Origin of the sequence: Paenibacillus harenae, from assembly GCF_030812415.1 — a bacterium.
Taxonomy (GTDB): Bacteria; Bacillota; Bacilli; order Paenibacillales; family Paenibacillaceae; genus Pristimantibacillus; species Pristimantibacillus harenae_A.
Genome location: NZ_JAUSST010000001.1, coordinates 401,717 through 515,957 on the forward strand (window position 1 = coordinate 401,717; position 114,241 = coordinate 515,957).

General features: G+C 51.5%; 123 protein-coding genes, 1 other RNA gene, 1 pseudogene and 1 riboswitch (2 of these 126 cut by a window edge). Of the genes and pseudogenes, 22 read left to right on the top strand and 103 right to left on the bottom strand.

The features are described from left to right. The 32 genes from J2T14_RS01865 to ald form a co-directional block, all read right to left on the bottom strand. Positions 1-554, bottom strand: partial view of a response regulator transcription factor gene (locus J2T14_RS01865; protein WP_307201672.1) — the 5' portion only. Its footprint begins 163 nt before the window's first position; 554 of the gene's 717 nt are visible here — the first part of the coding sequence; its start codon is at positions 552-554; its stop codon lies off the left edge, out of view. 27 nt (positions 555-581) lie between these two features. Next, positions 582-1,841: a cytochrome c biogenesis protein CcsA gene (gene ccsA, locus J2T14_RS01870; protein ID WP_307467217.1), complete on the bottom strand. Its 1,260-nt coding sequence runs from the start codon at positions 1,839-1,841 to the stop codon at positions 582-584. Then, positions 1,838-3,508, bottom strand: a complete 1,671-nt coding sequence (gene resB / locus J2T14_RS01875) for a cytochrome c biogenesis protein ResB (protein WP_307467219.1) — start codon at positions 3,506-3,508, stop codon at positions 1,838-1,840. The genes ccsA and resB overlap by 4 nt, the downstream gene beginning before the upstream one ends. A gap of 11 nt (positions 3,509-3,519) precedes the next feature. Next, complete coding sequence (locus tag J2T14_RS01880; protein ID WP_307467221.1) at positions 3,520-4,050, bottom strand: redoxin domain-containing protein; 531 nt, start codon at positions 4,048-4,050, stop codon at positions 3,520-3,522. Between the two features lie 95 nt (positions 4,051-4,145). Next, positions 4,146-4,889, bottom strand: coding sequence for a pseudouridine synthase (locus J2T14_RS01885; RefSeq protein WP_307467222.1), 744 nt, complete (start codon positions 4,887-4,889; stop codon positions 4,146-4,148). Between the two features lie 55 nt (positions 4,890-4,944). Continuing rightward, entirely contained in the window at positions 4,945-5,481 is a 537-nt protein-coding gene (locus J2T14_RS01890) for a spore maturation protein (RefSeq protein WP_307201683.1), read from the bottom strand. Next, positions 5,474-6,145, bottom strand: a complete 672-nt coding sequence (locus J2T14_RS01895) for a nucleoside recognition domain-containing protein (protein WP_307467224.1) — start codon at positions 6,143-6,145, stop codon at positions 5,474-5,476. The genes J2T14_RS01890 and J2T14_RS01895 overlap by 8 nt, the downstream gene beginning before the upstream one ends. Before the next feature lie 56 nt (positions 6,146-6,201). Then, positions 6,202-7,284 carry a D-alanyl-D-alanine carboxypeptidase family protein gene (locus tag J2T14_RS01900; protein WP_307467225.1) on the bottom strand — a complete coding sequence of 361 codons (1,083 nt, stop codon included), beginning with the start codon at positions 7,282-7,284 and terminating at the stop codon, positions 6,202-6,204. A gap of 148 nt (positions 7,285-7,432) precedes the next feature. Further along, complete coding sequence (gene ytfJ / locus J2T14_RS01905; RefSeq protein ID WP_307467228.1) at positions 7,433-7,918, bottom strand: GerW family sporulation protein; 486 nt, start codon at positions 7,916-7,918, stop codon at positions 7,433-7,435. 182 nt (positions 7,919-8,100) lie between these two features. Continuing rightward, complete coding sequence (locus J2T14_RS01910) at positions 8,101-8,802, bottom strand: DUF2953 domain-containing protein (protein ID WP_307467231.1); 702 nt, start codon at positions 8,800-8,802, stop codon at positions 8,101-8,103. 58 nt (positions 8,803-8,860) lie between these two features. Further along, positions 8,861-9,463 carry an SMC-Scp complex subunit ScpB gene (scpB, locus tag J2T14_RS01915; RefSeq protein ID WP_307201692.1) on the bottom strand — a complete coding sequence of 201 codons (603 nt, stop codon included), beginning with the start codon at positions 9,461-9,463 and terminating at the stop codon, positions 8,861-8,863. Next, entirely contained in the window at positions 9,432-10,211 is a 780-nt protein-coding gene (locus tag J2T14_RS01920) for a segregation and condensation protein A (RefSeq protein ID WP_307201694.1), read from the bottom strand. The genes scpB and J2T14_RS01920 overlap by 32 nt, the downstream gene beginning before the upstream one ends. 33 nt (positions 10,212-10,244) lie before the next feature. Continuing rightward, positions 10,245-10,715 (bottom strand): 6,7-dimethyl-8-ribityllumazine synthase, encoded by a 471-nt coding sequence (gene ribH / locus J2T14_RS01925; RefSeq protein ID WP_307201696.1) that lies wholly within the window; start codon positions 10,713-10,715, stop codon positions 10,245-10,247. 63 nt (positions 10,716-10,778) lie between these two features. Further along, positions 10,779-12,044 (bottom strand): bifunctional 3,4-dihydroxy-2-butanone-4-phosphate synthase/GTP cyclohydrolase II, encoded by a 1,266-nt coding sequence (locus J2T14_RS01930; protein ID WP_307467234.1) that lies wholly within the window; start codon positions 12,042-12,044, stop codon positions 10,779-10,781. Between the two features lie 57 nt (positions 12,045-12,101). After that, positions 12,102-12,761 (bottom strand): riboflavin synthase, encoded by a 660-nt coding sequence (gene ribE, locus J2T14_RS01935; RefSeq protein ID WP_307467236.1) that lies wholly within the window; start codon positions 12,759-12,761, stop codon positions 12,102-12,104. A gap of 40 nt (positions 12,762-12,801) precedes the next feature. Beyond that, entirely contained in the window at positions 12,802-13,914 is a 1,113-nt protein-coding gene (ribD, locus tag J2T14_RS01940) for a bifunctional diaminohydroxyphosphoribosylaminopyrimidine deaminase/5-amino-6-(5-phosphoribosylamino)uracil reductase RibD (protein WP_307467239.1), read from the bottom strand. 282 nt (positions 13,915-14,196) lie between these two features. Further along, positions 14,197-14,409, bottom strand: a riboswitch (FMN riboswitch). A gap of 221 nt (positions 14,410-14,630) precedes the next feature. Further along, entirely contained in the window at positions 14,631-15,062 is a 432-nt protein-coding gene (locus J2T14_RS01945) for a peptidylprolyl isomerase (protein ID WP_307201704.1), read from the bottom strand. A 54-nt stretch (positions 15,063-15,116) separates the two neighbouring features. After that, positions 15,117-16,448 (bottom strand): diaminopimelate decarboxylase, encoded by a 1,332-nt coding sequence (gene lysA, locus J2T14_RS01950; protein WP_307467241.1) that lies wholly within the window; start codon positions 16,446-16,448, stop codon positions 15,117-15,119. A 130-nt stretch (positions 16,449-16,578) separates the two neighbouring features. After that, positions 16,579-18,240, bottom strand: coding sequence for a spore germination protein (locus J2T14_RS01955; protein WP_307467244.1), 1,662 nt, complete (start codon positions 18,238-18,240; stop codon positions 16,579-16,581). A gap of 33 nt (positions 18,241-18,273) precedes the next feature. Then, a complete protein-coding gene (locus tag J2T14_RS01960) occupies positions 18,274-18,702 on the bottom strand; it encodes a stage V sporulation protein AB (protein WP_307467245.1) in 429 nt (142 codons plus the stop codon). Beyond that, positions 18,695-19,345 (bottom strand): stage V sporulation protein AA, encoded by a 651-nt coding sequence (locus tag J2T14_RS01965; protein WP_307467246.1) that lies wholly within the window; start codon positions 19,343-19,345, stop codon positions 18,695-18,697. Before J2T14_RS01965 ends, J2T14_RS01960 begins: the two co-directional genes overlap by 8 nt. A 115-nt stretch (positions 19,346-19,460) precedes the next feature. Continuing rightward, entirely contained in the window at positions 19,461-20,216 is a 756-nt protein-coding gene (gene sigF / locus J2T14_RS01970) for an RNA polymerase sporulation sigma factor SigF (RefSeq protein WP_307201716.1), read from the bottom strand. Between the two features lie 19 nt (positions 20,217-20,235). Next, positions 20,236-20,682 (bottom strand): anti-sigma F factor, encoded by a 447-nt coding sequence (gene spoIIAB / locus J2T14_RS01975; RefSeq protein WP_307201719.1) that lies wholly within the window; start codon positions 20,680-20,682, stop codon positions 20,236-20,238. Next, positions 20,679-21,032, bottom strand: a complete 354-nt coding sequence (spoIIAA, locus tag J2T14_RS01980; protein WP_307201721.1) for an anti-sigma F factor antagonist — start codon at positions 21,030-21,032, stop codon at positions 20,679-20,681. The genes spoIIAB and spoIIAA overlap by 4 nt, the downstream gene beginning before the upstream one ends. Positions 21,033-21,182: 150 nt before the next feature. Continuing rightward, the gene (locus J2T14_RS01985; RefSeq protein WP_373458101.1) at positions 21,183-22,343 is read right to left on the bottom strand and encodes a D-alanyl-D-alanine carboxypeptidase family protein; all 1,161 of its coding nucleotides are present in this window, start codon (positions 22,341-22,343) and stop codon (positions 21,183-21,185) included. A gap of 291 nt (positions 22,344-22,634) precedes the next feature. Further along, on the bottom strand, positions 22,635-23,966 hold the full coding sequence (locus J2T14_RS01990) for a pyrimidine-nucleoside phosphorylase (protein ID WP_307467248.1): 1,332 nt from the start codon (positions 23,964-23,966) through the stop codon (positions 22,635-22,637). A 24-nt stretch (positions 23,967-23,990) separates the two neighbouring features. Next, complete coding sequence (locus tag J2T14_RS01995; protein ID WP_307467251.1) at positions 23,991-24,167, bottom strand: aspartyl-phosphate phosphatase Spo0E family protein; 177 nt, start codon at positions 24,165-24,167, stop codon at positions 23,991-23,993. Between the two features lie 119 nt (positions 24,168-24,286). After that, positions 24,287-25,111 carry a purine-nucleoside phosphorylase gene (locus J2T14_RS02000; protein WP_307467254.1) on the bottom strand — a complete coding sequence of 275 codons (825 nt, stop codon included), beginning with the start codon at positions 25,109-25,111 and terminating at the stop codon, positions 24,287-24,289. Between the two features lie 58 nt (positions 25,112-25,169). Next, entirely contained in the window at positions 25,170-26,345 is a 1,176-nt protein-coding gene (gene deoB, locus J2T14_RS02005; protein WP_307467255.1) for a phosphopentomutase, read from the bottom strand. A 24-nt stretch (positions 26,346-26,369) separates the two neighbouring features. Continuing rightward, a complete protein-coding gene (gene xerD / locus J2T14_RS02010) occupies positions 26,370-27,260 on the bottom strand; it encodes a site-specific tyrosine recombinase XerD (RefSeq protein ID WP_307467256.1) in 891 nt (296 codons plus the stop codon). Between the two features lie 146 nt (positions 27,261-27,406). Next, positions 27,407-27,640 (bottom strand): DUF4227 family protein, encoded by a 234-nt coding sequence (locus J2T14_RS02015; RefSeq protein WP_307467259.1) that lies wholly within the window; start codon positions 27,638-27,640, stop codon positions 27,407-27,409. A 78-nt stretch (positions 27,641-27,718) separates the two neighbouring features. Further along, on the bottom strand, positions 27,719-28,861 hold the full coding sequence (ald, locus tag J2T14_RS02020; protein WP_307467262.1) for an alanine dehydrogenase: 1,143 nt from the start codon (positions 28,859-28,861) through the stop codon (positions 27,719-27,721). Positions 28,862-29,057: 196 nt separating this feature from the next. Between ald and J2T14_RS02025 the strand changes: the two genes are divergently transcribed. Next, positions 29,058-30,284 carry a S8 family peptidase gene (locus J2T14_RS02025; RefSeq protein ID WP_307467264.1) on the top strand — a complete coding sequence of 409 codons (1,227 nt, stop codon included), beginning with the start codon at positions 29,058-29,060 and terminating at the stop codon, positions 30,282-30,284. Between the two features lie 48 nt (positions 30,285-30,332). Here the strand turns inward: J2T14_RS02025 and fur are convergent, their stop codons facing one another. From fur to J2T14_RS02040, 3 genes are all read right to left on the bottom strand, one after another. After that, positions 30,333-30,794, bottom strand: coding sequence for a ferric iron uptake transcriptional regulator (gene fur / locus J2T14_RS02030; RefSeq protein WP_307201743.1), 462 nt, complete (start codon positions 30,792-30,794; stop codon positions 30,333-30,335). A 106-nt stretch (positions 30,795-30,900) separates the two neighbouring features. Then, positions 30,901-31,506 (bottom strand): stage II sporulation protein M, encoded by a 606-nt coding sequence (spoIIM, locus tag J2T14_RS02035; protein WP_307468569.1) that lies wholly within the window; start codon positions 31,504-31,506, stop codon positions 30,901-30,903. 245 nt (positions 31,507-31,751) lie between these two features. Further along, complete coding sequence (locus J2T14_RS02040) at positions 31,752-32,324, bottom strand: NUDIX hydrolase (RefSeq protein WP_307467268.1); 573 nt, start codon at positions 32,322-32,324, stop codon at positions 31,752-31,754. A 99-nt stretch (positions 32,325-32,423) separates the two neighbouring features. On the opposite strand from J2T14_RS02040, the pseudogene mciZ reads away from it, so the two are divergent. Beyond that, a pseudogene (gene mciZ / locus J2T14_RS02045) lies at positions 32,424-32,504 on the top strand (Z-ring formation inhibitor MciZ); the annotation flags it as partial. A 173-nt stretch (positions 32,505-32,677) separates the two neighbouring features. Here mciZ and J2T14_RS02050 read toward each other — a convergent pair. After that, positions 32,678-33,814 carry a M20/M25/M40 family metallo-hydrolase gene (locus J2T14_RS02050; RefSeq protein ID WP_307201749.1) on the bottom strand — a complete coding sequence of 379 codons (1,137 nt, stop codon included), beginning with the start codon at positions 33,812-33,814 and terminating at the stop codon, positions 32,678-32,680. A gap of 100 nt (positions 33,815-33,914) precedes the next feature. Here J2T14_RS02050 and prli42 point away from each other — a divergent pair, with 100 nt between their 5' ends. Beyond that, a complete protein-coding gene (gene prli42 / locus J2T14_RS02055) occupies positions 33,915-34,013 on the top strand; it encodes a stressosome-associated protein Prli42 (RefSeq protein WP_307201751.1) in 99 nt (32 codons plus the stop codon). Here the strand turns inward: prli42 and lipB are convergent. The 5 genes from lipB to lpdA form a co-directional block, all read right to left on the bottom strand. Further along, positions 33,981-34,709, bottom strand: coding sequence for a lipoyl(octanoyl) transferase LipB (gene lipB, locus J2T14_RS02060; RefSeq protein ID WP_307201753.1), 729 nt, complete (start codon positions 34,707-34,709; stop codon positions 33,981-33,983). The two genes, prli42 and lipB, sit on opposite strands and share 33 nt — an antisense overlap. Positions 34,710-34,727: 18 nt before the next feature. Further along, positions 34,728-36,086 (bottom strand): dihydrolipoamide acetyltransferase family protein, encoded by a 1,359-nt coding sequence (locus tag J2T14_RS02065; protein ID WP_307201755.1) that lies wholly within the window; start codon positions 36,084-36,086, stop codon positions 34,728-34,730. 33 nt (positions 36,087-36,119) lie between these two features. Continuing rightward, complete coding sequence (locus tag J2T14_RS02070) at positions 36,120-37,103, bottom strand: alpha-ketoacid dehydrogenase subunit beta (RefSeq protein WP_307201757.1); 984 nt, start codon at positions 37,101-37,103, stop codon at positions 36,120-36,122. Next, positions 37,103-38,137, bottom strand: a complete 1,035-nt coding sequence (locus J2T14_RS02075) for a thiamine pyrophosphate-dependent dehydrogenase E1 component subunit alpha (protein ID WP_307201759.1) — start codon at positions 38,135-38,137, stop codon at positions 37,103-37,105. The genes J2T14_RS02070 and J2T14_RS02075 overlap by 1 nt, the downstream gene beginning before the upstream one ends. Positions 38,138-38,261: 124 nt before the next feature. Next, positions 38,262-39,689, bottom strand: a complete 1,428-nt coding sequence (lpdA, locus tag J2T14_RS02080; RefSeq protein ID WP_307467272.1) for a dihydrolipoyl dehydrogenase — start codon at positions 39,687-39,689, stop codon at positions 38,262-38,264. 213 nt (positions 39,690-39,902) lie between these two features. Between lpdA and J2T14_RS02085 the strand changes: the two genes are divergently transcribed. The 3 genes from J2T14_RS02085 to J2T14_RS02095 all read left to right on the top strand — a co-directional run bounded on the left by J2T14_RS02085 (position 39,903) and on the right by J2T14_RS02095 (position 41,439). Then, entirely contained in the window at positions 39,903-40,202 is a 300-nt protein-coding gene (locus J2T14_RS02085; protein ID WP_307201763.1) for a DUF2627 domain-containing protein, read from the top strand. Positions 40,203-40,414: 212 nt separating this feature from the next. Next, the gene (locus tag J2T14_RS02090; protein WP_307467274.1) at positions 40,415-40,585 is read left to right on the top strand and encodes a mechanosensitive ion channel protein MscL; all 171 of its coding nucleotides are present in this window, start codon (positions 40,415-40,417) and stop codon (positions 40,583-40,585) included. 305 nt (positions 40,586-40,890) lie between these two features. Continuing rightward, entirely contained in the window at positions 40,891-41,439 is a 549-nt protein-coding gene (locus J2T14_RS02095) for a DUF3231 family protein (protein WP_373458090.1), read from the top strand. 87 nt (positions 41,440-41,526) lie between these two features. Here J2T14_RS02095 and spo0A read toward each other — a convergent pair whose 3' ends face one another. The 26 genes from spo0A to J2T14_RS02225 form a co-directional block, all read right to left on the bottom strand. After that, on the bottom strand, positions 41,527-42,342 hold the full coding sequence (gene spo0A, locus J2T14_RS02100; protein ID WP_307201768.1) for a sporulation transcription factor Spo0A: 816 nt from the start codon (positions 42,340-42,342) through the stop codon (positions 41,527-41,529). Positions 42,343-42,593: 251 nt separating this feature from the next. Next, positions 42,594-43,925: a SpoIVB peptidase gene (gene spoIVB / locus J2T14_RS02105; protein ID WP_307201771.1), complete on the bottom strand. Its 1,332-nt coding sequence runs from the start codon at positions 43,923-43,925 to the stop codon at positions 42,594-42,596. Between the two features lie 121 nt (positions 43,926-44,046). Continuing rightward, positions 44,047-45,759: a DNA repair protein RecN gene (gene recN / locus J2T14_RS02110; RefSeq protein WP_307467281.1), complete on the bottom strand. Its 1,713-nt coding sequence runs from the start codon at positions 45,757-45,759 to the stop codon at positions 44,047-44,049. 13 nt (positions 45,760-45,772) lie between these two features. Then, on the bottom strand, positions 45,773-46,225 hold the full coding sequence (gene ahrC / locus J2T14_RS02115; protein ID WP_307201775.1) for a transcriptional regulator AhrC/ArgR: 453 nt from the start codon (positions 46,223-46,225) through the stop codon (positions 45,773-45,775). Between the two features lie 24 nt (positions 46,226-46,249). Next, the gene (locus J2T14_RS02120) at positions 46,250-46,702 is read right to left on the bottom strand and encodes a hypothetical protein (protein ID WP_307467285.1); all 453 of its coding nucleotides are present in this window, start codon (positions 46,700-46,702) and stop codon (positions 46,250-46,252) included. Positions 46,703-46,903: 201 nt separating this feature from the next. Then, positions 46,904-47,737, bottom strand: a complete 834-nt coding sequence (locus J2T14_RS02125; RefSeq protein ID WP_307467288.1) for a TlyA family RNA methyltransferase — start codon at positions 47,735-47,737, stop codon at positions 46,904-46,906. Positions 47,738-47,745: 8 nt separating this feature from the next. Further along, positions 47,746-49,644: a 1-deoxy-D-xylulose-5-phosphate synthase gene (gene dxs, locus J2T14_RS02130; RefSeq protein WP_307467291.1), complete on the bottom strand. Its 1,899-nt coding sequence runs from the start codon at positions 49,642-49,644 to the stop codon at positions 47,746-47,748. A gap of 160 nt (positions 49,645-49,804) precedes the next feature. Continuing rightward, positions 49,805-50,719, bottom strand: coding sequence for a polyprenyl synthetase family protein (locus J2T14_RS02135; RefSeq protein ID WP_373458091.1), 915 nt, complete (start codon positions 50,717-50,719; stop codon positions 49,805-49,807). Positions 50,720-50,721: 2 nt separating this feature from the next. Beyond that, entirely contained in the window at positions 50,722-50,976 is a 255-nt protein-coding gene (gene xseB, locus J2T14_RS02140; RefSeq protein ID WP_307201781.1) for an exodeoxyribonuclease VII small subunit, read from the bottom strand. Beyond that, a complete protein-coding gene (gene xseA / locus J2T14_RS02145) occupies positions 50,948-52,330 on the bottom strand; it encodes an exodeoxyribonuclease VII large subunit (protein ID WP_307467292.1) in 1,383 nt (460 codons plus the stop codon). Before xseA ends, xseB begins: the two co-directional genes overlap by 29 nt. A gap of 8 nt (positions 52,331-52,338) precedes the next feature. Further along, a complete protein-coding gene (folD, locus tag J2T14_RS02150; RefSeq protein WP_307201783.1) occupies positions 52,339-53,199 on the bottom strand; it encodes a bifunctional methylenetetrahydrofolate dehydrogenase/methenyltetrahydrofolate cyclohydrolase FolD in 861 nt (286 codons plus the stop codon). Positions 53,200-53,254: 55 nt separating this feature from the next. After that, positions 53,255-53,698: a transcription antitermination factor NusB gene (nusB, locus tag J2T14_RS02155; RefSeq protein ID WP_307201784.1), complete on the bottom strand. Its 444-nt coding sequence runs from the start codon at positions 53,696-53,698 to the stop codon at positions 53,255-53,257. A gap of 234 nt (positions 53,699-53,932) precedes the next feature. Next, entirely contained in the window at positions 53,933-54,166 is a 234-nt protein-coding gene (locus J2T14_RS02160) for a DUF2273 domain-containing protein (protein WP_307201785.1), read from the bottom strand. Between the two features lie 14 nt (positions 54,167-54,180). Then, a complete protein-coding gene (gene amaP / locus J2T14_RS02165) occupies positions 54,181-54,738 on the bottom strand; it encodes an alkaline shock response membrane anchor protein AmaP (RefSeq protein ID WP_307467295.1) in 558 nt (185 codons plus the stop codon). Positions 54,739-54,836: 98 nt separating this feature from the next. Continuing rightward, positions 54,837-55,244, bottom strand: a complete 408-nt coding sequence (locus J2T14_RS02170; protein ID WP_307201787.1) for an Asp23/Gls24 family envelope stress response protein — start codon at positions 55,242-55,244, stop codon at positions 54,837-54,839. A gap of 133 nt (positions 55,245-55,377) precedes the next feature. After that, on the bottom strand, positions 55,378-56,736 hold the full coding sequence (accC, locus tag J2T14_RS02175) for an acetyl-CoA carboxylase biotin carboxylase subunit (RefSeq protein WP_307201788.1): 1,359 nt from the start codon (positions 56,734-56,736) through the stop codon (positions 55,378-55,380). 44 nt (positions 56,737-56,780) lie between these two features. After that, on the bottom strand, positions 56,781-57,284 hold the full coding sequence (gene accB / locus J2T14_RS02180) for an acetyl-CoA carboxylase biotin carboxyl carrier protein (protein WP_307467296.1): 504 nt from the start codon (positions 57,282-57,284) through the stop codon (positions 56,781-56,783). Positions 57,285-57,522: 238 nt separating this feature from the next. Next, the gene (locus tag J2T14_RS02185; protein ID WP_307467300.1) at positions 57,523-58,146 is read right to left on the bottom strand and encodes a SpoIIIAH-like family protein; all 624 of its coding nucleotides are present in this window, start codon (positions 58,144-58,146) and stop codon (positions 57,523-57,525) included. Positions 58,147-58,176: 30 nt separating this feature from the next. Further along, the gene (spoIIIAG, locus tag J2T14_RS02190; protein ID WP_307467302.1) at positions 58,177-58,809 is read right to left on the bottom strand and encodes a stage III sporulation protein AG; all 633 of its coding nucleotides are present in this window, start codon (positions 58,807-58,809) and stop codon (positions 58,177-58,179) included. A gap of 52 nt (positions 58,810-58,861) precedes the next feature. Further along, the gene (gene spoIIIAF, locus J2T14_RS02195) at positions 58,862-59,593 is read right to left on the bottom strand and encodes a stage III sporulation protein AF (RefSeq protein ID WP_307467303.1); all 732 of its coding nucleotides are present in this window, start codon (positions 59,591-59,593) and stop codon (positions 58,862-58,864) included. A 19-nt stretch (positions 59,594-59,612) separates the two neighbouring features. Beyond that, on the bottom strand, positions 59,613-60,851 hold the full coding sequence (gene spoIIIAE / locus J2T14_RS02200; protein ID WP_307468572.1) for a stage III sporulation protein AE: 1,239 nt from the start codon (positions 60,849-60,851) through the stop codon (positions 59,613-59,615). A 14-nt stretch (positions 60,852-60,865) separates the two neighbouring features. Then, positions 60,866-61,261: a stage III sporulation protein AD gene (gene spoIIIAD / locus J2T14_RS02205; protein ID WP_307467306.1), complete on the bottom strand. Its 396-nt coding sequence runs from the start codon at positions 61,259-61,261 to the stop codon at positions 60,866-60,868. A gap of 37 nt (positions 61,262-61,298) precedes the next feature. Further along, entirely contained in the window at positions 61,299-61,502 is a 204-nt protein-coding gene (gene spoIIIAC, locus J2T14_RS02210; RefSeq protein WP_053376756.1) for a stage III sporulation protein AC, read from the bottom strand. A gap of 15 nt (positions 61,503-61,517) precedes the next feature. Further along, positions 61,518-62,036 carry a stage III sporulation protein SpoIIIAB gene (gene spoIIIAB / locus J2T14_RS02215; protein ID WP_307201793.1) on the bottom strand — a complete coding sequence of 173 codons (519 nt, stop codon included), beginning with the start codon at positions 62,034-62,036 and terminating at the stop codon, positions 61,518-61,520. Beyond that, positions 62,033-63,067: a stage III sporulation protein AA gene (spoIIIAA, locus tag J2T14_RS02220; RefSeq protein WP_307202346.1), complete on the bottom strand. Its 1,035-nt coding sequence runs from the start codon at positions 63,065-63,067 to the stop codon at positions 62,033-62,035. The genes spoIIIAB and spoIIIAA overlap by 4 nt, the downstream gene beginning before the upstream one ends. A 98-nt stretch (positions 63,068-63,165) precedes the next feature. Beyond that, positions 63,166-63,432 (bottom strand): YqhV family protein, encoded by a 267-nt coding sequence (locus J2T14_RS02225; protein WP_307201794.1) that lies wholly within the window; start codon positions 63,430-63,432, stop codon positions 63,166-63,168. A gap of 158 nt (positions 63,433-63,590) precedes the next feature. Here J2T14_RS02225 and J2T14_RS02230 point away from each other — a divergent pair, with 158 nt between their 5' ends. From J2T14_RS02230 to J2T14_RS02240, 3 genes are all read left to right on the top strand, one after another. Continuing rightward, on the top strand, positions 63,591-64,415 hold the full coding sequence (locus tag J2T14_RS02230; protein ID WP_307467309.1) for a phosphosulfolactate synthase: 825 nt from the start codon (positions 63,591-63,593) through the stop codon (positions 64,413-64,415). Between the two features lie 59 nt (positions 64,416-64,474). Next, positions 64,475-65,185 (top strand): 2-phosphosulfolactate phosphatase, encoded by a 711-nt coding sequence (locus J2T14_RS02235; protein WP_307467312.1) that lies wholly within the window; start codon positions 64,475-64,477, stop codon positions 65,183-65,185. Between the two features lie 97 nt (positions 65,186-65,282). Continuing rightward, complete coding sequence (locus J2T14_RS02240; RefSeq protein ID WP_307201797.1) at positions 65,283-65,738, top strand: DUF441 domain-containing protein; 456 nt, start codon at positions 65,283-65,285, stop codon at positions 65,736-65,738. Positions 65,739-66,206: 468 nt separating this feature from the next. On the opposite strand, the gene J2T14_RS02245 is transcribed toward J2T14_RS02240, so the two are convergent. From J2T14_RS02245 to J2T14_RS02265, 5 genes are all read right to left on the bottom strand, one after another. Next, positions 66,207-67,460 (bottom strand): aspartate kinase, encoded by a 1,254-nt coding sequence (locus tag J2T14_RS02245; protein WP_307201798.1) that lies wholly within the window; start codon positions 67,458-67,460, stop codon positions 66,207-66,209. 138 nt (positions 67,461-67,598) lie between these two features. Next, entirely contained in the window at positions 67,599-68,156 is a 558-nt protein-coding gene (gene efp / locus J2T14_RS02250; RefSeq protein ID WP_307201799.1) for an elongation factor P, read from the bottom strand. 27 nt (positions 68,157-68,183) lie between these two features. Beyond that, positions 68,184-69,257: a M24 family metallopeptidase gene (locus J2T14_RS02255; RefSeq protein WP_307467314.1), complete on the bottom strand. Its 1,074-nt coding sequence runs from the start codon at positions 69,255-69,257 to the stop codon at positions 68,184-68,186. Positions 69,258-69,283: 26 nt separating this feature from the next. Continuing rightward, positions 69,284-69,724, bottom strand: a complete 441-nt coding sequence (gene aroQ, locus J2T14_RS02260; protein WP_307467317.1) for a type II 3-dehydroquinate dehydratase — start codon at positions 69,722-69,724, stop codon at positions 69,284-69,286. Positions 69,725-69,898: 174 nt separating this feature from the next. Continuing rightward, positions 69,899-70,417, bottom strand: coding sequence for a YqhR family membrane protein (locus J2T14_RS02265; protein ID WP_307467320.1), 519 nt, complete (start codon positions 70,415-70,417; stop codon positions 69,899-69,901). A 299-nt stretch (positions 70,418-70,716) separates the two neighbouring features. Here J2T14_RS02265 and J2T14_RS02270 point away from each other — a divergent pair, with 299 nt between their 5' ends. Both J2T14_RS02270 and J2T14_RS02275 read left to right on the top strand, forming a co-directional pair. Beyond that, entirely contained in the window at positions 70,717-71,649 is a 933-nt protein-coding gene (locus tag J2T14_RS02270; protein WP_307468573.1) for a DUF1385 domain-containing protein, read from the top strand. Positions 71,650-71,675: 26 nt separating this feature from the next. Beyond that, positions 71,676-71,999 carry a hypothetical protein gene (locus J2T14_RS02275; protein ID WP_307467323.1) on the top strand — a complete coding sequence of 108 codons (324 nt, stop codon included), beginning with the start codon at positions 71,676-71,678 and terminating at the stop codon, positions 71,997-71,999. Positions 72,000-72,079: 80 nt separating this feature from the next. On the opposite strand, the gene mntR is transcribed toward J2T14_RS02275, so the two are convergent. From mntR to J2T14_RS02330, 11 genes are all read right to left on the bottom strand, one after another. Beyond that, entirely contained in the window at positions 72,080-72,502 is a 423-nt protein-coding gene (mntR, locus tag J2T14_RS02280) for a transcriptional regulator MntR (protein ID WP_307201805.1), read from the bottom strand. 153 nt (positions 72,503-72,655) lie between these two features. Continuing rightward, on the bottom strand, positions 72,656-73,369 hold the full coding sequence (locus tag J2T14_RS02285; protein WP_307201806.1) for a cytochrome c biogenesis CcdA family protein: 714 nt from the start codon (positions 73,367-73,369) through the stop codon (positions 72,656-72,658). Between the two features lie 22 nt (positions 73,370-73,391). Then, positions 73,392-74,201 (bottom strand): metal ABC transporter permease, encoded by an 810-nt coding sequence (locus J2T14_RS02290; RefSeq protein ID WP_307467325.1) that lies wholly within the window; start codon positions 74,199-74,201, stop codon positions 73,392-73,394. Beyond that, the gene (locus J2T14_RS02295) at positions 74,185-75,009 is read right to left on the bottom strand and encodes a metal ABC transporter ATP-binding protein (protein WP_307201808.1); all 825 of its coding nucleotides are present in this window, start codon (positions 75,007-75,009) and stop codon (positions 74,185-74,187) included. The genes J2T14_RS02290 and J2T14_RS02295 overlap by 17 nt, the downstream gene beginning before the upstream one ends. Before the next feature lie 74 nt (positions 75,010-75,083). Beyond that, positions 75,084-76,094: a metal ABC transporter solute-binding protein, Zn/Mn family gene (locus tag J2T14_RS02300; protein ID WP_307467327.1), complete on the bottom strand. Its 1,011-nt coding sequence runs from the start codon at positions 76,092-76,094 to the stop codon at positions 75,084-75,086. A gap of 276 nt (positions 76,095-76,370) precedes the next feature. After that, entirely contained in the window at positions 76,371-78,356 is a 1,986-nt protein-coding gene (gene metG / locus J2T14_RS02305; RefSeq protein WP_307467329.1) for a methionine--tRNA ligase, read from the bottom strand. Between the two features lie 440 nt (positions 78,357-78,796). Then, positions 78,797-79,036, bottom strand: coding sequence for a membrane protein insertion efficiency factor YidD (gene yidD / locus J2T14_RS02310; protein ID WP_373458102.1), 240 nt, complete (start codon positions 79,034-79,036; stop codon positions 78,797-78,799). Between the two features lie 18 nt (positions 79,037-79,054). Continuing rightward, positions 79,055-79,492: a Fur family transcriptional regulator gene (locus J2T14_RS02315; protein WP_307201812.1), complete on the bottom strand. Its 438-nt coding sequence runs from the start codon at positions 79,490-79,492 to the stop codon at positions 79,055-79,057. A gap of 114 nt (positions 79,493-79,606) precedes the next feature. After that, positions 79,607-79,831 carry a hypothetical protein gene (locus J2T14_RS02320; RefSeq protein ID WP_307201813.1) on the bottom strand — a complete coding sequence of 75 codons (225 nt, stop codon included), beginning with the start codon at positions 79,829-79,831 and terminating at the stop codon, positions 79,607-79,609. Between the two features lie 24 nt (positions 79,832-79,855). After that, positions 79,856-80,059: a hypothetical protein gene (locus J2T14_RS02325; protein WP_307201814.1), complete on the bottom strand. Its 204-nt coding sequence runs from the start codon at positions 80,057-80,059 to the stop codon at positions 79,856-79,858. Positions 80,060-80,217: 158 nt separating this feature from the next. Beyond that, the gene (locus J2T14_RS02330; RefSeq protein WP_307201815.1) at positions 80,218-80,643 is read right to left on the bottom strand and encodes an Hsp20/alpha crystallin family protein; all 426 of its coding nucleotides are present in this window, start codon (positions 80,641-80,643) and stop codon (positions 80,218-80,220) included. Between the two features lie 181 nt (positions 80,644-80,824). Here J2T14_RS02330 and J2T14_RS02335 point away from each other — a divergent pair, with 181 nt between their 5' ends. The 6 genes from J2T14_RS02335 (at position 80,825) to J2T14_RS02360 (ending at position 84,661) form a co-directional block, all read left to right on the top strand. Then, positions 80,825-81,064, top strand: coding sequence for a spore germination protein (locus tag J2T14_RS02335; protein WP_307201816.1), 240 nt, complete (start codon positions 80,825-80,827; stop codon positions 81,062-81,064). Beyond that, positions 81,061-81,264, top strand: a complete 204-nt coding sequence (locus tag J2T14_RS02340) for a spore germination protein GerPB (RefSeq protein WP_307201817.1) — start codon at positions 81,061-81,063, stop codon at positions 81,262-81,264. Before J2T14_RS02335 ends, J2T14_RS02340 begins: the two co-directional genes overlap by 4 nt. A 39-nt stretch (positions 81,265-81,303) precedes the next feature. Beyond that, the gene (gene gerPC, locus J2T14_RS02345; RefSeq protein ID WP_307201818.1) at positions 81,304-81,972 is read left to right on the top strand and encodes a spore germination protein GerPC; all 669 of its coding nucleotides are present in this window, start codon (positions 81,304-81,306) and stop codon (positions 81,970-81,972) included. Then, entirely contained in the window at positions 81,973-82,188 is a 216-nt protein-coding gene (locus J2T14_RS02350) for a hypothetical protein (protein ID WP_373458092.1), read from the top strand. Continuing rightward, complete coding sequence (locus J2T14_RS02355; RefSeq protein WP_307467332.1) at positions 82,178-82,615, top strand: spore germination protein GerPE; 438 nt, start codon at positions 82,178-82,180, stop codon at positions 82,613-82,615. Before J2T14_RS02350 ends, J2T14_RS02355 begins: the two co-directional genes overlap by 11 nt. 153 nt (positions 82,616-82,768) lie before the next feature. Continuing rightward, positions 82,769-84,661 (top strand): prenyltransferase/squalene oxidase repeat-containing protein, encoded by a 1,893-nt coding sequence (locus J2T14_RS02360; RefSeq protein ID WP_307467335.1) that lies wholly within the window; start codon positions 82,769-82,771, stop codon positions 84,659-84,661. A gap of 16 nt (positions 84,662-84,677) precedes the next feature. Here the strand turns inward: J2T14_RS02360 and gntK are convergent, their stop codons facing one another. Next, a complete protein-coding gene (gene gntK / locus J2T14_RS02365) occupies positions 84,678-86,216 on the bottom strand; it encodes a gluconokinase (protein WP_307467338.1) in 1,539 nt (512 codons plus the stop codon). A 180-nt stretch (positions 86,217-86,396) separates the two neighbouring features. Here gntK and J2T14_RS02370 point away from each other — a divergent pair, with 180 nt between their 5' ends. After that, the gene (locus J2T14_RS02370) at positions 86,397-87,242 is read left to right on the top strand and encodes a MurR/RpiR family transcriptional regulator (protein WP_307467340.1); all 846 of its coding nucleotides are present in this window, start codon (positions 86,397-86,399) and stop codon (positions 87,240-87,242) included. A 59-nt stretch (positions 87,243-87,301) separates the two neighbouring features. On the opposite strand, the gene J2T14_RS02375 is transcribed toward J2T14_RS02370, so the two are convergent. Genes J2T14_RS02375 through glgB form a run of 5 tightly spaced genes read right to left on the bottom strand, consistent with a single transcriptional unit; the run spans position 87,302 to position 94,957 of the window. Beyond that, a complete protein-coding gene (locus J2T14_RS02375; protein WP_307467341.1) occupies positions 87,302-89,266 on the bottom strand; it encodes a glycoside hydrolase family 15 protein in 1,965 nt (654 codons plus the stop codon). Beyond that, positions 89,251-90,711: a glycogen synthase GlgA gene (gene glgA / locus J2T14_RS02380; protein WP_307467343.1), complete on the bottom strand. Its 1,461-nt coding sequence runs from the start codon at positions 90,709-90,711 to the stop codon at positions 89,251-89,253. The genes J2T14_RS02375 and glgA overlap by 16 nt, the downstream gene beginning before the upstream one ends. A gap of 46 nt (positions 90,712-90,757) precedes the next feature. After that, positions 90,758-91,870 carry a glucose-1-phosphate adenylyltransferase subunit GlgD gene (gene glgD, locus J2T14_RS02385; RefSeq protein WP_307467346.1) on the bottom strand — a complete coding sequence of 371 codons (1,113 nt, stop codon included), beginning with the start codon at positions 91,868-91,870 and terminating at the stop codon, positions 90,758-90,760. After that, on the bottom strand, positions 91,867-93,033 hold the full coding sequence (locus tag J2T14_RS02390) for a glucose-1-phosphate adenylyltransferase (protein ID WP_307201826.1): 1,167 nt from the start codon (positions 93,031-93,033) through the stop codon (positions 91,867-91,869). The genes glgD and J2T14_RS02390 overlap by 4 nt, the downstream gene beginning before the upstream one ends. A gap of 16 nt (positions 93,034-93,049) precedes the next feature. Beyond that, the gene (gene glgB, locus J2T14_RS02395) at positions 93,050-94,957 is read right to left on the bottom strand and encodes a 1,4-alpha-glucan branching protein GlgB (RefSeq protein WP_307467349.1); all 1,908 of its coding nucleotides are present in this window, start codon (positions 94,955-94,957) and stop codon (positions 93,050-93,052) included. Positions 94,958-95,672: 715 nt separating this feature from the next. Here glgB and J2T14_RS02400 point away from each other — a divergent pair. Together J2T14_RS02400 and J2T14_RS02405 are read left to right on the top strand one after the other, a co-directional pair. After that, complete coding sequence (locus J2T14_RS02400; RefSeq protein WP_307201828.1) at positions 95,673-96,566, top strand: helix-turn-helix domain-containing protein; 894 nt, start codon at positions 95,673-95,675, stop codon at positions 96,564-96,566. 142 nt (positions 96,567-96,708) lie between these two features. Further along, on the top strand, positions 96,709-97,410 hold the full coding sequence (locus J2T14_RS02405) for a queuosine precursor transporter (RefSeq protein ID WP_307201829.1): 702 nt from the start codon (positions 96,709-96,711) through the stop codon (positions 97,408-97,410). An 83-nt stretch (positions 97,411-97,493) separates the two neighbouring features. Here J2T14_RS02405 and J2T14_RS02410 read toward each other — a convergent pair whose 3' ends face one another. Both J2T14_RS02410 and J2T14_RS02415 read right to left on the bottom strand, forming a co-directional pair. Further along, entirely contained in the window at positions 97,494-99,812 is a 2,319-nt protein-coding gene (locus J2T14_RS02410) for an alpha/beta hydrolase family protein (RefSeq protein ID WP_307467352.1), read from the bottom strand. After that, positions 99,803-100,591, bottom strand: a complete 789-nt coding sequence (locus J2T14_RS02415; RefSeq protein ID WP_307467355.1) for an ABC transporter ATP-binding protein — start codon at positions 100,589-100,591, stop codon at positions 99,803-99,805. The genes J2T14_RS02410 and J2T14_RS02415 overlap by 10 nt, the downstream gene beginning before the upstream one ends. A gap of 169 nt (positions 100,592-100,760) precedes the next feature. Between J2T14_RS02415 and J2T14_RS02420 the strand changes: the two genes are divergently transcribed. Beyond that, positions 100,761-101,390 carry a GTP pyrophosphokinase gene (locus J2T14_RS02420; RefSeq protein WP_307467357.1) on the top strand — a complete coding sequence of 210 codons (630 nt, stop codon included), beginning with the start codon at positions 100,761-100,763 and terminating at the stop codon, positions 101,388-101,390. A 54-nt stretch (positions 101,391-101,444) separates the two neighbouring features. On the opposite strand, the gene J2T14_RS02425 is transcribed toward J2T14_RS02420, so the two are convergent. Genes J2T14_RS02425 through J2T14_RS02435 form a run of 3 tightly spaced genes read right to left on the bottom strand, consistent with a single transcriptional unit; the run spans position 101,445 to position 102,646 of the window. Next, positions 101,445-101,870, bottom strand: coding sequence for a hypothetical protein (locus tag J2T14_RS02425; RefSeq protein ID WP_307467360.1), 426 nt, complete (start codon positions 101,868-101,870; stop codon positions 101,445-101,447). A gap of 6 nt (positions 101,871-101,876) precedes the next feature. Continuing rightward, entirely contained in the window at positions 101,877-102,089 is a 213-nt protein-coding gene (locus tag J2T14_RS02430; protein WP_307467363.1) for a DUF1540 domain-containing protein, read from the bottom strand. A 56-nt stretch (positions 102,090-102,145) separates the two neighbouring features. Then, on the bottom strand, positions 102,146-102,646 hold the full coding sequence (locus J2T14_RS02435) for a YpuI family protein (RefSeq protein WP_307201835.1): 501 nt from the start codon (positions 102,644-102,646) through the stop codon (positions 102,146-102,148). 179 nt (positions 102,647-102,825) lie between these two features. Here J2T14_RS02435 and J2T14_RS02440 point away from each other — a divergent pair, with 179 nt between their 5' ends. After that, the gene (locus J2T14_RS02440) at positions 102,826-104,682 is read left to right on the top strand and encodes a S8 family peptidase (protein WP_307467365.1); all 1,857 of its coding nucleotides are present in this window, start codon (positions 102,826-102,828) and stop codon (positions 104,680-104,682) included. An 88-nt stretch (positions 104,683-104,770) separates the two neighbouring features. On the opposite strand, the gene rnpB is transcribed toward J2T14_RS02440, so the two are convergent. The 9 genes from rnpB to glyS form a co-directional block, all read right to left on the bottom strand. Continuing rightward, an RNA gene (rnpB, locus tag J2T14_RS02445) (RNase P RNA component class A) lies at positions 104,771-105,176 on the bottom strand. Positions 105,177-105,276: 100 nt separating this feature from the next. Beyond that, positions 105,277-106,398, bottom strand: a complete 1,122-nt coding sequence (locus J2T14_RS02450) for a Nif3-like dinuclear metal center hexameric protein (protein ID WP_307467368.1) — start codon at positions 106,396-106,398, stop codon at positions 105,277-105,279. Beyond that, positions 106,365-107,147 carry a tRNA (adenine(22)-N(1))-methyltransferase gene (locus J2T14_RS02455; protein ID WP_307467371.1) on the bottom strand — a complete coding sequence of 261 codons (783 nt, stop codon included), beginning with the start codon at positions 107,145-107,147 and terminating at the stop codon, positions 106,365-106,367. The genes J2T14_RS02450 and J2T14_RS02455 overlap by 34 nt, the downstream gene beginning before the upstream one ends. Continuing rightward, positions 107,147-107,998 (bottom strand): hypothetical protein, encoded by an 852-nt coding sequence (locus J2T14_RS02460; protein ID WP_307467374.1) that lies wholly within the window; start codon positions 107,996-107,998, stop codon positions 107,147-107,149. The genes J2T14_RS02455 and J2T14_RS02460 overlap by 1 nt, the downstream gene beginning before the upstream one ends. A 160-nt stretch (positions 107,999-108,158) precedes the next feature. Further along, positions 108,159-109,289, bottom strand: a complete 1,131-nt coding sequence (rpoD, locus tag J2T14_RS02465; RefSeq protein WP_307201840.1) for an RNA polymerase sigma factor RpoD — start codon at positions 109,287-109,289, stop codon at positions 108,159-108,161. Between the two features lie 25 nt (positions 109,290-109,314). Further along, positions 109,315-111,165 carry a DNA primase gene (dnaG, locus tag J2T14_RS02470; protein WP_307201842.1) on the bottom strand — a complete coding sequence of 617 codons (1,851 nt, stop codon included), beginning with the start codon at positions 111,163-111,165 and terminating at the stop codon, positions 109,315-109,317. A gap of 41 nt (positions 111,166-111,206) precedes the next feature. Next, a complete protein-coding gene (locus J2T14_RS02475) occupies positions 111,207-111,680 on the bottom strand; it encodes a YaiI/YqxD family protein (RefSeq protein ID WP_307201844.1) in 474 nt (157 codons plus the stop codon). Between the two features lie 97 nt (positions 111,681-111,777). Continuing rightward, positions 111,778-112,593, bottom strand: a complete 816-nt coding sequence (locus J2T14_RS02480; RefSeq protein WP_307201846.1) for a pyruvate, water dikinase regulatory protein — start codon at positions 112,591-112,593, stop codon at positions 111,778-111,780. Between the two features lie 71 nt (positions 112,594-112,664). Next, positions 112,665-114,241, bottom strand: partial view of a glycine--tRNA ligase subunit beta gene (gene glyS / locus J2T14_RS02485; RefSeq protein ID WP_307467377.1) — the 3' portion only. The gene runs 505 nt beyond the window's last position; only the last 1,577 of its 2,082 coding nucleotides appear in the window; the start codon falls outside the window, past its right edge; its stop codon occupies positions 112,665-112,667.

Here is a 114,241-nt window from a genome sequence, read left to right on the forward strand (position 1 = left end):
TCCTCGCGCGAAAATACTTTATCCGGCGATACGGCCAAATAGTGCAGCAGTTCGTATTCCTTAGGCGTCAAGCTTACCTCTTGGCCTCCAGCCGTTACGCGGTGCGCGTCATGCTCGATAATCAAGTTCGGGAACACGATATTGTTGCTCGAATTGATTTCCTTGGTCAGGAACGCGGTTGCGGAAGATCGGCGCAATATTGCCTTCACACGGTAGATAACCTCGCGCGGACTGAACGGCTTAACGACATAATCGTCGGCACCGACCTCGAAGCCTTGCACGCGGTTCATCTCCTCGCCCTTCGCCGTCAGCATAATGACCGGCGTTGCTTTAATCTGGCGAAGGCGCGAACACACCTCGACGCCGTCAATGCCCGGCAGCATGACATCGAGCAATATTAATGCGTAATCCGTATTGGATGCTAGCCGAAGCGCGGTTTCTCCGTCCTCGGCTTCATCGATCGTATAGCCTTCCTTCTCCAAGTACATCTTGAGCAGGCGGCGAATTCGTTCCTCATCGTCAACGACTAAAATACGGTTTGAGTAATCGGTCATACGGCATTACTCCTCTCCATTCTTGTGTTAAGCTCCCGAGTATGAATGCAGACCGGCGATAATCAAGTTGACGCCGATCAACGTAAACAGTACGATAACAAATCCGATAACCGCCAGCCAGGAAGAACGAAGTCCCTGCCAACCGCGGGAGAGGCGGAAATGCAAGTAGGCGCTGTAGTAAAGCCAAGTAATAAGCGCCCATACTTCCTTCGGATCCCAGCCCCAGAAACGTCCCCACGCCTTCTCCGCCCATATCATCGCGAAGATGAGCGCGCCAAGCGTAAAGATCGGGAAGCCGATCGCGATGGCGCGATAGCTGATTTCGTCTAAATCCTCCGGATCGATGCCTTCCATCGCGGGATGGATGACAGCGCCGAGACGCTTGCGGAACGCGAGGCGGAGCAGACCGTATAGAATGCTGCCCGCAATGACGGACCATACTACCGTGTTCAGCTTTCTGCCTGCATTAACGCCGTTCATCCAATAAGGCGCTTCGAGCAGCGGTTTTTCCATGCCGAGGAAGCTGTCCATTTCGACCGTTTGGCTATTGTACGGCTTAACGATCGGCGGAAGCGCATAAGCAACCTTCTCCGTAGTCGTCTGTTCAATGCCTTTGATGTCGATTTCCGACTTCTCTTGAATGAAATGAGCTTCATAACCAGCGCCGCGGAAGCCGAATACGGCAATGATAAACCCGACGATCAATACGAGCGAGTATAACGTGAATTCCACCCAGAACTGCGATCTGCGAGCTTCCTTCGACGTCTGCTTGAAATCCACAACGCGCAATAGGTACATGAGGCCAGCCGCAAAGCCGACAGCGAAAAAGGCTTCTCCAAGCGCAGCCGTCGTAACGTGGATCTTAAGCCAGTTCGACGTTAATGCCGGAATTAGCGGCTGTACATCGCTTGGGAAAACCGCCGCATACGAAACGATGATGACGGTAAGCGGCAATGCGAACATGCCTAGCAGCGGCTTGCGGTAGATCGCATGAATGATCGTATAAGCCATCATAATCGACATGCCGAGGAACGTCATAAACTCATACATATTACTGGTTGGAATTTGTCCGCTGCCTGCCCACCGCGTGAAGAAAAACGCTAAGTGGGCCGCAAGTCCGAGACTCGATGTAATAAATGCGATTTTGCCCCATCGTCTCTCGTGATCGGCTGGCTTGCGGTTGCTCCACTTTTTGCCTGCAACCGCGATGACGTAGAACATAAAGGCAAAGCAGTAAAGAAAAAATGCGACAAGAAACACGTCGCTGCTGAATTCGACTAAACTCACGCGTTGTTCCCTCCGTTATCGAGCGCCTTCGGATCGACGGTTATCCCGATTTTTTTGAGCGCCCCGGCAACATCCGAGCGCATGCCATACCAGTTCTTGTTCGTATGCGCGCCAAGCGACAGGTCGCCGTCATCTATGCGCAGCCATATTCTGCGATGCTGCCAATAAGAACCCATCAGCAGACCGACCATCGAAAATACCGCGCCGATCCATACATAAGGAAGCGCTCTATCCATCCTTACGTTCAAATAGGTCGAAGCTTCCGAGAACTCGACATTCTCCATGCCTTCTACCTTAATTTCGATCTTCTCCGCCAATGCGCCGTTAATGACATCCTGGGCAAACTTCACTTTGTCCTTCTGCATCGGGAAATACATGTAAGGTTCTCCTTCGGCAGCTAGGCCCGGTCCTTTCACCGTAAAGATGAATGCCGGTGCGACCGGGTCCCGAGAGAGCGTCGTCGGTTTGCCATTGCTGTCAAGCGCGAACTCCATGAAGTTCGCATATAGCTCCAGCGTAAACGGACCAAGCTCATGCTTCGGCGCCGAATCTTTCATCGGCAGGTCAAACGGTCCGTAAGACTTCCCGGTCTGCTTGTCGATCAGCATCGGATGCACCGCGTTAAGCCGCGGCGTCATATCGAAGTCGAACTGGTAAAGCTTCAACCCCTTGTACTTCAAAGGATCGTTAACGATAATGTCGTGCTGTTTCACTTCCGTAAGCTCCGGCTGCTTCAGCGGATCGTTGCAATTGCTTGTACATTCGTACAACACTGCTTGCGTCTTGAACAACTTCGCTCGCGCTGTGCCCTTCAGCGTCTCAGGCAATTCATCGTCCTTGTAAAATTCAACGATGAACTTCTCGTTCTTCACGTAATAGTTCGTTCCGCTAATCTGAACCGTATCGCCGTCCGGAATCGTAATATACGAATCCATCTGAAAGCCGGGTAGACTTCGAGCCAGTATGGCGAGAAGGAACAGTATCAAACCAATATGGTTAATATAAGGGCCCCAGCGGCTGAACCTGTTTTTCTCCGCAAGCAGCGAACTTCCGTCACGATGAATACGGTAGCCTTTGCGCTTTAGCTGCGCTCCGAATTGCTCCGCCCATTGCTCGGGATCGCCCTCTACCGTCTGCTTGTACACCGTCTTCTGGCGGTGAATGAACTGCGGATGCTTGCGGATCTGCTGCTTGCTGAGCGCCCGGTAGAGCGGCAGCACGCGGTCAAGGCTGCAAATAACGAGCGAGGTGCCGATCATAACGAGCAGTCCGATAAACCACCACGATTCGTATGTATGGGACAAGCCCAGCATATAATATATTTTGCCGGGTAGGCCATACGTCTCCTCGTAATAAACGGCAGGCTCGAAGTTGTTGACGAACGTGTTCTCCTGCGGATAAATCGTTCCTAACATCGATGTCAGGAACGTAATTACAATTAAGTAAATCGCGATTTTGACGGAAGAGAAAAAGTTCCAAACCCGGTCAATCACATTCGGGTTGCTCTTCTGCGAACGGCGCGCGACGCCGTCGTAACGCATCTCAAGCGGCGTATCCGCACCTTCGGCTTCTGATGGCAAGAGCGGCTTGCCACAGCTTTCGCATAATACCGTGCCTACCGAGTTTTGATGGCCGCATTCGCATTTTGTGTTTTCCACGACTAACACAGCATATCCCCCTAGAGCTGAAGCAAACGTTCAATCCGATCGTCGATCTCTTGCTCCGTCATGCCGCCTACCGTGATCTCCATGATTTTGCCGTCCGGCCCTATAAAGAAGGTCGTCGGGTAAGAGCGCAGCCCGTAGCTGCGTTCCGTCTTGCGGTTAACGTCTCGCAGGATCGGATAGTTCAGATCGAATTGGCGAACAAAGTTGTTCACTGTCAATGTGTCTTCGCTTAAATTAATGGCCAATATCACGAGGCCTTGGTCCTTCCACTTGGCGTATTGCCTCTCGAACTCCGGCATCTCCTTGACGCACGGCGGGCAGAACGTTCCCCAGAAGTTGACTACAACCGCTTTCCCTTGATAATCCGACAAGGCTTTCGTACCGCCATTCAAATCGGCCAATGTGAACGGCGGCGGCTCCGAACCGGCCTTAAGCGCCCCTCCGGAATCCGATGCGAATAACGTCGAACCGATCGCATATCCGCCTATAATCAGTACGGCAGCCAAAATGACGATTTGGACCGTTTTGCGGGATTTTCCCATTAGCTTGCCTCACCACCTGCTTCGATCTCTGCTGAAAGCTGACTACGTTAGTACCATTATAACGAAAAGTCGACGGCAATAACTGCCGCCGTCGTTTACTTTTTATGAACTTTATGTGTCTTGCGTGCCTCTGCGAGCAGGCCATCGATCTCCTTGGGAGTCAGATGTCTGTATTTGCCGCGGCCCAGATCCTGCAAATAAAGATCTCCGAATTTAATGCGTTTCAGGCGGATTACTTTATGTCCGATAGCTTCGAACATTCTGCGTACTTGCCGATTGCGTCCCTCGTATATCGTAATCGTTATTTTCGCTTCGTTATTTACCGTATCGACGTCATGATATTCAACCTCCGCAGGCGCCGTCATGCCATCCTCCAGCATAATGCCCTTCTGCAGCTTCTCAAGCGCACTGCCATGCGGCACGCCTTTGACCGTTGCATGGTACGTCTTCGGAACATGGTGGCTCGGATGCGTAAGCATATTGGCGAACTCGCCGTCGTTCGTAAGCAGAAGAAGTCCTTCTGTATCGTAGTCCAGACGTCCGACAGGATAAACCCTCTCTTTGATACCGGGCAGGAAGTCACCGACGACCTTGCGGCCTTGCGGATCTTTAGCGCTCGATATGACGCCCTTCGACTTATTGAGCATAACGTAAATTTTCTTCTCGCCTTTGATCAGCCTGCCGTTAACCGATATCGAATCGACCGCAGGGTCGGCTTTGACGCCAAGCGTCGTTACTTTCTCGCCGTTCACCTCAACCATGCCGGCTAAAATCATTTCCTCGCATTTGCGACGGGATGCGACACCCGCTTGCGCTAATATTTTTTGTAAACGTTCCAATGCTTTCACCTCATTCTCCATCATAACGATTAGAAGAACAAAGTACAAGCGGGTGCTAACCGAATATGTATAGACAAATGAAAATCGCCGCCAAAAAACCGACCAAATCGGAGAAAAGCCCTACTTTTAGCGCATATTTGGTACGGCGGATGCCTATTGCTCCAAAATAAACCGTCAGCACATACAGCGTCGTATCCGTGCTGCCCTGAATCGTAGACGCGATTCTTCCGATCATCGAATCGGGTCCGTAGGTCTGAATGAGATCGGCAGTAAACGCAAGGGATCCTGCACCCGTAAGCGGACGCAAGATGCCTAGCGGCAGTACCTCGCTTGGAATGCCGAACCAATCGAATAAAGGACGAACAGCCGACAGCATTAACTCCATCGCGCCGGAGGCGCGAAACATGCTGATCGCTACCATCATTCCGACAAGGTGGGGAATAATGTTGATGGCCGTCCCGAAGCCGTCCTTCGCTCCTTCAACGAACGTTTCATAGACGGGTACTTTGCGTCGGAGTGCCGCATAGAGCGGAATGAATACGATAATGGCAGGTATCATCCATGCGGATAGATTGGAGAACAAATCATACAAGCGTCTCACCTCCGCCGGATGTCGTCGGAGTAGACGAGCTTATATTGGATGGCGGCTTGGTTAAATTCGTCTGAGGCGGAATCATAGGAGGCGATTTCCTTCTATACCATCTGTCGGCTACGATGGCCGCCGATGTCGCGACAAATGTCGCGGCAAGCGTCGTTCCGATTATTTCGGCAGGATTAGCCGAGCCGTAATTCATCCGTATAGCGATAAGCGTCGTCGGCACCAACGTAATGCTTGACGTATTGAGGGCAAGCAGCGTACACATTGCAGGCGTTGCGGTCGTCTGGTCCGGATTCAGCTTCTGCAGTTCCTGCATGGCTTTGATGCCCATTGGCGTCGCGGCATTGCCGAGACCGAACAAATTCGCGCTTAAATTGCTCATGATGTATCCTATGGCCGGATGGTTGTGCGGAATGTCTGGGAATAGCTTGCGTACAAGCGGACCCAGCATCCGCGCAAGCTTTTTAAGCAGGCCTGCATCCTCGGCGATGCGCATCATGCCAAGCCAGAATACCATAATGCTAATGAGGCCGAAGCTTATTGTCACACCCGACTTTGCCCCTTCGAAAGCAGCTTGCGTAACCGCGTCCATGTTGCCGTTTATCGCGGCTACCGCTACGCTAGCCGCGATAAAGAACAACCAAATCCAATTCACCATATAACCGTCTCCCCTCGGTTTTATGCTCTAGGTACTAAACATCAAAACTCCATTTATTATTCATCGGCATCATCCTTCAATCGATGGCTTCCCGCCTCAAATACCGGCGTTGACCCGATCTTTTCCCCTTTCAGATACCAGTTGAGCGAGCCGCGTTCGCCAAGCGCATAATCCGTCGACTTCGGATCAATCAGAACAAGACTTGTATGAATGGAATCTTGCTCGTCCAGTTCTAACGGATAGCTGAAGCCTTGTCCTAGCGCAAAAGGATAACCAGCGATCGTTTGCCCTTTGCTCGCGAGCTTCTGAAGCGGATAGTTGGCATAGCCCCAATCGAGCAAGTTTTTGTGGTCGTTCCAATCATCGCTGTCGTTAATCGTAACAGCAGCGAGCTGCTGACCGTTTCTTGTCGCCGAACTGACAAGACAACGCAGCGATTTTTTAGTATAACCGGTTTTGACTCCGTCCGCGCCTTCGTACATGGCAAGCATTTTGTTTTTGTTTGGCCATGTATAATCCCATTTTTCATGCGGGTTCGGCACTTTTTTTTCCCTTGTGCCTACGATTCGGGCAAATGTTTTATTTTTGAGCGCATAGGCAGTCAGTACGGCAAGATCGTTGGCAGAGGAGTAATGTCCTTCTTCATCGAGTCCATGCGGATTTTTGAATTGCGAATGCTTCATATTCAGAAAACGAGCCTTCTCGTTCATGAGATGTACGAAACCTTCCTCAGACCCACCTACATGCTCGGCAATCGCAGTCGCTGCGTCATTGCCCGAACGAAGCATCAAGCCGTACAGCATATTTTCAAGCGTCATTTCTTCGCCCAGTTGAAGGTAGATCGACGATCCCTCCTTGCCGACCGCACGTTTTCCTGTTTTCACCTTATCATCCAGCTTGCCATGGTCGATGGCCACGATTGCGGTCATGATCTTCGTCAAACTTGCGATTCTCATCGATTGATCGCCGTTGCTGCTATATAAAATTCTGCCTGAGCTGACATCGATTAACGCGGCCGCTCTTGCATTCGTACCGATCGGCTTCGGCTTCGCGCTTGCTGCAGGCTGAATCGCCAGCATCGTCGCCCCTAACAAAAGCATGGAAGCTAACGCGATTCTATACCGCTTGAACCCTTTCATTCCCATTGATACTCCTCTCGCTGCAGTATTCTGTCCATTCATTATATGCTTGTACATAATCGGGTAGACGAGCTTAAGGCAACAAAATGAAAAACTGCCCTTTCGGGCAGCTTTCACATCATCGGTTGTTCACCGCTCATTCGATTAACTATAAGAGGTGATCATTCGCGTCCGGACTGCCGGTAATGACCGTCGATACCGGATCGACAAAATTGGATTGCGGCATCGGCTGTCTAATCATCGACTGAACTTTTTCGAACACATGCGGCGCTGCGTCAATGACGCGCTCCATCAGATGCGTTTGATTATCAAGCGGTACGATCTTCACGCCATGCGTACCTACAACGAGGAATGCGATTGGCGTAATCGAAACGCCGCCGCCGCTGCCGCCGCCGAATGGAAGAGATACCGAAGCGTGATGGGCATCCGTTTGCGTGCCGTTCGGTTTATCGGCATCGTCGAGTCGAATGTCGCTGCCGCCGGCCACGAAGCCGAAGCCGACTTTGGAGATCGGCATAATGATGCTGCCATCCGGGGTTTGGACAGGATCGCCGACGATTGTGTTCACGTCGACCATTTCCTTAATATTTTCCATTGCGGTTTGCATTAATCCTTGAATAGGATGCTCTGCCATTGTTACTCCTCCTCAAAAATTTTGTGAAAAGACGTTTCCTTGCGAAGTCATCACGACAAAACTTACTCCGAAAGCATACTCTCGGTGCGATATGAATAAGAACTTGCCTACGCTTTCTGTATTGTGCGCAAAGCGGACAAGGACTATGTACGGGCTGTGCTTTCAGATGAACTGCTTTTTTATTAAACTTTGAACAAAAGGTTTTGCCACGTTCTTCCTCCGCCGCCTTTTTTGCGCCTTCCCTTCCGCATGCGGAAGAATAACTTCAAGCCGGCGAGAACCGCATGACCGAAGCTGATCTTGGCGCTGCATGACCACTCGGTCGAGAAGTATGGCTGCTGATAATTCGGTGATACGGCCATCTGAGGCTCCGCCTTTAGCTTAACCATCTGAGACAAGACGCCAATCACCCCCGTCTTGACCGACCATACGAACCCCGTCGTCATCGCAGTCCACATGGCATCGCCTGTCCCTACCGATGTGTCCCATTTCCATTCCGTCATTTTGACCCTCGTTAAAGTCTGCCTGGCCCAACCGGTCAAATTACGCGTCATCTCCAGTACATCCTTTAATCGATCGATTATTCGTTCAACGTCGTCTGCATTTATCTCTTCATTAAACTGTTTCCATGTGTTAATGCCGGTTTTCGTGGATGACACTTGCTCCTTTAATTGAACCGAATCGCCTAAAAACTTGATGACCGGTACTTTCACGCGGAAGCGATACAAACCGAACAACACTTTGATGGCGATTTCGGCGTCGTCATTATTTCCCGATTTCGCAAAATGTCCGTTAACGACAACGGGCGATGCGATGACAATCGAAAAAATGAACAAAAAAAAGAGACCGGCCGCCGTCATCCAACCGAAAGGATAAAGGGGCATGTTGCTTCCTCCGTTTCCCTAATTAAGGTTGAATATAGTATGACCCGGCGGTCAAATCTCATTCCTTTATTTCATCGATTGTCATCTGCCTGCCGTCTAGCCGCTCGAATAACAACTGCGTCGTTTCCTCAAGCGCGTCATCGACGCTCACGTGTCCCGGTTCCGGCAAGTCCTTGATTGAAGGCAATCCAAAGTATTCTAAAAATAATTTCGTCGTTCCGTACAAAATAGGACGCCCGATCGCTTCGGCTCTGCCTACTTCCTCGATCAGGTCTTTCGACACGAGCGAGCTAATCGCCCGTTCCGTCTTCACGCCGCGAATTTCCTCGATATCGATCCTCGTGATCGGCTGGCGATAGGCAACGATGGACAACGTCTCTAGGGCGGCTTGCGACAGTTGCGAGCGTGAAGGCGAATAAGCCATTCGCTCAAAGTATGGCGCATGCTCCGGATGCGTCGTCAACCGGTAAGAGCCGGCAACTTCCGCAATCTGCACGCCGCGCATCTCGCGCTCCAAATCCCGCTGCAAGTCGTAAACGAGATCGGCAGACAAATCGGTATCGATTTCCAATATGTCCGCGAGCTGCTTTTTGGTCAAGCCTTCATCTCCGGCCATGAACAGCAAGCCTTCAATAATCGACTTCAATTTCGGATAATCCATCTTGCGAAGATTCTCCTCTCCAATGTATAACGATGTCGTCGAACAGCTGATGCTGGAAGCAGCGAATATGCTTCATCTTCATCAACTCCAGTATAGCGAGGAAAGTGACGACAACCTCGTGCCTGTCCATATTTTCCCGAATAAGTTTCGAGAATCGGACGGTCTCGTATTGCTTCAGTACCACGACAATATCGCGGATCCGGTCCTTGACCGATATTTCGTCGCGTTGTACCGTCGCAATCACATTTCTCCTTGCCGCCCTGCGCAGCGCCTTCTGGAATGCCGCAACTAGATCGGATAGGTGCAAGCCTTCAACCGGATTGACCTTCTCTTCTTTCATATAAGGGGTCAGATCGTCAGGCTCGCGCGAATAAACGAGGCTGCGTTCGAATTCCTTCTCCCGCAGCTGCTCGGCTATTTGCTTGAATTTACGATATTCGACGAGCTTCTGAATGAGCTCGTCGCGAGGATCAAGGCCGTCGTCCTGCCACTCGTCGTATTCCTCCTCGAACACCGGAGGCTTAGGCAGAAGCTGCTTGCTTTTTATCGCCAGAAGGGTTGCCGCCATGACAAGGAACTCGCTCGTAACCTCAAGCTCCAGTTCCTTCATCGCATGCAAATATTCCATATATTGATCGGTTATCTCGCTGATCGACACCTCATGGATGTCGATCTCGGATTTGTCGATCAGATGGAGCAAAAGATCAAGCGGCCCTTCAAAAGAATCCAGCTTGTAAAGCACCGACACTCGTATTTCCTCCCGCGTTGCCGCTAGGGGATATTAACCCTGCAGCTGTTTCGTCAAATTAGCCATTTCGATTGCGCTGGCAGCCGCTTCGTAACCTTTGTTGCCTGCTTTCGTACCCGCACGCTCAATCGCTTGCTCGATCGAATCGACCGTCAACACGCCGAAAATCGTCGGCACGCCAGTTTTGAGCGCTATTGCCGCTACGCCTTTGGCAGCCTCGTTGCACACATAATCAAAATGCGGAGTTGATCCGCGAATAACGGCGCCAAGCGTAATAACCGCATCGTATTTGCCGCTCTCGGCCATCTTCTGCGCGATGAGCGGAATTTCAAATGCTCCCGGTACCCATGCGATTTCAACATCGTCTTCGCCTGCGCCGTGACGTTTGAATGCATCAAGCGCGCCGCCAAGCAATTTGCTGGAAATAAATTCGTTGAAACGTCCGACGACAACCCCGTATTTTAAACCTTCCGATACTAAACGTCCTTCATATATACGTGCCATTTTACCATCTTCCTCTCGTCCTGAATAGTTTTTAGGTTTGATTCTATAGCGATTCTAGAGCTATTACTGCTGCTGCGGCTCCTGCTCATCGAATTTGAGCATATGGCCTAGCTTCGTTTTTTTCGTGCGTAAATATTTACTGTTGCTTTCGTTCGCTTCCATTTGAATCGGAACGCGTTCGACGACTTCGATCCCGTAGCCTTCAAGCCCCTTGATCTTACGCGGATTGTTCGTCAGCAGCTTCATCTTCGAAATCCCGAGATCCTTCAATATTTGCGCGCCTATACCATAATCTCGCAAATCGGCAGGAAAGCCAAGCTTTAAATTCGCATCGACCGTATCCAACCCTTCTTCTTGAAGCGCATAGGCCTTCAGTTTATTAATTAAACCTATGCCTCTGCCTTCTTGACGCATATAGAGCAGTACGCCTCCGCCGGCCTCGTCGATTTGACGGAGCGCTGCTTCAAGCTGAGGACCGCAGTCGCAGCGATGGGAGTGGAACACGTCGCCGGTTAAGCACTCGGAATGTACCCGAACGAGCGTAGGCTGCTCGGTATCGATCTCGCCCTTCACCAGCGCAACATGCTCCTTGTTATCCATTATGTTCGTATAAGCGATAGCGCGGAACGTACCGAAGTCGGTCGGCATATTCACGTCCACGATTCGCTCGACGAGCTTCTCCTTCTCGTTCCGATAGCGGATAAGCTCCTGGATCGTAATAAGCTTAAGACCATGCTTCTCTTTGAAAATCGTCAAATCCGGCAGACGGGCCATCGTACCGTCTTCATTGATCACTTCGCAGATGACGCCGGCCGGCTTCGAGCCGCACATAATCGCCAAATCGATCGCCGCCTCGGTATGACCGGCTCTGCGCAGCACGCCGCCCGGCTTCGCGATGAGCGGGAATATATGTCCAGGCCGGCGGAAGTCCGCTGCCTTCGCAGTCGGATCGATAAGCGCCCGGACAGATAGCGAGCGTTCATAAGCCGAGATGCCCGTTGTCGTCGACGCATGGTCGACGGATACGGTGAACGCCGTTCCATGGTAATCGGTGTTATGCGTCACCATCGGCGGCAGCTCTAATTCCTCGGCTCTCTCCGGCGTAATCGGAACGCACACAAGTCCCCGCGCTTCCGTAATCATGAAGTTGATGACTTCCGGCGTAGCCTTATCCGCCAAGGCGATCAAGTCGCCTTCATTCTCCCGGTCCTCGTCATCGACAACGATGATCGCTTTGCCGAGTTTCAAATCCTCAAGCGCTTCTTCTATGGTATCGAACGGATGCGTACTGCCGTACGAGCTCGCGTTTGCATTCGTATTTGCCATCATGCTTCCCTCCCCGGATATACCCAATTGAATTTTCATACTCTATTTGAGCTTTATGACTTAGAGAAAACCGTTCTCCAGCAAAAATGCCGTGGATAGCTGAGACTTCGGCGCTTCGCTCTCCGGCTGCTTGAAGTGCAGCAGGTGGTCGACGTACTTCCCAATGACGTCGCATTCGATATTGACCGATTCCCCTGGCTTCTTGTTAAGAAATGCCGTCTCGCCAAGCGTATGCGGAATGATCGATACCGCGAATGTCTGGGCGGTGGTATCAACGACCGTCAGGCTAATGCCGTCGATCGTAATCGAGCCTTTCGGTATGACGTACCTTAGCGATGCCGGGTCATCCAGCCTGATGCGGAACACGACAGCATTCGCATCCGCTTCGCGTCCGATGATTTTGCCCGTGCCGTCGATATGTCCTTGCACGATGTGTCCGCCGAAGCGCGCTCCCGCTTGCATTGCCCGCTCCAAGTTGACCGGCTCGCCTGAACGCAGCGCATGAAGCGTCGACCGTCTGAACGTCTCGGGCATAACGTCGGCGGCAAATGAGCCGCTGTCGTAATCGGTAACCGTCAAGCAAACTCCGTTGACCGAGATGCTGTCTCCAATCCGAACACCTTGTAGAACGAGAGTTGCCCCAATCGATAACCGCATCGCTTCCCCTTGCTTCTTAACGCCCTTCATCTTGCCTACTTCCTCTATTAATCCGGTGAACATCTTAACCCTCCCCTCGATTTCATTGAGATTTTAAGTTTCCTTACCCCAATGAACTTGTATATACGGGATAGCCGGATACGCAGATGTCCTCTCCCGCCATCTCTACGGACACGCGCTCAAGCTCTATCGCATCCGCCATTTTCTCGAAGCCTTCGAACGTGAACGTTCCCGGCGCAGCAGCGCCGCCAATAATTTTCGCCGCGTAATACAAAATGATTTTATCGATGAGACCCGCTTCCAGCATCGCGCCGTTCAGTGCACCGCCGCCTTCCAGCAAAATCGAACCGATCTCCAGCGCGCCCAGCTTCTTCATTGCCTCGCGTAGATCGACTTTGCCGCCGTTACCGCTTATGACGATTTCGACGCCTGCATCCGTCAGCGTTTGCCTTTTATCGGCATCCGCCCTCTCCGTCGTAAGCACGATCGTTCGTACGGTCCGATCCGTTACGACCTTCGCACCCGGCGGAACCCGCAGTTCCGAGTCTACGATAATGCGCGTCGGATGAATCGCCGGTACGGAAGCGCGCGTAGTCAGCGAAGGATCGTCAGCCAGCACCGTTCCGATACCGACCATAATCGCTTCATGCTGATGGCGAAGCGTATGTACCTGCTCGCGCGCCGCCGCTCCCGTAACCCAGCGGCTGTCGCCGGTCTTTGATGCGATCTTGCCGTCCAGCGTGCTCGCCGTCTTAAGCGTAACGAACGGAAGCTTCGACGTAATGTACTTGTTGAACTTCTCGTTCATAAGCTGAGACTCGGCTTCAAGCAAGCCCACGGTTACCTCGATACCCGCTTCTCGCAGACGCGAGATGCCTCTGCCGGCCACTTGCGGATTCGGATCGCCGCTGGCTACAACGACCCTCGATGCCTTAGCATCGATAATCCGCTCGCAGCATGGCGGCGTCTTGCCGAAGTGGCTGCATGGTTCCAGCGTCACGTACACCGTAGCGCCTTCCGCTTCACCGCCGGCCATCTGGAGAGCGTGAACTTCCGCATGCCCCGTGCCCCGCTTCAGATGCGTGCCAATGCCGAGAATTCGGCCTTCCTTGACGACGACGCAGCCGACAACCGGATTAATGCCGGTCTGGCCTGATGCTTTGGCCGCCATTGTAAGCGCAAGCCGCATATAATACTCATCATTCAATACGTCCATGAACGCAAAAACACCTCCATCGGCATGCTTTACGCCTCGGAGGTGATGTTTGAAACGGAAGATAACCATTGCGACAAAACCGTATAATCGAGAACAGAAAGCAAAGCTAATTACATTCACCGTCGTTAAGCGATGAAATGAAATAAGCTTAGCCGGAACTCCGTTCGAAATAAACCGCTTATGCAGCGGTTAACGGTCCATACTAGCGCTATTGAAACAAACCTATCGAGCTTGTGAAAGTTAGCACAAGCCAATAAGCATGAATAACATAGCTGTCGCAAGCATCTCCTTCTCCCATCCAGACTATACTGTCGGTCCCGGAATTACACCAGGTCCACCGCTTCGTAAAGAAGGTTCATGCGTTTATCGCGTCAACCATTCGATTCGAACCGGGTCACGGACTAACGAGTTGCGCTAAGCAGTGCGGTTATCCGCTCCTGTATGCGTCGCTCGATCACCGCCGGTTGGGAATTTCACCCTGCCCCGAAGGAAAGCTGCAAAAATTAATTTATGAATAGTGATTAGTTATTCCTTTATACACTGAAGAAATATTACCACTTGCCCAACAAAAAAGCAAGTAATCCGTCTAAGTTGCTTGCTTAACTTGGAACAAATGATAGATATCGAATAGTCCTATTATAGTTGACTAACAAAATAAAAAACAGCCGTAATTCCCAATATTTGAGAATTACGGCGGCTTTCTTGGATTATGGTTGTTAAACAGCAGTAACTTCGACTTTCTCCATTTTGTCTCCGCCTTTAAGCGCGTCAACAAACTCCATGCCTTTCGTTACTTTGCCGAATACCGTATGTCCGCCGTCAAGATGCGGCTGCGGTTGGTAGCAGATGTAGAACTGGCTGCCGCCCGTATTACGGCCGGCATGCGCCATAGCGAGCGTGCCGCGCTCATGCTTGTTCGGGTTGATCTCGCAGTTGATCGTGTAACCAGGGCCGCCTGCGCCAGTGCCGTTAGGGCATCCGCCTTGCGCGACGAAACCAGGAATAACGCGGTGGAACGTAAGACCGTTATAGAACCCTTCGTTCGCAAGCTTCTCGAAGTTTGCTACTGTATTGGGAGCTTCTTGGTCGAACAAATCCAAGTGGACTTCTCCGCCGCTTGCCAGCTTGATTTTTGCTTGTTTAGCCATTGCTGCATCTACCTCTCTTTTTCAACGAATACTCTTACGTTACCAATTTCAAGCTTATTTCGCAAGCGTTGATTTTTGCAGTCTTGCCGGAATAACGTCGTTGCATACAATATTATCGAGCGATTCGCGCTTAACCGCAAGATCGGCCTCGCCGTCTTTCACGAATACGACAGCCGGACGACGTATACGGTTATAGTTGCTTGCCATCGCATAGTTATAAGCACCTGTGCAGAATACGGCCAGCAGATCGCCGCTCTCCGCCTTAGGAAGCTCCAGATCCCAAATGAGCATGTCGCCGCTCTCGCAGCATTTGCCCGCGATAGAAACCGTCTCTTCCTTAACGTCGTTCGCACGGTTCGCCAAGATGGCTTCATATTGCGATTGGTAGAGCGCTGGGCGAGGGTTGTCCGTCATGCCGCCGTCGACGGCGATATATTTGCGAACGCCCGGAATGTGCTTGCTCGTGCCTACCGTGTAAAGCGTGGTGCCCGCGTCGCCAACCATGCTGCGGCCCGGCTCGACCCAAATCTCGGGCAGCGGGAATTCCGCTTCGGTGAACTTCGCTTTGATAGCGCCAGTTATCGCGCCAACGTATTCGCTAATCGGAAGCGGCGTATCGCCTTCCACATAACGGATGCCGAAGCCGCCGCCAAGGTTGATCACTTTGAACGTAAGTCCAAGCTCGGAGCGAATCGCAACGGCAAAGTCAGCTACTTTGTCAACGGCCATGCGGAATCCTTCCACTTCGAAAATTTGCGAACCGATGTGGGAATGAACGCCCAGCACCTCAAGGTTCGGCAATGCGATTGCTTGTTCAATCGCTTGCTTCGCTGCGCCGTTGCCAAGGTCGAAGCCGAACTTCGAATCTTGTTGGCCTGTCGAAATGTAGTCATGCGTATGCGCTTCAACGCCCGGCGTAATACGGAGCAAAATGTTCACTTTCTTGCCTTTGTCCGCAGCAAGCGCGTTCAGAAGGTGCAATTCAATAAAGTTGTCGACTACGAAGCAGCCGATGCCTGCGTCAAGCGCCATGTTGATTTCTTCAGGCGTCTTGTTGTTGCCGTGGAAGTGAATGCGTTCCACCGGGAAGCCTGCTTGCAGAGCCGTATACAGTTCTCCGTCGGATACGACGTCAAGAGACAAGCCTTCCTGCTCGGCGATTGCGCACATCGCCATTACGCTGAACGCTTTGCTTGCGTAAGCGACTTGGAACTTCAAACCGGAAGCTTTGAACGCTTCGACATATTCCTTTGCGCGTTGGCGCACGAGTGCCTCGTCCACAATATAGAGAGGCGTGCCGAATTTATTAGCTAGGTCGGTTACGTCGCAGCCGCCGATTTCCAAATGACCGTTATTGTTAATAGTGCTGGTTCCATGCAAGTACATAGTTTTCCCTCGACTTTCCTCTATCTGCGGACAGATAGAACGGTTAATTTGCATCTATAGCATCAGTATATCGCAAACTAACCGCTGCCGAAATGGATAATTTCACATTTCATTTGCATTCTTTGTGAAACTACTCCGTACTCGGCATCTTGTCCCGCTGCTGCGGACGCAATAGATTCGGTCGCGTCCGATTATGGAGCACAGGTTGACGAATGATAATTCCCCATAACGCCCGCATATCGAACGGAATGAAAGGCCACATATACGGGCGATTGAACGAACGCTCAAGGGTTAGCATCATAAGGATCGCAGTCGTGGCGATTACGAAGCCCGGTACGCTGAAAGCAGCGACGGATATAATCAACACCAGCCTCACGATCCGATTGGCAAGCCCAAGCTCATAGTTTGGCGTCGCGAACATGCCGATGGCAGCAACAGCCATATAGAGGATCACCTCGTTGACGAACAGGCCAGTCTGTACGGCAATATCGCCGATCAGAATAGCCGCAACGAGCGACATGGCCGTCGCAAGCGATGTTGGCGTATGAACGGATGCCATTCGCATCAGATCGACGCCGATCTCCGCTAGCAAGAACTGGACAATGAGCGGAAGATGACCTGTTTTTGTCGGTCCGATAAACGCAAGCGCCGTCGGCTTAATCTCGGGGTGCAAAACGAACAGCAGCCATATCGGCAGCAGAAACAAGGAGGCGAAGATGCCAATGAATCGAACCCATCGCAAGTAGGTCCCGATGAACGGCGTCTGACGATTCTCCTCCGCATGCTGCATGAGGTCGGAGTATGTCGTCGGCAGCGTCATTACGCATGGCGATGTATCGACGAAGACGGCGACGGCACCTTCAAGCAAATGGGCCGATACCGTATCGGGCCGCTCCGAATAACGAACGAGCGGGAACGGATTCCAGCCTCGCTTGACGGTTGCTTCCTCCAACTGCTTGTCCGCTAGCGGCAGACCGTCCAGCTTCACCATCGAAAACTTATCTTTGATCGACTTCACAAGCTTCGGATCGGCCAAATCGGCAATATAGGCGATGCACACATCCGTTTTCGTACGCTCGCCAATCTGGATGATCTCGTAGCGCAATTGCGGGTCGCGAAGCCTCCTGCGAACGAGCGAGACATTCGTCATAAGCGTTTCGACGAAGCCGTCTCTTGAGCCGCGGACGACTTTCTCGAGCGACGGCTCCTCAGGGCCGCGCGACGGGAAGTTCTTCGCGTCGATAATTAGCGAAGCAGGCTCATTATCGATAAACAGCGCCGTCGCTCCTGACATGACGCAGGTCAGCATCTCATTCCAATCCGGCTGCTTGACGACTTGCGCGGCAGGCACGTACATATTCAGAAAGGCATACAGAGCATCACCCGTCAAATCATCTGGATGCAAGTAAGTCAGTCTCTTCAACACTTCGGTTAACAGCGTATCCTTCACAAGTCCGTTCATGAACAGGATGGCTGTTCTCCGCTCACCAAAGGTCATCTCGCGTACAACGACGTCGAAGCTCGTCTTGTATCCAATCTCGTTCTCCAGCCGCGACAGAACATCATCCAGCCTTTCAGGTATCGGATTCTCCTTGTTCTTATCGTTCGACCCCGATGATACTTCATGAATACGATTGCCCATCTGCGAAAAACCCGATTTCTCCGCATCTCCGCTTCCATGACGAGACTCCTCTTGCTTCTGTTCATTAGGCATGGACGATTCGCCATGATGCACCGCGTCTTCCCCGCCTGTTCCCTCGCCGCCCTGATGCTCCGAACGCATATCCGGCATGCATGCTCACCTCTTCGACATTTAGTTTAAAGATTACCATTGAAATACTAGCCAATCGAACAACGAGCCTAACGTTTTGCCAAGCACCATTGCCATCACGAGAGCGACCATATAGTCGGATAAATTCATTCTTTTGGCCATGATCGGAAGAACGTTCATAACCTCCGTCAGCGCAGCGGCCAGCATGCCCACGAACAGTCCGTCGAACAAGCCGGCGCCGCTAATGATAATTAAGGGATGCCAGCCCAACTCCCAATCCATGAAGTCGGCGAAAGTCCAATACATCGCCCCGCTTATGACCGCCGTTTCGAACACGAAAGACATTCGGTAGGCGTTCGCAAGCTGCGCAAGCCTCGGAATAAGGTCAATGACGATCAGCAGCGCAACGAGGCCGCTTCCGACCGCCAGCCCTCCCGCCAATCCAAGCAAGCCGATAAACACGTTCGCAAGCGCATCAGCCATCGCTGCCGCCCCGCGTTTGATCGTAATCCGACTTCCTGCGCATTTCGTCTGCGATAACGTAGGCGTTCACGTTTTCCTGGTACATATAGAGTTCGACTTCCAGAGGATTCGGTTCTTCGTTGAACCTTTTGCGGAATAAATGGTTGAAGAACAGAACCATCCCGAGCCCAATGCCGAGCGAATAAGGAATTTGGAACCAGAGCGGGTGCTCGATTTGCTTGCCGCTGATGAGCTCGACAATGCGGGTATGTACCTCCTTCATGCTGACATCGGTGTGGAAATTCATTATTGCAAGCCCCGCGCCGAAGAAGAGCAGCAGCCATGAAAGCACGAGAACGAATATGCGCGGTTTCACCGGTTTCTCCGCGACCATGACGAGCACTTGCGGATCGCCGTATGCCTCCACCGACAACCCGGGAAAGGCTTCCCGGATCGCCTTCACGATCTGCAGCAAATCGATGACGACCCGATTGCCGTCTGCTTTCCTATGCTCGTACAGCACGAGCTGCTTAAGCTTCTGCTCCGTCTCCGCGTCCGCCGCCAGCAGCCGGGCCGCTTGGCCTAGCGTGAGACGTTGCTCCGGGCGCATATATATTCGTTTCTTGAGACGCAGATAGAGGAGCGAAGGCTTATTTGCTTCCATCTGTCATCTTCCCTTCCGACGATTCCTTGGATTTTGTTTCCCTTTTAGTATGAGATAAGGCCGTTTCGGATACTCATGCTTAAGTAGGTAATAAACGGAAAAAAACCAGTTCGCCCTATTGGGCGATCTGGTCTCGGATGGACTGCAATATTTTTTTCTCCAAGCGCGATACTTGGACTTGCGATATGCCGAGCCGGCTTGCGACCTCGGATTGCGTCTTGTCCCGGTAATAGCGAAGGTAGACGATGAGCCGCTCTCGCTCGCTAAGACCTTCAATCGCCTCGACAAGCGCAAGCTTATCGAACCATCGATCTTGCGATTCGTCCGCGATCTGATCCATGAGCGTAATGGGATCGCCGTCATTCTCGAACACGGTCTCGTGAATCGACGTCGGAGGCTTATTCGCCTCCTGGGCGAACACGACTTCCTCCGGCGTAATGCCGAGCCTCTCCGCGACTTCGCTGATGGTCGGCAGACGGCCAAGCGTCTTGGACAGCTCATCCTTCATCTTCCGAACCTTGTTGGCCGTCTCCTTAAGCGATCTGCTTACCTTAAGCGTCCCGTCATCCCTTAAAAACCGCTGTATCTCGCCGATAATCATCGGCACGGCGTACGTCGAGAACTTGACGTCGTAGGACAGATCGAACTTATCGACCGACTTCAGCAGGCCGATGCAGCCGATCTGGAACAGATCCTCCGGTTCATACCCGCGATTGATGAACCGTTGAACAACCGACCAAACAAGCCTTATATTGCAACTGACCAGCGTATCTCTTGCAACTGTATCGCCCGACTGGCTTAATGCGATGAGCCGTTTAACCTCTGCATCATCCAAGTATGGCTGGGCTGTATGTTTCAAATCGACTTCCATGAGGTTCAACCCCTATGCCCTAGTTGTAGAGCGCTTTTTTCGATTCGATTCGCTTCTGCATCGCAACGCGGGTTCCGCCGCCTGACGTGCTGGAAACCTCGAAGCGGTCCATAAAGTTTTCCATGATCGTGAATCCCATTCCCGAGCGCTCAAGCTCCGGCTTGGATGTATACAGCGGCTGTCTTGCCAGCTCCAGATCTTCAATGCCATGACCGTTATCCGTAACGGTAATGGAGACGGAGTCGCCTTCAATCGTTGCTTCAATCGTCACTTGACATGACGGATCGCTCTCGTAACCGTGAATAATCGCATTCGTTACCGCTTCGGAGACGGCTGTCTTCAGATCGTTCAGCTCGTCCAGCGTCGGGTCGAGCTGCGACACGAAGGCCGCCACCGCAACGCGCGCGAAAGCTTCGTTCTCCGACTTTGCGCTAAAGGAAAGCGTCATTTCATTCGTTCCAGTCATGACACCACCTCCAAACTGGTAATTGCGGTACGTTCATTGTCGTGCATCGTTATTATTTTGAATATGCCAGACAACTCGAACAGCCGCTGCACATTCGGGTTGACGTCGCATACGACCATCTTGCCGCCCCGGCTCTTCACCTGCTTGTACCTGCCCAAGATGACGCCAAGACCGGAACTGTCCATAAATTGCAGCTCCTTCAAGCTTAGAATGACGTGATCCGTCTTTCCCCGGGCTATTGCTTCCTCCATCTTGAAGCGCACGACGTCAGCCGTATGATGGTCAAGCTCGCCCCGAAGACGTACGATCAGCATATTGCGGTAATGCTCCAACTCTGCTTGCAGACTCATTAAGCTGCTCATCTCCTTCATTTCGAGATAGAACAGCATTCTCCAAGCGGGCTGCCGTTTCCTGCATGCCGACAAAACTAGAAGCATACCGCTACGAGCTGACAAAAAACGCATGACCGCCTAAGCTTCAAATGATGCTTTTCAGGCTAGTCACCCGAATAATCCGCCAAACGAACGTCTGAACATTTTCCAGAAGCCGGCCTTGTCAATCGCCTCCGGCGCATCGATCGGGAACTCCTTCAGCACCTGATCGCCTTGGTATACGACGAGCTTGCCGATCGGCTGTCCCTTCTCGATAGGCGCTTTAAGCGATCCGTTCACGATCAGTTCCGAGCGAATGTCACTCGTCTGCGCGCCCTTCTTCAACAAAACGCTGTATGGATGGCTCGCGACAAGAGACAACTCCTTCTCGGCGCCTTTCTCGATACGCACTTTGCCGATGGAATCGCCCTCTTTGACCAGATTGTGATTCATATATTGCGCGAAGCCGTAATCGAACATTTGCGACACTTCGGCATTTCTTGTTTTTGTGTTCGGTTCGCCCATTACGACGGCAATGATACGCAGATTATCGCGCTTCGCCGTTGCCGACAGGCAATATTTCGCTTCGCTCGTAAAGCCGGTCTTAAGACCGTCGGCTCCGCTATAGAAGCGTACGAGCTTGTTCGTGTTGACGAGCCAAAACGGCTTCTCCGAAGACTTGCGCAAGTAATCTTGATAGAGTCCTGTATACTTCGTCACCTCGGAATGCTTAAGGAGCTCCATCGACATAATCGCAATATCATGCGCGGACGTATAATGATTAGCGACCGGAAGACCGTTCGGATTGGCGAATACCGTATCCTTCATGCCCAGCTGCTGAGCTCTCTCGTTCATCATCGCGACGAATTGCTGCTCAGTTCCGGCGAGCTTCTCCGCCATAGCCACCGAAGCGTCGTTACCGGATGCGAGAGCGATGCCTTTGATCATCTCTTCGACCGACATTTCTTCTCCGGGCTCGAGGAAAATTTGCGATCCGCCCATAGACGCCGCATATTCACTCGTTTGCACTTTATCAGTTAGTTTGATTTTGCCGCTATCCAGCGCCTCCATGATCAGCAACAGCGTCATAATTTTCGTGATGCTGGCCGGAGGAAGCTTGTCGTGACTGTTTTTCTCGAAAATAACAGTGCCGCTCTCGGCGTCCATCATGATCGCCGAGCGTGCGGACGGCGCGAGATCGACCTGAGAAGCTTTCGGTGCGGACTCCGATGCAGCCTGCTTCGCAGGCGCTTGTGCCGCGGGCGCTTGCGCAAACACAGCCCCCGGCAACGCGAGCGAAATGACAATGACGAATATGAGCAATTTACTACCTTTGTTTTTCAACGCTTATTCCTCCTAAGTATTTGACAGCGATTGCGGCCATTTTCGGCTATATTTTCCTCTACATTGTTGACCGAATCTTTGCAAATTATTCCAATATCCAATATCGTTGACCCATTTCTCTTCAATCCGTTGCATAAAAAAAGAGCTGCCTCAAAAAGTCCTCTCGACCTTCTAAGACAGCTCTTCGTTTCATGCTAATTGCAAAGCGTTGTCATTCATGACTTGCGATTCATTTCATTAAGAATAACGCTCGACTCCGGAAGAGGTAACAACCGACAACAATAGCTTCCGTTCTTCGGGCTGCTTGTCGTTAATCGAATAGGCATCTCTGACCCGAGCCGCGACTTCGCTTGCGGTTTCGTTGTTCTCGCGGACATGCAAGACGGCGAGCGTATCCCCGGCATTCACCGGATCGCCGACCTTCAGTCGCAGCGCCAGGCCTACGGCATAATCGATCTCGGCTTCCTTCGTCGCTCTCCCTGCGCCAAGCAGCATCGCCGCAAGCCCAAGCTGCTCGGCTTCGATCGCGCTAACGAAGCCGGAAGCCTCGGCTTTCACCTCGACGCTATGAGGGGCGCTCGGCAGTCGCGAAGGATCGTCGGCTATGCCTTCGTCCCCGCCCTGTGCCGCAACGAACTGCTTGAACTTTGCCAAAGCGGCTCCGTTATGCAACTGGCTGCGAAGCAGCTCCTTAGCGGTATCAACGCTGTCGGCTTTGCCTCCAAGCACGACCATATGGGCGCCTAAAGTCAGGCAGAGCTCGGTTAGATCGGCAGGTCCGCGACCCTTCAACGTCTCGATGGACTCCGCCACTTCGAGCGCATTGCCGATTGCATACCCGAGCGGCTGGTCCATATCGCTAATAATCGCAGCGGTATGACGGCCTACCTCCGTGCCGATCTCCACCATTGCTTGCGCCAGCTGCTCGGAATGCTCGAGCGTCTTCATGAAAGCGCCGCTGCCCGTCTTCACGTCAAGTACGATCGCGTCAGCGCCGGCGGCAATCTTCTTGCTCATAACCGAGCTTGCGATGAGCGGAATCGATTCCACCGTACCCGTCACGTCTCTTAACGCATATAACTTCTTATCGGCTGGAGCCAAATTGCCGCTCTGACCGATAACCGACAATCCGATATCGTTCACCTGCGTCATGAACCGCTCGCGCGACAGCTCCGTCCGGAAGCCTTCAATCGACTCCAGCTTATCGATCGTGCCTCCGGTATGCCCAAGTCCTTTGCCGGACATCTTCGCTACCGGAATGCCAACCGACGCAACGAGAGGCGCAATAATCAATGTCGTCTTATCGCCGACTCCGCCCGTGCTGTGCTTATCTACTTTCACGCCGCTAATCGGACCCAAGTCAACCTGATCGCCCGAATTCGCCATCGCAAGCGTAAGCGCAGCCGTTTCGCCTGCCGTCATCCCTCTAAAGAAAACAGCCATTGCCCAAGCGGACATTTGATAGTCGGGAATATCCCCCCGGCAATAGCCGTCGATCAAATAAGTCAGTTCAGAAGCGGTAAGCTCTCCGCCGTCCCGCTTCTTATGGATAATATCTACTGCGCGCATAATTGCCTCCTCATTCTCTGCGCATTAATTCGCTTTCGAAAGCGCGGCCTGTTCCTTCTGTAACCTAACAATAATTTCGTCCAGCCGCTGGCTGAGCGTAATGACCTCACGGTGCAGGAAGGATTGCCTTAATAGCGCAGTTTCCACCATTTTGCCCCGCAATTGCTCCATTTGTAAGAGTAATTGCCTATTCATATCCATCTCATTCTCACTCCATCATTCAATGTCCATGGACATTATACGACGAACGATTGGACAAACACTGTCATATTTAGTCGATGTAAATGTGACATTTTTGTTACAACCGCTTTGCTATACTGTTACATTTTTTCGATCAAAGCCGTTACGAGTGCCAAAAATTGGTTCTTCACTCGCTCCGTCGTTTCCATAACTTCCGCGTGAGACAGCGGTTGGTCCAGTATTCCGGCTGCCATATTGCTAATGCAGGAAATACCGACCGTTTCGATGCCCGAATGACGAGCTGCGATGACCTCGGCAACAGTCGACATTCCGACAGCATCCGCACCGATGATGCGCAGCATTCGTATTTCTGCAGGCGTCTCGTAAGTCGGTCCGAGCAAGCCGGCGTATACACCCTCGCGCAAAGTTATCCCCTGCGCTGCTGCAATGTCTCGTGCGATAGCTCGCAGACGCTTGCTGTACGCCTCGGACATGTCCGGGAAGCGAACGCCAAGCTCATTGTCATTAGGGCCGATAAGCGGGTTCTTGCCCGTTAGATTCAGATGATCCGAGATCAGCATGAGATTGCCTGGATCGTAAGTCAAGTTCACGCCGCCGGCGGCATTCGTCACGAGCAACGATCGGATGCCCAATGCCTTCATAACGCGAACCGGGAAAGCCGTCAATTCAGGGCCATAGCCCTCGTACATATGGAAGCGGCCGCGCATTAGAAGAACGGTCCTGCCGGACAACGTTCCAATAAGCAGCTCGCCTGCATGTCCTTCAACGGTCGAGATCGGAAAATGAGGGATGTCATGATAGGCAATCGTAACCGGATTTTCCAAATGATCGCCAAGGACACCTAAGCCTGAACCCATAATGAGTCCGATTTCCGGTTTCAGAGCTGTCTTGCTCTGAATAAATGCAGCTGCTTCTTTAATATGTGCCGACGTCAAGCCGTTCATCGTCTGTTCTCCCCATTCTATCGTTTATCGTCTTTTTTATCGTAAATGTACTTCCGCACTAAAGCAAATGCAAGAAGCTTTCGCCATTAGGCGGCGATTTTACGCCGAAGTTGTCGGCGATCGTCGCGCCAAGATCGGAGAAGGTTGTCCTCGTCTCCAGCTTACCCGGACCCGTGAATGACGGGCTATACAGCAGAATGGGCACGTATTCGCGCGTATGGTCCGTACCCGCATGGACGGGATCATTGCCATGGTCTGCCGTTACGATCAGCAGATCGCGTTCGCCTAGCTGCTGTTCAAGATCAGGAACGGCTAGATCGAACTCCTCAAGCGCCTTCCCGTAGCCGATCGGATCGCGACGATGACCGTATAGCGAATCGAAATCAACCAGATTCGTGAACAGCAATCCTTTAAACGGTTTGCCAAGCTGCTCGATCGTCTTCGCGATGCCGTCCGCATTGCTTTTCGTTGGCGACGTGGCCGTAATGCCTTCTCCGTCGAAAATATCGTTGATTTTGCCGATTGCAATCGTATCGTAGCCGCCGTCCTTAAGCATGTTCAATACCGTTGCCTGAGGTGGCTTAACCGCATAGTCATGCCTATTCGGCGTACGCGTGAATGCGCCAGGCTTCCCGACATACGGCCTCGCGATTACTCTGCCAACCGAGTGGCGCTCGTCCATCGTAAGCTCTCTGGCGATTTCGCATGCCTTGTACAGTTCCTCGAGCGGAATTACATCTTCGTGAGCCGCGATTTGAAACACGCTGTCGGCCGAAGTGTAGACGATCCATGCGCCGCTTCTCATCTGCTCCTCGCCCAGCTCGTCTAATATCTCGGTTCCGCTCGCCGGCTTGTTTCCGATTACCTTTCGGCCGGTGCGCTGCTCGAAGCTCTCGATCAGCTCGGGCGGAAAGCCCTCCGGGAACGTCTGGAACGGGACGGAAATTTTCAACCCCATCAACTCCCAGTGCCCTGTCATCGTATCTTTGCCGACGGACACTTCAGCCATCTTGCCGTAATAGGCTGCGGCCGGTTCTTTCGATTCCGTCCACGAGCCGATCGGCGCGATCCGATCCAACCCCCATCTCCGCAAGTTCGGCATACGCAAGTCCGGCGATTGTTCAATAATATGTCCAAGCGTGTGCGCTCCCGAATCGCCGAAATCAGGCGCATCCGGCAGTTCGCCGATGCCCACGCTATCCAATACGATAACTGCAATACGATCGAATTTCATCGATGTTGTCCTCCCGGTTATGTTTTACGCTCTTGGGTGCGCGCTCGTATAAACGTCCTTCATTCGCGTCTTCGATTGCTGGACGTACTTAAGCGTAGTCGATAGATCGGCATGTCCAAGCAGCTCTTGCACGGATCGTACGTCCGCGCCATTGTCGAGCAAATGCGCGGCAACCGAATGGCGGAGCGTATGCGGAGTAATATCGTCCGTTATACCCGCTTCCTTCGCATATTTCTTGATGGTCTTCCAGAAGCCCTGCCTTGTCATTCTCGTTCCCAAATGGTTTAGAAATAAGGCCGGCTCGGATACGTTGTTTCTAGCAAGAGCCCTCCTGCCATCCTCCAAATAAGAATTCAGTGCGTCCGCTGCCATTCGTCCGAAAGGCACGATTCTTTCCTTTCCGCCCGCATCCATGCAACGAGCGGCTTGAAGCTGCATATGTAAGTGCTCGACATTAAGGGCCACAAGTTCGGAAACGCGAATGCCCGTCGCATAGAGAAGCTCCAGCATCGCTTTATCCCGCTTCCCAGCCGGACTCGTAGTCTGAGGAGTATCGAGCAGAGCGCTCGTCGTCGTTACCGACAGGACGTTGGGCGTTTTCTTGTCCTGCTTGGGTGCCTCCAGATAGATGGACGGATTTTGAATAATGACGCCTTCCTTGGTCAAATAATGAAAAAAAGCTTTTAACGATCCGACATGTCTCGTAATCGTTGCCGCCTTCCTTCCCTGCCCCTTCAAGTGGAGGATATAGCGGGCAAAATGATGCTTCTGCAGCTCAGCAAGCTCGTGAATGCCAAGTTCCTCCGCATATGCGGCAAATGCGCGCAAGTCCCTCTCGTAGGACGAGAGCGTATTCGCGGAAAGTCTGCGGTCGTCTTTCATTTGCTCCAAGTACGTATTTAGATGAGCCTTCATTCGGATTCCTTCCCATGATGTTTCTATTAAACGCGCTTCTAACTAAAAGCATTCCACATTCGTCCCGGCAAATCCTGCCTTTCGACATAATTCTGTACAACCTGCACAATGCCTTGCGCTAACCCGCCCTATTCAACTTATTCAACCTATTCGCCATACCAATAGAACCAACGAAGTCTATCCGCCAAGTGCCCGCCCTCGGGCGATTTCGGGTCCGTCACAAACACTTTGAGCGCTTCTCCCCTAGGCTCCCGATAAGGGTGAACAGGCGATATGGCATCGATCAAAAATCGATAGCCGCCCGTTACGACTAACAAAACCACAGTAAATACAACAATGAAAAATAGTTTGCTTACCCATTTTCTTATGGATAATACCATCGCTATCAGCCTCCGCTTCCAATGCTGCACGGTTGTCCGCTCGCTACACCTTATGAGGAGGCTGATGCGATTATTCGTTTATGACTCCAGGTTTTCATACGGAACGCTGTTCAGCCACTTGTCCAGCGGCGTGTACGGCAGCCCGGTAGCAGCCGCAACCGGCTCGTAGGTTACCTTTCCCGCATGGGTATTGACGCCCTTCTGCAGGGGAACGCTTTGGCGAACCGCATCAAGACCTCTATTGGCCAAATCAAGCGCATAAGGGATCGTTGCGTTCGTTAGAGCGAACGTCGACGTGCGCGGCACGGCGCCCGGTATGTTCGCAACCGCATAGTGAATGACGCCATGTTTCATATAGATCGGATCTTTATGCGTCGTCGGACGATCGACAGTCTCGATCGATCCGCCCTGATCGACGGCCACATCGACGATGACCGACCCTTTCCTCATCTTCTGGACCATCTGGTCCGTCACTAATTGCGGCGCCCTGGCGCCGGGAATGAGGACGGCGCCGATAAGCAAATCGGCTTGGCTGACCGTTTCCGCGATATGAAGCGGACTTGACATTAGAGTGCGAAGGCGTCCGCCGAACACATCGTCCAAGTAGCGCATCCGATCCGCGCTCTTTTCCAATATAACGACATTCGCTCCCATGCCGAGCGCAATCTTCGCGGCATTCGTTCCGACGATTCCGCCGCCGATGATGACAACCTCAGCGGGCGGGACACCTGGCACGCCTCCTAACAGTACGCCGCGCCCGCCATTGAACGCCTCCAGAAACTGCGCCCCCACTTGAACAGACATACGTCCCGCAACCTCGCTCATCGGCGTTAATAGCGGCAGACTGCCGTTAGCCAGCTGAATCGTCTCATAAGCGATTGCCGTGACGCCTCGGTCAACCAATGCTTTCGCTAAATCCGCTGCGGCAGCCAAATGCAAGTACGTAAATAATAGCAAGCCTTCGCGGAAATAAGCAAACTCCTCTGCGAGCGGCTCCTTCACCTTCATAATCATATCCGCCTTTGCCCATACTTCCGAAGCAGTCGCCGCTATATCCGCACCCTCGCGCGTATAGTCGCCGTCCTCGAATCCGCTTCCTTCCCCCGCCCCTGCTTCGATCAACACCTCGTGACCAGAAGCCTTCAACATCGTAACGCCTGCCGGCGTCAAGGCTACCCGATATTCGCTTTGCTTTATTTCCTTCGGTACCCCGATTAACATGACTATTCCCTCCCGAAACCGACTTAAACGATCCTATTATGATGTATGTACGGGCAAGCCGACTTGATCGTCCATACGCGATACGTTTTCCAGCAAAGCCTAAAAATATGTGCTCTAGCGGCAGTTACCCATACGGTTACAATATATTTTCCATACACTGAACTAGTTAAAAGCTGACTAGGGAGGCTCTGTGCCATTGTCAAAGCTGGAATCCATGATCCGAAGCTGTGCCGCGAATAAGCCGTCCAAGAAAACAGCCCGGCATCTTATAACTTTGCGCACGAGAAAATCATACAATCGCTGTCTAAAGATGATGAAAGCAAACGGCATTACTCCGTTTAAGGCGGTACCAAGAAGCCTGATGATCGGCTTTCATGTGCTTAAAAGAGCGTCATCGTCCGCAATATCCAGTCATCCGGAAGTAAGGAAAGTCGAGAAGGATCTCAAAATAAAAATTCATGCCGCAGATCCTGATAAAGTACCATATAAAGCTTCCTATCATGCTCCTTACAAACGAAACAAGGCAGTCAAGCGCTCTTTCCCTCTGCTTATGCCGACCGCCAAGTCTGCCTTAATAACGTGGAATATTAACCGTGTGAATGCGCCGCAAGCATGGACCATTTCGAAGGGCAGTCCTATGAAAGTAGCCGTAATCGATACGGGAATAGCCAATCACCCAGACCTTCGCATAGCCGGCGGCGTCAATACGATTAATGGCGGTTCGTATGCAGACGACAACGGTCACGGCACGCACGTAGCCGGCATTATCTCCGCAATCGGAACCGCAGGGCATGTCGTAGGGGTAGCCCCGGAGGCGGAATTATACGCGGTCAAGGCGCTGGATGCGAATGGGGAAGGATATGTCTCCGATATCGTAGAAGGCATTGATTGGTGTATCGGCAAACAGATGAATGTAATCAATATGAGCCTAGGCATAACGGGTTCGGAGAGCAGCGGCGTTCTGCATGACGCCGTACGAAGAGCTGTCAGGAGAGGTATCGTAATCGTGGCTTCAGCGGGCAATTCAGGAGAATCCAGCAAGCAAATCGACGAGCCGGCAGCTTATGAGGAGGTCATTGCGGTTGCCGCTTCAACAAAAGCAAATCAAATTGCAAGCTTCAGCAGCAGAGGCAAAGGCATTGCCATTACTGCTCCGGGGCAGCAGATTTTATCAACTTGGCTAGGCAACTCCTATAAGAAGCTGTCAGGCACAAGCATGTCCTCTCCCCACGTAGCGGGCGGTGCTGCCTTGCTTCTGAGCCGCAAGTCTCTTAGTCCAACTGCCGTCTCCGCTCAGTTGCGCAACAAAGCGATTAAGCTGGACAATTACAGCGCACTTGCGCAAGGCGCCGGACTCATGCAATTGAATCAAATCTTCGATATTCAGACTTCCGCGAAGAGAAAAAAGATAACGGGTTCATAAAAACGCCAAAACGGCTTGCCGTCCAGTTATGCTGGGCAGCCAAGCCGTTTATGATTGATTTGGGTTGTCGTTTTTTGCTTTGCAGCGATGGCACACGCCTTGGAAATCAAGGCGGTGATCAATTACGAAAAATCCGTACTCCGCTTCCAGCCTCTCTTCGAGCGGCAAAAGCCAGTCTTCTTTAATTTCGTCCATTGATCCGCACTGCACGCAAATGAGGTGATGGTGATGATGCTTGCTGCTGTCGGTCCGAAGGTCATATCTGGCAACGCCGTCGCCAAAGTTCAGTTTCTCGACAACATGCATCTCACTCAATAGCTCGAGCGTCCGATATACGGTTGCTAGTCCGATTTCCGGTGCTTTATCCTTAACGAGCATGAATACGTCTTCCGCGCTTAAATGGTCATCTTCGTTCTCGAGCAAAACGCGGACGGTTGCTTCCCGTTGCGGGGTTAATTTGTAGCCCTGGGACTGCAACTGTTGTTTGATCTTCTCAATCCGGGCTTCCATGATTTCCCCCCTACCACATGTCTGCGCCTCTATCAGGAAACTTTCCTTTCATTATAGGGGCTAAGCTGCAGTAAAGTCAAACATTTTGCTGTCGTATGATGGCAGCTTACGACGATAAAAGCGGTGATGCCCACCCGATTATGGTTGGCGAAACATAGGCTTCAAAGAGTGAAGCTCCGGCAAGAACCAGCACCATCAGCAGCGTAGTCGAAGTAAAGCCCGCAAGCTCGGGAGCAAGCGTCCCCTTTTGCTGCAATAGCCTGTTTTTTACGACATAAATGGAGAACGTAAGCGCGGCGACGCTCGTTACGATCATCGCTGGAATCGCGATTATATTTTGCGGCGCAATCGACACGAGGGAAAACAATACACCCTTCCAAGCGTATTGGTTGATAAGCGTGCCGATCGAGAAGCCGACTAGCGCCCCCTTCAAGAAGTTAAGCGCAAGAACGCCCGGTATGCCGACGACGGTAATGCCAAGAAGCCAAAGCAGAAGCATCCATTTGCCATGGAAAACGATCCTCTCCCAGAATGTATATGCTTCATCCACTCCGATTCCCGCTCCCATCAGGCGTACGTATTGATCGACATCCTGTGCCAAGTCCTGCTGCTGCTCGAACGTCAGCGCATTCACCAAAAGCGCCCCGAATATTGCCCCTACGACAAACAGCACCGCTACAAACACGTACAAAGACAAATTGTTTTTCACCATCGCCAAAACATATCACCACCGTACTCAATCTTTTAAAGTAAAGGTGTCCCTAGGGACGTAAGAGATCCAATCTCAAAAGTAGATAGCGAGCGTCTTATTAACAATGGCTTTAGTCACGGCGGGAGTCCGAAGGGTCCAACCCTTGGAGCCCTCCCTTGGATGGGAGGGTTTGATGGGTTCGAAAATCTTTGCGAAATATTAGTTCGATCTATTTTATGTGGAAACTTCCGGAGGTATGACGAGCTCTATATGCGCCCCGTCAATTGGTACAGCTTCCATGCGTAGACGGCGAGGATCGTTTTGGCATCGCTAATGCGCCCTTCGGCTATGTAAGCATCGGCTTGCTCCATCGTGATGGCTTCAACATTCAAATCTTCGTCTTCGTCCGGATTCCGTACACCTTCCTCAACCTGTTCGGCGAAGTATACGTACAATTTCTCGTCCGCAAAGCCCGGAGACGTATAGAAGGCGCTCAGCAGCTTCAGATCCTTAGCTATGTAACCCGTCTCCTCTTCCAGCTCTCTCGCTGCTGCGGTCAACGGCTCTTCGCCTGGATCAAGCTTGCCTGCCGGAATCTCGATTTGGAACTTTTCAAGCGGCTTTCTGAACTGCTCCACAACGAGCAGCTTTCCATCCAGCAGCGCCATAACGGCGGCGGCGCCGGGATGCTTCACGATTTCTCTCGTAGCTGTCCTTCCCTCAGGCAAAGCTACCGTGTCCACTTGCAGCGAAATCATTTTGCCTTGAAAAACGGGCTCCGTGCTGATTGTCTCCTCGCGCCATAGTTCGTTCGATTGCTTCTTATCCGTATTATCCATATGTAAGCAGCTCCTCTACTCGTTTATTCACAAGATGGCATAGGTTGTCCATCCGTCGCATACCTATCATTATATCAAATTACGAGAGGTGCGATATCCATGAAACAGTATGTCGCTTCGAATCAGCTTCGATTAGTCGGGAAGGCTTGGGAAATTCGTCATCAACTGCGCAAGCTCAGTGCTTCCGGAGGGTCACATAACAAGCTGCTGTCAGACTTTACTAGCGGCACTGCCAAACGCCGCCCGTTAACCGGGCTGCGCAGCGTTTCCGAATAAACGGGACGGGCATACAAAGCAAGCCCTCTTGCGGCTTCAGCACGAGCTGACGGCCACAGGAGGGCTTATTCGCGATATTATTTGCCGCTAACGGCCGCTTGCTTTATTATTTCAACGACCAGCTCCGTCACTTTGACGAGATCGTCCGCTTTAATCTGTTCTTTCGTCGTATGAATATGCTCGTAACCAACGGCTAGATTGACGGTAGGCACACCGAGTCCGTTGAAAATATTCGCGTCGCTGCCGCCGCCCGAATGGAAGGTGCGAGGGGTGCGGCCGATGGCTGCGATCGCTTGCTTCGCAAGCTGAACTACAGGATCTTCATCATCGTATTGATACGCCGGATAGATGATTTCGCTCACGAGCTCGCCGCGAGCGCCATATTCTGCGGCTGCGCTCTCCACAGCCTTGCGCATCGCCTCGATTTGCGCATCCAGCTTATGCTGAACAATGCTGCGCGCCTCCGCATCCAGCTTCACGTAATCACAAACAATGTTCGTTGCTCCGCCGCCTTCGAACCTTCCGATGTTCGCCGTCGTCTCGTTGTCGATACGCCCGAGCGGCATTCTTGCAATCGCTTTGGCAGCGACTTGAATCGCGCTGATGCCGTCCTCAGGATTAACGCCCGCATGTGCCGATTTGCCGTACATCTTAATAGTCACCTTCGCTTGCGTAGGCGCCGCTACGGCGATATTGCCAATGGCTCCGTTCGAGTCGAGCGCATAACCGAACTTCGCTTCAAGCTTCGATGCGTCAAGCGCACGCGCGCCAAGCAACCCCGATTCTTCGCCAACCGTTATAACGAATTGAATGGGACCATGCGGAATCGACTTCTCCTTCAGCACGCGAATAGCCTCGAACAAAGCGGCAATTCCCGCTTTGTCGTCGCTTCCGAGTATCGTTGTCCCGTCGCTTCGGATGTAGCCGTCATCGTCCAATTGAGGCTTAATGCCGTTGCCCGGCGTTACTGTATCCATATGACAGGTGAAGAAAATCGGCGGAGCATCCGTTACGCCTTCCGCAGCGGCAAGCTTGGCGAACAAGTTGTTCGCGCCGTGTCCGGTTTTCGCAGCGGCGTCGTCTTCATCGATCGACAAGCCAAGAGCCGAAAACTTCTGCTTCAATACTTTGCTTATCTCCTGCTCGTGTTTTGTCTCGCTATCGACCTGTACCAGCTCCATGAATTCTTTCACTAGGCGATCTTTTGCAATCATTAACGTTTCCTCCAACCATCAAATTCGTATACAATAGAGTTAGGGACAAGCTATACGCGATAACATACAACAATTTATTATAGAAAGGGGCTGCATGCGCATGGGCAACCGAAAAGTCATCCGTATCGTCGCCATTATCCTCGTATCCGCCATGCTTTTGTCAACGTTAGTTGCCGGACTCGGCTCTCTGTTGTACTAATTCCGGCAAGTCGAATTGAAATTGCTTCGCGAAGAATGGCAGCAATTGTGCAGCCGCTTCCTCCACCGGCAAGTCGCGTCCCGTGAGATCGTTGAACGACGTTACGCCATACTCGCCGATGCCGCAGGGAACGATGCCGCTGAACCCTTCGAAGGCGATGCCTTCCTTAATATTAAGCGCGAAGCCGTGACTCGTAACGAAGCCGCGCCGATTGCGCGCTTTGTTAAACTTCACTCCTATGGCGGCGATCTTCTCGTCGCCAACCCATACTCCCGTATATTCCGGTTTTCTGCCTGCTTCTATACCATGCCCGCCAAGCCAATCGATAATAACCTGCTCCAAGCTCCGCAAATACGCATGCAGATCAAGTCCCACCGCATCAAGATAGAGCAGCGGATAACCAACGAGCTGTCCTGGGCCGTGATAAGTAATATCCCCGCCGCGGTCAATCTCGAATAAGGAAATTCCGCGTTCCTTGAGCTCGGTTTCATTCAGGAGCAAATGCTCCGGATTGCGGTCCGACCCGATCGTGTAAGTCGGCGGATGCTGAAGAAGGAGCAGCGTCTCTGGACGCTCCTCCCGGTCGATTTGTTTGACGTATGCTTTCTGCAGATCCCACGCTTCCGCGTAGTCCAGCATTGGTATATAGTGGGCTTCCAACCTTCCTGAGCGTTCTTCCTTGTCCGCAGCAGCCATGTTGGCGTTTCCCCTTTTCTAATACAATTTGCTATCCGTTGTGAAGCTTTCTAGGTTCTCCTTCACCCGCTGCAGGAAACGTCCGCAGATGACGCCGTCCAGTATGCGGTGATCGAGCGACAAGCATAGATTAGCCATGGACCGAACCGCGATCATATCATTGATGACGACTGGACGCTTCACGATCGATTCGAAGGTTAAGATTGCAGCCTGCGGATAATTGATAATCGGATAAGACAAGATCGAGCCAAAGGAACCCGTATTGTTAACCGTGAACGTACCGCCATGCATATCCGACAGCGTCAGCTTCCCTTCGCGCGTCTTGCGGGCGAGCTCTTCGATTTCCTTAGCCAGACCTGCGACGTTTTTGTGATCGGCGTTCTTGATAACCGGCGTCATGACCGAATCCTCGGTACCGACCGCAAGCGAGATGTTAATATCGCGCTTCACGATGATTTTGTCCACGGCCCAAACCGAGTTCATAATCGGGAAGTCTTTGATCGCGTTAACGACCGCCTTAAGCAAGAAAGCAAGGTAAGTCAGGTTCACGCCTTCGCGCTTCATGAACTCGTCCTTCAGCTTGTTGCGGAGTAGCACGAGATTCGTAACATCGACCTCGATCATCGTCCAAGCATGAGGAATTTCGCTTACGCTTTGACGCATATTCCGTGCGATCGTGCTGCGAATAGGCGTTACGTCGATGAACGTCTCGCCTCGGCTTGGCGCATTCGAGCCTTCCACTTCAATCTTAGGCAATCTTGGCGACTCGGACAGATGAATGCCTGACGATCGAACCTGAGCTTTCGGATCCATGCTTGCGGAAGAGACTTGGGTTGCTTGACTAGCGCCGCTGCTCTTGCCCGCTGCACCCGATGCAACGAATGCAAGCACATCCTTGCGCGTAATTCGACCGCCAAGCCCCGTGCCCGGCACTTCGGACAGACGGAGGTTATGCTCAGTCGCTAACTGCTGGACGGCTGGGGAGAATCTCCCTCTCATCGGAGCATCGGCGTCGGAAATAGCCGTTCCTGCCGAAGTCGACAATGCGGCACCGACATGAGCAGTCGCCGAAGTCGTATTCGCAGTACCGCCAGATGCAACGGTACCTGTATCTGCAGCTTCCCCCTCGACTTCCATGATGGCGATCGGTGTACCAACAGGTACGGTCTCGCCGTTTCCGACTAATATTTTCATAAGCGTGCCCGATACCGTAGAAGGTAGCTCGGCATTTACTTTATCCGTCAAAATCTCGCAGATCGGCTCATAAATATCTACCCAATCGCCAGGCTGCTTCAACCATTTGTCGATTGTGGCCGATACGAGTGATTCCGCAAGCTGCGGCACGACGATTTCGATCATCGTTTTCAATCTTCTCATCCCCTAACTGACAAGCACTTGCGTGCCGTGCAATTAATACAACGCCAAGTTACGCATAGCTTCTTTCACTTTATCCTTATTGAGCATGAAGAACTTCTCGCCAGGCGGATTGATCGGCATGGCCGGCACATCGGGTCCGCATAAACGCATGATCGGCGCATCCAGCTCGAATAACAGCTCTTCCGAAATAATAGCCGACACTTCGGCCCCTACGCCGCCCGTCTTATTGTCTTCATGGACGATCAATACTTTGCCCGTCTTGCGAACCGCCTCCAATACCGCTTCCTTGTCAAGCGGCTGGATCGTTCTAAGATCGAGAATATGCGTGCTAATGCCCTCGCCCTCCAGCTCGGCAGCTGCCTGTTCGATGAAATGCAGAGGCAAGCTATAGCTAATAACCGTAATATCGTCGCCCTCGCGCAACACGTTGGCTTCACCGATCGGCACGATGTAGTCCGTATCCGGCACTTCGCCCGTTACTAGCTTATAGCACTTCTTATGCTCGAAGAAAAGGACCGGATCCGGGTCGCGTACAGCGGCCTTGAGCAAGCCTTTCGCATCGTAGGCCCGGTAAGGCGCTACAATCTTGAGGCCCGGCGTGCCGAAAAATACGGATTCCGGACATTGCGAATGGTACAATCCGCCGAAGATGCCTCCACCGATTGGAGCGCGTATAACAAGCGGGCAGCTCCAGTCGTTGTTCGAACGATACCGGATTTTGGCGGCTTCGCTTATGATTTGGTTGGTAGCGGGGAACATGAAGTCCGAATATTGCATCTCCGCGATCGGCTTCATGCCGTACATAGCCGCACCGATAGCGACGCCGGCAATGGCTGATTCCGCAAGCGGCGTATCCAGTGCCCTCATCTCGCCGAACTGCTCCATTAGCCCTTTCGTCGTCGTGAAGACGCCGCCCTTCAAGCCAACATCCTCGCCTAATACGAATACGTCCTCGTCGCGCTCCATTTCCTCTTTCATCGCGAGTCTGATTGCATCGATATATTCAATAACAGCCATTACTGAATTCCTCCTTGCTCTGCATCGCCGGCATACACATGGAGCAGCGTCGATTCAGGAGTCGGGAATGGCGCTTTATCGCCGTAAGCCGTCGCTTCGTCAAGCAACTTGCGTATTCGAAGCTGCAACTCTTCGTCCAGCTCCTCCGACCAAATGCCGTTATCGATCAAATATTGCTTAAATTTCGGTATGCCGTCCTTCGCACGGTTCGTGTCGACCTCTTCCTTCGTCCGGTAAGCCAGATCGTTATCCGACGTCGAATGCGGCGAGAGACGGTACATTAATGCTTCTATTAGAGTCGGTCCATCGCCCGCAACGGCGCGTTCGCGAGCTTCCTTCACGACACGGAACACCTCAAGCGCATCATTGCCATCCACTTGAAGGCCCTGGAAGCCATAACCAATGGCACGATCCGCGACCTTGCCGGCAAGCTGTTTATGAAGGGGAACGGATATCGCATATTGGTTGTTCTCGCACATGAAAATGACAGGTAGCTTGTGTACGCCCGCGAAGTTGCAGCCTTCATGGAAGTCTCCTTGATTGCTCGATCCTTCTCCGAACGTGACGAAGCTGACAAGCGACTTCTTCTTCATCTTTGCCGCAAGCGCGATGCCTACCGCATGAGGAACTTGCGTCGTAACCGGACTGGAGCCCGTAACGATGCGCAGCTTCTTCGAACCAAAATGTCCCGGCATCTGGCGACCGCCGCTGTTCGGATCCTCCGCCTTTGCGAACACCGACAACAGCAGCTCCTTCAGCGTCATACCAACAGCTAAAACGAAGCCATAATCACGGTAATACGGTAAGTAATAATCGTTCTCGCGGTCCAACGCAAACGCAGCGGCGACCTGTGCAACCTCTTGGCCGATACCCGAAACGTGGAAATTGATTTTTCCTGCACGCTGCAGCAGCAGCATACGTTCATCGAACTTGCGCGCAGTCAGCATCGTTGTGTACATTTCAATTGCTTGCTCATTGCTGAGCCCTAACTCCAAATGACGTGCATTTTGCCCTGTAGAAGCGAATTGGGTCATGAGGGTATTCCTCCCTTTACCAACTATTAAAACCTGGTCCTAAGACTTGATATTATTTATTATAACCGCATTCCCGTCAAAAAGAAAACCGTTATTGCCAGCGCTTCTCTTCCGAGTCGCTCGATCAGTAAGCAATGGCCCGTCCTTCTACTGCCAGCATCGCTTCTCCAAGCGCTTCGGCTAACGTCGGATGCGGATGGATCATCTGCCCTACCTCCCATGGGGTCGCGTTCAGCAAACCAGCTAAGGCTGCTTCGGATATGAGATCCGTCGCATGAGGTCCGATCATATGAACGCCAAGAATATCGTTCGTCCTCCCGTCGGCGATGACCTTTACGAAGCCTTCCGCTTCACCCAGCACCAGCGCTTTGCCGATCGCTTGGAATGGTATTTTGCCCGTTTTGATCTCGTGCCCAAGCTTCCGGGCCGAATCCTCCGTCAAGCCGTACGATGCGATCTCAGGGCGCGAATAGATGCACCGCGGAATCAAATGATGATCGATCGCATCAGGCTTGCCTCCATTGATATGTTCCGCCGCGATTAACCCTTCGTGCGCTGCCGCGTGAGCAAGCTGCACGCCGCCTATAACGTCGCCGATTGCGTAAATATGCGGCTCGCTTGTTTGACCGAACGAATTCACCGCAATGGCTCCGTTTTTCGTCTGAATGTCCGTATTCTCAAGACCGATGCCTTCTACATTCGGTTGTCTGCCAACCGAGATGAGCAGCTTCTCTGCGGTAAGCATGACGTTTCCATCCTCGGTAGCCGCCGTAATGGATACCTCGCCATCCTTCCGTTCATAAGTGTTCGCATTCAATTGTATGCCTGTAAGCACACGCACGCCGCGTCGGCGCAATGTCCGCGTCAACTCCGCGGATACCTCTACATCCTCGCCAGGCACCAGACGCGCGCCGGCTTCGACAAGCGTAACTTGTACGCCGAAGTCTTGCAGCATCGACGCCCATTCAACGCCTATTACGCCTCCGCCGATAATAATCATTGATTTAGGCAGCTTGTCCAGTACAAGTGCTTCGTCGCTAGTTAGTATGTATTCCCCGTCCGGCTCTAATCCCGGCAAATTCCGCGGCCTTGAGCCAGTTGCGATAATTAGATTCGTTGAAATTACCGATTCCATCTCGCCATTCGGAAGCTCGACTGCAAGCGATCCGCTACGAGGCGAAAATATCGATGGGCCTATAACGCGCCCTTTCCCCTCAACGATTTGAATGCCGTTTTTCTTCATAAGACCGCGCAGCCCTTTGTGCAGCTGCTCGACCGTCTGCTCCTTGCGAAGCTGGACCTTGCCGAAGTTAAGACCGACCGCATCTTCGGCTACCTCTATGCCGTATTTGCCGGCTTCTAAGAGCGTAGCATAAACCTCCGCGCTGCGGAGCAGCGACTTGCTTGGAATACAGCCTTTGTGCAGGCATGTTCCTCCGAGCTTATCCATCTCTACAATCGCTACCCTTTTGCCTAATTGAGCCGCACGAATCGCAGCCGTATAGCCTCCGGGTCCGCCGCCTAATACGGCTACATCCACTTCAATCGCCATTCTATTCCCTCCATTGCTCCTGCAAAAAAATATATGCGTCCTGCCGTGAAATTCGCTGTCGTCTTTCTGTATCTCTTACAACGCGATCAACCACTTCTATTGTACCTGTTTTCCGCGCCGTTTACATCGTCCAATTAGGAATTAGACAGCATCCTGCGAAAAAGGTATGATAGAAGCGACTGTCTATTATGACCTTCAAGGAGATTCTACGCAATGAAATTATTCATTTCCCGCCTTATCGCAGTTATTTTGCTAGTCGTACCTGGTTTGCTAGCCTGCTTCGGATTTCTTCGCATGAAGAACGAAGTGTTCGATTATTTTTCCCAATTCGGCAACGATGCCATCACGCCAGACTTCCATTGGCTTTCGTTTCTGCTTGGCCTAATCATGTTCGCGATCGGCGTCGGCTTCATCGGCGGCTGGATCTTTTTCCGCGACCGTAAGCGCAACTACGTCGCTCCCCGCTTCAAGCCGAAGCGACCGCGACCGCCAAAACCATCGACTAACAAGTAAATATGCCCGGCAAGGACAAGCAGCAGGCTCCAGGAAGATTTATGACTCCTGATGCCTGCTGTTTTTGTCTGCTGCGTCAGCTTGAAATGGTCTTGATTTTACACTCTTCTAATGAATTCGCACAAAACTTACAATTCCGGTCATCTTTTTTTATCTTTTTATAATAGTTGAGCTCTACACTAGACACATATCAAACTTATGAGGTGACCCAAATGATGAAAATTGTATTTGACGTAGCTGTAGACGGCAAAGTTAAAGAAACGATCCAGCCTACAAACCTGCGTCTCAAAGAGATCCACAGCTTTATTCAAGAACAGTCAGCGAGCCTGATACTGAAATACGGCAAAAATGTTTATTTGAACCGAAGAGTAATTTACAACTGATCGAGGAGCTTATCTGTAACAACTTCCCCTTTGGCTCCACTTCCTTGGCCGCAAATACACACTCCCCTCACGCGCAAACTCCTAATCGATTGGCTTATAAAAGCGAAAAAGAAGACATGTACTGGACAATGACGAGAGCTGCCCCATAAGGGACACGACGTATATTATCTAGATCGTACAGTGTCTTCTTTTTTGTAGCAGCTTCAATTAAAAAACACGACGCTATCCGTACCATATTCATCGAGCTAAAAACGCATAGTTATTGGGTGCTTTATACAAACTAATAAACAAAAGGAGTGGATAATTTGACAAATGTCTTTGAAGCAGTTAAGGATGTAATGAAAACATTAATTGATGATGAACCCAAACCACCCTTACATATAGGGGAAGCGATGACTTGTTGGACATATTTAACTATGCTTGAAGAAGAAGTAGCCAATGTCCAAATTGGATTAAATACAACAACCGATACAGAACTTTTGGATGCGCTGCATGCATCGATGGAATTAGCAAAAGCGCAATCAAAAGAACTAAGAGATTTCATGCTTCAAGAGGGCGTCACTCTCCCGCCAGTTTCGGAATTGAAACCAAAATCCGAACCCGGTACAGTACCTATGGGCGTAAAATTAACAGATGACGAAATTGCTAATGCGCTTTCAATTAAACTTGTCGCTAACTATATGATGTGTGCAACCGGTGCGGTACAATCTGTTCGGAATGACATCGGATTGATGTTTGTGAAATTTCAAGCAGAGAAGCTAAAGTTTGGTGCTTCATTAAAAACGTTAATGCGCAGGCGCGGATGGATTAAAATACCACCCTACTACGTTCCTAACGGGTTACCCGCACAATGATGAGTCCCATTATTCTTTTTTGACTAGCCAAATAAAAAACCGAGACAAAAGTGCGCTCGGTTTTCTTGCTATTATTTGGAGACTGCTTTAGCTTACTTTATGCTCGATCCGCAGCTTATCCGCAACCATCGCGATGAACTCGCTGTTAGTTGGTTTAGACTTCGAGATATTGATGGTGTAGCCGAAAAGATGGCTGATGCTGTCAATGTTTCCGCGTGTCCAAGCGACTTCAATCGCATGGCGGATCGCGCGTTCGACGCGGGATGGCGTCGTTTTGAACTTCTCAGCAATGGCCGGGTAAAGCGTTTTCGTAATCGCACCAAGAATTTCGATGTTGTTGTAAACCATCGTAATCGCTTCGCGTAAATATTGATAACCTTTAATATGCGCCGGAACGCCAATCTCATGTATGATGCTCGTAATATTCGCATCGAGATTTTTACCCTTTGCAATCGGAACGACATTTGATTTGATCATCGTCGTCGAGCTCGTCGAATAGCTGCCGTTCGATGTGAACGTTGGGTTTCCAACAAGCTGACGAATTCGGTTAGCAAGCACATCCATATCGAATGGCTTCAAAATATAATAAGATGCACCAAGCTGAACAGCCTTTTGAGTAATGTTTTCTTGTCCGAACGCCGTCAGCATTATTATTTTTGGCATTGGGGACAGATTCATTTCTTTTAAGCGCTCCAATACGCCCAGACCGTCCAAATGCGGCATAATAATATCAAGTATGAGAACGTCAGGAATTTTTCTCGTTTCTTCCAGATGTCTCAATACTTCTTCTCCGTTGTACGCGACTCCGCTCACACTCATATCACTTTGTTCGGATATGTATTCCGATAACAGGTTAGTAAATTCTCGGTTGTCGTCTGCCAACAATATTTCGATCTTATGCAAGGTCTGGTCCTCCCTTAATTGATATTCATGGTTACCTTCCCAAGTTGTCTGCTTTAAAGTTTTCGACATTTAGAGTTGAATTCCTTCTGTCGAAAATTATTTTTCTTTATTTTTTATCCTTATTTCGTTATAATAAATAATTTATTACAATCGTCGAGTATTTTCGAATTCGTTCGACAAATAACGGTATTTTCTGAAAGAAAGAAGGTCTGCCCTCATCATAAGATGAACAGCAGACCTTTCATCCATTATTAAGCAGCTTCGCCAAGCCAGCTTGTGTCCTTTGAACGTAACAACACTCCCGCATCCTGAAGCATCCACTCAATAAAACAGCCATAACCTGATGAAGGATCATTTACGAATACATGGGTAACCGCACCAACCAGCTTGCCGTTCTGAATAATCGGACTTCCTGACATGCCTTGAACAATGCCACCTGTCTTATTCAAAAGCCGTTTATCCGTAATCTTGATGACCATGCCTTTGGTTGCCGGGCCGGATTGCTTGGATACATGCGTGATTTCGATATTGAAGCGTTCCACCTTCTGGCCGTTTAGAACAGTTAATATTTGTGCTGGCCCTTCGTTGACATCTTCGGCAAACGCTACAGGCACCGATTTTTCGCTGTAGCTATGTGTAGGCGTTTCACTCATTTTGCCGAAAATGCCAAATGGCGTATTTCGCTCAATGCTGCCTAATATTTTGCCTTCCTTAACAAAATGCGCAAGCTTTGACCCAGGCTCGCCGTTCTGGCTTTTGTTAATGGATGTTACACTCGATTGAAGGATTTGACCTTCACCCACTTCAATCGGCGTTTGAGTGTCCATGTCGGTAATCACATGCCCGAGGGCTCCGTATACGCCCTGATCGGGAGCATAGAACGTTAACGTACCTACACCTGCCGCTGAGTCGCGTATATACAAGCCCAGACGCCATACCTTATCCTCGGCATCATAAGCCGGCCTCAAGGACGTTTGATTCAATTGGCCTCCACGCTTGTAGACAACGGTAAGCGGCTTGTGGTCCTTGCCTGACCGTTCCGTTAACTCGGCAACCTTGTGTACCTCATTGATCGGTGCTCCATTGATCTTAACAATTAAATCGCCAAGCCGCAGCCCCGCTGCTTCGCCAGGGGATTGCTTCATCCCGTCGTTGCCTTCAACCTGATGATGTCCGACAACGAGAATGCCTGCCGACTTCACCTTAACGCCAATCGTTTGGCCGCCTGGTATAACGCGCAAATCCGGCACAACGTTGACTTTTACAGTTTTAAACGGGATTTTACCAAATAATTTCATTTTCACTTGCGTCTGGCCGCTTTGATGCGGCTGAAGCGACAAAGGTTCATTGAGATTGACTGACAAGGACTTGCTTGTTGATCCGTTAATCTGGAGCATCTGAGGGTCGACGGTTACTTCTGCATGTACCGGAACTCCATATTGCAATCGTTTCATCTGGCCCGCGAACATCCGAAGCTCATTCGGAACGGCGGCATAACGCTGAAACGGGGCAGAGAGCCCAACCATGCAAACGAAGAAAACGAGAAGTAAGCCAAACCATCGCTTCCGTTGATTGGAGTTCAATGATTTCACGCTCCCTGTAATTCCATCGCATGACGAAAAGGTAAGTCGCCAATGGCGTACCTTTAAGTTACCCTGCCCCGATTGTTTTATGTCCGCAAAAACATTCCCTTATTGGCTTCCATTACGCCCCCTTCTGACGATGCGCCAAATCAAGCATTTCTTGTGCATGATGTCTTGTTTTTTCCGTAACTTCCACGCCGCCCAGCATCCGCGCAAGCTCATCAATACGATCTCTCTCCAGCAGCGCCGTAACGGATGTCGAAGTACGCTCCCCAATTACTTGCTTACGGATTTCATAGTGATGGTCGGCCATGCAAGCGACTTGCGGCAGATGCGTTATCGAGAATACTTGGCATTTCGCGGAAAGCTGCGACAGCTTCTCGGCGATCGCTTGCGCCGCGCGTCCGCTAACACCTGTATCGACCTCGTCGAATATGAGAACCGGAACTTGGTCGATCTCGGCGAATATAATCTTCAAGGCAAGCATAATACGGGACATCTCTCCGCCCGAAGCGATCTTGCTAAGCGGCTTAAGCGGTTCGCCCGGATTTGTCGACAGCATGAACATCGCCTCATCCATGCCGCTTGCATGAAGGCGGACATGCCCCTCGCCTTTCGACTCGTCCTTGCAAGGCTCGAGCTTAACACGGAATAAGGCATTCGGCATCTGCAATTGCTTAAGCTCCGTCTCAATCGCTTCCGCCAGCTTCATTGATGCATGCTCGCGCAGCTTCGACAGCTCCTTGGCATTCTCCAGCGCTTGCGCGTACAGCTTCGCTTCCTGCACTCTCAAATTCTCGATAAGCTCATCCCTGTTCTCGATCTTATCGCGCTCGGCAGCCGTCTTCTCAAGATAAGCCAATATGTCAGGGATGCTCTCCCCATATTTCCGTTTCAATCCGTTAATTAAATCTAAGCGATCTTCAATCTGCGACAGCTGGTCCGGATCGGATTCAATGCCGTCTCTGTAGTCCCTTAGCTGGAATGCAGCATCCTCGGCCTGGTAGAAAGCCGATTGCAGCTGTTCAAGCAACGGGCTTAGCTTCGCTGCGTCATACGTTTGAATATCGATCAGCTTCGCTACTGCCTTGCTGACCGCATCTAGCCCTTTGCCTCCATATAAGAGCGCATAAGCATCGGATACAGCGTCCATCCTCTTGCCTGCGTACATTAGCTTTCTCCGTTGCTCGGACAGCAGCTCATCCTCGCCGGGCTTCAATTGTGCGTTCGTAATCTCCTCGATTTGGAATCGATACAGATCAAGCATCTGAACATTATGGCGTGCAGAGCTCTCGATATCCTTTAATGCATGTCTTGCCTGCTGCAGCTGGCTATACACCTCGCGGTACTGCTGTTTACGTTCGATTAACAAATCGCCAGCGAACATATCGAGCCACTCCAGATGCTGTTCCGTTCTCAAAAGCGATTGATGCTCGTGCTGGCCATGAATGTTGACGAGACACTCTCCAATTTCGCGCAGCATGGTCATGGTCACCAGTTGTCCGTTAACCCTGCTGCTGCTCTTCCCCTGGGAAGAGAGTTCTCGCCTTACGACAAGCATTTCCTCTGACGATGCATTCACGCCCTGCTTCTCCAATACGCGCCAAACCGGATGATTCGATGGCAGGTCGAACATGGCCTCCATCTCGGCTTTATCGCTGCCGTACCGAACCATGTCTGCGGAGCCCCGTCCGCCGACGACAAGACTGAGTGCATCGATTAGAATCGACTTGCCTGCCCCCGTCTCGCCTGTCAACACATGAAATCCATGATGAAACGTAACGTGTACCTCTTCAATAACCGCTAAATTCCGAATAGACAACTCGCGCAGCATGGCCGGTTCCTCCCTAGTTCAATAAGGCGAGAAGCTGTTCTACAAGCTCCCCGCTCTGTGTCTTCGTCCGACATATAATTAAGATCGTATCATCTCCGCATATCGTTCCCATAACCTCCGGCCATTCCATGTTGTCCAGAAGCGCGCCGATTGCATTAGCCGTTCCAGGCAAGCACTTCATTACAACGAGATTGTCCGTGAAATCGATATGTACGAAATGATCAAGCAACGCTCTCTTGAGCTTATGGACCGGATTCTGACGCTGCAGCTCTTGAGGCAATGAATATTTATACTTTCCTTCGCCTGCGGGCACTTTAATCAGCATAAGCTCCTTCATATCTCGGGATACCGTTGCTTGCGTTACATGCAGGCCCGATTGGCGCAATGCCTCAACGAGCTCATCCTGCGTCTCGATGACTTGATTCGAAATGAGATCCTTGATCTTGAATTGGCGAATTCCCTTCATAAAAAACCTCCGTAACCCATTATGCTAAATATGAAAATGAATCTTGCGTATTATTCTTTCCTTCGCGTCAACGAACAAAACCCCTGAGCACTGCGGCAGCAAGAGCGCATATACGAGCAACCGGTCACGAACGCCGCTGCCAGTCCAATCCATTGGCATCCGGTCTCGCGCGGACTTCACAATATACGTCTTGTTGTCCATCTCCGCAATATAATCAATATATAACCGGCTTCCAAGCTCCTGTCCGTCCAATTCGACGGCTATAGGGATCAAATGCTTGCCAGACACAACCTCATACCCGAACCGCTCGAGCAACAAAATATTCTCGTCGTTAGGAGACAGCGTACCGCCCTTGCCGAGCTTGAGTCTGCTTACGCTTGACGGGGCATGAAGCCACCTATAGAAAGACCGGAACAACCAGATAAGCAGCAAGCTGCCTGCTAACAGCATGATGAACCAATCACCGTATTGCGTCATTAGCAGCCCTCCAATGCATGAATACCGACCATTACCTAATTGGTTCGATATAAGAGGGGCATATTCCTGTTTGCGAATTAAATCCGTTCGATAAAAGCGAACGTTTGTTTGGTAATTTCAGTTTATCAAATTAAACAACCGATTGTAAAGAAAAAAAGATGCCCGAGCAGACTGCTCTGCTTGGCATCCTTCTTGGCTGCACTATTTTTTGCCGCTGGAAAACGTCGAATTCGCCTGTGTTACGAGCCCGTCAACGTCAACATCGACAGGTATAGCAGCCCCGGCCACGCCGCTCCATTGCCAGTAGGCAAGAAACTCAATGTTCCCTTCGCCGCCCGTAATCGGAGAGAACGTAAGGTTCTGCAGCGAATAGCCGAGTTCTGCCGCCATGGCAAGCACATTATGGATGACTTCCTTATGAACGCTCGGCTCGCGAACGACACCGGATTTGCCAACTCTCTCCCTACCAGCTTCGAACTGCGGCTTAATTAAAGCGACAATGCCTGCTCCGGGAGATAGAAGCGTTGCAAGCGTCGGCAAAATAAGCTTAAGCGAAATAAAGGACACGTCGATGGAAGCGAAGGATGGCTCCGGACCAACTAAATCCCCAGGCTGCATATAACGGAAGTTCGTTCTTTCCATAACGTTGACTCGCTCGTCTTGTCTAAGCGACCAGTCCAATTGATTGTAACCGACATCAATCGCGTATACATAGGAAACGCCATTCTGAAGCGCGCAATCCGTGAATCCCCCGGTTGACGCGCCAATGTCGATCATAACGCAACCATTCAGCTCGATCCCGAACGTCTTGATCGCCTTCTCAAGCTTCAATCCGCCGCGACTGACATAAGGGTGTATAGCACCCTTTACTTTAATGTCCGCATCGCGTGCAACCTTCATTCCGCTCTTGTCGATCGGCTCTTCATTGACGAGCACAAGACCGGCCATCAGCGCCGCTTTCGCTTTCTCCCTGCTTTCAAAAAAACCGCGTTCCACGAGCAGGACGTCTATTCGTTCTTTTGCTATTGTTGTCATCGTTCTCCTTATTGCTTTCCTGTTACGCGCTTGATGCGACGCGGCATCATCTCTTTGAACTCCGTAGCAACGCGCTCGGCCGTAAGGCCGACTTCCAGGCGCTGCTCCATTATCGAGCCATGCTCGATAAAACGGTCAGGAACGCCGATAATCCGAATCGGCAAACCGTATTTGCCATTCAAGGAGTAGAACTCCAGAATGGAGCTTCCAAGACCGCCCATCTCCGAGCCTTCTTCGAGAACAATCATTTGCTTGCCTTCTGCGGCAAGCGACAGAAGCATCTGCTCATCGAGAGGCTTGATAAAGCGGGCGTTCACAACCTGTATGTTGAGCCCTTCGCGCTTCAACAATTCCGATGCTTCTTCAGCCACTGGAATCATTGGCCCCAGTGCAACTATGACGCCGGAATCGCCTTCTCTTACCGTTTCCCACTGCCCGATTTCAAGGGGTTGCGGATTAGGGTCGAGCGGAACGCCAACGCCGTTAATACGAGGATAGCGCACGGCAATTGGACCATCATTGTAACCGACCGCCGTTACAAGCATGCGCCTAAGCTCATTCTCGTCCTTCGGCATCATCATAACCAAGTTTGGCACATGCCTTAGAAAGGCAATATCGTATACGCCATGATGCGTTTCACCGTCCGGACCAACGAAACCGGCACGGTCGATCGCAAATATAACGTTTAAGTTCTGACGGCATATGTCATGGACCACCTGATCGTAGGCGCGCTGCAGGAATGTTGAATACACCGCATAAACGGGTTTAAGGCCTTCCATCGCTAACGCAGCACACATCGTGGCAGCGTGTTGCTCGGCGATGCCGACGTCGATCATCCGAGTCGGGAATTTATCTGCGAATCGCAGCAATCCCGAGCCGCCCGGCATAGCAGGCGTTACGGCAACAATTCGCTCATCCTTCTCGGCAAGCTCGATAATCATATCGCTGAATACATCCGTATAGACGGGCGGCCCAACCGCCTTCACCACTTGACCCGATTCGATCTTATAAGGGGTAATGCCATGCCACTTGAAGGAATCGGCTTCCGCCGGGGAATAACCTTTCCCCTTCACCGTAAGGACATGGACAAGAACAGGACCTTGGATATTGTCCGCCTGGCGCAGTATATCGAGCATCTGATCCATATCATGCCCATCGACCGGACCCAGATACGTTAATCCGAATTGCTCGAATAAAATACCGCTGACAAGCAAATATTTCAAGCTGTCCTTGAACCGTTCCGCCGTCTTCGCAAGCTTCCCGCCGATTGCGGGAATTTTGTTAAGCAACTGCTGAAGCTCGTCTTTCGCCTTCTGGTAATGCCGATCCGTACGGATCTTGCCCAAGTAGTGATGAAGCGCTCCGACGTTGGGTGCAATCGACATTTCGTTATCGTTCAAGATAACGATCATCTTCTTCTTTTCATGTCCGATATGGTTGAGCGCTTCGAGCGCCATGCCGCCAGTCAACGCGCCATCGCCAATAACGGCAACGACACGGTTGTCTTCGCCCTTCAGATCGCGGGCAAGCGCCATTCCCATCGCTGCCGACAATGAAGTACTGCTATGTCCGGCTTCCCATACGTCATGCTCGCTCTCCGCGCGCTTAATGAATCCGCATAAGCCCTTGTACTTGCGCAGCGTATCGAATTGATCTTTCCGTCCGGTCAATATTTTGTGAACGTAGGATTGATGTCCGACATCATAAATAAACTTATCTTCTGGACTATTGAATAAATAATGCATGGCAAGGGTCAGTTCAACGACTCCCAGATTGGGAGCGAGATGACCACCCGTAACGGATAGCTTCTCAATAAGAAATTGCCTTATATCGCCCGCCAGCTCATTAAGCTGCGACACTGACAAAGCTTTCAAATCTTGAGGTCCGTTAATATGGTCAAGCAGCACGTTACTTTCCTCGCTTTCGCGGACAGCCGCTGTCGCTGTCCCATGAACGTCTACATCTGAATACTAGCAAGCTCGAATGGGAGCCCCGTTCGATGCGTATAATGTACAGTTTAACATACAGTAAACGTATTTCCCAATACTAACACAACCGATGCATGTATTAGTGATCACGCTGAACAAGATAATCGGCGATTTCGAGCAGCCGCTCGGGCGAAGCAAGCTCCGCGTCAAGAATGGCCGACTTGGCCGCTTGCGTAAGCCGCTCGACTTGCGCTTTGCTCTCTTCCAGACCGATAAGGAACGGATAGGTGACCTTGTTCTGCTCGACATCGCTGTTTGTTTTCTTGCCAAGCTTCCTCTCGTCGCCAATAAGATCGAGAATGTCGTCCTGGATTTGGAACGCAAGACCGATATTCCGGCCGTACGCGGATAGAAGCTCAAGTTGCCTCGGCGTTGCACCGCCGATACGCCCGCCAGCCGTCACGCAAAATACGATCAAATCACTCGTCTTATGAAGATGAATGTACTCCAGCTCGCCAATAGACGTAATCCCCTGCTCACCTAGCATATCGGCCACTTGGCCGCCAACCATGCCCGGAGCTCCGGCAAGTCTAGACATATCTCCAACGATTGCAAGTGCTGTATCCGCCGATAACCCGCCTATACTCGCAGCTTGCGTAACAAGATAGAATGCATGAGTCAGAAGCGCGTCTCCGGCAAGGATAGCCATCGCTTCGCCGAAAACTTTGTGGTTAGTCGGCTTGCCGCGGCGGAAATCATCATTGTCCATCGCTGGCAGATCATCATGAATGAGCGAATACGTATGGATGAATTCAATCGCGCTTGCAACGTGCATCGTCTGATCCCGATGCGTCTTCCCGCCGCCTGCCGCTTCCGCCGCAGCTAATACGAGCGCTGGACGCAGGCGCTTGCCGCCTGCTTCCAATGAATACTGCATCGCATCGCGCAGCTTCTGCGGTACATCCCACTCCGCGGGAAGCGAATTCGCCAGCGCTGCTTCCATCGCTTCGGCGCATTGTGCCAAATAGGCTTTAATTCCGTCTCTCTGACTCAAGCTTATTCTCCTTTATCGTCGTTTGAGGGCGCAAACGGTTTTTTCTGAAAGCCCTGCTCCGTCTCCATAAGCAGCTCAATCTTGCTTTCGACCTGCTCCAGCTTGCCTCCGCACAGCTGCGACAGCTTCATCCCTTCTTGAAACAGCTCAATAGCTGCTTCCAACGGAACGTCGCCATTCTCAAGCTTTGCTACGATCGATTCCAACCGCTCCATAGCCTGCTCGAAGCTAATTTCCTCGTTTTTCGCCGCTTTCATCGATATGCTCTCCTTCCAATGACCTTACCACGCAGTCCAACTGACCGTCAGCTAGTTTAACTTTAATGAAAGACCCAGTCTCAACTTCGTTTATCGATTTGATTAGCTTCCGTTCGTTCTCGTCATAGACGAGACTATAGCCTCTCGACATCACTTTGAGCGGGCTTAATGCGTCTAATTGCTTCATCATACTATATAGCTGCTTCTTGTTGTCCTTCACGTAAGCCGACATCGATTGCTCCAACTGTTTGGACGTTCCTTGCAGCCGCTTAGCGGCGAATGCGACGCGTTCGCCGGGATGATGAGCGGCAAGCGCGGTCTGCTGCTTCGATAGTCTCGAATATCCGCGATCCGCGATCCGCTTCATCCGAGTCTCAAGCTGCTCGCGCAGGCGGTCCAGCCGTTGCGCTTGATCAAGCATATATTTCTTCGGGTGGACAAAAAAGGGAGAACGCCGCGCTCGCGCCAATCTCTCTCTTCGGTCCTGCACGGCATATCGCATAGCCTGCTCCATGCGTTGGTGCTTTCTATGAAGCTGCTGCTTCAGCTCTGCGATATGAGGCACAGCCAGCTCGGCTGCCGCAGTAGGCGTCGCAGCACGCAAGTCGGCAACGAAATCGGCAATGGTGAAATCCGTTTCATGTCCGACAGCACTAATGACGGGAATTCGCGAAGAAGCAATGCTACGGGCAACGCTCTCTTCATTAAATGCCCACAACTCTTCCAGCGATCCGCCGCCGCGACCAATAATTAATACGTCCGTCTCGCCAAATCGATTCATGGCTTCAATGGCTTGGACGATTGAAGGAGCCGCTTGTTTTCCTTGCACAAGAACGGGATATATGTAGACCGGAATCGAAGGGAACCGACGTTCCAGCGTCGTGATAATATCTCGCACGGCAGCGCCGGTTGGCGATGTAATGACGCCTATAGCACGCGGCATAAGAGGAAGCATCCGCTTACGCGTTTCCGCAAACAATCCTTCCCCTTCCAGCTTCGCTTTAAGCTGCTCGTAGGCAAGATATAGGCTGCCGATGCCGTCCGGCTGCATCGCCGTGACATAGAATTGATAATTGCCGTCCCGTTCATAGACGGATACATTGCCTCTGGCAAGCACTTTCGAGCCTTCGCGCGGCATGAAAGGCAGCCGCTGATTATGGGAAGCGAACATAACGGACTTCAGACGGCTATCGCTATCTTTAAGCGTAAAGTACATATGACCGCTGGAATGATGGGTGAAATTCGAAATTTCGCCTCTCAGCCATACATCGCTTAACAGCGTATCCGAATCCATCTTCATTCGGATATACCGATTCAATTCTTTTATAGACAAAACACGAGGCTGATTCGCCACTACTCTAGTCACTCCCCGATTCCGTTAGCTCGTTTAGCTGACGTAATCGTATTTTTCATGAGCATAGTAATCGTCATCGGACCAACGCCGCCAGGAACCGGTGTTATGTATCCAGCCGTCTCTAGGCAATCGTCATAGTCGACATCGCCTGCAAGCTTGCCGTCCGCCAGACGGTTAATGCCGACGTCAATGACTATCGCGCCCGGCTTAACGAACTTGCTGTCGATTGCTTTCGGTTTGCCGATCGCCACAACCAAAATGTCCGCCTGCTTCGCGAGCTCTTCCATATTCGCCGTCCTCGAATGGCAGATCGTAACGGTTGCATTCTCGCGAAGAAGAAGCATCGCTACCGGCTTGCCAACGATGTTGCTTCGACCAATGACAACTGCATGCTTGCCCGAAATATCGATGCCGCTGCGCTTAATCAGCTCGATCACGCCCGCTGGCGTACACGGAAGCAAGCTGTCGTCACCGATTACGAGATTGCCTACGCTTTCCGGATGGAAACCGTCAACGTCCTTATCGACGCTGATCGCGTCAATGACCGCTTTCTCGTTAATATGCTTTGGCAGCGGAAGCTGCACAAGAATGCCGTTGATCGATTGCTGATTATTCAGCTTATCGACCAATGAGAGCAGATCGGCTTCGCTCGTATCAGCCGGAAGGCGATGCACTTCGGAATAAAAGCCAAGCTGCTGACAAGCTTTCTCCTTCGAGCCAACATATACTTTAGAAGCCGGATCTTCTCCGACAAGAACGACCGCTAACCCAGGAACGATACCTTTCGCCTTAAGGGCAGCCGCTTCCACTACCATTTCCGAACGGATAAGATCCGATATTTTTTTGCCTTCAATAATATGTGCGCTCATTGCAATCGTCCCCTTCATGATTCGTTAGAAACTTCGTTTACCTTTTGTTTGGTTATTAAGACTTGAGCTCGTCCAACTCGGAAAGAAGCTTGCCGAGTACGCCATTGACGAATTTCCCCGACTCTTCCGTTCCGAAATGCTTCGCAAGCTCGATCGCTTCGTTGATTGCCGCTTTAGGCGGCACATCATCGCGGAATACCATTTCGTAGCAAGCGAGACGCAGGATTTGGCGATCGACGCGCGAAAGCCTGTCTACTTGCCATCCCGTCAAAAATTGCTGCAGCATGCCATCGATTGCTTGCTTCCGCTCAACAACGCCAAAAACAAGCTCGCGGACGAATTCATCCGTGCTTCCCACTTCGGAAGGATTAGCGCCGATCTCGTTTTCTTGACGAAGCTCGTCCATCAGCATGTCAACGGCCTCAGAGGCCGTAACTTCATTCATTTCCAGTTGGTAAAGGCTGGATACCGCCAATTCTCTTGCTAATCTTCGTTTCATGTGACCTCCGCGGCAGCTTAAATGCCGATTATATTTCTACTCGTCTATCTATAATTCAAGCCCAAACGGCTGTCGCCGTCCTCAGGCGGCAAAAGCTAACGTTTCGTTGTGAAATTCAGGCGTCAGTATAAGAGTGAAACTTATACTCCCTAAATTTGAAAAAAACCTATGGTCTCCTCCCTGCCCGTAAACGAGCATTGGTCCGGTTTGCGGAGTAAGGAGGAGACCACAGGATCATCTGTACGGCCGGAATCTGTCGCGTAGCGAGTCCCACAGCTTTTGCCAGGGCAATAAAGGTCCGTCGCTTGATTCTTTGTGCTTGCCAATCCAATATCCGATCGCTACGAGAAACCCGACAATGAGCATATCCCAGAAGCCGCTTATTAAATATATAATGCCCAAAAGCAATCCCGCAGCCGCACCGATTATCCTTTTCCAATAGGCTGCCCATAATTCTCTCCATACCACCTGGAAGCCCACCTCTATTCCACGCGACTCTTGAACGTGCCGGATTGAATGACGTTAGCGACGTATACAGCTACATTCATAACCGGGATGCCGGCAATTTCTTCGATATGCTCCTTAACGGAGCGTTGAATATCTTCCGTTAGTGTCGGGATCGAGCTTTCGCCGTCAACGACTGCTCTAAGAACGATATCAAGACCTGCGTCAGTCGCACGAATGCGCGAGCGCAAATCCTTCACGCCGCGATGGCGCGATGCCGCCTTAAGCGATAAATTCTCAATCGTTTCAAGCGAAATGCGAATATCGCCAAACTCCGTACGTTGATCGATCGATGGAGGCAGCGCAGAGCCTCGTTTAACCGATACGACAAAAAATCGCAAGCTTAATACGAATAAAACGATTCCGAGTACCGCCGTCGTAATCTGAAGTGAATCAAGACGGTATAAATCGGATATGAAATCGTTCATTGAATCTCTTGATACGGCGCCGAATCCAACGCACAGCAGGATGACGGATATGAATCCTACAACGATGCTGTATACAAATAGAAACAGCTTGTCCATGACTTTAACCATGCGCACCGACCCCTCCCGCCAGACCGAATGAAAACCCCCTTGCGCGACAGCGGCATGCCCATTCACGAGGGGGTTGTACGGAATTCAATTGGAAAAATTTATTTTACGCGTTGTTGCTGATCTTCTTCTACCGGTTTTTCCGCCTGTTTGAAATGTACATCGTGAATATGTACGTTTACTTCAACGACGTGGAGCCCTGTCATCATCTCGATCGAACGTTTCACATTGCGTTGAATTTCCGAAGCGATCTCCGGAATGCGATTGCCATATTCAACGATAATGGATACATCGACGGCTGCCTCGCGCTGGCCTACTTCAACCTTTACACCTTTGGACAAGTTTTTGCGACCGAGCAATTCGGCGATACCGCCGGCCAATCCACCGCTCATTCCCGCAACGCCTTCAACCTCAATTGTCGCAAGACCTGCAACAACCTCAATAACCTCTGGTGCAATTTGAATCATGCCAATATCCGTCTTCTCATATTCCGCAGCAATAATACTCATGATGGTTGTACACCTCCCTAAAGTTGCGCGTACCCGGTAAAGCCGAGCAATTGACCGCATCTTATTTCTATACTATAACATTCGCTTCGTTTTATGACAAACGATACGACTTGTTCTCAAGCAAGCGGAAAATTTAGGCCTCAGGCGAATTAATGTCATGCTCTTCAAGGAACTTGATGTCAAAATCGCCTTTGATGAATTTTGGATGATTCAGCAGTTTCAGATGGAACGGGATCGTCGTGCGGATGCCGTCAATGGCAAACTCGGATAATGCCCGCTTCATTCTAGCGATTGCTTCGTCGCGCGTCGCTCCCCATACGATCAGCTTCGCGATCATGGAATCATAATGAGGCGATATCGTATAGCCGGGATACACGGCGCTGTCTACACGGACGCCAGCTCCGCCAGGCGGCAGATAGAACGGTATGTTGCCCGGCGAAGGCATGAAGTTCCGCTCGGAATCTTCCGCATTGATGCGGCATTCGATCGACCAGCCGTTAATGCGAAGATCGTCTTGGCCAAAGCTTAGCGGGTTGCCTTCGGCAACTGAAATCATTTCCTTGATTAGATCGACGTTCGTGATCATTTCGGTTACGGGATGCTCTACCTGGATGCGGGTGTTCATCTCCATGAAATAGAAGTTGCCGTCAGGACCGAGCAGAAACTCAAGCGTTCCCGCACCGGAATAATTAACGGCTAGCGCGGCGCGGACAGCGGCTTGACCCATTCTGTCGCGCAATCCTTCCGAGAGAACCGAACAAGGCGCTTCCTCGACCAGTTTCTGACGTCTCCGCTGTACCGAGCAGTCCCGTTCGAACAAATGAACGGCGTTGCCATGCTTATCGGCCATAATCTGAATTTCGACGTGCTTCATGCCGGTCAAATACTTCTCCAGATAGACGCCGGCATTGCCGAACGCCTTCTGCGCTTCTTGCTGCGCAGTCGTGATTTGCTGGATGAGCGATTCCTCGTTCTCCGCAATACGGATGCCTTTGCCGCCGCCGCCGGCAGTCGCTTTGATAATAACCGGATATCCGATCTCGCGAGCAATGATAATCGCTTCATCCATGCTCTCGATCAAGCCGTCCGAGCCGGGAATAATCGGCACATCCGCTGTTTTCATCGTCAGCTTGGCAACCGCTTTATCGCCCATTTTGCTGATCGCTTGCGGGGAAGGCCCGATGAACGTAATGTTGCACGATTCGCAGATTTCGGCGAAGTCGGCGTTTTCGGCCAAAAATCCGTACCCCGGATGGATGGCGTCGCATTCCGTGATCGTAGCCACGCTCATGATGTTCGTTAGGTTCAAGTAGCTGTCCTTCGATGCCGTAGGCCCGATGCAATAGGCTTCGTCGGCCAAGCGCACATGAAGCGAATCGCGATCCGCTTCCGAATACACGGCAACCGTGCTTATTCCGAGCTCTCTGCAAGCCCGGATGATTCGAACGGCGATTTCGCCGCGATTTGCTATTAATATTTTTTGGAATTTCACAAAGGAACCCCTTTCAACAACAGTTTCCCTATAAGGTATTACAATTACTCGGGCTTAACGAGGAATAAAGGCTGTCCGTACTCGACTAGCTGGCCGTTCGTTACGAGAATCTCAACGATCTCGCCCTTCACTTCCGCTTCAAGCTCATTCATCAGCTTCATCGCTTCGATAATGCAGACGATGCTCTTATCCGATACGCGGTCTCCAACCTCTACGAATGCCGCTGCATCCGGCGATGGAGAGCTGTAGAACGTGCCGACCATTGGCGATACGATCTTGTGCAGGTTATCCGCCTGCGGTTTGCTCGGCGCTGCTTCCTGTGCTGGAGCGGTTGCTTGAGCTGCCGCTTGTCCAGCATGCTGCAGTAAGCCTTGCGGCGGCATTTGCGCATATGTATACGTACTTGGAGCCGCTTGCACATTCACCACTTCTGTTTTGCCAGGCTTGCGGATAAGCAGGCGCGCCCCTTCGTTTTCGATTTCCAGCTCATGAACGGAAGTTTGATCGACCAGTTTGATCAACTCTTTAATCTCGCTCAATTTGAACATGAATAGTTTCACTCCTTAATTTTTCGGGTAGCAAGCAGCGATAGTTTCGCCAGCCTATACGGCTCTTCGTTGCCACACGTTCCCAATCTTCATATAACGTTAAACATTATATCATAAACCTCACCGAACACGAATCATTTTTTCTGACAAGCCTCTATCCATGAAGGAAAAGCCCCGATCTCCGTCGGCACGGGGCCGATCGAAGCGCGGGGCTTGCTTTCTTTAAAGCGCTATGCAATTAAGCCTGAGGCTCGTATTGGACCGAGATTTGGTCCGCCTTTAGTTCTAACTTCGCCATGACGAGCTCCATGATCGCAGCTGCTTCGCTGCGTTCCAGCTTCTCGCTCGAGACGACAACGTTGTATTTGTCGTTCTCCTCATCGATGACGACTATTTGATATTGCTTCTCCAGTTCTTCCTCAAGCTCGGAAATCTTCGCGTATTTCTCTTCGACGCTGCTAAGCTGACCCGCTGCCGCTTCGCCTTCATCCGGATTGGTGAGTACGTTGCCCACGGCTGCAAGAGCTTGGTCCGTTTCTTCTTGCTTCTGCTGATCCTGCTTGGCGGCAAGCTCGCTGAAGATTCCGCCGTCGGTGTAACCTTGCTCCTCGACTTGCTCGAGCGCAGCCTTCTCTTCATCCGTCAGCAGCGTGTCGTCCGAAGGCTGTTGTACTTGGTCGATTACGAGGCTGTTGTCGTCTGTCGACGCTTCGGTCGCGTTCTTGCCGCCTTGCTCGGTTTGCGGGTTGTCCGTCACCAAATCCGGCGATTCTACGTCCTGCGTGAATAAGTAATACGCCGACAGTACCACCATCAAGCTAAGCATCGATACGAGCCATACGGTTTGTCTTTTTGTGTTCATGAGAACACCCTCCCCAACGATCAATTTTTTTTAACGCTTGCTTGGTACAACGGATATGCGGTTAACCGGCACGTTCACGCCTTTCTCCACGGCATGAATGATGAGCTTCCTTACCGTTTCGTTTTCCGCTCCTTCAGCAACGATGAGAATGCCGCGAATGCGCGGGTTAATCGTTTTGGTAACGATCGGCTTCTGATCGCCGGATACCTCGTAGAGCACCACTTGCCCGTCTTTGTTAATGGACGTAATGTGCCTTCGTCCGCCGTTCTTATCGTTCTCGTCTTGAATTTGCTGCGACTCTTGCCTGTTGCGTTCAACGACGATTTCTTCGGTTGCATCGACCGTCACAAGCACGTTGACCGTGCCTACTCCGATCATTTTCTCCAAAATATCTTTGAGCCGCATCTCGAGCGGCTGCTCGATCATGCCGAATTTGGAATCGGATGTCGATGTACCGTTGCTCCAAGCCGCTTCTTCTTGAGGCGGCGGCTTCGTATCCGTTTTCTGCAGGTCTACCCTGTTTAACGACAGAAATGAATTCAAGATCATCAGCGCCGCTCCAATCCCGCCGACGATCAGCAATATTCGCAGCGTTTTTACCCGCTTCGGGCCGCTTGGGCCGCCGCCGACCGCCGATTCTATGCCTTCCAGCCATTTGGCCACCGCGCTGTTCCCTCCTCATTCGTTTCTTTGTTCCAGGGTCAAGACCATAACACTAATTTACTTGCTGTCTTACGATAATGTCTTTCGCTGCAATTCCCCAGCCTTCCGCCAGTAAGCTGCGTATCGCTTGTTCGTCTGCAGGAGAAGCAACCGTCCAACCTTCTTCTTCCGCAGTATCCTCAGCGGGTGTCGTGCTGTCATCCTTCTCACCGCTTGCAGCTATATCGCTCTCTATATTGATGTCTATCGCAACCGCCTGCACCTCCTTGACCGAGTTCGAATCCTGTCCATCCGTTTTCACGTCTTCTTCTTTATTTAAAGCTCGTAATGAGATCGTTACTTTGTCCAGTCGCGGCGTACGAACGCCCGATTCCGACACCCAGCTCAGCTCCGCGTCGACTTCCTCTATCGGCGCTTTCAGCCGTTTAGTCAACTCGTTTCGAATCGTATCTTCCAACGTTATTTCCGTTAGTTTGGCCGCCTCTTGCTCGCGTTTCTCGGTCAATCGCTGCGCGTTTTGCTGAATTTCGCTAAGCCCCTGCATGTTTAGGCTTTGTTCGGCTGCCGATTGCGTCCATGAGGAAAGGCCGTCATCCAGCATCGTATTCAGGTCGGTCTGAAGCACCTTCAGGATCGGAGACATTATCGTAAGCAAAATAAACAGTCCGACCACGAGCCGCACGTAACGGAGCATCGCTTTGTTCGGCAGCAGCAATTCTACGAATACGGCAATTAAAATGATCGCTATGATGTCCCTGAGCCAATCGCTAAGCCATGCTACCATGCAGCCTACCCGTCCCTTCCTACCTGACCATGAGCGCGGCGTTGCCGGCAGTCAAGATAATGGTAACCGCCAGGAAAAACATAAGGCTTACGGCGGCAAGCGCCGCGAACACGTAGATCATCGTTTTCCCGATCGTCTGCAGACAGGTAACGATAGGCGAATCGCCAAGCGGCTGCATGATCGCTCCCGAGAGACTGTAGATTAGCGCAAGCGTCAATATTTTGATCGCCGGGAACGAGCTTAGAAATAACAGAATAATAACGCCCGCCAACCCGATTGCGTTCTTCGCCAGCATAGAAGCCGATATGACTGTATCCGCTGCGCCTGAAAACATCGGGCCGACGACGGGCACGAAGTTGCCGGCTACGAACTTGGCCGTTTTCAGCGTGACGCCGTCCGTAACCGCCCCGGTAGCGCCTTGCACGGAGATGACGCCAAGGAAAATGGTGAGCAGCGCTCCGAGCACGCCTACGCTTACGTTGCGAAGCAAGTTCGCAAGCTGCGTTACTTTGAACTTGTCGGTTAAGGCGCTCGTAATATGCAGCACCGCCGAGAAGAACAATAGCGGGAAAACAACCGTGTAGATGAGAGTGCCGACCACATGAATCATGAAAATAACGAGCGGATGGAGCACCGATACCGAAACGATGTTGCCCATCGAAGCAAGCAGGGTCAGCAGCAGCGGCACCATCGCAAGCATGAATTGAATCATGCTCTCGATCGCTTCCCTCGCGTAACCGATCGCCACATGGAAGCTGTTGACGGCGATAATGATCATCACCATGTACGTAATCGAGTAGGCGACTTTGCTAACGGCGTTTCGTTCGAAAGCGTTCTGCAGCGTCTCCAGCACCATGCTGAATACCGTCAACAGCACAATTGTAACAAGCAGCCTGCCGTTATAGATCACTTCATGGAGGAAGTACCGCATGATGCCTTTAATAACCTCCGTCAGTTTAAGGCCCCCGCCGCCCGGCATGATCATCTCCATGAAGCTCGGCACGCGCTGATCGGGAAAATAACCACCGTATTCGCTGCGCAGTTTGTTCCAATAGGTCTCAACCGCGTCCGTATCCAATCCGCCGATCTGTTCGGCGGCCAGTTCGTTCGCCAGCTGCTCGGACTGGCTCGTCCCCGCTGCGGCAGGCTCTTCGGCATTGATATCGTCTTCTCCCGATGCTGTTGGCACGAAAGAGAATAACAGCACTGCCGCCATGATGGCGAGCAGAAGCTTGGCCCGATCCAAGGTGCCGGACATTGTCAGCATTGGCATCAGCTCCCTGCCGGCAGCAGGCCGATGACGGTCTCGACGATGACGCTGATGATCGGTACGGCCATGACGAGTATGAACACTTTGCCGGCGAATTCTATTTTTGAGGCGATGCTTTCCTGGCCTGCATCCCTAACGATCTGCGCACCGAACTCGGCAATATACGCGATTCCGATAATTTTCAATATCGTCTTCAGGTAAATGGACGGTATGCCCGACCGATTGGCCAGATCCTCAAGCACCGTGATGACGATGTCGATCTTGCCGATCAGATACAGGAAGATGAACAGTCCCGTAAATGCCGCAAGCAGGAAGGCGAACATCGGCTTCTGCTCCCGAACGACAAGAATAAGGACGGTCGACATCAGGCCGAGGCCGACGACTTGAATGATTTCCACTGCGTTCACCTACTTGATTGCGTATAGCTGCAGACGTCTACTGGAACAGAAATATCGTCTTAATCTCTTGAAAGAGTTCGTTCAGCAGCCTTACGACCATGAATAAGACGACAACAAACCCGATGACCGTTACCCAATGCGCCATATCTTCCTTTCCCATTTGCTTCAGAACCGAATGGATCATTGCGATTACGATCCCGATGCCGGCAATTTGGAAAATCGCGCTCACATCCATGTTCATCCGTACGGCACCCCATTACACCATCAATATGACGACCAGCACGGCGATCAACACGCCAAGGCTTTTCCACATTTTCTCGTAGCGCCCTTGATCGTCTTTGGCTGCATCCTCTTCCGCCTTCAATTGTATTAAAGCTAGCCGCAAATGCTTCATCTGATCCTCCTTGTCGCTAATGCCGAGCGTCGAGCCCAGCCGCAGCATGACAGCTTGTTCGCCTGCTCGCATCGAGGTGTGCGGCCATTGCCGATGAACGGCGTGCTCCCAGCTTTCGCGGAACGAGATTTCATCGCTTTGCCAGACGCCGCTCGCTGCCGCGCGGAACAACTCGGATAGCGGCGAAGGCGAAGCTTCAGCCGTTCTCTCGAGCGCCTCCGGAAGAGGCGTATGACCGTAACCGATCTCCGTCTCTAGCCGTTGCAGCGCGTGAGCGAGCTGCCGGAGCTGTCTCGGACGCTCCGCGAATCTCGCGGCTTGCTGAAATCCAATCATCGTGCCCGCGAATAAGATGAGAACCGCTCCGAGCAGCTTAATCACGGATCACCAGCTCTGAACCGGCCGCTTAGTCCGGATTCCCTTCTGGAGAAGGCGACGGCAGGCTCCCGTGCGTCATGCCGCAGGCCGCTTGAGGCTACAACGCGGTGCATAATACCCTCGGCCGTTCGCTTCAGCTCTACGACGTAGGCGAAAGTCCCTTCGTCCAGCAGCTTCTGGAGCACCGGCCTTCCCCGCGCATCCTGCAGATCGTAAGCATGCGCGGTTGCTACGACGCTGACGCCCGCATGGCTTGCTTCCCGGATCGCTTCGCCGTCTTCCGGGCGTCCGATCTCGTCGGCGATAATGACTTCCGGCGACATCGACCGGAGCAGCATCATCATCCCTTCCGCCTTCGGACAAGCGTCCATCACATCGGTTCGAGGCCCGATGTCGAATGTCGGAATGCCCCTCATGCAAGCTGCGATCTCCGAGCGTTCGTCTACGATGCCTACTTTCCGGCCTTGCCAGCCGTCCGCATCCGCCTGCTGCCAATAGCCGTAGCTGACGGATCTGGCAATGTCGCGGACTAGTGTCGTCTTGCCTTGCTGAGGCGGCGCCAGGATGAGCGTCGAATGAAGCGTCTTGCGGGAGCGGTCCACCAGCTTCGGGAGCAAATGCACCGATGCTCCGACTACTTCTCTTGCGATACGGATGTTGAATGCTCCGATATCCCGTATTCCCCTTACCGACCCGCCATCGAGTATCGTTCTGCCAGCCAGTCCGATCCGATGGCCGCCCGTTACGGTAATAAAGCCTCTGCGCAACTCTTCTTCCATTGCGTATAACGAATAATTCGTAATTCTCTCAAGCAGCTTTCGGCATAGATCGGCACTCGGCTTGTACGTATCGTCCGCAGCTTGCCGAAGCGATCCGTCGCTTGCCACAAAGCGGGATTGGCCGCGAAATCCGACCTCCAGCGGACGTCCCTCTCTGATGCGTATCTCTTCTAGCTGCTCCTTAGCCCCAGTGGGGAGACGCTCTAGCAACGACTTTAGTTCAAGGGGCAGCAAATGGATGACTCGTGCCAGCATGCTCATCACTCCCGGATGTTTGTCCTCTCGTAGTTCCATTTGTATGCACTTAAGGTGAAAATATGACTCATTCAAGCGATTGCTAGAATCGCAATCTATTATTTTTTTAGAATACCGACCATTAGACAAATGATCCCTATCGCAACCCAGGTGAACTTAGCAGGCGAGAGCTTGTCTGCCATGCCGACCAGTCCGATTGTCGTCGTAGCGAGCAAGACGACCGGCCCGACAAAAGCGAGCGATGAATTTATGATAAGCGACTTGTCGATCTGATTCAGCTTCAGCATGAGCAGCGCGGCGCAAATCTCGATCGTACCGGACATTAACCGTAGCGACGCCATCGACAATACGATTTTGTTCAACATGCGATATCGGCCTCCTTTCCGTAGTAATGCTATTACCTATGCTTATGCTTGCTTGTCTGCATTTCATGCAGGGCACATGCCTAACGATTTCGGCATATAGTAAACCGTTGAATCATAATACTGTCCCAAAGTAAAGAGCGGGCGAGGAGACGATCGTCATGATAATTGCATCAGCCACGGGCTGGAATCGACTTTTGCAAGACCCTAGCGGCAAACGCGCAGCTAGCCGAATGAATCGATACGGACAAACGATGGTAATCGACAAAGGGATGGGTTTGCACCAGTTCGCCGATTTCGTACAGCTTGCCGGTCCTCATATCGACATTGTCAAGCTGGGTTTCGGCACATCCGTGCTCTACACGCCTGAACTGCTTAAGCAGAAGCTGGCGCTCGCCAAAGAGCAGGGACTTATTATTATGCCGGGCGGCACGCTTCTGGAGGCAGCTGTTGCGCAGCAGGAAATCGCTTCTTTCATGGATACCGTGTGCCAGATGGGCTTCAACGGCATTGAAGTATCGGACGGAACGATCGAGCTTGACCGCAAGCGAAGGACCGCCCTCATTAAAGAAGGCATTTCGAGAGGATTGCATGTCATTACGGAATACGGCAAAAAAGAGGCTGGTTCGCTAATTGATCCGGAGGAGCTTGCATTCACCGCGGAATGCGACTGGGATGCGGGCGCAATGCTTGTAACGGTCGAAGCAAGGGAATCCGGCGTCGATGTCGGCTTATTCGATGCATCGGGAAAATGCAGGGACAGCATGCTGGAAGAAGTCATTAGCCGGGTGAAAGAGCATAAGCGGCTGATCTGGGAAGCACCGCAGAAGCAGCAACAAGTACATCTGCTTCGTTATTTCGGTGCCGAAGTACATTTAGGCAATATCGCTCCAACGGATGTTTTGGCGCTCGAAGCTATGAGGAGGGGTTTGCGCTCCGACACGTTTGAGTTCGGGGTGTCGAATACGTTTTTTTATATGATTTAGTGCTTTGGCTATGATCCGGAGATCACGGGTTTAACCGAAGGAGAGGCGGAGACGATACGATGCAAGTGCAAGTCATTTCAAGCGTTAATGAAGCCAGCACGGCCAAGTTCCACCACAAAACGGCAATCATTATTGATGTTCTGCGTGCCACGAGTACGATTATTTCCGCTATTGAGGCAGGCGCTTCCTGCGTCCTGCCTGCGGAAACCGTCATGGAGGCGCGCGCGCTGCATCGGCCGGGCGACTTGCTGGGCGGCGAAAGATTTTGCCGCAAAATAGCCGGATTTGACCTTGGCAACTCGCCGGATGAATATAACGAGCAAAATGTTGCCGGGAAACGGGTTATATTGACGACCACGAACGGCACGAGAGCGATTCACAAATCGATGAGAGCGGACTATGTGCTTACCGCCTCCTTGCTGAATGCGGAAGCTTGCGCGAAGGCTGCGCTCGATCTGCGTCGCGACATCGTCTTGTTATGCGCGGGAAGCCATGACGAGTTCGCGATCGAGGATGGTTTATGTGCCGGACTAGTGTTAAACAAGCTGATTGAGCTTGGAGGAGCGCCTATCGAGACGGACGATTTCGGCATCGCAATGCTGGCGTTATACCGCAACCGGGCAAATTTAATAAAGGAAACTTTGTTGAGCGGCATGTCGGGCAAGCGGCTATGCAAGCTAGGCTTCAAGAAGGATGTCGAAGCTTGCGCGGCAATCGATGTGTATCAGACGGTTCCGAGATTGAATGGCGATTTTCTTACTAGAGGTTAGAGAGACATATTGAGTTAAGGCTGTCCATATAATGAATTGTTCGCAGGTCGTCCATTGAGGGCTTGAGGGGCAATCTTTATATGAGGAGTCGTTACGGATGGTCGGTGAAATTATATTAGTAGGCTTGATTATAATTGGATTAGTTGGCCGATCTCCGATCATCGCAACCGCAGCTTGCCTTCTGCTGGCTGTTAAACTCGTTCATTTGGAACGTTTTCTGCCGGCGATCGAGAGGCGAGGATTGGAGCTTGGCTTGTTATTTCTGACGTTCAGCGTTCTCGTTCCTTTCGCGTCGGGGCGTATTCAATCGAAAGAATTGTTAGCGGCGCTAAGCTCCTGGCCAGGCTGGCTTGCCTTGCTTGGCGGAGCTGCCGCTACCTATATTAACGGCAAAGGTCTCGAACTTCTGAAGGTCGACCCGCAGATCATAGTCGGACTCGTTCTCGGCTCGATCGTCGGCATCGTATTCATGCGCGGCATCCCTGTCGGGCCGTTGATGGCCGCCGGCATTACGGCTATCTTGTACAAGCTGTTTAAGCTCATGGGGGGGTAGCAACCAACCTTCAAAGGCTTCTACCAAACCTTTAATGGCTATTCGAACCCACCCAAACCCTCCCTTCCAAGGGAGGGCCCCAAGGGCTCCCGCTCCGTTGAACGATTATGCTGCACAGGCGCTTTTAAGCCACCTTCGAGCTTGGAACGCTTTCGTCCCTGCGGGACACGCTTACATTCCAAGGCTTTTCCTGTAAGTACGTAGGTGTTCTTACACGGATCAGAGTTTGTTTACTCTTAATCTGTTAGTTCATCTATGCTCTTACAGCGGGTGTTGGACGTGAATGTAACGGTTGGATTTTCGTTTAAGCATATCCGGTCTTACACGGGTCACAGCTTGGTTAGTTTGGGGCCGTTGAGCAATGTGATTATACAGTGAACACGTGGTTTGGAGTCGCGGTGTAGGAATATAGAAGAAAAAAAAAGCCCGCTCGGCTGTTGTCTGAGCGGGCTTGGTTATGATGGCGGGTTAGCGGCGGTCTTGCGGGCCGCCTACGAAAACTTGCTCAGCCGTGTCTAGGCCGTAAGCGGTGTGAAGCGCGCGCACGACTTCGTTAAGCGGCCCGGCTGCGATAACGCAGGAGCACTTGATTTCGGATGTGCTTACCATTTTGATGCTTACGCCGAGATTGGAGATCGCCGCGAACATTTTCGCGGCTACGCCCGGGTTGCTGACCATGCCCGCGCCGACGATCGACACTTTGACCAGATCGTCCTCGGAGCTTGCTTCGCGATAAGTAACGGACGAGCGAATGCTCTCGATCACGCTGATCGCCTTGTCCTTGTCGTCGCCCGATACGGTGAAGGAGAAGTCGGCTTTGCCGTCCTGCACGCCGCTTTGAACGATAATGTCAACGTCGATGCCGTTGTCGGCCAACGCTCCGAACACGCCTGCAAGCACGCCCGGAATATCCTCAACGCCGATAATGCTGATTCTAGCTACATTTTTGTCAAACGCGATGCCGCGAACGACCACGCCTTGCTCCATGACCGCTTCCTCCTTTACGCTCGTACCTTCGTTTTGGGTAAAGCTGGAACGAACGACCAGCTTCACATTATTATGCTTCGCATATTCCACTGCCCGCGGATGCAACACTGCCGCTCCAAGATGGGCAAGCTCCAGCATCTCGTCATAGGAAATCTCATTCAGCTTGCGGGCATTCTTCACGACGCGCGGATCGGTTGAATAAATACCGTCTACGTCGGTATAAATCTCGCATACGTCCGCTTTGATTGCTGCTGCGAGCGCTACGGCCGTCGTATCCGAACCGCCGCGGCCAAGCGTTGTGATCTCGCCTTCCTCGCTCATCCCTTGAAAACCGGCAACGATGGCTACATTGCCTTCCTCCAACGCTTTGAACAGCCGATCCGGCTGAATATCGGTCATCTTCGCCTTGCCGTGCACCGCTTCCGTGCGGATGCCGGCTTGCCAGCCCGTGAACGACAGCGCCTTATGGCCTAGCTGATGAATCGTCATCGATAGCAACGCGATCGATATTTGCTCACCGACTGTAAGCAGCATATCCATCTCGCGCGCCGGCGGATTCGGATTAAGCTCCTTCGACTGATCGATCAAATCGTCCGTTGTATCACCCATGGCAGAGACGACGACCACGATCCGGTTGCCATCCTGCTGCCTTTCAATTATACGCTTTGCAACACGCTGCATTCTCTCCGGCGTACCGACAGAGCTGCCGCCAAACTTCATCACTATCAACGACAAAGCTGATTCACTCCCAACCTTGACATATACATACAAGACAATATTATAACACAATTCGCATGCTTATGGGTATATTCGCCCGCAAAAAAAACCGTCCGAATGCATGCACCGGACGGTTTTCCCTCAATTGCAAGATGACTAAGCGCGGGAAATGTATTTGCCTTCGCGCGTGTCGATCAGAAGTACGTCGCCTTCGTTGATGAACAAAGGAACTTGAACGGTAAGGCCAGTCTCAAGCGTAGCGTTTTTCGTTGCGCCCTGAGCCGTGTTGCCTTTCACGCCTGGCTCTGTTTCCGTTACTTTCAGTTCAACGCTCGTTTGCATCTGGATACCGAGGATTTCGCCTTGGTAGCTGGAGATGTTAACGTTCATGTTCTCTTTCAAGAAGTTAAGCTCCCATTCAAGCTGTTTCTTGTCGAGGTTGAATTGGTCGTAAGTTTCGTTGTCCATGAACGTGTATTCGGAACCCGAATTGTACAAATATTGCACTTCGCGGTTCTCGATGATCGCGCGTCCGATGGTTTCACCGGCGCGGAACGTTTTCTCAACAACGTTGCCGTTGCGGAGATTGCGCAATTTGGAGCGGACGAAAGCCGCGCCTTTGCCCGGTTTAACGTGCTGGAAATCAAGCACGGAGAAGATGTCGTTGTCAACCTGTACGGTCAAGCCTGTTTTAAAATCGTTTACTGAAATCACTGAATATACCTCCTGAATGAATAGTCCCTATCCCAAAATAATGAGCTCTTTCGGAGATGAGGTTAATATTTTAATACCGGTTTCCGTAATCACGATATCATCCTCGATACGAACCCCGCCGAAGCCGGGAATGTATATGCCAGGCTCTACCGTAACAGTCATGCCGGGGGTTAAAATCGTTTCGCTGAGCTTCGACAATCTAGGCGATTCATGAATTTCCATGCCGAGGCCATGGCCTGTGCCATGTCCGAATAGATCGCCGTAGCCGTACTTCGCAATGACGTCGCGAGCAAGCGCATCCGCCTCGCGGCCGCTAATGCCCGGCTTAATACACTCAAGCGCATGAAGCTGCGCTTCCAGCACGATGGAATATATTTCACGGTGCTTCTCGGTCGGCGTGCCGACCACTACCGTCCGGGTAAGATCGGAGCAGTAGCCTTGGTAATAAGCGCCGAAATCAAGCTTCACAAATTCGTCTTGTCCGACAAGACGGTCGCTCGCAACGCCATGAGGGAGCGCGGAACGTTCACCCGATGCCACAATCGTGTCGAAGGAGGAAGAGGTTGCGCCGTGACTGCGCATGAACACTTCCATCTCAAGCGCAATATCCGATTCTCTCATTCCCGGCTTGATGATGTTCAGAATATAACTGAACGTCTTGTCGGCCAGATCTGCAGCCTCTTGCATCACCTTAAGCTCAGCGTCGTCCTTAATCATCCGAAGCTTCTCCACGAGCGCGCCGGAAGGCTGAAGCGTAATGCCAGGCAAAGCCTCGGTCCATGCCGAGTATTGGCTGTATACGACATGATCCTGTTCAAATGCTAGCTGCTTAATGCCGTGTTGCGCCAACAATTCGCGCACATCGTCAATCGGATTCGCGCCATGCTCCACGATTTTGAAGTCGACCGCTTGTTCCGGGGCTTGCGTCCGATAACGGAAATCGGTTAGCAAATAGCGCTCGTCCTGCGTAATAAGCACCATGCCCGAGGAGCCGGTAAACCCGCTAATATAGCGGCGATTAACGTCGCTCCCGATCAAGATGGCTTCGTAACCTGATTCCTCCAGCAGCTTGCGCAGACGGTCTACTCTTACGTTAGACATAAGCTACACTTCCTTTCATTCATTCGTCACTTACTTTGCAAATGCCGAACCAATGCATCCAAGCCCAGCTCATAGCTATGCGCGCCGAAACCCGCAATCTGTCCGACGGCTATCGGAGCAATAACCGAGACATGACGGAACGCTTCTCTCTTGTGAATGTTGGACAGATGCACTTCAACGATAGGCAAGCTTACCGAGCCAAGCGCGTCTCGCAACGCATAGCTGTAATGCGTCCAAGCGCCGGGGTTAATGACGATTCCGCTAGCGATGCCGTAAGCGCTATGTATCCGGTCAATCATCTCGCCCTCATGATTCGTTTGGAAGAAGTCGATCTCGAAGCCAAGTGCTTCGCCCTTCTCCTTCATAAGCGATTCGATGTAGGACAAAGTCTCCGTGCCGTAAACGCCAGGCTCTCGAATGCCCAGCATATTCAGGTTCGGACCGTTTAGAACGAGTATCTTGCCCATGAATTATCCTCCCTTACGTACACACGGCTATTTGCCTGCAAATACAGGCGAAGCTGTCGTCACGCCGGGAAGTTCGAGCATCGTATTAGAGTTTAGGCTGATACTGCTTTCATTCACAAGCGTAAACGGCTTTCACATTTTACCACAAATGCCCGCCGCTTGAGAAGGGATAACTCATGACGGTGCCGGAATCGGCTCGCGCGAAGCCTCGTCCGTGAATTCAAAAGCGATCGAATACCCGATAAATAGCCCCCATAAGAGGAAAACGCAAATTTCCGTGAACAACGTATTCCAGCCTGCCCTCGTGACCGCCGTCGTCATTCCCAGCAACGGACCGAGCAACAAGAAGATGATCGCCCACCAAACTATACCGTATAAGATCCCGGGCCAAGGACCTCGCAGCTTGCCGAGCACAAGCTTATACAAAAGAGCGGCAATAATGGAAAAGACGATATAACAGCCGATTCCGGCCAGCTGGCCCCATCCCGTTTTCAAAAAGGATTGCTTAAAAAACGGATCGCCTACAAAACCCGGAAGGATTGTCGTAAATTTCATTTGATAGAACAGCCACCTCACGCCCCCCCATATGATACCGGCGAAAAACCCAATCATCATCGGGTAAGTCCACGGATTCGTATGATGATCCGAATAGCCCTGATGGCTGCTGCGTTTGTTCGTTGACAACGTTGACATTGGAAGTTCCCGCCTCTCTAATTGATTTCCATTTGACTCCTTTATTATGTGACAATCGCCGCTGTCGCAATTCATCCTCGCATGTTTACAATTGTATTGGCATGCGCTTTACATCCTTTCGCTGGATGATGATGACGTTGGCAATTCATTTATAGATCAAGTACAATAGACTTATAAAAACGATAGACAGATTCGTCTATGCATGATTGATGACGAAATCTTACTTTGGGGATGGTGACAAGCTCTTGCCGCAGGATATTAGACGCGCTTATGGCGGACAAGCTGTTATCGAAGGCGTAATGTTTGCAGGCAAACACGTTAACGTAACGGCCGTACGGCGCAAAAACGATGAGATCGTATTTTACGAGGTGCCTTCCATCTCGAAGCCTTGGGTACAGCGCCTGAAAAAAATTCCTTTATTGCGCGGCGTAGTCGGCATTATTGAATCAAGCGCCAAAGGATCGCAGCATCTTAACTTTTCCATGGAAGCTTATGCGGAGGACGAGACGAGTGACGGCAAAGATGACAAAGCCGACGCGCAGACTCAGACGATCGATGCAAGTGAAAGCAAGGAAGAAAAGAAGTCCGGAGGCTGGAGCATCAGCATGCTTGTCGGCGTAGCCGTTGCTGGCGTCTTATCCTTCATTTTCGGCAAGCTTATATTTACGGTTACTCCGGCCTTACTGGAAGAATTGCTGTTCTCAGGGGTATTCGAGAGCAAAGTCGGTCATAATTTAGTAGAAGGACTTATTAAAATCATATTGCTTCTCGCCTATCTGTACTTTATTTCGATGACACCGCTTATAAAGCGGCTCTTCCAGTATCATGGCGCCGAACATAAAGTGATCAGCGCATATGAAGCCGGTGAGGATCTAACGATTCGCAATGTGCAGAAGTACAGTCGCCTTCATTACCGCTGCGGCTCAAGTTTTATCGTATTTACCGTTATTGTCGGCGTTGTTGTATACTCGCTCCCGATCTTCACGTGGGATTCGATCTGGGAACGCGTCTACATTCGCATTCTGCTGTTGCCTGTCGTGCTTGGCATCTCCTATGAGGTGCTGAAATGGACGAATGCGCTGAGAGACATTCCGGTGCTCCGCTACCTTGGCTATCCGGGGCTATGGCTGCAGCTGCTGACGACCAAAGAACCGAAAGACGAACAAGTTGCTGTATCGATCGCTTCCTTCAACCGGATGCGCGAGCTGGAACAACAAATGACGAAGGCCTAATTTCTAATGAGAAAAGAGGAATAGCGATGAGCAGATCACAGGGAAAATGGAATGGATGGTCAATCGCGATATTGATTCTGATCGTGATCGGAGTCTGGTTCAGCATAACGACGAACCCGCTTGGGTTCATTCTTCCCGTCGTCATACTCGGCGCTATCTTCCTCCTTTACAAATATCCGCCGTCCTTCCTGCAAGGATATCGTCGCACGGGCCCGGGTCAAGCGCGAGTCAAGCAAGGACGTTCATCCTCGGCTGGTAAGCCCAAGACGACCCGGCCGCGCTCGAAGACAGCGCCCTTCCGGGTCATCGAAGGCGGTAAAGACGACAATGATATGCCGAAGTACCACTAAACGAACCATGTTCCGAAAATAACAAGAAGAAGGGGATTGCGCCGCCAGGCTGCAATCCCCTTCTTCTTGTTCGCTATGTACTACTCGCTATCCAGTTCGGAGCGAAGAGAGCGAAGCTCCTCCAGCCTCAGGCTGTCACGGCGGAAATATTCAACCAACGTCTCAATGCATGTAATGGAATCCCAGCTAAGATGATGCTCGATTCCTTCTACGTCGCGATAAATATTTTCATCCTGAACGCCAATCGTCGTCAGGAAATCTTCGAGCAATTGATGACGGTCGACCAAACGTTTGCCCATTTTTTTGCCTTTATTCGTAAGGACAAGACCACGATACTTCTCATAGATCAAATAATTGTCTTTGTCGAGCTTCTGTATCATCTTTGTGACCGAGGACGGATGTACCTCTAAGCCTTCCGCAATATCCGAAACACGCGCATACCCTTTTTCGTCGATGAGCTTATAGATCCTCTCTAAGTAGTCTTCCATGCTCGGCGTCGGCACTCAAAGACCCCCCTAACCCTGCATCTTCACCTTGTTTCCTCGGCGTTACTCTATGTATCATACACTGTTCGAGCCCGACACTGCAACCTGTCCGGATTCCGGCCCATTATCTTTCCAGTCCCGGTTCGACGGGGGCCAAAACGAATATTTCACTTAAAATTTCAGCCACTCCGGCGTTATGGAGTTAAGCCAAATCGTAATTTGCGTCATTTGATCCGTGAAGAGCAGAACGCCCATGAGCAGCATGACGCCGCCGCCGATCTTCATGACAAGCGAAGAATACTTCAGTATCCATCTTGCCGTGCCAAGGAAAAACGCCAGCACGAAGAACGGAATCGCGAAGCCGAGCGCGTAAGCCGTCGTTAGCTGGAACCAGGTATCCGGCGACGAAGCCGCCAGGCCAAGAATCGCGGTCAACACAGGACCTACGCATGGCGACCAACCTGCCGAGAAACCGATGCCGAAGACGAACGAGCTGATATAGTTCGATTTACGAGGAATAAGGCTCTTCCTCGTGTCTTTGAGCAACAGCTTCGGCTGGAAGAGACCGATCAAGAACAAACCCATCAGAATAATAAGGATCGCCGACAATTGACGGATAAGCTGGCGATACTCGCTGAAAAATTCCGCGAATAGGTTCGTCGAGTAGCCTAAAGCGTAATACACCGTACAGAAGCCCAATATGAAGAAAAACGTATGCGACATCATGTGCATCCGCTGCTTCTTCGTATGGTCGTTTTCTTTTAGATCGGATACCGAAATCCCGGTAATGTACGATAAATAAGACGGATATAAGGGCAAGCAGCAAGGCGACACAAACGAAGCGATGCCGGCGCTGAACGCCAGCCAAATATTAACATCGGTCAAACTTATTCACCTCAATCTCAAATCAGCTGCCCATTTTCATGCCCCGCTTAAAGACGAGCAGCAGCAGCAAAATAACGATAAGCAGCAAAACAATCGTTCCGCCCGGCGCAAGATTCCATACCCCTGCAACGAGCAATCCCGCTACGACGGCAATCTCGCCGATAATGACGACGGATATGACGCTTTGCTTGAAGCTTCTCGCAATAATAAGACTGCAGGCGGCAGGTATCGTTAGCAGCGCCGATACGAGCAAAGCGCCGACAATCTTGATAGATACGCTAATGACTAGAGCGGTAAGCACGCTAATCATAACATTATAAAAACGGACGGGCAACCCGCTTACCGCTGCAGCGTCCTCATCGAACGTAATAAGGAACAGCTCCTTCACTTGCGAGCGGATCGCGATCAGAACGACAAGCGTAACTGCGCCAATCAAATATAAATCGCCGCTGCTCAGCGTATAGATGCTGCCGAACAAATAGCTGTTAACATTCATATTAAATCCTTTGCCCAGCGTGAATAACAGCGAAGCCAACGCGACGCCGCCGGACATCATTATTGCAAGCGACAGCTCGGCGTACGTCTTATACGCTTTGCGCAGCTTCTCGATCCCGAACGATGCGGCTATGGCGAATACAAGACCAACCGCTATCGGGTATACGCCGATGAGAAAACCCAGCGCAACCCCGGCAATCGATACATGCGACAGCGTATCTCCGATCATCGACAGTCTGCGCAGCACAAGAAAAATACCCATTAGCGGCGCGGTGACGCCAATTAACAAGCCCCCGATAAGAGCTCTCTGAAAAAACTCGCTAGTTACGATCTCCAATCCGAACAACCTCTTTCCCGCTCTCCAATTGCTCCCTAAGCCCTTTTAGGCTATGTGCCAAATTGTTCTCCACGCAATCCTGCGTCTCATGCGAATGTCTAATATAAAACTTCAGCTTGCCGCTCTCCGAGGCCGGCTGTTGGCCGAGGTACGAACGAATCATATCCATGTCATGCGAAACCATAAGAAACGTCATGCTATGATGCTGATGCATGTGCTTGATCATATGAAAGAAGCTTTCCTGCGTCTCCGTATCAATTCCGACAGTCGGTTCATCCAAGATGAGCAAGGACGGATTGTTGATCAGCGCCCTTGCGAGAAATACGCGCTGCTGCTGACCGCCCGAGAGCAGTCCGATCCGCTTCTCGCTTAAGTCCTCGATTCCCATCGCATGAAGCGCATCGTCGCACTTCTGATGATCTTCTTTCGTTACTTTCTTGAACAACTTATTTCGCCCGTACAGCCCAGATAGCACCACTTCTCTTACGACCGCCGGAAATAACGGATTAAGCGAGTTCTTCTGGGGCACATAGCCGATTCTCTCCCAGTGCTTGAACTTCTCGACCGGCTCTCCGAAGAGGCGGATCTGTCCCTGAGTCGGCCTCAATAAACCGACGATCATGCGCAGCAGCGTCGTTTTGCCTGCGCCATTCGTTCCGATCAGGCCGATAAAATCCCGTTCCTTCACGCCGAAGCTTACGTTCGTAATGACCGGCTGCTGTTGGTACGAGAACGATACTCCATCGAGCGATATTACTTCCTGATGGCAATTCGGAGTTTCGCTTGTTATTGTTTTTGATTGCAACATTCTCTATCTCCTTAAACAGCAATAAGGGGCTATATCAGCGATATTAGCCCGTTTTGCCTTCCTATCGTTTCACTTTATTGTAATGCTTGCATCAGATTTTGCAAGTTTCGTTCCATAAGGGTCAAGTATGACTCGCCCGCCTTCTCCTGATCGGACGTCAAACCTTCCATTGGATTAAGAACAAGCGTCTCGACGTCCGCCTCATCGGCAAGCGTCTTAGCTAAGCTATCGGATACGAGCTCCTCGAAGAAAATGACGCTCACATCGTTTTCTTCCACGAACTTTGTTATCTCCAGCAGGTCTTGCGCGCGCGGCTCGGCTTCCGGGCTTAATCCCATAATCGCTACCTGATTCAAGCCGTAATCTCTTGCCAAATAACCGAAAGCTTGGTGGGATACGACGATATCCTTCTTGCTCGCGCCTGCGAGCTCGGACGTATACTCTTCATCAATCGCTACGAGCTTATCTTGAAGCGCTGCGAAGTTTTGCTCGTAATCGGCTTTATGACTCTCGTCTGCTTCAACTAAACTGTTTTTTATATTTTCCGCCAATACAAGAGCGGATTTCGGGCTTACCCATGTATGAGGGTCCATGCCTTCATGGTCATGACCCTCTTCTCCTTCGTGTTCCTCTTCGCCCTCGTGCACCTCTTCGCCTTCATGCTCTTGCTCGGCTTCTTCCGCATGAATCAAGGCGATGCCCTCGCTCATTTCCTTCACCGCTACCCCGCTATCCTTGGACAACCCTTTCTGGAAATCTTCGACCCAGCCTTCTAGACCTGCGCCATGATAAAGGAAAAGATTCGCATTCGAGGCAGTGCTCAGATCTCGGCTCTTTGGCGTCCAGTCATGCGGTTCGACGCCCGCGGCTACAAGGTTAACAACGCTCACATGCTCGCCGCCGATCTCCTTCGCCAAGAAGTATAGCGGATAGAAGCTCGTAACGACGCTTAGCTTGCCGTCTTGCTCCGCATTGCCGCCCGTATTTGTATTGTTCGATTGATTGCCGCAAGCCGCGGTCAACAATGCGATTGTCGCAACCATGCTTATTGCTAAATATCGTATTCCTGTAGTTTTCGATCTCATCTTAGTAACACTCCATTTCTTCAACCTATGATGATAGCCAGCTGTCTTACTCTTGCAAACTCCCTCAATCTTAATCGTAATCGTTATGATTACGTTTTGTATTATACGACGGCAGCGATGGGCTGTCAATGATAAATATGTAACCAGATCCTAACGGTAAGCTTTCTTTCCTTCTTGTATTGACCCATTTGAACGTATTTATAATGACACGGCAAAGAGGCCGACCCCTTCGCAAATCGTTGGGAATCAGCCTCTTCGTATTAGTCTTGCGGCATTTTACTTAACGATAGCGCCGTTCGGCATATCGTCTGGTACCGTTGCCAGCGTCAATTGGTCGCCGTGCGAGGCAGCGAGTATCATGCCTTGCGACATTTCGCCGCGCAGCTTGACCGGCTTCAAGTTCGTCACGCATATGACTTTGCGGCCGACCATCTGCTCCGGCGTGTAGAACTTCGCAATGCCCGACACAACTTGACGCTGCTCGTACCCGAGGTCGAGCTGCAGCTTGAGCAGCTTATCGGCTTTCGCTACCGGCTCAGCCGCAATGACTTGAGCAACGCGCAGCTCCACCTTCGCAAAGTCGTCGATGGCGATTTCTTCCTTGGAATCAGCAGCAGGCTCCGATTTCTCTGCCTTTGCAGACGAATCCGACAATGCGGACGGTTCCGCCGGCTTGATGCCTCCGCCCATCGTTCCCGCAATATAAGCGGCTTCGTCCGCCATCTCGAGACGCGGAAATAGCGGCGTTCCCTTCGTTACGCGAGCGCCTTCGGCGATTACGCCGAACCGCTTCGCGCTTTCCCACGACGTCAATTCACCATCCGCAAGGCCCAGCTGGCGCCACATTTCGCGCGGCGCGTTCGTCAGGAACGGCTGCAGCACGATCGAGATGATACGGAGCGACTCGGCCAGATGGTTCATCACCGAACCAAGCTCGCCGACTTTCGCTTCGTCCTTTGCCAGCGCCCATGGCTGCGTCTCATCGATATATTTGTTCGTTCGACTGACGAATTGCCAGATTGCCGTCAACGCAACCGAGAACTCCATGCCTTCCATAGCCGCTTCCACTTGGGAGACGGTTTCGTTAGCCAGCTTCTCAAGAGACTCGTCGAATGCCGTAGGCACAAGATTCGTTGTTGGAATAACGCCGTCAAAATATTTGTCAATCATCGCGACTGTACGGTTCAGCAAGTTGCCGAGATCGTTCGCGAGGTCGAAGTTAATTCGTTCTATGAAGTTTTCCGGCGTGAACGCGCCGTCTGCTCCGAATGGCACTTCACGCAGCAAGTAATAGCGCAGCGCGTCAAGACCGTATCGATCGATGAGAACGACAGGATCGACAACATTGCCCTTGGATTTCGACATTTTGCCATCCTTCATTAGCAGCCAGCCATGCGCGAACACTTTCTTCGGCAACGGCAAATCAAGCGCCATCAACATAATCGGCCAATAAATCGTATGGAAACGAACGATTTCCTTGCTCATTAGATGAACGCTTGCCGGCCAATGCTTGCGGAACTTCTCGTCATTGTCCGTGTTGTAGCCTAGCGCCGTAATATAGTTGGACAACGCATCGATCCATACATAAATAACATGCTTCGGATCTCCCGGTACTTTAATGCCCCAATCGAAAGTCGTACGCGAGACGGCAAGGTCTTCAAGACCCGGCTTGATGAAGTTGTTGATCATCTCGTTCTTGCGCGATTCCGGTTGGATGAAGTCCGGGTGCTCTTCGTAATATTGCAGCAGTCGATCGGCATATTTGCTCATCCGGAAGAAGTAGCTTTCCTCCGTCACCCATTCCACCTCTTTGCCGCAATCCGGACATCTGCCCTCTTCAAGCTGGCGCTCCAGAAAAAACGATTCGCACGACGTACAGTACCAGCCCTCGTAAGTGCTCTTGTATATATCGTCCTGCTTCAAGAAACGGTCGAAAATTTGAGCAACGACTTGCTTGTGGCGCTCTTCCGTCGTCCGAATAAAGTCGTCATTCGTAATATCGAGCTTCTTCCACAGCTCCTTAATGCCGACGACGATGTCATCCACGAATTGCTGCGGCGTCTTGCCCTTCTCTTGCGCCTTGCGCTCGATCTTCTGACCGTGCTCGTCCGTTCCCGTCAAATACCAGACATCATAGCCGCGCAGCCTCTTATACCTTGCCATCGCATCGCCCGCAACCGTTGAGTAAGCGTGGCCGATATGCAGCTTATCGCTCGGATAATAAATCGGCGTCGTAATGTAAAAAGGTTCTTTCTTGGACATGGATCATTCGACCTCCCATATTGTTCTATAACTCGATGTGAACGCAAAAAACTCCCGTCCAACATGGGACGAGAGTATGAACTCACGCGGTACCACCCAAATTCCGTTCACGATTGCCGCAGCTTCTTTGCCGCGTTCATGAACGCTTCGTGTGCCGTCTGCTAATGACGGCTTGCCCTTAACGCCGGCGATGCGCCGCGATCTTACCCAGCATAGGGACTATGCTGCTGCTCGAAGGCGGGTCCTCCAGGACCATCTTCCAATAGATTCCTTTGCCGGCTTGCACCGTGATGACCGGCTCTCTGCGTAAGGAATGCCATTGTACTTATCCGTTCATGGGACGAATGGATTCAATTGCTTATACATAATTCTATTCCCAAGCGTAAGTGAAACTTATAAATTCTTATATGTTAAAATATACCGAAGCAAGGCCTTCCTTGTCAAGAAGACGCTCCGCCCTCGCCAGTCACCGGAGGAACGGGATCATAGCCTCCCGGGTGAAACGGGTGGCAGCGGCCAATTCTCTTGGCAGCGAGCCAAGCTCCTCTGGCGGGGCCATGCTTCTCGATCGCCTCAAGCGCGTACATGGAGCAGGTCGGATAGAAGCGGCACGACGGCGGCTTCATCGGCGAAATGACTTTGCGATAGAAGTGGATCGGCGCCTGAAGCGTTCTTCTCATGATCCGTCCGTTGCTCATTTATCGCTCGCTTGCGGCCGTTTCTTCCTGCACGCATTCCTTGCAATAGCCGAATACCTCGAACTTATGCTTCACGACACGGAAGTCATCGGGCACGGCCGTCTGCTCCATCGGGCAATACGTTATCGGATAAGTGTGCCCGCATTGCAGGCAGATCATGTGGTGATGATGGTCATGCTCTCTGCAGTGAAGCTTGAACTTTACGCCTTCCTCGAACATTACCTGCTCAAGCACGCCAAGCTCCTCCATGACGCGCAAATTTCGATAGACGGTATCGAAGCTGAGACCGGCATATGATTTTCCCATAAATTCATAGACTTCCTTAGGCGCCAAATAACCGGGGGACTCCGCGAACAGCTTGGCCAGCGTCTTCCTCTGATCCGTAATACGGAGACCTCGACTAGCCATGCTTTGTATAATTTCATCTATCGTATGCAATGTCTGTACCTCCGTTCGTAGAAAGTTGCTATCTTCATAATGCCGAAAAAAAAAGCTCTCGTCAATGAGAGCCTCTGCTTGCAACGTTCATCTATTGGCGCAAAACGACGAATTTCAGCCGTTCATTCGCATATTTATTAAGAAGCAGATCACCATGGCCATGAACATCGCAATGCCGATTATACCGAACAGCAGCCTTCTGCCGTTGCGCTTTGCGATCAATTCGCGGTCAGCCGGTTGCAGAACCGCTTCTTTATAAGCGCGGTGCATGAACAAGTAAACGACTACGGAAGTAACGAACAAGATATTGGCGATAAACCACATAAGCGTCCAGAACAACGACTATTCCTCCAGTGAAGATGGCTACAGCACAAACCATTCGTTTAATATGTACATGAATACGCCGAAACTAACGACAGCGCCGCCGAAGCAGAACCAACCTGTACGGAATTTTTGCTGAAACATCCGCAGAATGCCGAAGCTAAGCAAGCCAAATATAAGCAATAAGAACACGATTCCCAATATGAATAACGAAGCGGATACGTCACTAACATCGACTAAAGACACAGGTTACACTCCTCTATAGACTAATATATACACGTCATTAGCCATTATAAAGGATAAGCAAGCCATTATCCAGCCGTAAACCCGGTCGATTTCGTGACAAAACAAGGAGCGCCGGTCAGCAGTTGCGCCCCTTGCACAATGCTTCATAGACCGTTACTCTACCAGACGATATACGATTCATGGTAAGAACGGTTGATCGGCCGCTTGCGAAGCTTCACATGAAGCACATCGTCCTTCACCTGCGCCTTGCATATTCGAGGCTTAACGAGCACCGGCAGCTTGACTGTTTCTTTGCTCCCTTTCGGCAAACCTTCGACCCGGACCCGGTCTTCGCGAATGAACAGCCTTACCTGCTCCCGGACCGTATCTTTCGGTAAATTTATTTTTACGACAACGAAATTCTCCGTCTCGGAAACCGCGGCCGACTTCGACCCGGTTATCGCGCCTGCAGCTTCTGGGAGTGCCTTCGTCATCAGCTTCCTTACATATTGCTCCACCCAATCCGGCTCCTTGAGTATTTCGAACCCTTTCGGGAGCTGCTGCCCTTCCATCCATTTCTCGATTTCATTCCATTTGGACGCCATACGCACACCTGCCTCCCAGCACTACTTACAGCATATGCGCCCACTACATCTATCGATACTCCCGGGCGAACCGTTCAGGGCGAACGCCAAGTCAATGGGCGGGTAACGTATAGGCGAATGCCGCATAAGATATAGAATCAGTCAGGCCAGAAGGAACGATTCTTAGAAAAGGGTGAACCTTATGCCAGCAGTCGTAGGTTTTGTGAAAATCGTCAGCGTAGGCTCAAGCTCGATCGTTCAATTCGGCGATACCGTGCAAGTGTCGCCCAGCAGCAGCTCCAAAACGTATGCAGGCTCGGGCTCCTTCCTAACGGGAAGCCTTACGAATTCCAACAATGCGGTCAGCGCGACGAACACGCTTGATCCGGATGTGCAGGACAATACGAACAACGAGGTCGCCTCGGGAGTTAACGTCATATGAGCTGGACGATCCATCAGCATATTACGATCAATTGTATGCGCATCGACACTATATCGAACAGCTCAGTCCTGCAGGTAGGCAGCGCAGGCTCCATCCGATCGCTTTCCCAACTTTACAATACAGGAGGCTTTACGAGCCCCGCTCCACAGCTCGGATCGGAAAATCCGCTATCCTTCGTACCGCTCCCGAATCCGTCCTAATCGAAGGGAAATGAACCGTTACGACAGGAGGTTGATCGTATGCAACAGCAAGGCCCGTTGTCTCCCTGGCAAGCATGGGCGCATGACGTGATGCATAAGCTAACCGCCCAGCAAGCGATAATCGAGAGGATGGAGAAGCAGATTGCCGATCTTTGCGAGCAGGTCAAGCAGCTAGAGTCGAGGCCTGCCTACCATATCGACAGCATCGAATACCATTTCGACCAATTGAAGGTCGAGAAGCTCGACGGTACGCTCAATATCGGCATGACCGCGCCCGGAAGCGGCGGCGATCAATTTCCAGGCTCGATCGATCAACTTTCCGTACCGGCTCCTGAGGTGTTCCCGTCGGCCGCTCCTGCTGTTGCGCCGCACTCCCCGTTGTACAACGAAATTCATACGAACATGAACCGTTATCTCGATACGGATGCGGCCGAGAGACTCATCGCAATAGAAAGCGATCTTTGCATCCCGCTTGATCCGTATCACCGAAGAATCATTCTTAATGATATTAAGAAGCAAATGCCAACCCGTATCCATTATTATATGCAGCAAACGAGTAGCGGCGGTAATGAAGTTGAAACGCCGAGGACGAACGAGAATCAAGGCGAAGTCGTTCTTGCCAAAGCCATTCGAGATGCGGACGCAGCGATGCTGGCGTACATGAAGCAGCTACAAAGCGGCCAACCGCCATCAGGAGGTACAGTCTAGATGATTCAATTTAAAGTCGTCAATCACGCGCTCACCGTCGGTCAGATCGAAATTCTCGGCGTGTCGAGCGCCTCGATGTTCCAAATCGGGGACACCGATTACGTTACCTTGAACTCGATGTTCGATACGCCGCCGGAATCGGTCATCGTAGGTCCCATGGCCCCGCTCCCCCTCCCGGGAGGGGGACAGGAAGAAGGTCCGGCTAATGCAGAATAAGTTATATCCAGACGATACGCACCCGATTCGTACGGCGCGGATCGGAGCCGTATGCCTCATCGACGTCTCCTCATCTGGTACTGTCCAATTCGGCGATCGCGGCGAGACGAATGCCAAACTCCGTGCAATTGCCTTGCAGCGCCAAGAAGATCATACAACGGCAGGCGACGTTTTCTACGAATCGTATCGCATCTTCGACCGGGATTTGCCGGAACTCGTCGATCCGGAATACGCGGACGGACAAGGCGTCCATATCGAGCGGGTGAACGCCGATCCGTTCATTACCGTCGGCTATATTCATGTGACGGCTACGGGAGCGGCTTCCAGCTTGCTTTGCGGCAACTGCATGCGAGTTAACTCGGAATCGCGAATTATGCATATTCGGCAATACCCTCGTCCGCGCCCTATTCCCGGTGCTTTCTGCTGAACGATATTTTACGTTTTGCGCTCGGGCGTATTTTAAGACCTGGAACAAGAACATTAAGGCATCTCCTTATTGAGATGCCTTGTTTACTTTAATGAGTCAACCGTTACTCGCATAAACATATGGCAATAACCTAAGCAAAGGATGAAGCGAACAATGGATACGAACCCGCTTCTGCAGAAGATAGAACTGTTATCAGGCGAGCTGCTGCGGCTGCAATCGCCAGACGGCGCTTGGCGTTTCTGCTTCGACGACGGTGTTAAGACCGACAGCTATATGATCATCCTGTTGCGGATGCTGAACCGCTCGGATGAACCATTCATCCGCTCCTTGGCGATTCGCATTGCTTCCGAGCAGCAGCCGGATGGTTCTTGGAAGCTCTATCACGACGAGCAAGGCGGCAATCTGGACGCTACGGCCGAAGCTTGTTATGCGCTGCTCTACTCCGGTTTCTACAGCCCTATCGATGCCCCGATGGTCAATGCCAAGAAATATATTCGCAGCCGCGGAGGCTTGGCTGAAGTAAAATCACTGCTTACGCAAGTCATGTTGTCCGCATCGGGACAAGCGGAATGGCCGAACGCCTTGCGCGTGCCTTTGCCCTTCCTGTTCGGCGAAAACCCTTTGTTCGATCTATTCTCCTTATCGGGTCATGCCAGAGTCCATCTCGTCCCGACGGCCATTATGGCGAACAAACATTTTGCAAGACGCGCGCCAAACGCTCCGGATCTGTCCGATTGGTTCTTGGACGGCAATCTGGCTTTCAAAAACGATCCTGCGATCTTCGCGGCATTATCCGTTCTATTCGATACGGTTGCCCATACCGGTTTGTTCACGGAAGACTCGAATGAAGCATGGAGGAACGCAGAGCAGTTCATGCTGGATCGGCTGGAACCAAACGGTACGCTGCTCACCTTCTCGACGGCAACGATGCTTATGATTATGGCGTTGCTCGCACTAGGCTACGATGATCGTTCACCGTTGATAAACCGGCTGCTGGCAGGCATCCGCTCGCTCCTATGCCGGGATCGCCCCCATATACAAGTCGCTTCCGCGGAAGTATGGGATACGGCGATGCTCAGCTACGCGCTGCGCGAAGCCGGACTCCCTCCCTCGAGCTTCGCCCTTCGCAATGCCTCAGCTTATTTGAAGGCGAGACAACAAACAAAGCTGGCCGACTGGGCGATCCGCAATCCAGACACGCCGCCTGGAGGCTGGGGCTTCTCCGACGTCAACACGTTATACCCTGACGTTGATGATAGCACGGCTTCGCTTCGCTCCCTGCTTCCATATGTATCGGAATCGGACTCCGCGCCAGCGTTGAATATTGAAGATTCGCAAGCTGCATGGCAGAGGGGGCTTAACTGGGTGTTGTCGATGCGCAACGACGACGGCGGCTGGCCTGCTTTTGAACGGCAAGGCAGTACGATCCCGCCAAGCTTCCTGAACTTCGAAGGCGCGGCGGACATTGCCGTCGATCCGTCGACCGTTGACTTAACGGCTCGAACGCTTTATTTTCTAGGCAAAGAGCTTCAAATGACGTCTTCGGTAAGCTGGCTTGAGGACTCGGTCCGTTACGTGCTTTCGCAGCAGCAGAAGGATGGCAGCTGGTACGGACGCTGGGGAATCGCTTATATTCATGGCACCGGCGCTGCCCTTCAAGGACTAACGGCTATCGGCGTCGCCGACGACCATCCTGCTGTCCGCAAAGCAACTGCTTGGCTGCTCGGCATTCAGAATCCGGACGGCGGCTGGGGTGAATCCTGTCTAAGCGACGAAGTAAAGCACTACGTTCCGCTGCGAGCAAGCACGCCTTCCCAGACGGCATGGGCGCTCGACGGATTAATAGCCGTCTCGCCGAAGCCAACGCCGGCAATCGAGCGCGGCATATCGGCATTGCTGCAATCGCTTGATCGGCGCGATTGGACATACACATACCCGACAGGAGCAGGCCTGCCGGGCAGCATCTACGTTCATTATGCGAGCAATAACTATATATGGCCTCTCCTAACGCTTACGTCCTACGTCAATAAATACGGCGACAATTAACAAACCGGCCCTTAGGCTACATCCATTTTTTCTGGAAAGCGGTTATTTCCGCATATTCTTCCGTCAGCAAGCGCGACAATCGAACGTAGATCGGCATGATCTCTGCATAGATAGCGGCATTTTGTTTATTAGGCTGATGGACATGCGAGCCTCCTACCATCTCGGATACGACTTGCAGAGAGGACACCTCGCCTAAGCTGTACAACCCGAGAATGGCGGCGCCAAGGCATGAGCTCTCGATACTCTCCGGCACCTGCAGCTCTTGATCGAATATATCGGACATCATCTGACGCCACAGCTCGGAGCGGGCGAAGCCGCCTGTCGCTTGAATGCTGGACGGCTTGCCGATCAGCTCCTCAAGCGCCATTAAGACCGTATGCAAGTTATAGATGACGCCTTCCAGCGCGGCGCGAACGAGATGACCCGTCTTATGATGCAGGCCTAGACCGAAGTAAGAGCCTCGTGCATTCGCATCCCATAACGGCGCTCTTTCTCCGGACAGATATGGATGGAAAATCAAACCGTCAGAGCCTGCGCCCACTTTGGCGGCCAGCTCCGTAAGAAGCTCATAAGCATCAACGCCGCGCCGCTTCGCTTCTTCTACCTGTTCCGAACCGATCTGATCGCGAACCCAACGGAAAATCATTCCCCCGTTATTGACCGGACCTCCGATCACCCACAGGTCATCCGCCAGCGCATAGCAGAACGTTCGCCCTAGTGGATCTGTAACCGGTTTGTTCGTTACGGCCCGAATCGCTCCGCTCGTTCCGATCGTGACGGCAACGGAGCCCGGTTTAATGGCATTGACGCCAAGATTGGACAATACGCCATCGCTAGCGCCAACGATGAACGGCGTCGTAGGGAGCAGGTTCATCCGCTGCGCATAGCCGTCATTCAATCCTTCAAGCTTATATGTCGTCGGAACCGGCGTGGACAGCCGATCCGCTTGTACGCCGGCAACGCGCAGCGCCTCCAAATCCCACTGCAGCAGCTCCAGATTGAACATTCCGGTCGCCGAAGCAATCGAGTGATCGACGACGTATTCTCCGAATAGCTTCAAGAATACGTATTCCTTAATCGAAATGAATTTATAAGTGCTATCGAACAATTCCTTCTCGTCATGACTCAGCCAGGTCAGCTTGGATAGCGGCGACATCGGATGGATCGGCGTGCCTGTCCGCAAGTAGATGTCATGACCGTTCATTTCGTTTTTGATTTTATTCGTCCATTCCGCGCTGCGATTGTCGGCCCAAGTGATGCAGCGCGTGATCGGCAAGCCAGCTTCGTCAACGGCAATAACGCTGTGCATGGCCGAGCTGAAAGAGACGCACGCCACTTCGCCGGCATGTATGCCCGCTTTTGCCACCGCTTGTCCGATCGTCTCGATAACCGCATTGAAAATTTGCTCGGGGTCTTGCTCTGCGATAGCCGGAGACGGCGAATAAAGCGGATACTCGATGCCGTGACTCGCTACGATTGCCCCCTTCTTCGTGAATAAAACGGATTTCGTGCTTGTTGTTCCTATATCAACGCCGATCATGTATTTCGTATTCATCCTAATAGGTCCTCTCCCTTATAAACTCCTTAAGCCGCGCCATATTACCATCTATAACCTTACATGGGTTTATGCGCTTGCGCAACTTTTCTACGCCGACTTGATAGATAATTGGTTTATCGATTAGCGGATTATGGTATACTTCTCAACAAAACACCGCAACGAGAAGGGAAATCCGCCATGGCGCAAAATATGCTCGGGAAAATCCGTTCCTATCAAACGAGGTTCAGCGAGAAAGAAAAGAAAATCGCCGGTTATATATTAGAAAATCCCGAAAAAATCATACATAGTACCATTAGCGAAGTGGCTGACGATCTGCATGTCGCCGAAGCAACCGTGTTTCGTTTCTGCAAGCATATCGGATATAAGGGCTATCAAGCGATGAAGATCGCGCTCGCCTCGGAGATTATGACGCCCGCCCAACAAGTCTACGAAGAAATCAACGAGTCCGATGACGAAAAAACGATAGCCGAGAAAATTTTTAAATCGAATATACGCACGCTGGAGAATACGTACCAGTTGCTGGACGGCGAGGCGTTCCGCAAGGCCGTGGAGCTGCTGTCCCAAGCGAAAAACATTTACTTTTACGGCATTGGCGGTTCCTCTGTTATCGCCATGGATGCCGTCCATAAGTTCTACCGCTGCGGCAAGCAGGCGTTCGCCTTCACGGATGCCCACTTCCAGCTCATGTCCGCTTCGCAGCTCGATAAGAACGATGTCGCCGTCATCCTCTCCCATTCCGGAACGAATAGGGACACGCTGCGCATCCTGAAGACGGCTAGCGATAACGGCGCAAGAACGATCGGCATTACCGGATTCCCGAAGTCTTCGATCAGCCAGAACGTCGATGTTGCGCTGCATACAAGCTCCGAGGAAACGGAATACCGCTCCGAGGCGCTGGCCTCCCGTATCGGTCAACTAAGCTTAATCGATGCCTTGTATGTGAACGTGTTGATTGCGAATAAAGACATCGCCAAGCAATCGCTGGAGAAGATTCGCCAGGCCATATCGGAAACGCGTCTATAATGAAAACAAGCTGCCCGTCGCAATATGCGCGGGCAGCTTGTATTTCGTTACGTGAATACCTATTGATCCCGCAGCGCCTTATACTTCGCCGCGTACTTGCTGACGCTCTGCACGAAGGTCGCATGCGACCAGGTAAGCGGCGCGACGGACAACGGCGTTCCGTCGTAAGGATTCAACTGCTCCGGCAGCAGGCCGCTCTGCAGCGCATGATCGGTTACCCATTGGAGCGTCCGCTTGGCGTCTTCCAGCTCTTCGAACGACTTCGCCGAGTCGATCTCGAAGTTGGCCACCCAAAGCGTACAGATGATCCACGGGTTGCCCGGCACTTTGTCGATCTCGCCGGATTGCTGAAAGTAATAGTCGTTCGTATAACGGGCAATGCCGCCGATCTCCGTCTTGATCTTCAGCCCTTCCTTAATCGACAGCATCGTCTTCACGACCCGCTCGTCGTCCACCGGCAGCACGCCGAATTCGAGGATGCCGAACAAGCTGCTCTCCAGCGTCATATCCTTCACCCATCGGTTGTCCTTCTGAATGAGACCGCGCGCGAACCGTCCGCTCTCCTCGTCCCATAAGTGAGTAATCATGCCGTGCTTGATCGATTGCGCAGTATTCTTGTAATGATCGCTGCGTTCGTAATCGCCGAACAGCTCCGTAAAGAACGCGGCTGCCATAAGGCCGCCGTATACGGAAGCAGCGGTATACGTCCATATGCCGTAGCGCTCCTCCCATAAATCGTAGCTGGGCTTAGGGAGCGACAACGAATGCTCTACATATTGGCTTAAGAAAGAGGCCGCTTTGCGAATCAGGTTGCTATAGAGCGATTGCGGCAATTCGATCACTTGATTCCTTGTATAATCTTGCCACAAAGCGAACAAAACAAGCGCCGTCTCGTCCTCTTGAATGGGCAATCGTCTGCTGCCTTGCACGATATACGGATGCCAGCTGGAGCCGACCGTTCCGTCCGGATTGTACTTATGATACAAGTACCCTTCCGGAGACAGCGCCTGCGCGCAGAAGTGGAAGAACGGCGCGATTACGCTCTGGTACCCGGCCATCGACATCGCGTCGGCAATAAGCGCGCCGTCACGCGGCCACATGTAGCTATAGTGGTCGCGGTTGTATTGCAAAATATCGGTGTCGTTCGCAGCCAGAATCGCGCCTCGCTCATCGACCTGCGTTCTTACGAGCAGCAAGCTGTGCTTGAACATCTTTACGACATCATGGGGCAGATCGCCAAGGTCGGTCTCCGCGCGGCGCAGCCAATGTTTCCAATAAATAACCATCCGGCTTAACAGCTTCTCCGGGTGATTCTCGTGGACGTATTGGTTAAGTTCCTTGACTTCCTCTAGATTTTTGCCGATGGACATCCAATAAAAGACCGACTTCTCGCTGCCGCCGTTTACTACCGTTCGGAAGCTGATCGTGCTGTCAACCGAGCCTTGGGCAATCGAATTGCCCATCAGAACGCCGTCCTCCGCGTCCCGCCATGTGCCTTCGGCGGATTGGAATCGTTTGATGCCGGTTGAATATTGCATCATGCCGCCTTCATCGGAGAAGCCGTTGAACATAAAATAATTAGACCTTTTATAATGGTACAACGTATGATTTTCCGGATAATAGACCGCTGTATCGCCAACCTCCGAGCCATCGATCATCAGATCCTGATGAAAGAACAGGCGCACTTCCCTCGTATCGTTCATTTTGTTGCGAATAACGACGCGCTTAATATAGATACACTCCCGCTGATGGATACCGTCGTTGATTTGCAGCTCGATGCCAAGGCCTTCATGCCTGGCAATGACGTTCGTAACGAGCGAATCTTCAATATAATCGAGTTCGAACTGCCATTCCGGTTCGTCGAGCCAACTGAACTTGCCCTCCACCCAGATGCCGAATCGGCAGTATTGACCGCCTACATGATTGAGTTGTCCTACAAAGGGATAATAGATATCCCTGATGTAGCAATGCTGATCGAGGTTTAGCAGCATCTTTCCGTTGCCGATTACTAGATGACGGGCCATAGTTCTTGCTCCTTTCGATGCGGAATAAGGTCGGAATACAACGATAAATACGCTTTGGCGGAACGGTTCCAGCTATAGTCCTCTTTGGCTCCATTGGCTACAATCCGCTTCCAATGCTCCTCGTCGCGATACATCGCAAGCGCTCTGCGAACGGTATGCATGTAGTCATGCGCATTATAATTCGTGAAGCTGAAGCCGTTGCCTTCGCCTGAATATTCGTTGTAGGCCTGGACGGTATCCTTCAATCCGCCGGTTTCGCGAACGATCGGGACCGTTCGGTAACGGAGCGCTATGAGCTGGCTTAAGCCGCAAGGCTCGAATTGCGAAGGCATCGCGAACAGATCGGCCCCCGCGTAGATCAGACGAGCCAGCCCGTCGTCATAACCGATCCACACCGCGGCCTTACTAGGGTAACGGGCTGCAATGTCATTGAAGAATCTTTCATAACGCTCATCGCCCGCTCCGAGCACGACGAACTGAATATCGTCCCTAAGCAACTCGTCCAGCGTTGCCATAATAAGCTCGAAGCCCTTCTGCTCCACAAGCCTCGATACGATGCCGATCACCGGTACGCTCTCGGATTGCGGCAGCCCAAGCCTGCGCTGCAGCTCCAGCTTGTTCTTATGCTTGCGGCTGATCGAGCTGCGATACGGCGTATGAAGCGCCATATCGTTCATCGGATCGAAAGCCTGCACATCGATTCCGTTAACGATGCCGACGAGATCCCCGGACCGATAACGCAGCAATGAATCAAGCCGCTCGCCGAAATATTCCGTCTGTATTTCCTGCGCGTACGTACCGCTAACCGTCGTCAGCTTATCCGCATAGACGAGTCCGCCCTTCATGCAGCTTGCCGCCCCATGGAATTCAAGACCGTCCGCGCAGAACACATCATCGCCCGCACCGAGCAAGTCCTTAAGCAGATCAATGCCGAATAATCCTTGATATTTCAAGTTATGAATCGTGAATACCGACTTCGCATACGCCCATGCTGGGTCGAAAGCGTATCGCGTTCGAAGCAGGAATGGAATAAGTCCCGTCTGCCAATCATGGCAATGAACGATATCGGGACGGAATTCCATGTAGCCGACAGCCTCCATAACGGCGAAGCAGAAGAAGACGAATCGTTCCGCGTCGTCTCCGTAACCATATAAACCTCTGCGCTTAAAGTAGAACTCGTTATCGATCAAATAGTAGGTTACGCCATCCAAAACTCCTTTGAACAATCCGCAATGCTGGTTGCGCCATCCGAAGGACACCGTAAAATGATCGATGAATTCGAAGTGCTCAAGCAGGGCTGACGGAATTTGCTCATATTTCGGCAGCACGACTCGTACGTCTGCGCCTCTGGCATTCAATGCTTTGGGCAGCGCTCCCGCAACATCGGCCAAGCCGCCGGTCTTAGCCAGCGGCACGGCTTCAGAGGTTGCGAACAATATATTCACGGGCCTCTCTCCTCCTATGCGGCTATCTTCCGCTTCCGCGGCAGCCTTATATAATCTTTCTTTTGCCCGCTAGAAACGGAGAGCTCTCTACCCCCCGAATATCGCGGGAAGACGCTACCTCTACGTCCTTATCCAATATGCTGTGGGAGATGAAGCTGTTCTCTCCGATAATGCCGTTCTGCATGACGATGCTGTTGCTAATGACCGCTCCCTTGCGAACGTGAACGCCGCGGAACAGAATGCTGCCCGTTACCGTCCCTTCAATCCGGCAGCCGTTCGCAACAAGCGAATTGCTTACTTTAGAGCTTTCCAAATACCGGGCGGGAGGTTCATCCTTCACCTTCGTATAGATCGATCCCGGCCGAAAGAAAAGCTCCTTCCACACTTCAGGCTTTAATAGATTCATATTGTTATGATAATAGCTCGCCAGCGTGTTAACGACACCCAAGTAGCCTTCATATAAATACCCTTGCACATGAAGCTTATCCAGTCTGGAAAATATCGCATGCCGAACGAGATGATCCTGCCCTTGCGCCAGCGACGTCTCGACGAGCTCCATGAGCAGCTCCTTGCGCATAATATACATTTCCATCGAATGTATGTCGCTTACCAATCGTCCGAAATGATCTTGAATCGCCGTAATTCTGCCCTCTTCATCCATTTTCACCTTGCGTGCTTTGCCTAAGATAGGCTCGGCTTGCTGCTTGCAAATGACGGTAATATCGGCAGCATGCTCCAGATGCGCCTGGATCACCGGCTCGAAGTCGATATTGCATACCATATGGCTGCGCGTAATGACCACGAATTCAAGCGGCGCGCGGTTGAAATAATCGCGATGCTGATAAAAGTGATACAGATCGCCGCGGCTAATTTCTTGGATATCGTCTGTCGCGGGCGGCAGCACGAACAAGCCGCTTTGGCGGTGGTTCAAGTCCCAGGGCTTGCCTGAACCCAAGTGATCCATGAGTGATCGATACTTCGTATGTGCGAATACGGCAACCTTCGAGATACCGGAATTGACCATGCTGGACAATGCAAAGTCGATTAACCGGTAGCGTCCGCCGAACGGAACCGTTGCAAGGCAGCGCCCTTGCGTCAAGCGGTCGAGCTCATCCGTCTCATGGATTAGATTGATAACGCCCATTACTTTGTGCTTCATGAATGCTCCACCTCCTGCAGCATATGATCGTTCGTCACGTATTGGTCTACCGCCACGATCGTAATCGCCTCGTCATCCGGCGAGCCGATTGTCACGCCGGCTTGTATGACCGCGCCTTCGCCGATGATCGCACGGTGAATACTGGCCCCTTCACCGATACGGACGTTAGGCATAATGACCGATTCCGTAATCGTGCTGCCCTTGGCGGCATTGACCCCGTAGAACAGCACCGATCGATGGACCTTGCCCTCCAGCATGCAACCTTCCGTAATAAGAGATGCCGAGATTTCTGCAGATACGCCTACGTGGTGGCCCGGCTGATGCGGGCTGACGGAATAAATCCGCCACGAGGAATCGTTCAGCGTCAGAGGCGGCTCGTCGGCGAGCAGATCCATATTCGCTTCCCATAAGCTATCGATGGTGCCGACATCCTTCCAGTAGCCTTTGAACGGATAAGTGAACATCTTCTTGCCGTCCCGCATCATGGAAGGAATGAGATCCTTGCCGAAATCATGACTCGAACTGCGGTTGGCTTCATCGTAGATCAAGTACTTCTGCAGCTCGGACCAAGTGAATATATAGACACCCATCGATGCAATATTGCTCTTAGGCGTTTTTGGCTTCTCTTCAAAAGCGGTAATGCGGTCCTCATCGTCCACATGCATGAGACCGAACCGGCTAGCTTCGCTCCAATCCACCTCGATGCCCGCGATGGTCACATCCGCTCCGCAGCGCTTGTGGTGGTCAAGCATAAGCTCATAGTCCATTTTATAAATATGGTCGCCCGATATGATGAGCACATATTCGGGATTATAACGTTCGATAAAAGACATGTTCTGATAGATTGCGTTGGCCGTTCCCGTATACCAGACGCCACCCTTTTGCTTCACATAAGGCGGCAGGATCGCCATCCCGCCGTCTCTCCGGTCAAGCCCCCACGGACTGCCGATGCCCAAATACCTGTTCAGTTCAAGCGGCTGATATTGCGTCAATACGCCAACGGTATCAATGCCCGAATGAGCGCAATTGCTTAAAGTGAAGTCAATAATGCGGTATTTACCGCCGAAATATACGGCTGGCTTAGCCAAATCTTTTGTCAATACGCCAAGCCTCTTACCTTCACCGCCCGCGAGAAGCATAGCGATCATTTCTTTTCGGCCCATGGACACCAACTCCTTCTTAATGTGTGTTCCCCGGATCTAAGGTGAGCAACATAAAGGTGAAAGGGGGTAAATGAAGCAAAATGCTTTGATTGTGCCCGTGCCAAGCGATAGGTTGGCTGCAGTAGCTAGGCGGTCTGTCTGAAACCGTTCCTCCATATTGCTTTTCATTGCTATGCATTAAAGAGCGGTAATTGCCCCGCTCTGGAACACCGATGCGGTATTGACCGTAATCATTGGCCGAGAAATTAGCGATGATAACGGTGAACGTGCCATTGCCGCGGCGGATGAAAGAGATGACGGATTGATTGGCATTATTCACGTCGATCCACTCGAAGCATTCCGGCTCGCGATCCCGTTCCCACAAGGAAGACTCGTCGACGTAAACATGGTTCAAATCCTTAACATAACGGTGCATGCCGCGATGAGAGTCATACTCCAGTACCATCCAGTCCAGCATGTCGCTGTCTTTCCATTCGTCGAACTGTCCCCATTCGCTGCCCATAAATAACAGCTTCTTGCCTGGATGAGTCATCCAGAAACCGTAGAACAGGCGTAATTGGGCGAATTTTTGCTCGTAAGAGCCGGGCATTTTGTTAAGCAAGGAACGTTTGCCGTGTACAACTTCATCGTGTGATAGCGGAAGAACGTAATTTTCCGAGAAAGCGTAAAGGAGTGAGAATGTAATAAGATGGTGGTGGTGCGGGCGATCAGCCGGATCAAGCGCCATATAGCGCAGCATGTCATTCATCCAGCCCATATTCCATTTGAAATTGAATCCGAGGCCGCCTTTGTAGGTAGGCGAGGTGACGGCAGGCCAAGCGGAAGAATCCTCTGCTAGCATAAGCGTGTCGGGGTAGTAATGAAACACCGTTTCATTAAGTTTCTTCAAGAAGCGAAGCGCATCCAGGTTGTCGGCACCGCCAAGCCAGTTGTAGGTGTGCATCTCAGGCGGTTTGTCCATATGTAGGTTAATCATGCTTGCAACGGCATCCACGCGAAGTCCGTCGATATGGAACACGTCCATCCAGAAAACCGCGTTGGAAATAAGGAAGCTCACGACCTCGTTGCGGCTAAAATCAAAAGCCAACGTGCCCCATAGCGGCTTCTCGGCGCGATTGGGATCCGCACCTTCGAAGATCGGCGTGCCGTCGAATTGACGCAAGCCGTGGTCGTCCTTGCAGAAGTGGCCGGGCACCCAGTCTAATATAACGCCTAAGCCATGCGCATGACAGGCGTCAACGAAACGCATGAGTCCCTTTGGCGTACCATATCGACTTGTCGCACTGTAAAAACCGGTAATTTGGTAGCCCCAGGATTGGTCGAGCGGATGCTCGGACAATGGCATTAGTTCAATATGAGTATATCCCATATCGGCTGCGTACGGAACTAACGATTCCGCTAATTCCTCGTACGTGTAGAAGTGTTCTTTTCCTTTGATCTTCCAGGAACCGGCATGCGCCTCGTAGATGAGCAATGCATTCGTATAGGGGGATTTGTTGCGTTTGCTTGCTTGCCACGCTTCATCCTGCCAAGCATAACCGTGCAGACTCGTAACGATTGAAGCTGTGTTCGGACGTCTCTCTGAATAGAAGGCGTACGGATCGGCTTTCCTAATATAAGCGCCGGATTGCGTCAGCAACTCATATTTGTAAATCTCGCCTTCTCCGATATACGCGACAAACAAGGCGAATATGCCCGTCGAGCCGATTCGATCCATCTTGTGCCGGCTTCCATCCCAGTCGTTGAAGCTTCCGATTACGCGGACTTCAACTGCATGGGGTGCCCATACGGCAAAGCGGACGCCATGGGTTCCATCAAGGCTGATCGGATGCGCGCCCATAAAACGGTAGCTGTGATGGGAGCTGCCTTCATTAAACAAATACAATTGTTCATGGCATAAACCGTTTGGAACCGTTTGAACCATCCGCCTCTCCACCCTTCTGGATGTCATTTGCGAGTCAAATAGGTTTAGTTATCCATATTATACATCCTTTTATGCAAATTTACAGTCCGTTTTCATAGTTTACGACAAACCGGTAGCTTTATTTCCGTACAGATGCACGATGCATTATTTTAATTAAACCGAGGTCATCACGCGCTGGATGTAGTAATGCTTTGAGCAATATCCTTTAGTTACCGCTTCCTTCGCGCAATTCACCCATTTGCAATCCGCTATAGCCTTGACTCGGCGTGGTCTGACGATCGATGGATCCCCGTGCCTCATTAGTCTCTGATGGTGCATGGCGCACAACCCTCTTGCTTTTATCGACTTTGTACAATCTTCCATGTTGCAAATATCCATTCGTAGTCTCCCCTTTGTACGAGTCAAGCGTGTGCAACTTATAATGCATTGTTTTATGTAAAAAAATATGTACGATCTCTCTCTGTTCATTCATCTTATCGAGAAACCAATATAGAATAAAGGCCGTAAATCGTTAGATTACGCCCTTAAACGTAGATCTAGGCTCTATTTGCACGCCATACGTGGCGCAGAGGTTATGAAGTTTAAATAATTAAACCTTTTCTATTAGAAAAGGTTGATCTTGAAACAATTTGGAAGTCTCTTGTGCGGGTGTAGCAGTTATTCTATAATTTTAGTTGGTTATTACAGAAGCTTGTGCAAAATAGAGGAGACCTTGATGACACCCTACTATCGTTTATTCCAAATCTTTGACAAGCCCATTATTATTTTAGGCATGGAGCAAGGCCAGGTACGGATTATCGATGCCAATGAAGCCTTTTCGCGCTTGCTCGGCTATACCTTAGAGGAAATTAAGTCGAAAGAGAGCGCGGGTCATTTGTTGAAATACAATATCGACGTGTCGAAGCAATCCCTTAAGAGCGAGTTAGGCATTAATACGAAGCAAAACAAGCAAATTCCGGTGCGCGTCGACCAGCACCCGATACCGAAGGAGCCGGGTGAAACCGAGCTTCTATGTTTCGTGGTATTCGAGGATTTGACCGCCTTTAAATGGATCGAGCAAAAATGCGAGCAAAATAAAGTGATCATAAGCGGCATCGTAGATGCCCATGCCCATATCCGATTTTTGCGTGACAGCGTCGCCCCGCTGCTGTTCGAGCCGGACAAAAAAATGGAGGACGAAACGATCCTTAGCTTCATCGCGGACAGCGAGCATGTCCGGTTAATGGATGCTCTTTCCGAGGCTGGGACGATGAAGAAAGAAAAAAGCCTTACGCTGCAAACGAGCAGATTGAGCGGCATCGAGCTGGAGCTTTCCATCACGTTTACGCCGATCTTCGACGGTTTCGGCGAGACGAAAGAATACGCATTCGTCATTTGGGATTTGAAGCCGATCGACGATTCGATCGATTCTTCGATGAAGCTGAAGATATGGATGGCAAAACGGGATATGACCGCCGGCATGCTGTCCGAAGCGACGGGCATATCCATGCAAACGATATCGAAGCTCCGCAATGGCAAGATCCTCCGGCCGCAGCGGTTGACCGCCGAGCTGATCGCCTCGGAGCTTCGTGTCGATGTACATGATATATGGACAAAAATCGGGAAGTAACCCAGCCGTCATTTACATTGCCGGCAAGGCGACAACCGTTTATAATGACAAAGGCATAAAAAAAGACAAAAGCCGATCATGTTAGCAGACCGGCGCGCGGTTCGCAAACTCCCGCGTTATCAAAACTAGGAGGAAAGTATGTATGTTTAACCTATGGTTTGGCGCTATTTTTATGATTGTCCATTTTACGCTGTTCCTTATTTCGTATCGAATGTTCGGAAAGATCGGCGTCTACGCTTGGATCGGCATGGCAACCGTACTCGCCAATATTCAAGTCGTGAAGACCGTCGAATTGCCGCTTGGGATCATCGTAACGCTCGGCAACACGATGTACGGCACAATCTATCTCGCATCCGATCTGCTTAACGAGAAGTACGGCGAGAAGGCAGCCAAGAAGGCGGTATGGTTCGGTTTCTTCACGCTGATCGCGACTACCGTCATTATGCAACTAGCGCTTTTGTTCGAACCCCATCAGGATCCGTTTCCGATCGAGGTGCAAGGGGCGTTGGAAACGTTATTCGGACTTCTACCGCGAATCGCGCTTGGAAGCTTATGCGCTTACCTCGTTAGCCAGTTTTTGGATGTCAAAATATATTCGGTTCTTAAGCGTATGTTCCCTGCGCCTAATAAACTTTGGATTCGCAATAACGGCAGCACGCTCGTCAGTCAGCTTGTCGATACGCTGATCTTCTGTACCATCGCGTTCGCCGGTGAATATGAGAACGACGTATGGCTGTCGATCTTCCTTTCGACCTATATTATCAAGTTTATCGTCTCGCTCGTATCGACTCCTTTCCTCTACGCTGCTAGAAGCTTTACATTCAAGGATGAGAGCGGCTCCTAATTGTCGAACAGCACGCATTATAAAAGAAGCGGTTATCCCGTTACGCAAGAACGGGACCGCTTCTTTCTTTTTCGCCTACCGGATTATAGTTTCCATGGCATAAATCCGATATCGTCAATCATGACTTTACCAGGCCCGTTCACAAAAGCAAATGCGATTTTCGTAATTTTAAGTTGATCAAGCGGGCCGTCCGGCAGTTCGAACGCTTCGAACGGGACGATAAACGTCTGAAACACAGGCTCGTTCGATTCCTTGTATTTCTCGTCCTTCATTCGCTCCTCTAACCATGGCAACGTCGTAAACGCCGCATACGTTGGCGGACTAACGGGCATAACCTCTGACAACGGAAGCTTATACGACCGGCCATCGTTCGATGTCAGCACGATTTCCAGCTCCGGGAGGGGAGGCAATTCAGTCAACGCTCCAACTTCAGCTTCAGCTTCTTCTTCCAATGCTTCGTCAGTTTCATCAACTCCGCCCTCGAGCAAGTCCCGCTCCAGATTGGCCATCGAGAAAACAAGGCTGGAAGTTTGCAGCTCGGACGATAGTCGTTCCGTTACTTGCTGCGGAAGCTCCAGCTCATAGCCAGCGCCTGGCTCCTCCCACTTAAGGGAGATTCCCTTCGTCCCTTTGCTCTTGCCATCGCGATCCTCGGCATTCGCCACTTCCCACTCGGTCATTCCTTCCGTCGATGCTTTGCCACCACCGCTTATGGTTGTTTTGCGGGAGCTGCCGTCGAACCTGGTTATCTCTTTGAAATCCGACGATTCGTACCGGCTTACATACGTGCTCTGCGGCAACCATTCGAGCACAGTCCGATAATCGCTGAACATTTCCCTGTATTCATGCTCGTCGTGCAGCGTCGCTTCTAGAAAGGCGGAAATGTACAGCTTCGCTATCTCTCGTTGCTCGTCGCCGTCCAGCATGCCTTGACGGTTCAAGAACATCCCGCCCGGCAACCGCTCGTCCATCATGCCCCAAGCCGTGTTGAACTGACTATGGTTCGCATCAGCAATATAAAGCGAGGCCTTGAATGCCCCCGATCCGTCAGAAAATGTCGATCTGCCGTACTGCCGGTCGCCGTAGAAGGAGTTGACATCCCCGTCGCGCGCCCCCTGCAGCGTCAAATAATTGACGTCTTTCAGGCGGGCGGACTTGTCATCTACCTGTTTATCTGTCGGAGCTATAGCCACAACCGAACGAATGCGCACGTCTTCGATCCCGGATAACGACGAATCTTCCTTGAACCATCGGCCGGCATCGGCCGCCATCGCTACTGCTTGTCCGCCGCGCGAATGTCCGATAAGCGATATGTTGTCGGTATCGACTTTATTCGAGAACGGATTTCCGGAACGATCATTGAATTGCTTGATCTGCTTCAGATGCTGCAGCAGCATCCACGCACGAACTTTCATGTCGTTGTTCGGTATGCCCGACCAGACGGAATAATTCAGGAAATTCTCGTCGACGGAGATGGCGATCATGCCTCTGCTCGCCAGCAATTCCCCTAAGTAAGCGTAGCCGCCGTCGGAAAACTGCTCCATCAAATGGTTGCCATGCACAATAAGCGCAAGCGGGAACGGCCCCTCGCCCTCCGGCATCCATACTCTGCCGCCAATCGGAAGCTTCCGCTCATCGAATCCCCAGAAGAGAGTCTTAAGATTCGACCATTTCGTAATGTAAGCCGATGCATCGACGGGATTCGTGAACCAATCCACTTCCTCGCCGAAGATATCCCGATGCTTATCCGCCCCGCTTCCGTAAGTGAATGAGCTGAACTCGTAAGTTCCCGGAAGAGAAGGATTATCCGCTTCGGGGAGCGGCGCCGGCTCGATCGCGGCCGCATCCCTCAGAGGCATCGCCGCAGGCCGCGGCCAGTCCCGCAACGTAACGAACAACGCGATCAATATTGCCAGACTTATAGCGGTCATCCATTTGTAGCGCGGCTTGATCCTCCACCGGAGCAGCAAACCGAGAATGAGACCTAGCATAGCTCCGATTGCCGTATAGATAATAGCTAATATTATTGACATCAGAATGCCTAGCTCCGCAAAATATAAAATCAAATAAGCCTCGATTCCCACATAGAGCAGGACTGACGCAAACCGCCTCGGAACGGGAACATAGGCCATCGACAACAGTATCGACACGATGAAGGCGGAAACCCCTATCGCCAGAACGTTCGCCGCCAGAAAGATGATGTTGTCCAGTATCGGACCAAGTCCGGTTGGCATTCCCATTACGCCCGCATACATGGAGAGCGAACCGAAGCCGACGAGACTCCCCGTTGCTATGCGCCATACAAAGCTGTCGCGGTCAGCCCGCAAATCATATCTCATTCTCAGCCAGGCTGCGAATTTGAGCAACTTGCGTTTCTCTTGCTCTTTAACCGCTATTTCCATAAGCTCTCCTTCACGGTCAGCCAGTTGCGTCCATCATGCAGCTCCATCCGTACGGGAACGCCAAAAAACGCGCTCATCGTATCGGTCTTAAGCACGTCGTTTGTTGAGCTCGCGGCAAAAACCGTACCGTCTTTGATGAGCAGCGTCTTCGAGAAGCAAGGCAATATTTCTTCTACGTGATGCGTTACGTATATAATAGTCGGTGCTTGTTCCTGCTCGGCAACCGACGAAATCATATATAGCAGCTGCTCGCGCGCAAAGACGTCAAGACCTGTACACGGCTCGTCCAGTATGAGCAGCTTCGGCGATGCCATAAGCGCCCTGGCGATCAATACGCGCTGCCTCTCTCCTTGCGATAGCGTATCGTACGTACGCTGCATTAGCGCCGCGCAGCCGAGCGACCGCATAAGTGCCTCGGCCTTCTGGCTATCGGCCTCGTCGGCGTGATCATACAAGCCAATCGTCGCGAATTTTCCGCTTAATACGATTTTGAAAGCCGTTTCGCTTCCGTGCAGCTTCTGCTGCAGCGACGTGCTTACCCAGCCAATGCTTTTGCGCAGCTCGCGAAGATCGAATTCGCCGAATTTTTTGCCCAATACAGCCATATGCCCAGCAGTGGGCCATATATACCCGTTAATCATATTGAGGAGCGTCGTCTTGCCTGAACCGTTCAAGCCGAGCAAGCACCAATGCTCGCCCTCCTGTACCTCCCAATCGATTTCCCGCAGAATTGTCTTGTCACCGCGGTCCCACGACACGCCATTTATATCTATAACCATTGGATAAAACCTCCCGGTCAACGAATGCTTATGCATGCTGTAAACTTTGGTCGATTTGACTTCGCACTTTATATCAACCATTATTAATAATACAACGATTAATACCGCACGGGTACCGTTGACTTTTGTGAATTTCATATATTTTTACAAACTCAGGAGTGATTATCCTATGAAACCCGATCAAATCAAAGAATGGTCGCATTTTTTTCTAACGTATAAGTTTGCCTTGGATGAGGTTGAGACGAAGCTGAACATTCTGAACGAGGAATTCCAGTTCATTCACGACTACAATCCGATCGAGCATATGAAGACGCGTATTAAGACGCCTGAGAGCTTAATGACGAAGCTGAGGCGCAAAGGCCTGGACATCTCGCTTGACGCGGCCAAGCATCATATACGGGATATCGCAGGCGTAAGAGTTATCTGCTCCTTCTCTACGGACATTTATCACATTGTCGAAATGATAAGCATGCAAAATGACGTCAAAATCATCGAGGTGAAAGATTATGTAAAAAATCCGAAGCCTAACGGATACCAAAGCGTCCATCTAATCATCGAAATTCCCGTCTTCTTAACCAATCGGACGGAGCATATTTGCGTGGAGATTCAAATTCGGACGATAGCCATGGATTTCTGGGCCAGTCTGGAGCATAAAATTTATTACAAATTCGACGAGCGCGTACCCGAACATATTCAACAGCAGCTGAAAGGCTCGGCAGCGATGATCGACACGCTTGACCGTCAGATGCTTGAGCTCAATGAAGAAGTGCAGCGCCATCGCGCGCAAGCGCATGAATAGCCGTATTATAATGAAAAACAGCTCCCCGCCCGTCCAGGTTGGGGAGCTGCTTCGTTAAGTTATCGCATAATAAAAGGGAACGATGACCAAATACATAACAACTGCCAATAGTCCGATCGCCATAGACCAACCGCCAAGCCCTCTCGCCCCTTGCCTGTAAGCGATGAAGCCAAGCACCGCCGATGTTGCGCCTAGCAGCACCGGCCATAAGAACCATGATGCTATGCCGAATACAAGCGCCACCCAGCCAAGTGCATATCCCCCGCTTCGCACATCGTTGCCTTCATCGTTTGCCGCCGCATATCCCTTATCCTGAAGATCGCGATCACGTTCATTGTAAGCGACCGGCGTGCCGACCGCGAAATCGGCCGACATTTCTTCGTTCACATTGTTCAGCTCTGCGTTCGTCAACGGATCGATGCTCCGTGGCGGGTCGTCTCTCCTTAACGCGTCATCATGTTCATGGTCCTGCTTCTCCATCGCCAATCACTCCTTTGGGTTAAAGGTGAGGCAGCATGTAGCTTTCGATTGCTTAGCCTGATCCTGATGGGACAGACCAAACTCTTCTCCGGCAAATTCTTCCTTGTAGGAATGGCTCGAATGCTGATCAATTTCAATCGTGATCTCATTTGCATTGCATCCATTTCCTTCTTTCCAGAACGAACAGTTGGAAACCGTGCAGGCTACGCCATTCGGCATAAAAAAAATCACCTCCGCTATCAAGTTTCCCTGACCGAAGGTGATTCATTCTTGCCTTATTTTTGTCCTTGCATGCGACGTTGCGTCATGTAGTCGTTCTCGTAATACGCCAGCTCGTCGCGCAGTTCCTCATAAATCTTCGATACGCCAAGCACGATGTCCCGCGCTTCGCGGATCGGCTTGAAGCGGAAGCGGATCGCATCTTGTCCAGTATACGCGTAACGTCCGTCCTCTGAGTAGCACTCGTTCTTCGGATAGAAAAACGCGCTTACGCACTGGTGATACACTTCATACAAAGCACGTTCCGCAAAATCGGTATCGAAATTGGGGCGTCTAAGAAGAACTCCCAGCTTTTCAACCGAGACTTCCGAGAACACCAACAAATGTCTCAAATCGGATAAAAGTCCTTTGTAGAACAGCTGTGCTTCGTCGTTGCTGTCCTTCTCGGACAATTGCGGCAAAGCGTAGTGGTTCAAAAACGGTTCAAGCTGATTGATCGCATCTTTCAATTTCGCGCGAGTGGATTCGCTGATCGATTTAACGTTAGCAGATGGCATATAGGTAGTTCCCCTTTCAATTCACTCAGAAAAAAACTGTAGGCATCAACATCGTACCACAAATTAGATGGAAGTGGTACTGGCGATTGACTCTTTTTGCTTCGCATATTTTTCCGCCGTTATCCGAACCCTAACTTTCAGGTATCTCTTCAACTGAACGATTATTGGAGGTTTCGAACATGCGAAAATATTGGATTGGCGCTTTCACTGCTATCGCTCTTGTCGCCCTGCTCCTTCCGTCTTCCCAGCTATTCGCGCCGAGAAGCGGCGAGGAGTCGGCCCGCAAGTCAGAAAGCTTCGCCGTTAAGCGTGAACAGACGCTCAAGCTTAATACGCTTCAGAATGATATGAACGCCACTGCCCTATTATGTACGACGGAATGCTCACGCGATTTCCATAAACTGATGAGCGCCGGAAGCTCGTCACGGAAAGATTCGGAACAATCCGTCGAGCATATGATGCACGAGCATCATCATATGCGCTTCATTAGCTGGATCAATGGCAAACACTCGGTAGAACGAGGCGAAATACCGACCTCCGCCAACTCGGATATCGCTCACCAATACGTGAAGACAGCTAAGCTGCAAGTCATAAAGGGGGCTAAGTTCGAATCGCCTTCATTCGATGACAAGGATGGAAACCGGTATATGGTACTCGGCATTCCCGATGCAAAGCATGCCGGCATAGGCGTTGTTGGCGTCATCAATCAAAATGTGATCAAATCGGTGGAAGCTCATCAAAAAAGGAATTTACGACTTATTCCTTACCCTGCCGAGGGCAACTATAAGATCGAATCGGTAAAGCCGAATTCGACGATCGATACGACGGTTCGCACCGGTGAAGATAATGGAAATGCCAGCCATTATCACATTCGCGATGCGGTCGTTCATTTTGCAAGAAGACCAAATGACCGTGAATTGCAACAGATCAAGCGTGATATAGACGCGGTGTCCGTTCAACAAATCGGGGATACGTATGTGTTCCGCTCGAAAAAGCTGGAAACGGACAAAATGCTTCAATATTTTCGGCAGAAGTGGAACCCGGAATATGCTGAACCCCATTACTTGTATTTGACGAATGAGACAGAGACGAATGAAGAAATAGTGCCGAATGACGCGTTGTATTCGGAATATCAATGGAACTTGCCGTCCATCGAGGCCGAGAAGGGCTGGAAAGTGTCCAAGGGCGATGAACAAGTCATTGTCGCCGTTCTCGATACAGGCGTTCAAAGCAACCATCCCGACTTGAAGGGCAAACTGCTCGACGGCATCAATCTAGTCGATGAGGACAACGATCCCGACGATGACGTGGGTCACGGTACGCATGTCGCGGGTATTATAGGTGCTGCCGTCAATAATGGCGAAGGCGTGGCAGGAGTTTCCTGGTACAACAAAATCATGCCCGTCAAGGTTCTTGACAGCAGCGGTGCGGGGTCGACTTATACAGTTGCCCAAGGGATCATATGGGCAGTCGATCATGGCGCGAAAGTTATTAACATGAGCCTTGGCAATTACGCCGAAGCCGACTTCCTGCATGACGCGATCAAATATGCCTATGAGCATGATGTCGTCATGATCGCGGCCAGCGGCAACGATAATACCGACCGTCCGGGATACCCCGCGGCTTATCCTGAAGTATTCGCCGTGGCCGCGACCGACAGCAACAAAGAGAAGGCTTCCTTCTCCAATTATGGCGATTACATTGACGTTGCGGCACCTGGAGACAGTATTGCAAGCACGTATCCGGGTAGCCAATATGCCGCATTATCCGGAACGTCGATGGCCTCTCCGCATGTCGCGGCGCTTGCGGGATTAATACGGTCGGTTAACCCTGATCTCACCAACGAAGAGGTTATGGAACTTATGCGCAGCTCGGCGATTGATCTAGGCGAGGATGGCAAGGATAACTACTTCGGTCATGGCGAGATCGACGTGAATAAAGCTCTGCAAGCCGCCTCCGGCTACGGCAATGCGCTTCAGACGTTCCCGGACCAAGTGAGACGCCGTTTGGACAACATTGTGCACAGATACCAATAAGATCATTGATTAAACAAATAGAAGGTTGAGCCGATGCAGCGCATCGTAGCTCAACCTTCTTCGTTTGTCATTAATAGTTGTTGGTCGTGCGGAAAGTTTGCCGTAAGCCGGGTTCTGTACTTCTAGTGGTCCAAACGGGAACGACCCTCCCACGAGGAAGCGACAATCATCTATCTAGGCCGTACATTGCTATACGGCTCCAGCAACCAACCCGGACGCGCCTCAGGCTAAGGCTGCAGCCTTGCGGCTGCCGCGTCCTCTCGGTCTTGCTCCAGATGGGGTTTACCAGGACTGCAGTCACCTGCACTCCTCGTGGTCTCTTACACCACGGTTCCACCCTTGCCTGTGCCGGCGTGAGCCGGCCATCGGCGGTCCATTTCTGTGGCACTATCCTTCAGCTCGCGCTGACTGGACGTTATCCAGCATCCTGCCCTGCGGAGCCCGGACTTTCCTCTCGCGGCAACAAGGCCGCCAGCGATTGTCTGTCAAACTTTCCGTAGTACGATTTAGTATACAGGGTATTCGGACAAAGCTCAACTATTAACTGCTTCCAATTGTTTATTGCCTCGTTACAACTTTGTGTTTTTCGGTATATTAGAGGAATGTGAATGGCTCCGTATTCAAAACAGAAGCAATAGCCTTCGTCTCGCTCTTGGCGGCTTGCAGCTGTTCATTCAGCCAATCGGCAACTTGCTGCTTCATCACCTTCTCGATGTTATGACCGGGGTCGATAATAGCGATTCCGGCAGCTAGCGCATCATGTGCGGTATGGTAATCGATGTCCCCGGTCACGAGCACGTCAGCGCCGGCGAAGATCGCATGCCTCACATACCTTGCACCCGAGCCGCCAAGTACGGCGGCTTTTCGAATATTGCGGTCCAAGTGACCGACCACTCGAACCGCCGGCACGTCGAAAGCCTGCTTCAAGCGTTCGGCCAGCTCGCCAAGGCTCGCTTCCTTCTCCAGCTTGCCCGCTCTTCCGAGGCCGAAGGCACGGCCCTTCAGATCGACGGCGTACAAGTCGTACGCCACCTCCTCATACGGATGTGCCTTCAGCAAGGCCTGTACCGCCTTGCGGTGGACGCTGTGCGGGACAATAACTTCAACACGGACTTCGTCCGCATGCTCCAGCTTGCCCTGCTGCCCGATAAACGGATCCGTGTCCGGCCCCGGCAAGAAAGTGCCCGTACCCTTAATATTGAAGCTGCATTGGCTATAGTTGCCTATTTCCCCGGCCCCAGAGCGCCAGAGAGCCTCCAGTACTTGCTCGTGATGGCTCTCCGGGACGAATACGACTAGCTTGTAGAGCCTGTCCGTATGAACCTCCTCCAAGCATTGACGTCCCTTTGCCGAGATGCCGATCTGGTCCGCCAGCCAATCGTTAATGCCGCCGTCGGCGACATCCAAATTCGTATGCGATATGTATACCGCGATATCGTTCTTTATCAGCTTTTCATAGAGCTTTCCTGCCGGCGTAGAAGTATCAAGCTTCGTTAGCGGGCGGAAAATAATTGCATGATGCGCGATGATGAGTCCCGCCCCGGCCGCAATCGCCTCGTCAACGACTTCGTCGGTCACATCAAGCGCAATCAACACGTTGCCGATCTGTTTATTAAGCGTCCCAAGCTGCAAGCCGATTTTGTCGTTCTCGACCGCATAGTGCTTGGGAGCAAGCTTCTCCATCAGTTGGATGACGGTATGTCCGTTGGCAAACATTGCAAAACCTCCCGTGTCACATTCATCTCCGCGCGGAATTTCTGCAGCTTCCGCTCCGATTCAGCCAGCTCAGATTGAGCCAGCTGCTTGCATATGCGCTCCTGCTTCTCGAGCTCCAAGCGCCACTTATGGCGCAAAACAGCAGTAGGCCGACGCAGCAGATGGGGCCCCATCTGAAAAAGCACTGCGGTACCTTCCCCTTCATTAAGCTTAGCTTTCAAGAAGCTGCTATCGTACAGCTCAATATTCAATTCCGCTGCATCGGGAGTTTGGACAGCCCGCATAATTTCATATATTTTGCCGTCTTCCTCCAGGATGCTCTCTTCTGCCAAATACCAGCCATGATGACGGAGCCATCTGCGTACGGTATCTTCTCCCACATTCGGCTGCAGCACCAGCTCTTGTACGCCGCTCAGCTTGCCTGCCTGAGCTCCTGCCTCCAATATATCGCTCATCAGACTGCCGCCCATGCCCGCGATCGTCACAGTATCGGCTTCGCCCGGCTGCAGGACGGCTAAGCCGTCGCCTTGGCGAACGGCTAACCGTTTGCTAAGACCCGCATCGGCCGCTTGCTTGCGCGCAGCTTCGTATGGACCTTCGTTAAGCTCTCCGGCGATACCCGATGGACATTTGTTCGACTGAAGCAAGTATACGGGCAGCATCGCATGATCCGAGCCAATATCGGCGATTCTGGAGCCTTCCGTCACGTAATCGGCAATCTTTTGCAGTCTTCTTGAAAGTTTCAACATTATACAATCCACACCATCCATTTTTTTCGCATTAAAAACAGCAAGCCTCCGCCAACGGCAATTTTAACGATCAGTTGCAGTTGCAGCCAAGCTATTATCTCATCTTCAGAAAACAGCATTGCATAAAGCTCCGGCATAAACCAAACAAGGGCACAAGTAACGAATAATACAGCCGATACTGCCTTCCTCCAACGATGAATGAACCAGCTTCCCCAGCCGAACAAGCAAGCGAGCGGCAGCCAATAGAGCTGGATCTCGTACCATTTGGCTTCGCCCGTGTAATGAGACAACAACCAAGCATAAACGAGAATTGATGTTATCCAGCCGCATAAATGCAGCACGGGAATATGAGCTTTTATACCGTAAGTTATCCATAATAGCGCACAGAAGCCAAGCAGAGCAACTTGGTTCCACCACAGACTTATTTCATGCAGGCTAAACATGAACAACCCTCCGCCAAGAAGGAGCAGCATACCGATGCCGGTTATCGCGAGGCCAGCCGCCTCGTTATGCCTCCTTAAGCGCTGTCCGAGCCATAACAAGACGACAGCCCCCAGCACGATAGCGCCTATTTGCAATAGCGGATGAAAAACGCTAAAATAAAAAACAACAAAGGAAATTAAGGTAAAAGTTCCAAATGTAAGAAACCACTGCATGCCTGTGGCTTGCTGTACCGCCGCAACGGCTTTTCGTGCATGGCTCGACCCGCCAGGCGACCGTGAAGATTGACTATCCATATCTTGGTCCGCGTACAGATTGAGTAGAAAATCGCAATATTGATCGGGTAGCAGCTTGCTTCTTCGCCAATGCTCGATTTCTCTTACAACGATTTGCCGGCGATCCGAATTCATAATGTTACTTTTCCTTTCCGTCTTACCGTTTTGACGTTTCAATGTATGTATCGGATTCAAGCCTATGCATGATTAACCACATTTAAGTTTTTCTGGCGATTATGTAGAAAAAAAGACCTCGCTGCAGGCGCAGAAAGGTCATGGCAATGCAAACAAAAGTTTACTCTAGAAAATCCTTCAGACGTTTACTGCGGCTTGGGTGGCGCAGCTTGCGGAGCGCTTTGGCTTCGATCTGACGAATACGCTCGCGCGTAACGCCGAACACTTTACCCACTTCCTCAAGCGTACGCGTACGACCGTCATCCAGACCGAAACGCAAACGCAATACGTTCTCTTCACGCTCAGTAAGCGTATCAAGCACATCTTCCAGCTGTTCCTTCAGAAGCTCGTATGCGGCCGCATCGGCAGGCGCAAGCGCTTCTTGGTCCTCGATAAAGTCCCCGAGATGCGAATCGTCCTCTTCCCCGATTGGCGTTTCCAGCGATACCGGTTCTTGTGCGATCTTCATAATCTCGCGTACTTTCTCCGTGCTAAGCTCCATCTCTGCCGCAATTTCCTCCGGCGTCGGTTCGCGCCCCAGCTCTTGAAGCAATTGTCGGGATACGCGAATAAGCTTGTTAATCGTCTCGACCATATGAACCGGAATCCGGATCGTACGAGCTTGGTCCGCAATGGCACGCGTAATCGCTTGCCGTATCCACCAAGTTGCATACGTACTGAATTTGAAGCCCTTCGCATGATCGAACTTCTCGACGGCTTTAATAAGGCCCATGTTGCCTTCTTGGATCAAGTCAAGAAACAGCATGCCTCTGCCGACATAACGTTTCGCGATACTAACGACGAGACGCAAGTTCGCTTCCGCCAATCTGCGCTTCGCTTCTTCGTCCCCGTTCTCGATACGCTTGGCGAGTTCAACCTCGTCATCTGCCAGGAGCAACGGAACGCGACCGATTTCCTTCAGATACATCCGTACCGGGTCGTTGATCTTGATGCCTGGCGGCAATGCCAGATCGTCGTCAAAGTTGAAGTCGTCCTGCTCGCGCTCTTGCTCTTCCCCCGGGCCGCGCAGCGGATGATCCTCGTCGTTTTCGTTAAGCACCTCAATACCTAAATCATCAAGCTGCTCGAAAAATTCATCGATTTGCTCCGGATCCTGATCGAAAGGCGACAATTTCTCCATAATCTCTTTGTAAGTCAAAGAGGATCTCTTTTTGCCGTGCTCGATCAGCTGTTCCTTCACATGATCTAGTTTTTGTTCCGTATCTAGTTCAGTATGTTGATCATTCGCCATATTCCGACTCCCTCCTCCCTAGAAACTACTCCTCAGTGCGATCCTTAAGCTGTCTGTCTAGGGTTATAATCTCAAGACCTAATTGCGCTGCCAGCAAAGCGTTGCCTGACCGCTCGGCGCGCAGCATTTCTTCTTTCTTGCGTTCAATTTCCTTAAATTGCGGTACCCTTATAATATCCCGGATATAAGCGTTCATCGTTGTTTCATCGAACGGAAAATCGCTGTCGATCATGAGAATCGATGCCGCTGTCCGCTCCAATCGATCATCCTGAAGCGTCGCTACGAAGCGGCTGGCATCCGATTCATGGCCTTGAGCATAATAAGCGTATAAGTAAGCAGCGAGCGCCGCATGATCCTCCATGTTAAACGCGTCTCCGATTCGGTTATGGACGGCTTCAGCAACTTCTTTGTCTCGCATCATGACGTACAGTAGCCTTCGTTCGGCATGCGTATAGGCCGGCAATATGGCTGGTGGTCCGGACGTACGGCGCTTTTCATTCCTACCATTATTCCACGAATTGTCGTTATTATCCCCTTGCGGTTTCTTTTTTTGCAGTTCCTGCACCTTACGGTGGCAATCCTGCTTCAGAGACTCGAGCGAGATGTCGAACTCGCGGGACAATTCCTTCAAATATACTTCGCGTTCAATTGGAGAACTAAGCTCCGCTACGATGTCCACCGCTTCCAGCAAGTAGTTTTTTTTGCCTTCTTCTTTTAGCAGTATATGGTTTTTCCTTGAATATATAAGCTTAAATTTTGTAATGGATACCGCCTGATCTACGATCTCGCGCAGAAACTCGTCCGGTCCGTATTCTCCTATATATTCGTCGGGGTCTTTCCCCTTGGGAAGTACCGCCACCGTCACTCTTAACCCTGCCGCTTCCAGCATTGGGATCGACTTGAGAGCAGCTGCTTGTCCAGCATCATCGCCGTCATAACAGATGATTGCTTCTTCCGCTTGCCTGCGAATAATGGCGCAATGTTCCTTGGTTAGCGCCGTTCCCATCGTCGCAATGCCGTTTTTCACGCCAGCGCTCCATGACTTGATGACGTCCATATAACCTTCGAATATAACTGCCTGCTTGCTCTTGCGAATAGCCGTCCGTGCATGATGCAGGTTATATACGATTTTGCTTTTCGTAAACAGCATCGTCTCCGGGGAATTCAAGTATTTCGGCTGTCCTTCGCCTATAATGCGCCCCGCAAACGCGGTCGTTTTGCCGTCTTTGTCCCATATCGGAAACATGATGCGATTACGAAACCGATCCACATAGCCGCTTCCATCCGTTTTAGCCGATAACAATCCGCCCTTCTCCATCAAGGCCAGGTCAAATCCGCGCTTCGCCAAGAAGTCCGCTAATCGATCCCATTCGTCAGTCGCGTAACCGATCATGAAGTGATCGATCAGCTTGTCGCTTAATCCCCGTTCGCGCAAATACCGCTTCGCTTCCACGCCCTGCTTCGAATTGTTCAGCATGTAATGATATAGCTTAGCTGTAAGCTCATGCGCTTCGATTAGCTTGGCCCGCTCGGCGTTCTCCGGATTATGGCTTCCGCCATCATCCGAGCTCCAGCTGCCTTGAACCGCGATGCCGGCATCCTCCGCTAGCACGCGAGCAGCTTCAGGGAAAGAATATCCCTCCAGCTCCTCCAGAAAACGAATGACGTTGCCGCCTTTCCCGCAGCCGTAGCAATAGAAGATTTGACGCTCGGGCGTTACGGTGAACGAGGGAGTCTTCTCGGAATGGAACGGACATAAGCCCTTCATATATTTTCCGTGCTTCGTGAGATGAACGTATTTTCCGACCGTCTCCACGATGTCATTATGCTTCAGAATCTCGCTAATGACCTCATCGGGTATTTTTGCGAATGTCATCGTTCATCACCTTCATCCTAGTAACACGTAAATAATATTCGCTATGCGTCATGTTTCTCCTGCTCAATTCGTAAAACTTTTGTCAACTTTTGTTGAAAACGCTCGCGATCGGCGTCGCTCATCGCTTTTGGTCCTTTCGTCTTGCCGCCGCTGCGCCTCCGTTTGGCAGACTCGTGACGGCGCTCCATCAAATAATCGATGTTTTCGTTCGTGTATTGCTCGCCGCGAGGCGACAATACGATTGCCGCTTTGCCGATGGCGATGCAAGCGAGCCCAAAGTCCTGCGTAATGACGATGTCGCCGGCCTTAATGTGATTAACGATGTACAAGTCCACCGATTGGCTGCTGCGGTCCACTTGTACAACCTCGATTCCCGGCTTCGCCTCTATACGATGATCGTACGAGGCAACCATCAGAACGCGAACGGAAAACGGCTTGACCGCATCCGCGATTTCTTGCTTGACCGGGCAAGCGTCCGCATCGACGACGACAGCCCTCTGCTTGTCCTTTAACATGTATCACCGCTCGTCTTTGATTTTCACATTTATACTGTACTATTATATACGGCAAATAACGAAAAAATCCTGCTTGCAGCGTATCCGGCATACGAAGCTAAGTTAACCTTACTTGTTCCATTATAAGACTTGCCGTTTCTTCGACCGCCCGATGCGATACGTCGATGACAACGCAGCCCAGCCGATTCATAATATCTTCGGCATAAGCCAGCTCCTTCTCGATCCGATCGGTCGTCGCATACGGTGCCGTGTTCGGCAGCCCCAGCGCCTTAAGGCGCTCCTTGCGGATAATGTTCAAGTAAGGAACGCCGATCGTCAGGCCGATAATCTTGCTTTTCGGGATCGTGTACAGCTCCGCCGGCGGCTTAATTTCGGGAACGAGCGGAACGTTGGCGACTTTGAATTTCTGATGGGCAAGATACATCGATAACGGCGTCTTCGAGGTTCTCGATACGCCTACCAGAACGATGTCGGCCTTGCGCACGCCGGAAGTGTCGCGGGCATCATCATACTTCACCGCGAATTCGACCGCCTCCACCTTGCGGAAGTAGTCCTCATCCAGCGCATGGTTAAGTCCCGGCTCCTGGCGCGACTTTCTTCCGGTCCGCTCTTCCAGCGTCTCGATGAAGGAGCCGAGCAGGTCGATCGCGACGACCCCGGCTTCTTCGGCCAGCTTCTTCACGCTATCGCGCAACTGGGGAATGACCAGCGTGTACAGCACAATGGCCCCGCATTGTTTCGCTTGTCCGATGACTCGCAGCAGTGCCAATTCATCGGTAATGAACGGCGCTCGGCGAATATCGGCGTTAATCGGATGAAATTGGGCGATCGCGGCGCGAACGACAAGCTCCCCCGTATCGCCGGCAGCATCGGATACGACATACACGATTACTTCGGACGTCGAATTAGACATTTAATCATCCCCTTGTGCGAGTTGGAATTGGCCGGTAACCGGCTTCAAGAAATACTCCCCGAATGGAAAATCTACCACACGAGTTTCGAGAAGTCGGCTATGGAAGAAACGTCCCTCGCTATAGCCGCTAACGTTGCGAGTCGGTTGTTCTTCACCGCTTCATCAGGCGACATGACCATGACTTTGTCGAAGTAAGCGTCAATGGATGGCTTCAGCGAAGACAGCAATTGAACCGCTAGCGCAATATTGCCTTCCTTGACGGCCGCTTCAAAACCTTCATGCTGCTCCGTCCATTTCGAGAACAGATCGGTCTCGGCCGATTCGGCGAAGAGCGCAGCAGATACTTCGAATACGGTTGCTTTCGATGCCAGATTGCATACGCGATTGAACGCTTCGACCGTTAGTTTGAATTCAGAACGTTCTTCGCCGGCGGCGAGCGATTGAATGACGGTTGCGCGTTCGATCGTCAGACCAAGGTCATCCAGACCAGTTGCCATAACCGCATCGACAACGTCGTAACGCACGCCATGCTCGGACAATACGTTTTTGATCCGGAGCGCGAAGAAGTCTGATAAGTCTTTACGGATGTCGGCACTGCCGCGTTTCAACCCCCGAGCTTCGTGTACGGATAATGCCGCTTCGTACAATTCGCTCAGCTTCAGCTTCAGGCCATGAGTCAATATAATTTGGACGATGCCCGCTGCTTGTCTGCGCAGCGCGTACGGATCTTGCGAGCCGGTCGGAATAATGCCGATCGAGAAACAGCCGACGATCGTATCGATCTTATCAGCCAAGCTTACGATAGCCCCCGTAATCGAGGAAGGAGCCCTGTCGCCCGCGAAACGCGGTTGGTAGTGTTCGTTAATCGCTTTCGCTACCGATTCGCGCTCGCCAAGCTTAGTGGCGTAATCTTCGCCCATAATGCCTTGAAGCTCGGGGAACTCGTAGACCATTTGAGTAACGAGGTCGAATTTGCAAATATCGGCTGCGCGGCTGACGTCGGATGCAGTCTGGCTGTCGGCATGAAGCTTGCCGCTCAGCAGATCGGCAGTAGCGCGAATTCTTCTTACTTTATCCGCAACCGTGCCGAGTTCCTCATGGTAAACGATATTTTCAAGCTTAGCGAGTGCCTGGGCAATCTCCAGCTTATGGTCTTCCTCGTAGAAGAACTTTGCATCGGACAGACGCGCTCTCAGTACCTTCTCATTGCCTTTGGCAACGAGCTCAATCGATCTGCGGTCGCCGTTGCGGACCGTTACGAAGTTAGGCAGAAGCTGGCCTTCCTTATTGAACACCGGGAAGTAACGCTGATGCTCGCGCATCGACGTAATAAGCACTTCCTGCGGAATGTGAAGAAATGCCGGATCAAACGTTCCGAACAGTACGTTCGGAATCTCAACGAGGAACAGAACTTCCTCCAGCAAATCTTCTTTAATGGCGATTTCCCAGCCTTTATCCGCAGCCAGCCCCTCGATCTGCGCAACGATCAGCTTCTCGCGCTCGGATACATCAACGATGACTTGCTGCTCGCGCAATTTCTCGGCGTATTGGCCCGCTTCTTCAATGACCGCTTCTCCGCCAAGGAAACGGTGTCCGCGAGAGACGTTGCCCGTTGCCACGCCCGTAATCTCAAACGGAATGACTTCCG

What these genes read in the sequence shown, in the direction of transcription:
- J2T14_RS02475 (WP_307201844.1), bottom strand. Translation starts at nt 111,680, where the DNA reads ATGTTAAAGGACAAGCAGAGGGCTGTCGTCGTCGATGCGGACGCTTGC.
- amaP (WP_307467295.1), bottom strand. Translation starts at nt 54,738, where the DNA reads ATGGTTAAAGTCATGGACAAGCTGTTTCTATTTGTATACAGCATCGTT.
- xseB (WP_307201781.1), bottom strand. Translation starts at nt 50,976, where the DNA reads ATGAAAGCGGCGAAAAACGAGGAAATTAGCTTCGAGCAGGCTATGGAG.
- J2T14_RS01900 (WP_307467225.1), bottom strand. Translation starts at nt 7,284, where the DNA reads ATGAAAGGGTTCAAGCGGTATAGAATCGCGTTAGCTTCCATGCTTTTG.
- ytfJ (WP_307467228.1), bottom strand. Translation starts at nt 7,918, where the DNA reads ATGGCAGAGCATCCTATTCAAGGATTAATGCAAACCGCAATGGAAAAT.
- spoIIIAF (WP_307467303.1), bottom strand. Translation starts at nt 59,593, where the DNA reads ATGGTAGCATGGCTTAGCGATTGGCTCAGGGACATCATAGCGATCATT.
- ribD (WP_307467239.1), bottom strand. Translation starts at nt 13,914, where the DNA reads ATGGACGTATTGAATGATGAGTATTATATGCGGCTTGCGCTTACAATG.
- J2T14_RS02070 (WP_307201757.1), bottom strand. Translation starts at nt 37,103, where the DNA reads ATGGCTGTTATTGAATATATCGATGCAATCAGACTCGCGATGAAAGAG.
- J2T14_RS02265 (WP_307467320.1), bottom strand. Translation starts at nt 70,417, where the DNA reads ATGTCAACGTTGTCAACGAACAAACGCAGCAGCCATCAGGGCTATTCG.
- J2T14_RS02415 (WP_307467355.1), bottom strand. Translation starts at nt 100,591, where the DNA reads ATGGTTATAGATATAAATGGCGTGTCGTGGGACCGCGGTGACAAGACA.
- J2T14_RS02340 (WP_307201817.1), top strand. Translation starts at nt 81,061, where the DNA reads ATGAGCTGGACGATCCATCAGCATATTACGATCAATTGTATGCGCATC.
- fur (WP_307201743.1), bottom strand. Translation starts at nt 30,794, where the DNA reads ATGGAAGCCCGGATTGAGAAGATCAAACAACAGTTGCAGTCCCAGGGC.
- lpdA (WP_307467272.1), bottom strand. Translation starts at nt 39,689, where the DNA reads ATGGCGATTGAAGTGGATGTAGCCGTATTAGGCGGCGGACCCGGAGGC.
- J2T14_RS02065 (WP_307201755.1), bottom strand. Translation starts at nt 36,086, where the DNA reads ATGAGAAGATTGAAAACGATGATCGAAATCGTCGTGCCGCAGCTTGCG.
- J2T14_RS02425 (WP_307467360.1), bottom strand. Translation starts at nt 101,870, where the DNA reads ATGGAGAAGCAGGACCATGAACATGATGACGCGTTAAGGAGAGACGAC.
- dnaG (WP_307201842.1), bottom strand. Translation starts at nt 111,165, where the DNA reads ATGACATTCGCAAAAATACCCGATGAGGTCATTAGCGAGATTCTGAAG.
- J2T14_RS02015 (WP_307467259.1), bottom strand. Translation starts at nt 27,640, where the DNA reads ATGGTATTATCCATAAGAAAATGGGTAAGCAAACTATTTTTCATTGTT.
- J2T14_RS02435 (WP_307201835.1), bottom strand. Translation starts at nt 102,646, where the DNA reads ATGCCATCTGCTAACGTTAAATCGATCAGCGAATCCACTCGCGCGAAA.
- J2T14_RS02300 (WP_307467327.1), bottom strand. Translation starts at nt 76,094, where the DNA reads ATGAGATCGAAAACTACAGGAATACGATATTTAGCAATAAGCATGGTT.
- J2T14_RS02480 (WP_307201846.1), bottom strand. Translation starts at nt 112,593, where the DNA reads ATGTCTAATTCGACGTCCGAAGTAATCGTGTATGTCGTATCCGATGCT.
- J2T14_RS01965 (WP_307467246.1), bottom strand. Translation starts at nt 19,345, where the DNA reads ATGGAAGCAAATAAGCCTTCGCTCCTCTATCTGCGTCTCAAGAAACGA.
- ald (WP_307467262.1), bottom strand. Translation starts at nt 28,861, where the DNA reads ATGTTAATCGGGGTACCGAAGGAAATAAAGCAAAGCGAATATCGGGTA.
- J2T14_RS01960 (WP_307467245.1), bottom strand. Translation starts at nt 18,702, where the DNA reads ATGGCTGATGCGCTTGCGAACGTGTTTATCGGCTTGCTTGGATTGGCG.
- J2T14_RS02440 (WP_307467365.1), top strand. Translation starts at nt 102,826, where the DNA reads ATGCGAAAATATTGGATTGGCGCTTTCACTGCTATCGCTCTTGTCGCC.
- spoIIAB (WP_307201719.1), bottom strand. Translation starts at nt 20,682, where the DNA reads ATGACTGGAACGAATGAAATGACGCTTTCCTTTAGCGCAAAGTCGGAG.
- J2T14_RS02075 (WP_307201759.1), bottom strand. Translation starts at nt 38,137, where the DNA reads ATGACCCAATTCGCTTCTACAGGGCAAAATGCACGTCATTTGGAGTTA.
- J2T14_RS01995 (WP_307467251.1), bottom strand. Translation starts at nt 24,167, where the DNA reads ATGGATATGAATAGGCAATTACTCTTACAAATGGAGCAATTGCGGGGC.
- deoB (WP_307467255.1), bottom strand. Translation starts at nt 26,345, where the DNA reads ATGAAATTCGATCGTATTGCAGTTATCGTATTGGATAGCGTGGGCATC.
- recN (WP_307467281.1), bottom strand. Translation starts at nt 45,759, where the DNA reads ATGCTGCGCGAGTTGTCTATTCGGAATTTAGCGGTTATTGAAGAGGTA.
- J2T14_RS02050 (WP_307201749.1), bottom strand. Translation starts at nt 33,814, where the DNA reads ATGATTGCAAAAGATCGCCTAGTGAAAGAATTCATGGAGCTGGTACAG.
- J2T14_RS02120 (WP_307467285.1), bottom strand. Translation starts at nt 46,702, where the DNA reads ATGACGCAATACGGTGATTGGTTCATCATGCTGTTAGCAGGCAGCTTG.
- J2T14_RS01990 (WP_307467248.1), bottom strand. Translation starts at nt 23,966, where the DNA reads ATGCGCGCAGTAGATATTATCCATAAGAAGCGGGACGGCGGAGAGCTT.
- J2T14_RS02360 (WP_307467335.1), top strand. Translation starts at nt 82,769, where the DNA reads ATGGATACGAACCCGCTTCTGCAGAAGATAGAACTGTTATCAGGCGAG.
- J2T14_RS02275 (WP_307467323.1), top strand. Translation starts at nt 71,676, where the DNA reads ATGAGCAGATCACAGGGAAAATGGAATGGATGGTCAATCGCGATATTG.
- J2T14_RS02240 (WP_307201797.1), top strand. Translation starts at nt 65,283, where the DNA reads ATGGTCGGTGAAATTATATTAGTAGGCTTGATTATAATTGGATTAGTT.
- prli42 (WP_307201751.1), top strand. Translation starts at nt 33,915, where the DNA reads ATGGGCAACCGAAAAGTCATCCGTATCGTCGCCATTATCCTCGTATCC.
- J2T14_RS02270 (WP_307468573.1), top strand. Translation starts at nt 70,717, where the DNA reads ATGTTTGCAGGCAAACACGTTAACGTAACGGCCGTACGGCGCAAAAAC.
- spoIIIAE (WP_307468572.1), bottom strand. Translation starts at nt 60,851, where the DNA reads ATGTCCGGCACCTTGGATCGGGCCAAGCTTCTGCTCGCCATCATGGCG.
- gerPC (WP_307201818.1), top strand. Translation starts at nt 81,304, where the DNA reads ATGCAACAGCAAGGCCCGTTGTCTCCCTGGCAAGCATGGGCGCATGAC.
- J2T14_RS02370 (WP_307467340.1), top strand. Translation starts at nt 86,397, where the DNA reads ATGGCGCAAAATATGCTCGGGAAAATCCGTTCCTATCAAACGAGGTTC.
- spoIIAA (WP_307201721.1), bottom strand. Translation starts at nt 21,032, where the DNA reads ATGAGTCTGCAAGCAGAGTTGGAGCATTACCGCAATATGCTGATCGTA.
- J2T14_RS02170 (WP_307201787.1), bottom strand. Translation starts at nt 55,244, where the DNA reads ATGAGTATTATTGCTGCGGAATATGAGAAGACGGATATTGGCATGATT.
- J2T14_RS02085 (WP_307201763.1), top strand. Translation starts at nt 39,903, where the DNA reads ATGAAATTATTCATTTCCCGCCTTATCGCAGTTATTTTGCTAGTCGTA.
- rpoD (WP_307201840.1), bottom strand. Translation starts at nt 109,289, where the DNA reads ATGGCGAATGATCAACATACTGAACTAGATACGGAACAAAAACTAGAT.
- J2T14_RS02230 (WP_307467309.1), top strand. Translation starts at nt 63,591, where the DNA reads ATGATAATTGCATCAGCCACGGGCTGGAATCGACTTTTGCAAGACCCT.
- J2T14_RS02040 (WP_307467268.1), bottom strand. Translation starts at nt 32,324, where the DNA reads ATGGATAATACGGATAAGAAGCAATCGAACGAACTATGGCGCGAGGAG.
- J2T14_RS02455 (WP_307467371.1), bottom strand. Translation starts at nt 107,147, where the DNA reads ATGTTGAAACTTTCAAGAAGACTGCAAAAGATTGCCGATTACGTGACG.
- glgB (WP_307467349.1), bottom strand. Translation starts at nt 94,957, where the DNA reads ATGGTTCAAACGGTTCCAAACGGTTTATGCCATGAACAATTGTATTTG.
- ahrC (WP_307201775.1), bottom strand. Translation starts at nt 46,225, where the DNA reads ATGAAGGGAATTCGCCAATTCAAGATCAAGGATCTCATTTCGAATCAA.
- J2T14_RS02335 (WP_307201816.1), top strand. Translation starts at nt 80,825, where the DNA reads ATGCCAGCAGTCGTAGGTTTTGTGAAAATCGTCAGCGTAGGCTCAAGC.
- J2T14_RS02390 (WP_307201826.1), bottom strand. Translation starts at nt 93,033, where the DNA reads ATGGGCCGAAAAGAAATGATCGCTATGCTTCTCGCGGGCGGTGAAGGT.
- nusB (WP_307201784.1), bottom strand. Translation starts at nt 53,698, where the DNA reads ATGAAACGAAGATTAGCAAGAGAATTGGCGGTATCCAGCCTTTACCAA.
- glgD (WP_307467346.1), bottom strand. Translation starts at nt 91,870, where the DNA reads ATGAAGCACAAAGTAATGGGCGTTATCAATCTAATCCATGAGACGGAT.
- xerD (WP_307467256.1), bottom strand. Translation starts at nt 27,260, where the DNA reads ATGAAGGCTCATCTAAATACGTACTTGGAGCAAATGAAAGACGACCGC.
- aroQ (WP_307467317.1), bottom strand. Translation starts at nt 69,724, where the DNA reads ATGGGCAAGATACTCGTTCTAAACGGTCCGAACCTGAATATGCTGGGC.
- gntK (WP_307467338.1), bottom strand. Translation starts at nt 86,216, where the DNA reads ATGAATACGAAATACATGATCGGCGTTGATATAGGAACAACAAGCACG.
- J2T14_RS01895 (WP_307467224.1), bottom strand. Translation starts at nt 6,145, where the DNA reads ATGGTGAATTGGATTTGGTTGTTCTTTATCGCGGCTAGCGTAGCGGTA.
- J2T14_RS01880 (WP_307467221.1), bottom strand. Translation starts at nt 4,050, where the DNA reads ATGGGAAAATCCCGCAAAACGGTCCAAATCGTCATTTTGGCTGCCGTA.
- ribE (WP_307467236.1), bottom strand. Translation starts at nt 12,761, where the DNA reads ATGTTCACCGGATTAATAGAGGAAGTAGGCAAGATGAAGGGCGTTAAG.
- folD (WP_307201783.1), bottom strand. Translation starts at nt 53,199, where the DNA reads ATGAGCGCACATATTATTGAAGGCAAAAAAATATCGGATCTTATCCGT.
- J2T14_RS02000 (WP_307467254.1), bottom strand. Translation starts at nt 25,111, where the DNA reads ATGAACGGCTTGACGTCGGCACATATTAAAGAAGCAGCTGCATTTATT.
- lipB (WP_307201753.1), bottom strand. Translation starts at nt 34,709, where the DNA reads ATGGCTGCTGCGGACAAGGAAGAACGCTCAGGAAGGTTGGAAGCCCAC.
- J2T14_RS02410 (WP_307467352.1), bottom strand. Translation starts at nt 99,812, where the DNA reads ATGGAAATAGCGGTTAAAGAGCAAGAGAAACGCAAGTTGCTCAAATTC.
- J2T14_RS02420 (WP_307467357.1), top strand. Translation starts at nt 100,761, where the DNA reads ATGAAACCCGATCAAATCAAAGAATGGTCGCATTTTTTTCTAACGTAT.
- J2T14_RS02350 (WP_373458092.1), top strand. Translation starts at nt 81,973, where the DNA reads ATGATTCAATTTAAAGTCGTCAATCACGCGCTCACCGTCGGTCAGATC.
- accB (WP_307467296.1), bottom strand. Translation starts at nt 57,284, where the DNA reads ATGTTCAAATTGAGCGAGATTAAAGAGTTGATCAAACTGGTCGATCAA.
- J2T14_RS01945 (WP_307201704.1), bottom strand. Translation starts at nt 15,062, where the DNA reads ATGGCTAAACAAGCAAAAATCAAGCTGGCAAGCGGCGGAGAAGTCCAC.
- J2T14_RS02235 (WP_307467312.1), top strand. Translation starts at nt 64,475, where the DNA reads ATGCAAGTGCAAGTCATTTCAAGCGTTAATGAAGCCAGCACGGCCAAG.
- J2T14_RS01955 (WP_307467244.1), bottom strand. Translation starts at nt 18,240, where the DNA reads ATGCCGGATATGCGTTCGGAGCATCAGGGCGGCGAGGGAACAGGCGGG.
- J2T14_RS02185 (WP_307467300.1), bottom strand. Translation starts at nt 58,146, where the DNA reads ATGAACACAAAAAGACAAACCGTATGGCTCGTATCGATGCTTAGCTTG.
- J2T14_RS02405 (WP_307201829.1), top strand. Translation starts at nt 96,709, where the DNA reads ATGTTTAACCTATGGTTTGGCGCTATTTTTATGATTGTCCATTTTACG.
- J2T14_RS02125 (WP_307467288.1), bottom strand. Translation starts at nt 47,737, where the DNA reads ATGACAACAATAGCAAAAGAACGAATAGACGTCCTGCTCGTGGAACGC.
- J2T14_RS02255 (WP_307467314.1), bottom strand. Translation starts at nt 69,257, where the DNA reads ATGTCTAACGTAAGAGTAGACCGTCTGCGCAAGCTGCTGGAGGAATCA.
- spoIIIAC (WP_053376756.1), bottom strand. Translation starts at nt 61,502, where the DNA reads ATGAACATGGATGTGAGCGCGATTTTCCAAATTGCCGGCATCGGGATC.
- lysA (WP_307467241.1), bottom strand. Translation starts at nt 16,448, where the DNA reads ATGTACTTGCATGGAACCAGCACTATTAACAATAACGGTCATTTGGAA.
- J2T14_RS02330 (WP_307201815.1), bottom strand. Translation starts at nt 80,643, where the DNA reads ATGGCGTCCAAATGGAATGAAATCGAGAAATGGATGGAAGGGCAGCAG.
- J2T14_RS02375 (WP_307467341.1), bottom strand. Translation starts at nt 89,266, where the DNA reads ATGGCCCGTCATCTAGTAATCGGCAACGGAAAGATGCTGCTAAACCTC.
- spoIIM (WP_307468569.1), bottom strand. Translation starts at nt 31,506, where the DNA reads ATGGTGAAAAACAATTTGTCTTTGTACGTGTTTGTAGCGGTGCTGTTT.
- metG (WP_307467329.1), bottom strand. Translation starts at nt 78,356, where the DNA reads ATGTCCAAGAAAGAACCTTTTTACATTACGACGCCGATTTATTATCCG.
- J2T14_RS02090 (WP_307467274.1), top strand. Translation starts at nt 40,415, where the DNA reads ATGATGAAAATTGTATTTGACGTAGCTGTAGACGGCAAAGTTAAAGAA.
- J2T14_RS02430 (WP_307467363.1), bottom strand. Translation starts at nt 102,089, where the DNA reads ATGCCGAATGGCGTAGCCTGCACGGTTTCCAACTGTTCGTTCTGGAAA.
- J2T14_RS02225 (WP_307201794.1), bottom strand. Translation starts at nt 63,432, where the DNA reads ATGTTGAACAAAATCGTATTGTCGATGGCGTCGCTACGGTTAATGTCC.
- ribH (WP_307201696.1), bottom strand. Translation starts at nt 10,715, where the DNA reads ATGGCACGTATATATGAAGGACGTTTAGTATCGGAAGGTTTAAAATAC.
- J2T14_RS02460 (WP_307467374.1), bottom strand. Translation starts at nt 107,998, where the DNA reads ATGAATTCGGATCGCCGGCAAATCGTTGTAAGAGAAATCGAGCATTGG.
- J2T14_RS02400 (WP_307201828.1), top strand. Translation starts at nt 95,673, where the DNA reads ATGACACCCTACTATCGTTTATTCCAAATCTTTGACAAGCCCATTATT.
- scpB (WP_307201692.1), bottom strand. Translation starts at nt 9,463, where the DNA reads ATGGATTATCCGAAATTGAAGTCGATTATTGAAGGCTTGCTGTTCATG.
- spoIIIAA (WP_307202346.1), bottom strand. Translation starts at nt 63,067, where the DNA reads ATGCTGGCACGAGTCATCCATTTGCTGCCCCTTGAACTAAAGTCGTTG.
- J2T14_RS01930 (WP_307467234.1), bottom strand. Translation starts at nt 12,044, where the DNA reads ATGATGGCAAATACGAATGCAAACGCGAGCTCGTACGGCAGTACGCAT.
- J2T14_RS02450 (WP_307467368.1), bottom strand. Translation starts at nt 106,398, where the DNA reads ATGTTTGCCAACGGACATACCGTCATCCAACTGATGGAGAAGCTTGCT.
- J2T14_RS01910 (WP_307467231.1), bottom strand. Translation starts at nt 8,802, where the DNA reads ATGCCCCTTTATCCTTTCGGTTGGATGACGGCGGCCGGTCTCTTTTTT.
- J2T14_RS02355 (WP_307467332.1), top strand. Translation starts at nt 82,178, where the DNA reads ATGCAGAATAAGTTATATCCAGACGATACGCACCCGATTCGTACGGCG.
- J2T14_RS02295 (WP_307201808.1), bottom strand. Translation starts at nt 75,009, where the DNA reads ATGTTGCAATCAAAAACAATAACAAGCGAAACTCCGAATTGCCATCAG.
- sigF (WP_307201716.1), bottom strand. Translation starts at nt 20,216, where the DNA reads ATGGAAGTCGATTTGAAACATACAGCCCAGCCATACTTGGATGATGCA.
- yidD (WP_373458102.1), bottom strand. Translation starts at nt 79,036, where the DNA reads ATGAGAAGAACGCTTCAGGCGCCGATCCACTTCTATCGCAAAGTCATT.